The sequence below is a fragment of the Pseudomonas sp. P8_241 genome, from assembly GCF_034008315.1.
In the GTDB taxonomy this organism is placed as follows: Bacteria; Pseudomonadota; Gammaproteobacteria; order Pseudomonadales; family Pseudomonadaceae; genus Aquipseudomonas.
Genome location: NZ_CP125377.1, coordinates 3,867,196 through 3,981,678, shown reverse-complemented (window position 1 = coordinate 3,981,678; position 114,483 = coordinate 3,867,196). Strand labels below are relative to the sequence as shown.

Sequence of the window (114,483 nt, the reverse complement as noted above, 5' to 3'; positions counted from 1 at the left end):
ATCTACAGCTGGCTCAACGGCAGCTACCAGAGCTCGGACAACACGGACTCCACGGTCGACACCGTGACCTCCAAGGGTGTCGGTTATGGCGTACAGGCGAAAATGGGTGGGTTGTCACTCACCGGTTCCGGCTTCCAGGCCAAGGGTATCAACCCGTTTTTCACCAACAATGCCGGCGAACCGACCCTGCGCAACGTCGACAGTGACGGTTACCTGTTACAGGGCTCCTACAAACTGGGCAAGAACCGCCTGGCCTTGTCCTACGGCAAGACCAATGACGACGGCAATGGCGTGGTCGGCAGCGGCGCGGACTACGAGACTCGCGGGGTCGCGCTGTTCCATGACGTGAACGACAACCTCAAGTTGGTGGCCGAGTACAACCAGTTCGAAATCAACGGTCATGACACCAGTGACCAGAACGAAGACACCGATACCTTTGCAGTAGGCGCGGTGCTGACCTGGTAACACCGGGAGGAGGCCCTGGCTGTGCGCATCACGGCGAGGGTCGCCCCCCGTCTCATCCCATCGAAGCGGCTACCCGCTACCCAAGTAGCATTCGTCGCACCCCACAGACTTCGTACACTCGTGCCTCATACACACGCACCTGCGGGAGGTAAGGATGCAGCAGAGCGAAGGCGTCGTCAGTGCAATGTCCCAGGCCAGCGATGCCCGGCAGGTCGCACAGGAGTTGGCGCGGCAGTTGTTGCATCCGCATTTGGGCCTGGTCCTGTTCTTCTGTTCCGCCGAGTACGACTTGCAGGCCTTGGGTCAGGCCTTGCAGCAGAGCTTCGGCGGCATTCGCCTGGTGGGCTGTACCAGCGCCGGGGAAATCACCCCGTTGGGCTACGGCCGTAATTGTGTGACAGCGGTGGGTTTTGATCATCGGCACTTTTCCATTGCCGTGGAGCTGATCGATGAGATGGGGCACTTCAGCCTTATCGACGCCCAGCAAATGGTCGAACGTCTGGTCAGCGGCTGCCGCAGCAATTCCCTGGCGCCGATCAAGGGCAACAGCTTCGCCTTGACCTTGCTCGATGGCCTGTCCAGCCGTGAAGAAATGGTGCTGGCCGCCCTGAGTGCGGCATTGGGCGATATTCCGCATTTCGGCGGATCGGCCGGCGACGACAATTACCTGACCCATACCCACGTGTACTTCGATGGCGAGTTCCACAGCGGCGCGGCCGTGGTGGTGCTGGTCAACACCTGGCTGGATTTCGAAGTGTTCACCACCCACCACATGCAGCCCAATGCCGAAAAACTGGTGGTCACAGGCGCCGACAGCGCGCTGCGACGGGTATTCGAGCTCAATGCCGAACCGGCGGCCGCCGAATACGCCCGGCACATCGGTGTGCCGGTGGCTGAACTCGATCACCGGGTCTTCGCGGCGCACCCGTTGGCCGTGCGCGTCAATCAGCAGTATTACGTGCGCGCCATTCAGCAAGTGCACCCGGATCTGAGCCTGAGCTTCTACTGCGCCGTGGAGAACGGCATCGTCCTCACCGCGATGACCCCGGGCCCGATGTTGCCGAACCTGCAAAGCCTGTTCGAAGGATTGCAGGAGCGCCTTGGGGATTTGCTGCTGACCATCGGCTGCGACTGTTTCCTGCGGCGCCTGGAGCTCGAAGACGACGGTCGACTCGAACAGATCGGGACGTTTTTGCGTGAGCAGCGGGTCATGGGTTTCAACACCTACGGAGAACAGTTCAATGGCATGCACATCAACCAGACCTTCACCGGCGTTGCCATTGCCCGTGGCCGCACCCCCAAACACCGCTGAGCTACAGGCTGAACTCCAGCGCCTGCGCCATGAAAATCACAAACTGCAGCGCATCAACGGCGCATTGATCGAGCGTGTCGAGTCCGGGGTGACCCGTGGCAATGACCCCTATGCGGCGTTCCAGCATTCGGTGGTGCTGGCCGAGCAGGTGCGCGAGCGTACCGATGCCTTGAATCAGGCCATGGCCGAGCTCAAGGCCGGCAATCATCTACTCAGCGAAGCGCGCCTGCGCGCAGAAACCGCCCATCAACACTTGATTGATGCCATCGAAAGCATTTCCGACGCCTTTGTGCTGTTCGATGCCGAGCAGCGCATCGTCCTGTTCAACAGCCGTTTCAAGGCGTTCTGGAGCAACAGCCGCGTGCGGATCAACGCGGGGATGCGCCTGGCCGAGGTCAAGCGCCTGATGACGAGCAACGGTCTATTCACCGAAGAGCCCCGCGGGCATGCCGACGAGAACCTGCTCTACCGTTTGCAGAACGGGCGCTGGCTGCAAGTCAGCGAACGACCGACCCAGGAAGGTGGACGGGTGATTCTGTTCACCGACATTACCGACGTCAAACTCAGCGAAACCATGCGCCGCGAGCAGGCGGTGGCACAGAAGTCGCACCTGTTGCAACGGGCGGTCGACAACCTGTCCCAAGGGGTGGCGATGGTCAACGCCGAGGGTGTTCTGGAATTGTGGAACCGACGTTTCCTGGAATTGAGCGGCCTGGCACCCGTGGCAGCGCATCGTCCGTTTGCCGAAGTGATTGCCGACAGCGAGTTGACCTTGCTGACGCCAGCCACGCGCGATGGCAACGGCCGTCCGGTCCAGGAATGCGAACAGCGCCTCTTTGACGGCCGGGTCCTGGAAATCCGCACCCATCCGCTGCCCACCGGTGGCTTCGTCAACACCTTTACCGACATCACCGAACGTTACCAGCACGCCGAGGCACTGAGCGAAAGCGAGCGCTGGATCCGCCTGATCACTGACCATGTGCCGGCGTTGATCGCTTACCTCAATGCTGATCTGGTCTACGAATTCACCAACAAGGTTTATGAAGAGTGGTACTGCTGGCCCCGTGGCGTGATGCTGGGCCAGAGCCTGCGCGAAGTGCACAGCGAACAGCATTACCAGCGGCTGGAGTCTTACGTGGACAGAGCCCTGGCCGGCGAAAGCGTGACGTTCGAGTTCGCCGAAACCAACGTCAACAATCAGGAGCGCTACATGCTGCGTTCCTATGTGCCCAATCGCTTGGCGAATGGCGAGGTGGTGGGGATCTTCGTGCTGATCCGCGACATCACCGAACGTCGGCGTACGGCGGAAGCGCTGCACCAGGCCTACCAGAATCTTGAGCTGCGGGTCCGCGAACGCACGGCGGAACTGACCAACCTCAACGGCCAGTTGTTGCGTGAAATCGAAGAGCGTCGACAGGTCGAGTCGCGCCTGCGTGAAGCCAAGCAGGAAGCCGAACAGGCCAACCTGTCGAAAACCAAATTCCTCGCCGCCGTCAGCCACGACCTGCTGCAACCGCTGAATGCCGCCCGGTTGTTTACCAGTGCGTTGCTGGAAAGACGCGAGTCTGGTTCCAACGAGACGCTGGTGCGCAATGTCAGCCATTCTCTGGAAGACGTGGAAAACCTGTTGGGCACCCTGGTGGATATTTCCAAACTCGATGCCGGGGTGATCAAGGCCGACATCGCGCCGTTCGCCCTCAGTGAGTTACTCGACAACCTCGCCGCCGAGTACACCGAAGTGGCGCGCAGTGAAGGCCTTGAATTGCATTTCATCGCCTGTTCGGCGCTGGTGCGCAGTGACGTCCAGTTGCTGGCGCGGATTCTGCGCAACTTGCTCAGCAACGCGATTCGCTACACCTGCAGCGGCCGCGTGGTGCTGGGTTGCCGACGTCATCGGCAGCGTTTGTCGATCCAGGTCTGGGACAGCGGTATGGGCATCGCAGAGCATCGCCTTGAGGAGATTTTTCAGGAGTTCAAGCGCGGCGACGTGCAGCGCCCCGATCAGGATCGCGGTCTGGGCCTGGGCCTGGCGATTGTCGAGAAAATCGCCGGTATTCTCGGGCACAGCATTCATGTTCGCTCGTGGCCGGGCAAGGGTTCGGTATTTTCAGTGGAGGTGCCGTTGAGTGCGACGGCGCCAAAGCCTTCACCGGGCCTGATGATGAGTGAACCCATGCTCGAACGGTTGCGCGGGGCGCGAGTCTGGGTGCTGGACAACGACGCGACCATTTGCGCCGGCATGCGCACGCTGCTGGAGGGCTGGGGCTGCCGGGTGGTCACGGCGCTGTCTGAAGAAGACCTGGCGCGGCAAGTGGACAACTACCATGGCGAAGCAGATCTGCTGATCGCCGATTACCACCTGGACAACGATCAGAACGGTGTCGATGCGGTGGCAAGGATCAATGCCCGTCGTGCCTCACCGATCCCGGCGATGATGATCACCGCCAACTACAGCAATGAGCTCAAGCTTCAGATCCGCGAGCTGGGCCATACCCTGATGCACAAGCCGGTGCGGCCGATGAAGCTGAAGACGGCGATGAGTCATTTACTTGGCAGGCCTTGATCTCTGCGGTGCATGGGACGGCCCCATCGCTGGCAAGCAAGCTCCTACAGAATCACCGCAATCCTGTAGGAGCTGGCTTGCCAGCGAAAAGGGGCGACTCGGTCTTCAACGTCGCAGATAAGACCCGAAATCAATATCCCCGGCACTCAGGATCGCCTGCACCCGGTTGTGCACGTTGAGCTTGCGCAGGATCGCCGAGACGTGGGCCTTGACCGTGGTTTCGGCAATTTCCAGGGTGTAGGCGATCTGTTTGTTCGACTCACCCTTGGTCATGCGTTCCAGCACTTGCAGTTGCTTGCGGGTCAGGGCCTGCAGCAATTCGGGAGGGAAGCTCGGCGCGTCGTTCATCCGCCGGTGGGTACTGCTTTTGGCGGTGCGGATGATGTCGGGTGGCAGGTAGACGTTGCCATTGAGGATCTGCGCGATCGCCTCGGTCATCTGGGTGCGGGGTGAGGACTTGGTGATGAAACCCACCGCGCCGTAGGTGATGGCTTGCAGGACGATCTGTTTGTCCTGTTCGGCGGAAACAATCACCACCGGAATGGTCGGCGCTTCATTGCGCAGGTTGATCAGGCCATTGAGCCCGTGCATGCCGGGCATGTTCAGGTCGAGCAGGATCAGGTCGAGGTCGTCGTGTTCCTGTGTCAGCGCCAGGGCGCTGTCCAGGTCGGCGGTTTCCATGACTTCGCTGCCGGCAAAGCCATCGCTGATGACGTTGTGAATGGCTTCGCGAAACAGCGGGTGATCGTCGGCAATCAGAATTTTGTACATAGCCTTTCACCTCATTATTTTGATTATGGTGTGGCAACAGCGTGCACGCGTAAAGCTCAGGGAAAGGGTTCGGGCTGGGCGAGCGAAACCGGCAGATTGGCGGCTTGCCAGGCGTCCAGGCCATCGCGGTACCAATACAACGTCTTATAGCCCATGGTGGCCGCGCGTTTGATGGCGTTCCAGCTCAACCAGCAGTCGGAGCGGCAATAGAAGACCAGCGGTTGCGCCAGATTGCCGGCGGTGAGGGTTTTCAGGTGACGCGCAAAGTATGCCTGCCAGTCCGGCGTCAGGTCGCCGTCACCGGTGTTGGCCAGCCAATGGCTGCCGGGCAGATTTTCATGGGGCTGGTCTTCGATGAATTGTCCGTTCAGCCATTGGCGGCGGTAGACGTCGATGAGCACCGGACGCGGGCTTTGGCTGAGCAGGGTTTGCAGGGCAGGGGTGTCGACGATGGTTGCGCCTTGCAGATGTTGTGGCGTCGGGCTGCGGTACAGGTCGATTCGATAACCTTCGGCGGAGAACAGCGGGGTGTCTGCCTGCGCAGTACTCAGCAGCAGGCTCAGCGACAGGGCCCCGAGGGCAAGGGGCAGCAGGCGAGGTCGGGCACGCGGCATGGATACAGTCCTTATAGTTATGGACCTATTACATGCCAGTCGGGGGACATTGGGAATGCGACGATAGACAGGTAGAACCAGTACTAAAGTAGGAGCCAGCAAGCCGGCTCCTACAGGGGGGTGTCAGGTGGATTTGCGCAGCGCGGCATGCTGTGGGTTGAAGGTCAGTACGGCGAGTAACGCAAACAGCAACGTCAGTCCCGTGCACACCGCCAGCGCCAGCGGATTGAAGCGTTCATACAGGGCAAAACGCACCAGCTCCACCGCGTGGCTGAAGGGATTCACTGCGCACAGCCAATACAACCATTCACTGGCTTCACGCATTTTCCACAACGGATACAGCGCCGATGACAGGAAAAACAGCGGGAAGATCACGAAATTCATCACCCCGGCAAAGTTCTCCAGCTGGCGGATCGCGTTCGACAGCAACAGGCCCAGTGCGCTGAGCATCAACGCCACCAGCAGCAGCGCAGGCAACGCAATCAACAGCCCCGTGGCCGGTGGCTGCACGCCGTAGACCCAGGCAATCGCCAGAAACGCATACACCTGCAACAGCGAAATCAGCGACGTGGCCAACAGTTTGCTGCACAACAGAAAGGTTCGGGGCAGGGGGCTGGTCAGCAGCACGCGCATGCTGCCCATCTCCCGGTCGTAGACCATCGACAGTGAGCCTTGCATGCCATTGAACAGCAGGATCATGCAGGCCAGTCCGGGGATGATGTAGACCTCATAGGGAATGTAGGTGTCGTAGGGCTCGATGATCGCGATACCCAGCGCTGCGCGAAAGCCGGCCGCGAACACCAGCAGCCAGAGCAACGGCCGCACCAGAGCGCTGAGAAATCGCGTGCGTTGCAGCACAAAACGCAGCCATTCGCGCAGCACGATACCGCGCAAGCATTGCCAGTAAGCGGTCATTGCATCGCTCCTGAAGTCGTAAGACGGGTGAACGCCGAACCGAGATCGCCACCGTGTTCCAGGCTCAGGACATCGGCTTGACCACTGGCCACCAGCCGGCCTTGATGCAGAATCAGCAAGTCATCGCTGGGGTGCACTTCGTCGAGCAGGTGGGTGGTCCAGAGCACGCTGATGCGCTCCTCGCGACACAGGCTGCGGATGTGCTGATTGAGCGCCAGGCGACTCGCCGGGTCGAGGCCGGCACTGGCTTCATCAAGCAGCAACAGACGCGGCTCATGCAGCAGCGCGCGAGCAATCTCGACCCGGCGACGATGGCCGCCATTGAGTTCACGCACCCGTTCGCGGCGGCGCTCGGTCAGGGCCTGGCGGGCCAGTTCGGCGTTGACCCGAAGGTCGGTCTGGCGCCGGGACAAACCGTGCAGCGCGGCGTGATAGCGCAAGTTCTGTTCGACGCTCAGGTCCAGGTCCAGCGTGCTTTGCTGGAACACCACGCCCAACTGCTTGAGCGCCGGGCGTAGCGAATGACGCAATGAACAGCCACCGACGAAGATATCGCCAAGTTGTACGTCGTACAGCCGTGTCAGCAGGGCGATCAGGGTTGATTTTCCGGCGCCGTTGGGTCCCAGCAGGGCGGCGAAACGCCCGGGTTCCAGGCTGAAACTCACCTTGCGCAAGGCCTCGCGAGCACCGTAGGCAAAGCTCAGTTCGCTGACTTCAAGGGCGTTCATGGTGTCACCACCACGCCCCAAGGGTAGCGCCCAACCTTCACAGACTTGCTGACCTTGAGGCTGTCGACATCGATCACCGAGACATCGCCGCTGACCCCATTGGTGGCGAGCAGTTGCTTTTGATCCGGGGTGAACGCCATCTGCCAGACCCGTCGACCCACCAGCAGGTAATCGATAATCTCGAAGGTCTTGGCATCGATCACCGCCACATGGTTGGCCGGGCCGAGGGCGACGAAGCCGTATTTGCCATCGGCGCTGAGCTTGATGCCCACCGGCTGGACCTTGTCCGGATGCACGCCCTTGATCTGGAAGGTCAGCGTCTTGAGTACATTGCGACTGGCGACATCGAGAATGGTCACAGTGCCGCCGATTTCCGCCGAGGCCCAGAGCTGAGCACCGTTGGGGGAGAATTCGACAAAGCGTGGGCGTTGGTCCACCAGGGTGCTGTCGGCCAGGGTCTGGGTGCTGGTGTCGATCCAGTGCAGCATGTTGGTGGTTTCGCTGGTATTGACCGCCCACTTGCCGTCAGGGCTGACGGCCATGCCCTCGGGTTCGACGCCGACGTTGATCTGGCCGAGCACCTTGGAGGTCTCTGTGTCGATCACCGTGACCAGCGCATCGTCTTCGTTGGAAACGTACAACCAGCGGTTATTGGGGTGCAGGGCAAATTGCTCGGGGTCTTTGCCCGAAGGCAGCTCCTTGATGATCTTGCGCGTGGCCACGTCCATCACCTGGACCCGGTCCGAGTCACTGGCGCAGATGTACAGCAGCTTATTGTCATGGGACAGCAACAAGCCGCGGGGACGCTGGCCGACGGGCAGGGTGTCGGTGACTTGCAGGGTCTGCAGGTCGATCAGGCTCAGGTTGTTGTCCTTTTCGTTGGAGACCCAGGCCGTGCTGGCAACGGCATGGCCGGCGGCGAGGAGCAGGGCGCATGAAAGCAGGGTGCGGCGCATGGCAGTTTCCTTATCGTTTTGGTTATCGGATCAGGGAAAGCGGCAGCTGACCTCGGGCTTGTCGTAACCCAGGCTGTCCATCTCGTTGAAGGGGTGCAGAAAGCCGTCCTGCGGTGACGTACTGACCAACGCCCGGGGCTGGACGATGGGAATTGGCTGGCGCAACTGGCCGTTCCACGGCCGATAGCTGAGCTTGCGGCCTTTGAAACCGTCGAGCGGCAGTTGATCGCTGATTTCAAGCGTACGGATCGCCATAGGCTCCGCCTGGCGCAGTTTGCTCACGGCACTGGCGATGCTGCGCACGGCGATCCACGCGGCGAAATCGCGGTCATTCATCCAGCGTCCCGCGAGGGCTTCGAAGCGTTTTTGCAGTTGCGCGGCGCCGTAGGTTTCCACGGTCTTGTGCCAACCCACCGGGGTCAGGCCCTGCGTGCCGGCGACCGGACGCGGGTACCAGGTCTGGTAGGGCACGTATTCGCCGAAGTCGCCGCGTTCGTCGGCCACCAGCACTACGTCGTACTCGGCGGTCTGGGTGAACAGCGGCATGTCGGCCTGGGCGCTGCGGCGTTGGTCGTTATCAAAACTCCAGGGTTTTTCCGCTACCAGTTGCAAGCCGAAGCGCTTGGCGGCGCGGCGCAGGGCGGCGGCATAGGCTTGGTCGTCCGGGGTCGGGCCGACGATCAGCAGTGCACGCTGCCATTTGCGCACCACCAGAAACTGCGCCAGCGCATCGGCGATCATCGCCCGGCTCGGCAAGGTGTGCAGCACGTTTGGCAGGCAATCGGTGGTGCGCAGGCTGTCGTCGGGGCTGCCGGCATTGAACAGCAGACTATCGGGCAGCGCCGCACTCAATTGGCGCAGGCTGGTCGCGGGCGCATTCACCACAAACAGGCGCAGGCCTTGTTCATGTTGCGCCTTTGCTGCATCGAGCAAGGCCTCGGGGCTGTCGACGCTGGCGCTGACCAGGCTGTAGCCGTGGTTGAGAAAACGCCCGGTGCTGTTGCTGTCGGTGATCGCCAGGTCGGCACCGCGCAGCCCGGCATCGCTGGGCTCGGGGATGACATTCGACAGCAGCGGGCCGGGGTCGGGGCGATAACCCAGGTAGCCGATCCGCACCTGCAAGGGCGCATCGGCGGCCTGGCTCTGGGTAGCCAGGCCGGCGGCGCAGGCAATCGCCAGCAGGTAAATCAAGGCGTAAGGGGCAAGCTGGCGCATAAGGCTCTCCATGACCGATAGCGCCAGCTTATGAAGCCTTTGGTGCAGTGCAAATATGCAGAAAGTACCGAACGGCCAATACCAAGGTAGTAGCTCGTCAAGTACGGCTCGGTTCTAGCATGGGCAACCACGGCCATTGATCTGGAGGGGATTGACCATGCGTATCGTCAAAGCACTGCTCCTGCCGTTCTTGCTGATCCTGACCCTGATCGGCGTCGACCGGCTCCACGGCCCGCGTCCCGTGTCCAACGATCGCCCTACGACCAAGGGAGTAGATAGCGGCCACCAAAGCAGCATGGGGCCTGTGCGCAAGGCTTTCTAAGATGGCTGCCATAGCCTCTGCCAAGAGGTTTTGCGTGCAATCCAGAGGGCATAACAATGACAACAATACGCAACGCCTTGCTCGTGACCGGGCTATTGGCCAGTTTGATCACCACAGGTTCTGTCTGGGCTCATGGCAATGTGGTCCCACAAGCCGTGGCCACCCAGGGCCTTACCCCGATCAAGGACGCAGGGGTGCAGCTCGATGCCGATGGCTGGGCGGCGGTGAACCCGTATCGCACCACCCCGGAACACGACAAAGCCGTGGAAATCGGTGCTTCGGCCTACACCCAGAACTGCGCGGCCTGTCATGGCCTGGAAGCCAAATCCGGTGGCATCGCCCCCGATTTGCGCATGCTCGATGTCGGTGAGTCAGGCGATGAGTGGTTCGTTGAGCGAGTGCGCCATGGCGCGGTGCGCGACGGTCGGGTGTACATGCCGAAAATGGCTGACTACCTGAGCCAGGAAGCCCTGTGGGCGGTGCGCACCTATCTGGACACTGTCCGCGTCGAGGAGTGACCCATGCACCTGCTCGCGGTGTTGATCAGCGCTGTGTGGCTGTGCTGCCAGGCGGCGCAGGCGCAGGTTCGCAACTACGACGAAATGATCGCCGCCGGGGAACTGAAGGTGGCGGTCTACAAGGACTTTGCCCCCTACAGTTTTGAAAGTGCCGGGCAGCCCCGGGGCGTCGATGTCGAACTCGCCGAGGCCTTGGCCAGGGCGCTCGGCGTGCGGTTGACGCTGATCTGGGCGCCGGCCGGGGAAAAGCTCGACGACGATCTGCGCGATTACATCTGGCGGGCGAGTGCCTTGCACAACCAGCAACTGGCCGACCTGATGATGCGCGTGCCCTACGACCATGATTACGCGCAGAAGCGCAACGAGTTGGGCGAGTTGGTAAACGGCCATGTGGTGATGTTCGGTCCGTACCAGACCGAGCAATGGCAGGTGGCCTATGACCGCCGGCGGCTGGACAAGGTCGCCAGCGTCGCGGTGTTCGAACATCACCCGATTGGCGTTGAAGTCGACAGTGTGCCGTCGTTCTACCTGACTTCGGTGTTCAACGGAATGCTCGCCGGCAAGACCCATCACTATCCCGGCGTGCCACAGGCGTTTGCCGCGATGAAGGCCGGTGAGGTCGACGCGGTGATGGCCATGCGCGGTGAAATCGACTGGCAAGTCCATGAAGCGGCCGACCCGCAGGTGGCACTGGCGGAGAATGCCTATCCGAACATGGGCAAGCAGCTCTGGGAAATCGGCATGGCGGTGCACGAAAGCAACCGGCAACTGGCCTATGCCGTGGAAGAAGCGCTCGAAGCACTGATCCGCGAGGGTTCGGTGAAAACCATCTACGGCCATTACGGCCTGCGTTACGACGTGCCCGAGATGTATCAATAAGGAGCAGGCGATGAAATGGCGAGGGAGTTGTCTGTTGGCCTGCTGGCTCAGCCTGGCGGCACAGGCTAACGCTATGGATTCCGGTAAAGACCCGGTGCCGTCGGTGATGTGGACGTTCTATCAACAGCAATTTTTGGGCAATGCGCCGTTCGTTTTCGACGAGCGGGTCAAGCTGCTGGCGCCGCCATTTGCCGAAGATGCCCGGCAGGTGCCGTTGGAAATCGATGCCCGTGCGTTCAAGGGCGAGGTGGTGAGGATCCTCGCCTGGGCAGAGCTCAACCCATTGCCGAAAATCGTCGACTTCCAGCCGCTGCATTCGGTTTTGCCCTGGCTGTCATTGCGCATTCGCATCGAACAGACCACGCCCTTGCGCGCGGCGGTGTTGACCCGTGACGGCGTGTGGCATGTCGGTTCGACCCTGATTGACGCGGCGGGTGGCGGCTGCACCGCGCCGAGTGTGGTGCGCACTCAACCGGGCTGGGAAGAACACATCGGCGAAGTGCTGGGCGGTCGTTATCCCCGTGGCGAATTGAGCCGATTGCGGTTGCAGGTGGCGCATCCCATGGACAACGGCATGGTCAGCGGCATTCCGGAATTCTTCATCAACCACGCCGAACTGCGCGACCACAACGAGCAAGTGCTGGCCCGGCTGGAGCTCTTTCCCGCCGTCAGCGAAAACCCCAACCTGGCCTTCGATATCGAAGGGGCAGGGCAAACACGCCTGTTATTACGGGACAACAGCGGCAATGAGTTCGATGCGTCGATCCCCTGACCCCAAGGAGCGTGGCATGCGCTGGATCCTGTTGATGGTGCTGAGCGTCAGTCTGACGGCCCTGGCCGATCTCGAGTATTCGCTCAAGCCCCGGCAGATCGCCCGGGACACCTGGCTGCTGGAAGGCAGCACGGATAATTTCGCCAAGGCCAATGGCGGCAACATCGTCAACACCGCGTTCATCGTCACTGAACGCGGCGTGGTGGTGATCGACACCGGGTCGTCGAAGCGCTATGGCGAAGCGATGCGCAAAGCGATTGCCGCCACCACCGACAAGCCGGTGATCGAGGTCTTGCTGACCCATCACCACCCGGACCATGTACTGGGCAATCAAGCCTTCAGCGACGTGCCGATCGGCGCGTTGGCCGGCACCACCGAGCTGTTGCATCAGCAAGGCGATGCGATGGCCGAGAATATGTACCGGATGGTCGGGGACTGGATGCGTGGCACCGAAGTGGTGTTGCCGACCCAGACACTGACGCCCGGTGTGAAAAGTTTTGGGGATCATGATTTGCGCTTGCTGAGCCTGGGTGGGCATACGGGCGCGGATCTGGCTATTCTCGACCAGCAAACCGGCGTGCTGTTTGCCGGGGACCTGGTGTTTTATCAGCGGGCGCTGACCACGCCCAACAGCCCTGGGCTGTCAGTGTGGCTGGCGGACATCGCCACCTTGCAGGGCTTGCCCTGGACGCTGGTCGTGCCGGGTCATGGGCCGGTGGCCAGCGACCGGCAACCCTTCGAGCAAATGCGCGATTACCTGACCTGGCTCGATCAGCTCATGCGCGACGGAGCCGCCAATGGCAGCGACATGGCCGAGATGATCCGCAGCCCCATCCCTGAGCGTTTTGCCGGGATCAACCTTACCCGTTATGAACTGATCCGCAGCGTCAGCCATCTGTACCCGCGCTACGAGCGCGAGCGGATGACGCGGGTGGATTCCAGTGCCGGCAAATGATGCTTTTCTGTAGGCGCGAGCCTGCTCCGGGCGGCGTTCCGACGATGGACGTCAACGATAACGCAAGCTGCCTGGATGAACGCGGTGCTCTGACGTTTTTCGCGAGCAGGCTCGCTCCTACAGGGGGGCGGCGCCGTTCACAAAATCTCGCGTCCATCTCACCCGAACCTGTACCAAGGAACTAGCAATCTCCTCATTGCGGGCAATTGTTGCCAGCGCGGCGGCGCCCAAGAATCTGCATCAGACCGGGACAATTATCCGGACATAACAAAAATCCGCAGAGGAAGCCGTCATGACCCAACCCGCACGTCGCCAGCCCTTCGTCTTGAGCCTGCTGCTCAGTGCCATGCTGTTGTCCGGCCAGGCATTGGCCGGGGTTTCCGACCAGGACATTCTCCAGGACCCGAAAAACCCCGAACAGGTCGTGACCAATGGCCTGGGTGTCCAGGGGCAGCGCTACAGCCCGCTGGACATTCTCAACGTCGACAACGTCAAGGAGCTGCGCCCGGCGTGGGCGTTTTCCTTCGGCGGCGAAAAGCAGCGCGGCCAGCAGGCGCAGCCGATGGTCAAGGACGGCGTGATGTACATGACCGGGTCCTACTCGCGGGTGTTTGCCGTGGACGCACGCACCGGCAAGAAACTCTGGCAATACGATGCGCGCCTGCCGGATGACATCCGTCCGTGCTGTGACGTGATCAACCGTGGCGTCGCGCTGTATGGCGACCTGGTGATTTTCGGCACCCTCGACGCCAAGCTCGTGGCGTTGAACAAGGACACCGGCAAGGTGGTGTGGAGCAAGAAAGTCGCCGACCACAAGGAAGGTTACTCGATCAGTGCCGCGCCGCTGGTGATCAACGGCAAGCTGATTACCGGCGTGGCCGGTGGCGAGTTCGGTGTGGTGGGCAAGATCGAAGCCTATGACCCGAAAAACGGCGATCTGCTGTGGACCCGTCCAACGGTCGAAGGCCACATGGGCTTCGTCTACAAGGACGGCAAAGCGGTGGAGAACGGTATCTCCGGCGGCGAGGTGGGCAAGACCTGGCCGGGCGATCTCTGGAAAACCGGCGGCGCAGCCCCTTGGCTTGGCGGTTACTACGACCCGGAAACCAACCTGCTGCTGTTCGGTACCGGTAACCCGGCGCCGTGGAACTCGCACCTGCGCCCTGGCGATAACCTCTACTCTTCGTCGCGCCTGGCGCTCAACCCGGACGATGGCACCATCAAATGGCACTTCCAGAGCACGCCGCACGACGGTTGGGACTACGACGGCGTGAACGAACTGGTGTCGTTCAACTACAGCGAAGGTGGCAAGGAAATCAAGGCGGCAGCCACTGCCGACCGCAACGGTTTCTTCTACGTGCTGGATCGCACCAACGGCAAATTCATCCGTGGCTTCCCGTTCGTGGACAAGATCACCTGGGCCACCGGCCTGGATAAAACCGGCCGGCCGATCTACAACGAAGCCAGCCGTCCCGGTGCCCCGGGCTCTGAGGTCAAGGGCAGTTCGGTCTTCGTAGCACCGGCGTTCCTTGGTGCGAAAAACTGGATGCCAATGGCCTACAACAAAGACACCGGGCTGTTTTATGTGCCATCCAACGAATGGGGCATGGACATCTGGAACGAAGGCATCGCCTACAAGAAAGGCGCGGCGTTCCTCGGCGCCGGTTTCACCATCAAGCCGCTGAACGAAGACTATATCGGCGTGCTGCGTGCGATCGATCCGAAAACCGGCAAGGAAGTCTGGCGCCACAAGAACTACGCGCCGCTGTGGGGCGGGGTGCTGACCACCAAGGGCAACCTGGTGTTCACCGGCACGCCTGAAGGTTTCCTGCAGGCGTTCAATGCCAAGACCGGCGAGAAGGTCTGGGAATTCCAGACCGGGTCCGGCGTGCTCGGCTCGCCCGTGACCTGGGAAATGGACGGCGAACAGTACGTCTCGGTGCTCTCCGGCTGGGGCGGCGCGGTACCGCTGTGGGGCGGCGAAGTGGCCAAGCGGGTGAAGGACTTCAACCAGGGCGGCATGCTCTGGACCTTCAAACTGCCGAAGGACCTCGTGGCCAAGCACTGATGGTACGCAACATACCTTGTAGGAGCTGGCTTGCCAGCGAAGAGGCCCTTCAGTCATGCATCGCCCATGAAGACGCCTTCGCCAGCAAGCCGGCTCCTACTAAATAACGAGAGCCCCTCCTGCCAACGATGCATTCGTCTGGCGCGCGGGGCTCTCTAGTATCGGCTCATCGCCTGTCAGCACGACGGGCATCGACCCAGACAGAGGCCCACCATGATCTACGCACAACCCGGAACCCCAGGCGCCGTTGTTACCTTCAAACCGCGCTATGGCAACTTTATCGGCGGCGAGTTCGTCGCCCCGGTCAATGGCGAATACTTCACCAACACCTCGCCGGTCAACGGTGAAGTCATCGCCGAGTTCCCGCGCTCCAGCGCCGCCGACATCGACAAAGCCCTCGACGCCGCGCATGCCGCTGCAGATGCCTGGGGCAAGACCTCGGCCCAGGACCGCTCCCTGGTGCTGCTGAAAATCGCCGACCGAATCGAGCAGAACCTCGAAGTGCTCGCCGTTACCGAAACCTGGGACAACGGCAAAGCCGTTCGCGAAACGCTGAACGCCGACGTGCCGCTGGCGGCTGACCATTTCCGTTACTTCGCCGGGTGCATCCGCGCTCAGGAAGGTGGCGCTGCCGAGATCAACGAGCTAACCACGGCCTATCACTTCCACGAACCGCTGGGCGTGGTCGGGCAGATCATTCCGTGGAACTTCCCGCTGCTGATGGCCGCCTGGAAACTCGCCCCGGCCCTGGCCGCCGGTAACTGCATCGTGCTCAAGCCTGCCGAGCAAACGCCGCTGTCGATCATGGTTTTCGCCGAGCTGATCGCCGACTTGCTGCCAGCGGGCGTGCTGAACATCGTTCAGGGCTTCGGTCGCGAAGCCGGCGAAGCCCTGGCTACCAGCAAGCGCATCGCCAAGATCGCCTTCACCGGTTCGACCCCGGTGGGCGCGCACATCATGCATTGCGCCGCCGAGAACATCATCCCGAGCACCGTCGAGCTGGGCGGCAAGTCGCCGAACATCTTCTTCGAAGACATCATGAACGCCGAACCTGCGTTCATCGAAAAAGCCGCCGAAGGTCTGGTGCTGGCGTTCTTCAACCAGGGCGAAGTCTGCACCTGCCCATCCCGGGCGCTGGTCCAGGAATCCATCTACGAGCCGTTCATGGCCCAGGTGATGAAGAAGATCGTCAAGATCAAGCGCGGCAACCCGCTGGACACCGAGACCATGGTCGGCGCCCAGGCGTCCGAGCAGCAATACGACAAGATCCTCTCGTACCTGACCATTGCCCAGGAGGAGGGCGCCGAGTTGCTCACCGGCGGCGCGGCCGAACGTCTGGAAGGCGACCTGTCCAGCGGCTATTACATCCAGCCGACCCTGCTCAAGGGTCATAACAAGATGCGCGTGTTCCAGGAAGAAATCTTCGGCCCGGTGGTGGGTATCACCACCTTCAAGGACGAAGCCGAAGCCCTGGCGATTGCCAACGACAGCGAGTTCGGCCTCGGCGCTGGCCTGTGGACCCGCGACATCAACCGCGCCTACCGCATGGGCCGGGCGATCAAGGCCGGGCGCGTGTGGACCAACTGCTACCACCTGTACCCGGCGCATGCCGCGTTTGGGGGTTACAAGAAGTCCGGCGTCGGTCGGGAGAATCACAAGATGATGCTCGATCACTATCAGCAGACCAAAAACCTGCTGGTGAGCTACGACATCAATCCGCTGGGCTTCTTCTAACCCGACTCGAAATCGGGTAACGGCGTTCGCTGGCAAGCCAGCTCCTACAGGAATGCGCAATACCTGTAGGAGCTGGCTTGCCAGCGAATGGCTGTATCTGACACCGCGCATACCCCCTACCAAATCACCCCGCCAACTCCTTCGAAAGTAGCATTCGGGCACTCAACGCCCCGTGCATTAATGGCTCTACCGGAATCACCCGGGCACAAGAAGAGGAATGACCCATGTGGACTAAACCCGCGTTTACCGATCTGCGCATTGGCTTCGAAGTGACGATGTATTTCGCCAACCGTTGATTGATCACCCGGCCAGCCGCTGCGTTGGCCGGGCCTGCCTTCTGGAGCATCCGCCATGCACATCCGTATCCTCGGTTCCGCCGCTGGCGGTGGTTTTCCGCAGTGGAACTGCAACTGCCGCCAGTGCGCCGGTGTGCGCAATGGCAGCCTGCGGGCACAGCGCCGTACGCAGTCGTCGATTGCCCTGAGTGACGACGGTGTGGAGTGGGTGCTGTGCAACGCTTCCCCGGACATTCGCGCGCAACTCGAGAGTTTTGCGCCACTGCAACCGGCACGGCGCCTGCGTGACAGCGCCATCGCCGGTATCGTGCTGCTGGACAGCCAGATCGACCATTGCACCGGTTTGCTCAGCCTGCGTGAAGGTTGCCCGCATGACGTGTGGTGCACCGAGCGCGTGCATCAGGATCTGAGCAGTGGTTTCCCGCTGTTCAACATGCTCGGACACTGGAACGCTGGGTTGCAATGGCAGCCGATCGGTCTTGAGCGTCAGCCGTTCAGCATCCCGGCCTGTGAACACCTACAGTTGCGCGCCATTCCTCTGGTGAGCAACGCGCCGCCGTATTCGCCCAATCGCGGCAACCCGCAACCGGGCGACACCATTGGCTTGTTCATCGAAGACCTGCGCAACGGCGCCTCGCTGTTCTATGCGCCTGGCCTGGGTCGAATTGACGATGAAGTGCTGGGCTGGATGCAGCGTGCCGATTGCCTGCTGCTGGACGGCACCCTGTGGCGTGATGACGAAATGCGCATCTGTGAAGTCGGCCAGAGCCTGGGCAGCGACATGGGACACCTCGCACAAAGCGGCCCCGGCGGGATGCTTGAAGTGCTGGAGGATTTCAACCGCCAGCGCAAGGTGCTGATCCACATCAACAACACCAATCCCATTCTCGACGAAGACTCCGCCGAACGGGCCTTGCTGGAGCGGCGGGGGATTGAAGTGGCTTATGACGGCATGAGTATTGAGCTGTAGCGAAGGACGCCTTCGCTGGCAAGCCAACTCCCACAGGGTTCTGCGGTGTACACAAAAACCTGTGGGAGCTGGCTTGCCAGCGCTGAGACCAGACCAGACACAGCAGATTCCCCGGAGACCCGCAATGACCGACACCCCCATGACCCCAAGCGAATTCGAGCAGACCCTGCGCGCCAAGGGCGCCTATTACCACATCCACCACCCATTCCACCAAGCCATGTACGCCGGCCGCGCCAGCCGCGAGCAGATTCAGGGCTGGGTCGCTAACCGCTTTTACTATCAGGTCAACATCCCCCTGAAAGACGCCGCGATTCTCGCCAACTGCCCGGACCGCGACGTGCGCCGGGAATGGCTGCAACGGATTCTCGACCACGATGGCGTCCCCGGCAGCGAGGGCGGCATCGAAGCCTGGCTGCGCCTGGGTGAAGCGGTGGGGCTGGATCGCGAGCAGATTGTGTCTCAGGAACTGGTGCTGCCCGGCGTTCGGTTCGCCGTGGACGCCTACGTCAATTTCGCCCGTCGCGCCTGTTGGCAGGAAGCGGCCAGCAGCTCGCTGACCGAATTGTTCGCGCCGCAGATCCATCAATCGCGACTCGACGCCTGGCCGACTCACTATCCGTGGATCGACGTCGCCGGCTACGACTACTTTCGCACACGCCTGAGCCAGGCGCGGCGCGATGTCGAGCACGGTTTGCGCATCACGCTGGCGCACTACGTGACCGCCGAGGGGCAGCAACGCATGCTCGACATTCTGCAATTCAAGCTCGACGTGCTGTGGAGCATGCTCGATGCCATGAGCATGGCCTACGAGCTGGAACGCCCGCCGTATCACACGGTCACCGGCGACAACGTCTGGCATCGGGGGATCGCCCTGTGAGCCTGATCAATCGCCAGCAGTCACCGGCCTTGCGTCGCGGTTTTCGCCTGCAATGGGAGCCGCGCCAGGACTGTCACGTGCTGCTCTACCCCGAAGGCATGATCAAACTCAACGCCAGTGCCGGACAGATCCTTGGCCTGATCAACGGCCAGCGCAGCGTCGCGACCATCATTGAACAATTGACCACGGTGTTCCCCGGCGTTCCGGGAATCGATGAGGATGTGCTGGCATTCCTGGAGGTGGCGCATGCGCAGTTCTGGATCGAGTGAGACGCTGCCCGGCCCGCCGTTATGGCTGCTTGCCGAACTGACTTATCGCTGTCCGCTGCAATGCCCGTATTGCTCCAACCCGTTGGACTTTGCCCGGCACGGCGAGGAGCTGAGTACGCAAGAATGGATTCGCGTTTTCGGTGAAGCGCGAGAGATGGGTGCCGCGCAATTGGGTTTTTCCGGGGGCGAGCCGTTGGTGCGTCAGGACCTGGCCGAGTTGATCAAAGCTGCGCGGGACATGGGCTACTACACCAACCTGATCACCTCCGGCATCGGCCTGACCGAGCAAAAGGTGCGCGATTTCAAGGTGGCCGGGCTGGACCATATCCAGATCAGCTTCCAGGCCGCCGACGAGGCGGTGAACAACATGCTCGCCGGCTCGCGCAAGGCCTTTGCACAGAAACTCGCCATGGCCCGTGCGGTGAAAGCCCAGGGCTATCCGATGGTGCTGAACTTTGTCACCCATCGGCACAACATCGACCGGATCGCGCAAATCATCGACTTGTGCCTGGCGCTGGAAGCGGATTTTGTTGAGTTGGCCACCTGCCAATTCTATGGCTGGGCGGAGCTCAATCGCGTCGGCCTGTTGCCCACCCGCGAGCAGTTGCAGCGTGCCGAGCGCATCACCTATGAATACCGCGAACGCCTTGATGCCCAGGGTCATCCGTGCAAGCTGATCTTCGTCACCCCGGACTACTACGAAGAGCGTCCCAAGACCTGCATGAATGGTTGGGCCAACCTGTTTCTCGACATCACTCCCGACGGCACAGCCTTGCCTTGCCACAGTGCGCGGCAATTGCCGGTACCGTTTCCCAACGTGCGCGAGCACAGCCTCTCGCACATCTGGAACGAGTCCTTCGGCTTCAATCGTTTTCGTGGCGATGACTGGATGAAAGAACCGTGCCGCTCCTGCGATGAAAAACACAAGGACCTGGGTGGGTGCCGCTGCCAGGCCTTCATGCTGACCGGCGATGCCAGCAATGCCGACCCGGTGTGCAGCAAGTCGCCGCATCACGGTGTGATCCTCAAGGCCCGTGAAGAAGCCGAGGAACCGGGGCAGGGGATCGAACACCTGACGCTGCGCAATGCGAAGGCTTCGCAGCTGATCTATCGCGGATAGCCCAGCGACAAAAATCCCCTGTAGGAGCGAGCCTGCTCGCGATGGTGTGCCAGTTGACTTTGGTTTGCTGACACACCATCGCGAGCAAGCTCGCTCCTACAGTGATCTGTGTCTGGGCCAGTGACCTTGGTCTGATTGCATTCACAGCTGGATGGTTTAGTGTGGTTTCTACCTTCCAAAACAATAAAAACAGGCTTTCCAATGAGCCAGAGTCTCAACCAGCTGCGTAAATTCGTGTCCCCTGAAATCATCTTCGGCGCCGGTAGCCGGCACAGTGTCGGCAATTACGCCAAGACCTTTGGCGCACGCAAGGTCCTGGTGGTCAGTGACCCCGGTGTGGTTGCCGCCGGTTGGGTCGCCGATGTCGAGGCCAGCCTGCAAGCGCTGGGCATCGAGTACTGCCTGTACACCGACGTTTCACCGAACCCACGGGTGGAGGAAGTGATGCGCGGTGCCGAGTTGTACCGGGAAAACCACTGCGACGTGATCGTCGCCGTCGGTGGCGGCAGCCCGATGGATTGCGGCAAAGGCATCGGTATCGTTGTTGCCCATGGCCGCAGCATCCTTGAGTTTGAAGGCGTGGACACCATCCGCGTGCCCAGCCCGCCGCTGATCCTGATTCCGACCACCGCCGGCACCTCGGCCGATGTCTCGCAATTCGTGATCATTTCCAACCAGCAGGAACGCATGAAGTTCTCCATCGTCAGCAAGGCCGTGGTGCCCGACGTTTCGCTGATCGACCCGGAAACCACCTTGAGCATGGACCCGTTCCTGTCGGCCTGTACCGGCATCGACGCCCTGGTGCATGCCATCGAGGCCTTTGTTTCCACCGGTAACGGACCGCTGACCGATCCCCATGCGCTTGAAGCCATGCGCCTGATCAACGGTAACCTGGTGCAGATGATCGCTAACCCGACGGACATCGCGCTGCGCGAAAAAATCATGCTCGGCAGCATGCAGGCCGGGTTGGCGTTCTCCAACGCGATCCTCGGTGCGGTGCATGCCATGTCCCATAGTCTGGGCGGTTTTCTCGACTTGCCCCACGGCTTGTGCAACGCAGTGTTGGTGGAGCATGTGGTGGCGTTCAACTACAACTCGGCGCCGGATCGCTTCAAGGTGATTGCCGAAACGTTGGGCATCGATTGCCGAGGCCTGAACCACCGGCAGATTTGCGGGCGACTGGTCGAACACCTGATCGCGCTGAAGCGTGCCATCGGTTTCCACGAGACCCTGGGTCTGCACGGGGTCAGGACCTCGGACATTCCGTTTCTGTCGCAGCATGCGATGCACGATCCGTGCATCCTGACCAACCCGCGCGAATCCAGTCAGCGTGACGTCGAGGTCGTGTATGGCGAAGCCCTCTGACGAGCAGCAAAGGGCGCTGACCGGCCTGTTGGGACTGGGTAATCACTCGGCCCGCAAGAGCCATTACCCGGAGCTGGCTGCGCGCCTGGATGAACTGGAGGCCGAGCGCAATCGTTACAAGTGGCTCTTTGAAAACGCGGTGAATGGCATCTTCCAGGCCAGCCTGCGCGATGGCATGCGCGCCGCCAATCCGGCACTGGCACACATGCTTGGCTACAAGGATCCGCAGGAAGTGCTGTTTTCCCTGACGGACCTGGCCGCCAACCTGTTTATCGACGGCACGCCGGAGCTGGAACACATCGGCGAAATCCTCACCCGCGAACGCAGCCTGAACGCCTATGAAACCCGTCTGCGCCGCAAGGATGGCAGCCACATCGATGTGCTGATGAACCTGTTGCTCAAGCCGGGGCATGAGGAGCTGGTCGAAGGATTTGTCGCCGACATCACCGAGCGCAAACAGGCGCAGCGACACTTGCAGCAGCTCAACGATGAACTGGAGCACCGCGTCGCCGCTCGCACCGATGAATTACTCGAGGCCAATCGAAATCTTCAGCAGCAGATCGTCCAGCGCAAACTGATCGCCAGGGCCTTGCGCCATGCCCGGGATGCGGCGCAGGCCGCCAATCACAGCAAGGACAAATACCTCGCCGCCGCCAGCCACGACCTGCTGCAACCGCTGAACGCCGCACGGTTGCTGATTTCTACCTTGCGCGAGCGCCAGTTGCCGGCATCCGAACAGGTGCTGGTAGAGCGCACCCATCAAGCCCTTGAAGGCGCCGAGGACCTGCTCACGGATCTGCTCGATATTTCCCGGCTCGATCAGGCCGCCGTCAAACCTGACGTTGCGCCTTATCACCTCGACGAGTTGTTCGGGCCGCTGGTGTCGGAGTTCCAGTCGGTTGCGCAGGCGGAAGGCTTGAACCTGCGCGTGCACGCGGTCGATTGCGCCATCAATACCGATTTACGTCTGCTGACGCGGATCCTGCGTAATTTCCTCAGCAATGCCTGTCGTTATACCGACGAGGGCAGCATTCTGCTGGGGGCCAGGCGTCGCGGCGCGATGTTGCGCCTTGAGGTGTGGGACACCGGGCGCGGGATCGCCGCGGATCGCCTGGACTCGATCTTCCTGGAGTTCAATCAACTGGACGTCGGACGCGCCGCCGACCGCAAAGGTGTTGGTCTGGGGCTGGCGATTGTCGAGCGCATCGCCAAGATTCTCGGTTATACCATCGGCGTGAAATCGGCGCCGGGGCGCGGTTCGATGTTCAGCATCGACGTGCCGATTTCCGCCGAGGTTCCATTGCCCGTCAGCCAAACGGTGCCGCAGGCAGGGGCGGGCGACCCGTTGCCAGGGCGCCGCCTGTTGGTGCTGGACAATGAAGTGAGTATTCTCGATAGCATGAGCGCGTTGCTCGGGCAGTGGGGTTGTGACGTTGTGACAGCCACTGATGAAACTTCTGCGCTGGTTGCGTTGGGCGGTCACGCACCGGATTTGATACTGGCGGACTATCACCTCGATCACGGCGTGGTTGGCTGTGAGGTGGTCCGGCATTTGCGCGAGCACTTTGTGCAGAACATTCCCGCCGTGATCATCACCGCCGACCGCACCGACCAGTGCCGGCGCTCCCTGCAACGACTCGCTGCACCGCTGCTGAACAAACCGGTGAAGCCAGGCAAGTTGCGCGCGGTGTTGAGCCAGTTACTGGGTTAACGCGTTTATATCGCTCGATATTGCAGGCTGAACCCCAGTTGCGCGGATTGCCCTTGTTCCAGCAAGCGCAATCCCGGCCGACCGGGCAAGTGATGTGCATTGACCGGGTGGCTGACCGGCTCAATGCAGAAAAACGCCAGGCCCAGGGGGCAGTAGAGCAGGTAGTAATCGCTGCCGCTGGCCTGGCATTGCAGTTCATAACCAAGGTCCGGTTGCTGGATCAGGCAGTGGCCATCCCACGCGCAAAATCCGTTATCGACAAGCGTTTCGGGTAATGCATTGGGTTGCTGAAAGCTCCACTCTTGCGGCAATTCGCTGAGTCGGGTCGGTAGTTTTTTCGAATCGCACAACCAGACCTGTTGCGCCGGCGCTTGCAGTAGTGTGTTCGCCGTACGTGGCAGAAACGGGTGCAAGCCCAACCCGTGCCACGCAGCGCGTTCGGCAAGATGGGTGACATGCAGCTCGATGCTCAGCTTGCCCGCGTTCAGATGAAAACGCTGCCGGGCGCGGTAGGCGAAGGGGGTTGTGCTGTCGAGTTGCAGAACCACTTCGTTCGCTGAATGAGACACCACCTGCCAGGGTTGTTGCCAGGCGCTGCCGTGGATGGGCAGGGGATCGGTGAGGCTGTTCGGCGCAAGGGCCAGCCAACCATCGGGGCAGTCGAAACCGCCTTCGGCAATGCGGTTGGACCAGGGGATCAAGGGAAAACAGCCGAGTTTGCCCGGCAGGCCGGTGTTCAGGGCGTGCTCATCGGCGTGTCGCAGCAAGGGCAGGCCGGTGCTGCGCACAGTCCAGTTGACGATGCTCGCCCCGAGTTCCGGGGCGAGGGTGAGGCGGGTGAATTCGTCTTCGAGTTCGAGCAGTGTTGGCTTCATATTGACCAGCGATGTAGGCGAATGCAGGGAATGCTTTGTGTAGGAGCCCGGCTTGCCGGCGATGACGTCCTTGAGATGGCCATCGCCGGCAAGCCGGCTCCTACAGAAAAGCGTTACAACACCAGATGCGGCAACCACAGCGACAACGCAGGAATGTAGGTCACGGCCATCAGCACCAGGAACAGCACGCCGTAGAACGGCAGCAGGGCTTTGACGGTCGATTCGATGCTGACTTTACCCACGGCCGATCCCACAAAGAGCACCGCGCCCACCGGCGGCGTTATCAAGCCGATCCCCAGGTTCACCAGCATGATCATGCCGAATTGCACCGGGTCCACGCCGATGCCGAGGATCACCGGCATCAAAATCGGCGTGAGGATCAGGATCAGCGGCGCCATGTCCATCACCGTGCCCAACAACAGCAGCATGACGTTGATGCACATCAGGATCACGTAACGGTTGTCCGACAGGGTCAGGAACATCGTGGTGATCTTCGCCGGGATCTGCATCAGCGTCATGATGTAGCCGAAGCTCGCGGCGAAGCCGATCAGGATCATCACGATCGAAATCGTGCGCACCGTGCGATGCATCAATTTCGGCAGCTCGCGCCACTTGTAGTCGCGGTAGATGAACATGGTGACGAAGAACGACCACAGCACGGCAATCGCCGCCGATTCGGTCGCGGTGAAAATGCCCGACAAAATGCCGCCGAGGATGATCACCATCGCCATCAGGCCCCACATGGCTTCGCCGCAGATCTTCAGCGCTTCGCGCATCGGAATGACTTCGCCCTTGGGGTAGTCACGCTTTTTGGCGAAGATCAGGCACAGCACCATCAGGCACGCGCTCATCAACAGGCCCGGCACCACACCGGCCATGAACAGCGAGGCAATCGACACCGTACCGCCCGCGGCCAGCGAGTACAGCACCGAGTTGTGGCTCGGTGGTGTCAGCAGGGCCTGCACCGAGCCGCTGACGGTCACGGCCGTGGCGAATTCACGGGGATAGCCACGACGCTCCATCTCCGGAATCAACACCGAACCGACCGAGGCGGTGTCCGCCACCGAGGAACCGGAGATCGCACCGAAGAAGGTCGAAGCCATGATGTTGACCAGCGACAAGCCGCCGCGCACAAAGCCCACCAGCACCCCGGCGAACGCCACGAGCCGGCGCGACATGCCACCCTCGGCCATGATCGCGCCGGCCAGGACGAAGAACGGAATCGCCAACAGCGAGAATTTGTTCACGCCCCCGGCGACCTGAATCATCAAGGCCTGGAAGGGGATATCGATCCACCACGCACCGATCAGCGCCGAAAGGCCCAGCGCGTAGGCGACCGGCATGCCGATCAGGATCAAAGCGATGAAGCTGCCGAGCAGAATCAGAGCGTCCATTAAGCGGCACCTTCATTTTCTTCAACGAGGTCGAAACGCACGACCCGACGGTTGCTCTGATCACCGAGCAAGAGTTTTTCCAGAACAAAAATCAATGTCAGCACGCCGCCCACCGGGATCGGCATGTAGGTGATGCCCACGCGCAGCGTCGGCAGGGCGCTCATGAACTGGTTCCAGGTGGACAGGCATAACTTGGTGCCCCAGATCGCCATGAACAGGCAGATGGTCGCCATCAGCAGTTGCGACAGCACGCTGACGGCTTTGCGCATTTCGGCGGGCATGCGGTCGGTGAGCATCGCCACCGCCATGTGTGCACCGGCGCGATAACTGGCAGCGGCGCCGATGAAGGTGAAGACCATCATCAGCAGGATCGCCGTAGGCTCCGGCCAGCTGGAGCCGGTGCCGAGGACGTAACGGGCGAACACGCCCCAGGGGATCATCAGGGAAATGGCCAATACCGACAGGCCCGCGACCCAGATGCAGGTCATGTAGATCCTGTCGTTGATACGCAGCAATAGATTCTTCATCGGGTTCCACCGTAACCGGGCACCCACGGACGTACACCCACGTGCGCGGTGCCGGGCCTTTCCAGAATTCAGGGAGGGTTACTGAACGGCTTCGATGCGCTTGATCAGATCGGCGTAAGGCGCGCCGTATTTTTCGCGGACCGAGGCGGTGGCTTCGTAGAAAGGTTTCTTGTCGACGGTGATGAATTCGACGCCGGCAGCCTTGAGCTTCTCTTCGCTGCTGGCCGATTTCGCGTCCCACAGGGTGCGTTCCTGAGCCTGGGCGGCTTTCGCGGTTTTCTTCACCAGTGCTTGCTGCTCGGGCGTGAGTTTTTCCCAAGTGATTTTCGACATCACGATCGGCTCCGGCAGAATCAGGTGACCGGTCAGGCTGTAGTACTTGGCGTTCTGGTAGTGGTTGTGTTCGAGCAGGGTCGGCGGGTTGTTTTCCGCGCCGTCGATCACGCCGGTCTGCAAGGCACTGAAGATTTCGCCGGTGTCCATCGCAATGCCGTTGCCGCCCATGGCATTGATGGTTTCGATGAACATCGGGTTGCCTTGCACGCGGATCTTCATGCCCTTGAGGTCGGCGAGGCTGCGCACCGGTTTCTTGGTGTAGATGTTGCGCGTGCCGCCATCCATCCAGGCCAGGGCGACCAGGTTGAATTCGGAGTTGGTGATCTTGTCGAGGATTGCATCGCCGACTTCACCGTCGATGACTTTGCGCATGTGCGCCTGGTCGCGGAACACGAACGGCATGTTGAACACGTTCACATCCGGCACCACCGGGCCGACGATGCCGAGGCTGACCCGGGCCATCTGGATCGCGCCGACCTGGGCCTGTTCGATCACTTCCTTTTCCGAGCCGAGCACACCGCCGGCGAACATCTTGAAGGTCAGCGCGCCATTGCTGTCGGCCACCAGGGTTTTGCCCAGTTGCTCTTCAGCCAGCACGGTGGGGTAACCGGCCGGATGAATGTCGGCGAATTTGATTTCCAGCGCGTGGGCGGCGCTGCTGAGGGAGAAGGCGAAGGGGAGTGCAGCGGCCAGCAAGGTGCGTTTGAAGTCCATGGGGGTGTCTCCAGTTTGTTGTTGTTTTTTTAGGCACAGCGATGCAGCACAAGCTTTTTTTATGGGCTCAATCGTTGAAACGGGGTTCGGGTAAACCTTTGACGCCGGGGTCGATGGCGAACACGCCTCCGGCCAGTGACTGCGGATCATGGTCGTCACCGGGGCGAATCGAGGTCACGAATAGCGTGTCCAGTCGAGGGCCGCCGAAGGCGCACATGGTGGGTTTTTTCACCGGAACGGCGAGGGAGCGATCCAGTTGGCCGTCGGGTGTGAAGCGATGAATCAGTCCTGCGTCGTTGGCGCAAATCCAGTAGCAGCCATCGGCATCGACAGCCGCGCCGTCGGGGCGTCCACAGAATTGATTCATGTCCACGAACACGCGGCGATTGGAGGGCGTGGCGCTGTCGATGTCGTAATCGAAGGCCCAGATCTGCTGGACTTGCGGATGGGAGTCGGAGAGGTACATCGTGCGACCGTCCGGGCTGAAACCCAAACCGTTGGGCACGATGAACCCGCTCAACTGTGCGTCGACCGGGCCGCGTTGCCCGGCGCTGTAGCGGTAGAGGGTACCGTCGGCCGCGTTGTCGCCCATGTTCAACACCATGCTGCCGGCCCAGAAACGCCCCTGACGATCGCATCGGCCGTCGTTCAGACGCATGTCGGGTCGGGCGTGGTCGACGTGAGCCAACAGCTGAATGTCGAGGTTGCCGTCGTCACGCGGGTGCAGATGAAAAAAACCGGTCTCCATGCCGGCGACCCAGCCGCCGTCGCGATGCCGAGTGATACAGGCGAGCATTTGCGGGGCTTTCCAGGCATCGACCTGCCCGCTGTCGGCGCTCCAGCGTTGCAAGGTGCCCGCCGGGATATCGACCCAGTACAGAGCGTTTTCTTCAGGCACCCAGACCGGGCTTTCACCTACTGCGTTGCGGGCATCGACGATCAGTTCGGCTTGCATGGCAACTCATTCCCTTGGTTTGTGGTGGGGATCAAGCGAGACGCGCAGGCTTAGTCGCCGAACGGCCCGGCTGTGCAAAAGGCGCCGCCCTGATAGATCCGCGCCGGATCATCCGCCGCCGGAAACGGCTGGGCTTCGATTTTTTCGCGGAACACTTCAGAGCTGTCCTGTGCGACATAACCCAAGGCCGAGGCGTAGCGGTTGTCCCACCAGATGTCCTTGTTGTCGGACATGCCGTACACCACCGTGTGGCCGACATTCGGCGTGTACAGCGCGCGTTCGAGCAGTTGGGTCAGGTCGCTGAAACTCAGCCATGTGCTCATCATCCGGCGGTTGTGCGGTTCCGGGAACGAGGAGCCTATGCGCACGCTGACGGTCTCGATGCCATACCGGTCGAAGTAGAACGTGGCCATGTCTTCACCGTAGGACTTGGACAAGCCGTAGTAGCTGTCCGGGCGGCGAGGAGAGTGGGCGTCGATGACTTCGTCCTGCTTGTAGAAGCCGATGACATGGTTGGAACTGGCGAAGATCACGCGTTTCACGCCATGGCGGCGCGCGGCTTCGTAGATGTGGAACACGCCGCAGATGTTGGCGCCGAGGATCTCTTCGAACGAGCGCTCGGTCGACGCGCCGCCAAAGTGCAGGATCGCGTCCACGCCTTCGACCAGTTGATGCACCGCTTGCTTGTCGGACAGATCGCAGGGGACCACTTCTTCACGGTCATCGATGGCCGGGGCGATGTCGGCGATGTCCGACAGGCGAATCACATTGGCGTAAGGGCGCAGGCTTTCTCGCAAGACTTTACCAAGGCCACCGGCGGCGCCGGTCAGCAGCAGGCGATTGAAGGGCGTTTGGGCGGTTGCAGTGGTCGTCATGGGAATCCCTGGAAGCGGTTATTGTTCTTGATTTGTTGTAGGTTGTCGTATGACTTGAGCGAAGTATTGTTAAGCATTCCGGTTCTTGTCAACGCGACATTGGTGGAAATTGACGGAGGGTCGTTTTCTGCCCCGCAGACACAAATCTCCAGACTGACCCGCACCCTGTAGAGCGAGCCTGCATTTACAGCAGGCTGATCGGGTAGCTGATAAACACCCGGTTTTCATCGAACTCGTTCGTGCTGAAGCTCTTGCGGATGCTCGCGTTGCGCCATTTGACGTTGAGGCTTTTGAGCGGACCGCTCTGCACCGTGTAGGCCAGTTCCGATTCACGGCCCCATTCCGTGCCGTCGGTGATGGTCCCGGTGTGCACGTTGTCACCGCTGATGTAGCGGTTCATCAGGGTCAGGCCAGGCACACCGAGGGCGGCGAAGTTGTAGTCGTGGCGCACTTGCCAGGATTTTTCCCGGGCGTTGTCGTAGCTGGAGTTGTAGCTGTCGTTGGCCAGGGTGCCGCCGCTGGTGCCATTGACGCGCATCCACACATCGTCGCCGCTGAGTTTCTGCAGGCCGACATAGAAAGTGTTGCCGCCGTACTTGGCCGAGAGCAGCGCGAACGCGGTCTTGTTGTCGAGGTCGCCGGCCAGGGCACTGCCGTCTTCCTTGCCGATGAAGTAACCGAGGTTGGCGCCCAGGGTCCAGTCGCCGATGGGCTGGCTGTGGCTCAGGTTGAAATACTGCTGCTGGTAGATGTCGCTGAGTTCCGCGTACCAGACGCCAACCTGAGTGCGCTTTTCGTTGAAGGCGTATTCACCGCCACCGAAGTTGAAACGGTCCGAGCTGAAGGCCGCCGATTTGCCGTTCATGAACATGTCTTCCATGCTCGCATCGTTGCGCGGGCTGTTCTGGCGGAACTGGCCGCCGTAGAGGGTCAGGCCGCTGATCTCGGTGGAGGTCAACTGGCCGCCCTGGAAGGTTTGCGGCAGCGAACGGCCGTCGTCGGAACGCAGGATCGGCAGCACCGGCATCCACTCGCCGACCTTCAATTCGGTCTTGGAGATTTTGCCTTTCAGCGCCACACCGAGGCGGCCGAAGCTGTCGGCAGGGCGGCCATCATCATGAATCGGCAACAGCTGCGTGCCGCCGGTGCCTTTGCCGCCATCGAGCTTGACCGAGACCAGCCCCAGCACATCGGCACCAAAGCCGACTGGGCCTTGGGTGAAACCGGACTTGGCGTCGAGGATGAAGCTCTGGGTCCACTCTTCGGCCTTGCCCTGGGGGTAGGCCGGGTTGGTGTAGTTGCGGTTGAAGTAGGCGTTGCGCAGGTTCAGCGCGGCTTTGGCGTCATCGGTGAAACCTTCGGCGTGGCAGGTCAAGGGCAGGGCGAGGGCCAGACTGCCGCAACCGATCAGGCTTAGCGTCTGCAAACGGGCGAAGGTTGGGCGTGGGGTACGGGCGGACGAATTGCGGACGAGTTGGCTCACTGTGACGCTCCCTTGCTGCATTTTGTTTTTATTTTTGTCATACGTCGTCGTACAACGTTGGCGCGAATATTTGCGGGATTTTCGAGGGATGTCAATCGGAAGTTATACGATGACTAACCCATGAGTGGAATTCGAGGAAACCCCTGAGCTTGCTCCCACAGGGGGCCGGGCGTGTCAGCTTGTTTCGTTTTCCCTTGTCGCCGCGATCCAGAGCGGATGCTAGTCTTGTTTAACGCTGTCGTCAGGGAGCCCTCATGGGCAATCACAAGATCGAGATTCGTCGCAGTAACGTCGAGAAAATCCTGCTGGGGGCAGAAAAAGTCTTCGCTGAAAAAGGCTTCGGCAGTACCGCCATGGCCGACATCGCGGCCGAAGTGCAACTGCCGCGCTCCAACCTGCATTACTACTTCAGCACCAAGACCGAACTGTACAGCGCCGTGCTGTTCGATTTGCTGGAGGTGTGGAAACAGGACGCGATGTGCTTCGAGATGTTCGACGATCCGCGGGTGGTGCTCAGCAGCTATATCCGCGCCAAGATGAACCACTCGCGCAGCCGGCCCTATGGGTCGAAAGTCTGGGCCAACGAAATCATTCACGGCGCGCCGACCCTGGGCGAAGCACTGGACGCCAGCCTGTACGACTGGGCCAAGATGAAAGAAGCGAAGATACGCCAGTGGGTGGACGACAAGCGCATCCTGCCGGTTGAGCCATCAAGCCTGCTGTACATGATCTGGGCTTCGACACAGCACTACGCCGATTTTGATCATCAGGTGAATATTCTCAATGATCATCAGCCGCTGTCGGACAGGCAGTTCGAGAAAGCGGTGCAGACGGTGACGAGTGTGATTTTGCGGGGGATCGGGCTGGAACCTTGAGTTTTGTGGTGGCTGTTCGGGGCCCATCGCTGGCAAGCCAGCTCCTACAGGAGTATCGCTATCCTTGTAGGAGCTGGCTTGCCAGCGATGGCGTCAGTTCAGACACCGCCGAAGTCAGACGACAACGTGATACGGATTCCTCGGATCATGATTCCAGTCCAGAAAAGGCTTGCCATTCTCCATCGGCACCATCTCGATACAGTCCTGCACCGGGCAGGTGATCTGGCACAGGTTGCAGCCCACGCATTCCTCTTCGATCACTTCATAGCGGTGGGTTCCATCCGGTTTTTTCAGGCTGGCCACGGCCTGGTGCGAGGTGTCCTCACAGGCGATATGGCAACGGCCACAACCAATGCACGCCTCCTGATCGATTTTCGCGATCACCTGATAGTTGATGTCCAGGTACTTCCAGTCCGTGGTATTGCCCACCGCTCGCCCGGAAAATTCCGAGATGCTGGCGTAGCCCTGGCTGTCCATCCAGCGCGAAAGCCCGTCCTTCATCTCCTCGACAATCCGGAAACCATGCAGCATTGCTGCCGTGCACACCTGTACCGAACCGCAGCCCAGCGCGATGAATTCCGCGGCATCGCGCCAGTTGCCGATGCCGCCAATCCCGCTGATCGGCAGGCCTTGTGTCTGCGGGTCGCGGGCGATTTCGGCGACCATGTTCAAGGCAATCGGTTTGACCGCTGAGCCGCAATAACCGCCGTGGGTGCTTTGGCTGCCGACCATGGGGTTGGCGACCATGCGTTCCAGGTTGACGCTGGTGATCGAGTTGATGGTGTTGATCAGCGACACCGCATCGGCGCCACCGCGATGGGCCGCCCGGGCGGCGACGCGGATGTCGGTGATGTTCGGTGTGAGTTTGACGATCACCGGCAGCGAGCAATACGTCTTGCACCAGCGGGTGACCTGCTCAACATACTCCGGCACCTGACCGACTGCCGCGCCCATGCCACGTTCCGGCATGCCGTGGGGGCAACCGAAGTTCAGCTCGATCCCGTCGGCACCGGTGGCTTCCACCAGCGGCAGGATGTTTTTCCAGGACTCTTCGACACACGGCACCATCAACGAAACAATCAGCGCACGGTCCGGCCAGTCTTTTTTCACCTGGGTGATTTCCCGCAGGTTGATTTCCAGCGAGCGGTCGGTGATCAGTTCGATATTGTTGAAACCGAGCACTTCCCGGTTAGGTCCGAAATGAGCCGAGTAGCGCGACGACACGTTCACCGCCGCCGGGTCTTCACCCAGGGTTTTCCAGACCACGCCGCCCCATCCGGCCTCGAAGGCGCGGACCACGTTGTAGGCTTTGTCGGTCGGCGGCGCGGAGGCCAGCCAGAACGGATTCGGGGATTTGATGCCAGCGAAGACAATCGACAGATCGGCCATTTACGCAGCCTCCACGTTGAGCATCAGTTGAGCATTGATCGCCTCGGCGGCGCGTTTGCCGTGCTGTACCGCCTGCACGGTCAGGTCTTGATCGAGGCTGGTGCAGTCGCCGCCGGCATACACGCCGGCAATGCTGGTGCGCAGGTTCTCGTCGACCTCGATTCGTTCGCCCTGGCGCTTGAGTTCCCGGGCCAGCGGGTCGGCGAGGGCGCTGCTGTCGAAGGCCTGGCCGATGGCTTTGAAGATCGCGTCCGCCGCCAGCTCGAAGGACTCGCCAGTGGTTTGCAGACGACCGTCAACCAAATGTGTGCGCGCAAAGCGCATGCCGCGAACCCGCCCGTTGGTGTCGAGCAGGACTTCTTCGGGTTGGGCCCAGGTCAACAGGCGCACCTGATTGGCCTTGGCGATGTCCTGTTCATGATGAGTCGCGCCCATGTCCTCGACGCCCCGGCGGTACACCAGGTTGACGTCGCGCGCACCGAGGCGGGCCATTTGCACGGCCATGTCGATGGCGGTGTTGCCCGCGCCGAGGACGATGCAGTGATCGGCCAGTGGCAGTTGCGTCAGGTCATCGGCCTGGCGCAGTTCGCGGATGTAATCGGTGGCAGCGAGCAACCCGGGGGCGTCTTCGTGGTCCAGTCCCAGTTGTTTGCTGGCGTTGAGCCCGAGCCCGAGGAACACCGCGTCGAATTGTTGATGCAAATCGCTGAGGGTCAGGTTTTTCCCGAGCTTTTGCCCATGACGGATTTCGATACCGCCAATTTCCAACAGGAAGTCGAGTTCCTTCTGGGCGTAATCGTCCACCAGTTTGTATTTGGCAATCCCGTACTCGTTGAGGCCGCCAGCTTTTTCCCGCGCCTCGAAAATCACCACGTCATGCCCATGCATGGCGCTGCGGTGGGCGCAGGACAATCCGGCCGGGCCGGCACCGACGACGGCGATGCGTTTTCCTGTCGCAGCCGCACGTGCAAACGGGTGCTCGCTGAAATGCGCATTGTCCACGGCATAGCGCTGTAACAGGCCGATCAACACCGGCGCGCATTCGTGGGCGTTATTGCGCACGCAGGCCTGCTGACAAAGGATCTCCGTCGGACAGACCCGGGCGCAACTGCCACCGAGGATGTTGGCCGAGAGGATTGTCTGCGCCGCCCCCTGTACGTTGTCCTGATGGATGTTACGGATGAACGAGGGAATATCGATCTCGCTCGGGCACGCATTCACGCAGGGTGCGTCGTAGCAGTACAGGCAGCGCGAGGCCTCAAGGTGCGCCTGGCGGTCGTTGAGCGGTGGCGCCAGATCGGTGAAATGGCCGGCGAGGGCGGCCGCATTCTCGTAAGGATGCGGGAGGTGAGTCAGGGTCTTGATCACGGTATTGGCCTCACGGTTATTTGAGGTGCTGCCTCTGATGGGCATTGGTTTTTCGTTGCCTGCGAGGACGCCTTCGCTGGCAAGCCAGCTCCTACAGTTTGAAATGCGATCCCTTGTAGGCGCTGGCTTGCCAGCGATAGGCCGAAGGCCGATCTCAGCGTTTCACGGCAACCGGCTGATTCAACTCGGCCCGCTTGCTCAGCAAATCGAACACCGCCGGATACGCCGGCCGTTCTATGTACCGCCCGGCACCGCGCTCGGCCCGCAGATCGCCATCGGCCCAGACAACCTTGCCCTGACTGATGGTATGGCTCGGAACACCGCGCACGGTCTTGCCTTCGAAGATGTTGAAGTCGACCTGCTGGTGATGAGTCTTGGCGGAAATGGTTCGCGTGCCCTGCGGGTCCCACAGGACGAGATCGGCGTCGGCACCGACACGGATCGCACCTTTGCGCGGGTAAAGGTTGAAGATCTTCGCGGTATTGGTCGACGTCAGCGCCACGAATTGCTGCATCGAAAAGCGCCCGGTGTTGACGCCTTCGTCCCAAAGCACGGCCATGCGGTCTTCGATACCGGCGGTGCCGTTGGGGATTTTGCTGAAATCGTCCTTACCGGCCGCTTTCTGCTCAGCACAGAAACAGCAGTGATCGGTGGCGGTGGTGTGCAGATTGCCCGCTTGCAGACCATGCCAGAGTGCCTCCTGATGACCACGGGGACGGAACGGCGGGCTCATCACGTAACCGGCGGCGGTCTGCCAGTCCGGATGCTGGTAGACGCTATCGTCCAACAGCAAGTGTCCGGCCAGCACTTCGCCGTAGACCGGTTGCCCCTTGGCCCGGGCATAAGTGATTTCGTCGAGGGCTTCCTTGGTCGAAACGTGCACCAGGTACAGCGGCGTGCCGAGGGTTTCGGCAATACGGATCGCCCGACTCGCCGCTTCACCTTCAACCTGGGATGGGCGCGACAGTGGATGCGCTTCCGGCCCGGTCATGCCCTGGGCCATCAGTTTGCGTTGCAGGTGGTAGACCAACTCGCCGTTTTCAGCGTGGACGGTGGGGACGGCCCCCAGTTCAAGGCAGCGCTCGAAGCTCGCCACCAGCGTGTCATCGGCGGCCATGATCGCGTTTTTGTAGGCCATGAAATGCTTGAAGCTGTTGACCCCGTGTTGGCTGACGAGCTCGGCCATCTCTTCGCGGACCTGCTCGCTCCACCAGGTGATCGCCACATGAAAACCGTAGTCGGACGCCGACTTCTCGGCCCAGCCACGCCACTGATGGAACGCCTCCATCAAAGACTGCTGCGGGTTGGGAATCACAAAATCGATGATCGACGTGGTGCCACCGGCCAGTCCTGCCGCTGTGCCACTGAAGAAGTCTTCACTGGCCACGGTGCCCATGAAGGGCAGTTGCATATGCGTGTGCGGGTCGATGCCGCCGGGCATCAGATACTGGCCGCTGCCGTCGAGTACTTCGGCACCTGCGGGTATGTCCAGGGTTTCGCCGATAGCCTTGATCACGCCCTCTGCGCAATACACATCGGCGCGATAACTTTCATCATGGGTAATAACGGTAGCGCCACGGATCAACAGAGACATTCCGGATTCCTCGCAGGCAATGACCGGCTGATGCCGGTTCTAGATGTTTTATATGAAGCGAGTGTCAACAAGCTTATTCCTGTCAACATTGTCAGGATTAAACGCTAGCTGCAGTTCATGGAATCAGCAAGAATATTTTTTATAAGCTTATTACTATTGTAACTTATTGAAAAATAACAATTAAAAACCATATTCACCAAAATGGTGAGGCTGCTCACCATTTTGACGCACTTGACAGGATCGAAATATGGTCAAGATTTCTTAAGTGGAATCAGGCGTTTGAGCAGGGTCCATGTTTAATGCAGGCGTTTGAAAAAAAGATCGACGCACCAGATTGAGTCCTGACGGTCCGGACAACTTGCCTGGCATTCGGCCTGAGTGGCTGCGCAAGAACAAGTGGATGGTTTGGTTGAATATATAAAGCTGATAGACATCAGCAAGTTACAAGGTTGTATTGGCACTGCCCGATGCGTAAGCGGGGCACCCGGCACGTTTATTGATGCCGCCGCTGACACCTTGGCCGGTCCATGAAAGTTGTCAGTTCCTCCGGCCATCGTCGGGTCAGCGCTAAAAGCGTCGACCCCCTGATGAGCAACAATAATCAAAAGAACAGTGGAGCGGCCATGCAACAGATCAGATCGCAAGTGACCGAGCGCGACGGCTTGTTTGAGCTGGAAGCCGGTAGCGATGTCCTCGACAGTCCCCGATACAACCACGACATCGCACCGACCAAGGTGCGTGAACGAACCTGGAACAAATGGCACATCACCGCGCTGTGGGTCGGTATGGCGATTTGCGTGCCGACCTACACCCTCGGTGGCGTACTGACGGCCTACTTCGGTTTGAGCGTCGGCGAAGCACTGCTGGCGATTCTGTTTGCCAACATTATCGTGTTGATTCCGCTGACGCTGAACGCGTTCCCCGGCACCAAGTACGGGATTCCGTTTCCGGTGCTGCTGCGTTCGTCCTTCGGCGTCCTTGGTTCCAATATTCCGTGTCTGATCCGCGCCCTGGTGGCGTGCGGCTGGTTCGGCATACAAACCATGTTCGGCGGCCTGGCGATCCACCTGTTTCTGGGCTCGGTGTTCGATGGCTGGAAATCCCTGGGCGGCACCGGCGAGGTGATCGGCTTCATGGTGTTCTGGGCGTTGAACCTGTGGGTGGTGATACGCGGCGCCGAGTCGATCAAATGGCTGGAAACCCTGTCGGCGCCGCTGTTGGTCGCAGTCGGCGTGGGCCTGCTGGTGTGGGCGATGCCGAATGTGTCGATGACCGAACTGCTGGCGATTCCGGCCAAGCGTCCCGAAGGTGCTGGAGTGGCCAGTTACTTCGCCGCCGGATTGACGGCGATGGTGGGGTTCTGGGCCACGTTGTCGCTGAACATCCCCGACTTCAGTCGCTACGCGAAAAGCCAGAAGGATCAGATTGTCGGGCAGATCATCGGCCTGCCGCTGACCATGTTCCTGTTTGCTTCCCTCGGTGTGGTGATGACCGCCGCCTCGGTCAAACTGGTTGGGGTAACGGTGTCCGATCCGGTGACCCTGATCGGTCATATCCAGAGTCCGTTCTGGGTGGCGATTGCCATGGCGCTGATCATCATCGCCACGCTGTCGACCAACACGGCGGCCAATATCGTATCGCCAACCAACGACTTCCAGAACATCGCACCCAAGGCGATCAACCGTACCAAAGCGGTCATTCTTACCGGGCTGGTGGGGCTGGGATTGATGGCCCACGAACTGCTGAAAAAGCTTGGTTTGATCGTTTCCGACGTCAGCCTCGAAACGGTCTATTCCAATTGGTTGCTCGGTTACTCCAGCCTGCTCGGGCCGATCGCCGGGATCATGGTGGTGGATTACTTCCTGATCAAAAAGCAGCAGCTTGACCTCGCGGGCCTGTACCGCGACGACGTGTACCCGGCGTGGAACTGGAGTGGTTTCCTCGCGTTTGGTGTGCCGGTGGTGCTGACGTTGCTGTCGTTGGGCAGCGACGCGTTCAGCTGGTTTTACAGCTATGGCTGGTTCACCGGTTCGGCGTTGGGTGGGGTGATTTATTACGGGTTGAATGTGATGCGGCCCAGCCCGTCTGTTGCTAAATCGGCGGTGTAAGGGAGGGCCTCATCGCTGGCAAGCCAGCTCCTACAATTGAAATGCGATCCCCTGTAGGAGCTGGCTTGCCAGCGATGGCGGCCTCCATCACGCCGACAAACTGCCTGAAGAAATCCATAAAACAGCCTGAGGAGATCATTCATGAACGCGGCCATAGACGTTCTGCAATCCACCCATCAGCACATCAACCGCGACCGGCTGTGGCAGTCGCTCATGGAACTGGCCAAACTCGGCGCGACGGTCAAGGGCGGCGTCTGTCGCCTGGCCCTGACTGACCTGGATCGGCAGGCCCGTGACATCTTCGTCAATTGGTGTACCGATGCAGGCTGCACCGTCAGCATTGACGCGGTAGGCAATATTTTCGCCCGGCGCCCGGGACGCAATCCGGATCTGCCGCCAGTGATGACCGGCAGCCACATCGACACCCAACCCACTGGCGGCAAGTTCGACGGCTGCTTCGGTGTGCTGGCGGGCGTCGAAGTGCTGCGTACCCTCAACGACCTGAACATCGAAACCGAAGCGCCGCTGGAGGTGGTGGTCTGGACCAACGAAGAGGGCTCTCGCTTCGCCCCGTGCATGATGGGCTCCGGCGTCTTCGCCGAGAAATTCACCCTGGAGGAAACCCTGGCCAAGGTCGACGCCGAGGGCGTGACAGTTGGCGAAGCGCTCAACGCCATCGGTTACGCGGGACCGCGCAAGGTCAGCGGGCACAAGGTTGGCGCTTACTTTGAAGCGCACATCGAGCAAGGCCCGATCCTTGAAGACGAACGCAAAACCATCGGCGTGGTGATGGGCGCACTCGGGCAAAAATGGTTTGACCTGAAACTGCGCGGCGTCGAAGCGCATGCCGGTCCGACCCCCATGCACTTGCGCAAGGACGCCCTGGTCGGCGCTGCGGTGATCGTCGGTGCGGTCAATCGCGCAGCACTCGCTCATCAGCCTCACGCCTGTGGCACGGTCGGCTGCCTGCAAGCCTATCCCGGTTCACGTAACGTCATCCCGGGTGAAGTGCGCATGACCCTCGATTTCCGGCACCTGGAACCGGCCCGGCTGGATTCGATGATTGCCCAGGTGCGCGAAGTCATCGAGACCACCTGCGATGAACACGGCCTGACCTTTGAGCTCACGCCAACCGCCGATTTCCCGCCGCTGTACTTCGACAAAGGTTGCGTCGAAGCCGTACGCGGTGCCGCCCAGGGGTTGGGACTGTCGCACATGGACATCGTCAGCGGTGCCGGGCACGACGCGATCTTCCTCGCCGAACTCGGCCCGGCCGGGATGATTTTTGTGCCATGCGAGGGCGGCATCAGCCACAACGAAATCGAAAACGCCGCGCCGGATGATCTGGCCGCCGGGTGCGCGGTGTTGCTGCGAGCGATGCTGGCGGCGTCGGCAGCGTTGGCCTGCGCTCAAACACCCCTGTAGGAGCTGGCTTGCCAGCGAAAGCGGTGCATCAGACGATACAAGTGTCGATTGTGCAACCGTCTTCGCTGGCAAGCCAGCTCCTACAAATCTGCCATGGCCGCAAGTTTTTCACTGACCAGTAAATCCGCCTGATGAATCGGCTTGCGCCGGTGCCTGAGCATCCCGCCCTGGCGTTGGTTCAACACCGCCGTCATCTCCGCGAGTATCGACAGCGCCACACTTTCCGGGGCATCGCCGCCGAGGTCGAGACCCATTGGGTAATGCAGGGCTGACGAATTGCGGCCGATGTCCGCCAGCAGACGTTCGGTACGTTCCTTGGGGCCGAGTTGGCCGATGTAGGCGGGCGCGGCTTGCAGCACTTGACCGAGCCAATGGCGGTCCTGGCGGTAACTGTGGGTCATCACGGCCACCGCCGCGCCGTCGATCAGTGGGTGCAGGTCGAACGGGTTGTCGAGGTTGGCGAAGATCACGGCGTCTGCCTGCGGGAAGCGTTCGGGTCGGGCAAAGTGGCTGCGACTGTCGATGACGCTGACGTGCCAGTTCAGCAGTTTCGCCATGCGCACCAGCGGCTGCGCGTCATGACCGGCACCGAAGATCACCAGGCGTGGTGGCGGGGCGATGTATTCGAAGAACACTTCGACTTCGCCACGGGCGTCGGTGTAGAGCCGAATCGATGATTTTTTCTGTAGAAGTGTCTTGTGCAGGTCATTGCGGATGGCGCTGCGTAATGGCCGGTTGTGCAGGGCGTCATCGCAGTCCGAGTGCAACCGGTCACCGACCCGCGCCGTGGCATTGCGTGAGGTCGCAATGACCGTGGCCATGGCGGCCGGTTGTTGGCGTTCGCGGACGCGGCGCAACAGGTCGATGACAGGTGACGGGTTTTTCGCCCGAAGGCGTTCAAGCAGCACGAACACCGTGCCGTTGCAGCCGAGGCCAAAGGTCAGGGCGCTTTGCTCGTCGTCTTCGTCTTCGGTCGCGCCGGTACTGTAGCGACGCACCACGGGCTCGCCGGAGTCGGTCAGCCACCAGGCTTTTTTCGCCAGGTCCTGTTCCAGGCAACCGCCGCTGACGGTGCCGACGGTACGGCCGTGCAGCGGAATGAGCATGCGCGCGCCAGGGCGGCGATAGGCCGAGCCTTCGACCTTGACCACGGTGGCGAGGACGGTTTCTTCACCGGTTTGGGTGGCAGTGTCGATGGCTTGTAGCAGATCGTTGATACCGGACATGGCATTCACCTGAATATGACGCAATCCCCTGTAGGAGCTGGCAAGCCAGCTCCTACAGGGGGATTTGTGTAGGCAGTGGGTCAGTCGTCTACATTCATCAACTGCCTCACCCCATCCCACGCCTCGGCGCGCATTTGCTGCACGTCCAGCCCCGGAATCACGCCGTCATCCACCACCACGCGACCGCCCACCAGGCTGTAGCGCACGGCAATCGGTTCACCGGCCACCACGGGTGCCACGGCAATGTCGTGGAAACCGAAGAAGCGCGGATGGTCGAGGCCATAGATCACCAGATCCGCCGTTTGCCCGACTTCGAGGGTGCCGACTGCGCCCAGTCCCAACACCTGCGCACCACCGGCCGTGCCCCAGTGAATGACGTCTTCGGCGGTGGTTGCCGAGGCACCTTGTTCCGCGCGGTGAATCAACCACGCGGTATTCGCCTCGCCGACCATGCTCCCGGACTCGTTCGACGCCACGCCATCCACTCCAAGGGAAATCGGCACACCCGCCTCGAACATTTGCGGGATCGGCGCGACACCACTGCCCAGGCGCGCATTGCTCACCGGGCAATGGGAAACCCCGGTGCCGGTTTGCGCGAGCATGCGGATTTCACCGGGCTGCATGTGCACCGCATGGGCGAACCACACATCCGGGCCAAGCCATTCGTGTTCGGCGACGAACTCCACCGGCAGGCAGTTGTATTTCTCACGGCAGAAATTCACGTAGTTCTGCGTTTCGGACAAGTGTGTGTGCAAGCGCAAGCCGAGGCCACGGGCGGTGTGCGCCAGTTCGCGCAACAGCGTCGGCGGCAGCGAGAAGGTTGGCGTGGTCGGCGCCACCACGACGCGGCGCATCGCATCGGGCGTGTCCTGGTGATAAAGCGATTTCAGGCGTTCGATATCGCCGACCATCTGGTCGAGGGTTTCCGGTTGCAGCGCGGTTTTCGAGAAGCCCGGGTGGGCGCTGGCCGATTCCAGCGCGCCGCCCCGGCACAACACGAAGCGCAGGCCGAACTCATCGGCCATGTCGAACAGCAGGTCACCGGTCTCGGTGGTGCCGTTGGCGTGGTAGAGGTAATGGTGATCGGCGCAGGTGGTCACCCCCGACAGCAGCAGCTCGGCCATGCCCAGCCGTGCGGCGATCCGCGCCAGTTGCGGGGTGAAACGGTTGAGACGCGGGTAGGGCACGCTGGCCAACCAGCCTTGCAAGTCCTGATTCAACCCTTCAGGCACGGCTTTGAGCAAGTTCTGGAACAGGTGATGGTGAGTGTTGATCCAGCCCGGATAGACGATCGAATGGCGCGCATCGATCACCCGTTCGCCGGGTTGCGCTTCAAGGCCTGCGGCCATTTCGGCGATGCGACCGTTGACGATGCGGATGTCCACGGCACCGGCCCGCGCACGCGGGCCACGCAGGCCGGTCATCACTGCCACCGGGTTTTTGATCAGGATGTTTTGAAGTTGAGTCATGGGCGGCTCCAGTCAGAGGCTATGGGAAGCGGATTTGCTGGCGGCGGCATCAGGCACGCTGACACCGTTGAGGGCGGCGTTGAGCAACACCGACACCAGGCAGGCGATCACCACGCTGCTGTGCAGGAACGGTTGCGACCACTCGGGTAATTGCTTGAACAAGGCCGGTGCCAATACCGGCACCAACGCGGCGGCAATGGTGAAACCGACGATCAGCACGTTGTAGCGATTGCGCTCGTAGTCGACCTTGGCCAGGGTCTGAATCCCTGCCGCGGCCACCACGCCAAACATTGCGATCCCGGCACCGCCAAGGGCCGCGGTCGGCATCGCCGCAATGATTGCGCCGGCCTTCGGGACCAGGGCCACCGAGCACATCAGCAAGCCGCTGACAGCCACCACCCAGCGACTGCGCACGCCGGTGAGGATCACCAGCCCGACGTTCTCCATGAAGGCAATGAACGGAAACGCGGCGAACATCCCGGCAATGGTGCTGGCCAGACCGTTGGCGCGCAGGCCGTTGATCACTTGTTTTTCTTCCACCGGTTTGTCGACGATGTCGCCGATGGCCACGAACAACCCCATGGACTCGACCATCTGCACGATCATCACCACCACCATGGTGGCGATGGGGATCAGGCTGAAGGTCGGCAAGCCAAAGTAGAACGGGTAGGGTACGGTCAGCCACGGCGACTCCTGCACGCTGTGAAAACTGCCCATGCCCATCCCGTAAGCGAGCCCGGCCCCGACGAGCATGCCCACCAGCACCGCCATGTTGCGCAACATCGGGCTGCCAAAACGGTTGACCAGCAGGATGGTCAGTAACACCACCGCTGCGACCGCGAGGTACGCCGGCGCACCGAAATCGGCGGCATGACGCCCGCCACCCACCCACTCATAGGCAATTGGAAACAGCTGCAAACCAATCACCGTGACGATGCATCCGGTGACCACGGGTGGAAAGAACCGACGCAAGCGCCCCACGAACGGCGCGGCGAGCATGGTGAAAATCCCCGCGCCTATCACCGCCCCGCAAACCCCGGCAAAGCCGACCTCGGGGTTGCTGCCGATGGCAATCACCGGGCCCACGCTGCTGAAGGCCACGCCCTGGAGAATCGGCAGACGCACACCGAATTTCCAGAAGCCGACGGTTTGCAGGAGTGTGGCGATACCGGAGCAGAACAACGTGGTGCTGATCAGGACGACGGTATCGGCCTGGGACATTTTCAATGCACTGGCGACAATCAACGGCACGGCGATGGCACCGATGTACGACACGGCCATGTGTTGCAGGCCGAGGGTGAGCATTTGTCGCACCGATAACACCTGGTCGACGGGATGGAGGGTGACGATGGGTTTTGAAGGGGTAGTGGCTGACGACATGGGGAAACACCTCTTGCTGTTGTTATTCGGTAGAGAGGGGTATTCGTTCTGATGCCGGGCGCTGTCGCCCATGTAGGAGCCGGTTTGCTGGCGATGGCGGCCGACCAGTCGCCATCTTTGTTGGCTGACAGTCCGCTTTCGCTGGCAAGCCAGCTCCTACAGGTGTTGTGTGTTGCCCGATGCATCAGTCATTCATGTGCCCGGAACCGCCATCCACCGGCTCCGATGCCTTTTTCAGCCTGCCAGGCAGGCGGCAAAACCCTGGTTCAGCGCCGCGCGGTCCAGGTCGCGGCCGATAAACACGATCTTGCTCGAGCGCGGTTCGTTGCCCCACAAGGTGGAGGCACGAAACTCAACGAGGCTGTGCACACCTTGCAGTACATAGCGCTGGTCCTGATCGGCCACCGCCAGCACACCTTTCATGCGGTACAGGTTGTCGGCCTGCTCGGTGCGCAGTTGGGTGATCCAGCGATGGAAATCGCCCAGGTTGACCGCGCCATCCACGGCGATGCCCACCGACGACACACTTGGGTCGTGGTCATGGTCCAGGTCGTCATGGTCGTGGTGATGCTCATCGGCGTGGTGATCGTGTTCGGCACCGATCTCCATGAGTTTTTGCGTGGACTCGAAGGCGCCGATGCCAAGGATCTTCGACAGATCGATCTCGGCGTAGCTGGAGGTCACCAGATCCGCCGTGGCGTTCAACCCGCGGATCTTGTCGCTCAGGGACGCCACGTCGGCAGGGCTGACCAGGTCGACCTTGTTGATCACGATGCGGTCGGCGCAGACGATCTGATCCACCGCCTGGTTGTCCACGCCATCCAGTTGCAGGTCTTCCAGGTGTTGGGCGATGTGCTTGGCGTCGACCATGGTGACGATGGCGTCCAGTTCCACTTCATCGGCAATCGGGTCGTTGATGAAGAAGCTCTGGGCCACCGGGTACGGGTCGGCCAGACCGCTGGTTTCGATCAGGATGTGATCCAGCCGCACCGGCCGTGCCACCAGTTCGCGGACAATGCGCACCAGGTCTTCACGGACTTCGGCGGTGCAGCACACGCAGCCGTTGACCATTTCGTAGATTTCTTCGGTCTCGGAACTGAGCACCAGGTCGCCGTCAATGCCGACTTCGCCGAATTCGTTCTCGATCACGGCGATCTTGCGCCCGTGGTTTTCCTTGAGGATGTAGTTGAGCAGGGTGGTTTTACCGGCACCGAGGAAGCCTGTGAGGATGGTCACCGGGATTTTGGTGTTGGGGGTTGGGGCGTTGAATGGCGTGTTCATGTGATGCTCCTTAAAAAACTCAATGGTCGGAGTGCTCTCAACTGTAGGAGCAAGCTTGCTCGCGATGAGGGCGGATCAGCAGGCTTTGATGCTGCTTGACCCACCGCTATCGCGGGCAAGCCCGCTCCTACAGGGGGTTGTGGGTTCTCTCCAGCGTCGTGCGGTCCCGGCATCGAGGCCGAACAGGTCGAGGACACGGCCGAGGCTGTGGTCGACCATTTGCGCAAGGTCTTGTGGGCGGGCGTAAAAGGCCGGGACGGGCGGGGCGATGATCCCGCCCATCTCGGTGACAGCGGTCATGTTGCGCAGGTGGGCGAGGGTCAGCGGGGTTTCCCGGGCCATCAATACCAGCGTGCGGCGTTCTTTGAGCGTGACGTCGGCGGCGCGACCGATCAGGCCCGATGAAGTGCCGGTGGCGATTTCCGCCAGGGTGCGCATGGAACACGGCGCGACCACCATGCCCAGGCAGCGGAACGAACCGCTGGCGATCCCGGCGGCCACGTCGTCGGCGCGGTGGTAATGGCTGGCCAGTGCGGTGACATCGGCCAGCTTGTAATCGGTTTCGTGGGCCATGGTCAGCAGCGCGGCACGGCTGATGATCAGATGGCTTTCGATATCAAGTTCGGCGAGCAACTCCAGCAGGCGCACGCCATAGATAAAACCGGACGCACCGCTGATGCCGACCACCATGCGCTGGCGGTTCATGGCAGATAGCTCTTGAGCAGATCGCGGGCACGCTCGATTACGTCCTGGTCCAGTTGCGCCTTGATCCCGTCGAATCCCGAGCCGCGTGTGGCGTCCAGGCCCATGCGCGAGGTGGTGCCGTTGACCGAGGACGACGGGTCCAGTGGGCTGCCAGGCAAACCGTCGATGACGAAGATGTCCTGATGCGGCTGGAAGTGCGTGGCCAGCGCCCACAGCACTTGGCTGTCGTCGCTGATGTCGATATCACTGTCCACCGCGATCACGGTTTTCAGGTACGGGTCCCAGCCGAGCAGGGCCAACATGATCTGCCGCGCCTCCCCGTCACGGCTTTGGTCCAGCGCCACGTAACAGTGAAAATGCGTGCCGGAGTTCGGGTAATGCACGGCGGTGACGGCGGGGAAGCGTGCCTTGAGCTTTTCGCTCATTTCCGCTTCCCGCGGCAGCCGCGCCAGGGTCAGGTGCTCGGCGTAGCGCCCGCCGACCACGTCCACCAGCCAGGCGTCCTTGCGCCGCATCAGGGTGTCGACCCGCAGCACATTATTGGTCGAGCGATCCGAGGAATAACCGCTGAATTCCCCGAACGGGCCTTCTTCGGCATAGGCCGCTGGGTCAATCGCACCCTCCAGGACAAATTCCGCAGACGCCGGCACACCGATGCCATAACGCGGAGTTTTCACCAGCTCCAGCGGTGCGCCGAACAAGCCCCCGGCCACCGCACGCTCATCACTGCCGAACGGCAAACGCGCCGCCGCTGCGAGCATGAACAGCGGGTGTGCGCCGACCACCATGGCCACGCGTAGTTCTTCGCCGCGTTCGCGAGCGGTTTGCAGCATGCGCCACAGGTGACCGCGTGAATGCAGGCTGGTGGCGAGGGTCTGGCGGGCATGGCGCATCGAGCGGTGGTAGCTCATGTTGGCGATGCCAGTGACCGGGTCTTCGGCAATGATGATCGCGTTGGTGATGTACGGGCCGCGGTCACTGTCGAAATGCTTGAGCATCGGCAGCAGCGCCAGGTCCACGGCTTCGCCTTCGTAGATTTCATCAAGCACCGGGCCGGTTTCCACGTAGCGCGGGGCGATGGGGTTGTTGGCGCGCTGTTGAAATGTCTCGTGCAGTTGCGCCGGGGCAACGCCAAACATCCGGGCGATACGGGTGCGGGAGGCGAACAGGTTGGTGACCACCGGCGCGCCGAAGTGGCCGACCTTTTCGCAGATCAGCAGTGGATCGCGGCCCTGGGTGGCGAGGGCATCGACCAGGGCGGTGACGTCCTGATCGGCTGAAAGGGAGTGCTGGACGGTGAGCACATCGTCCGGGTACTGCCGGCGATAGGCATCGAGAAAATCGTGAAAATCCTGGGTGTCGCCGAGCGTGGAGAGGGTCATGGTTTCACCTCGTGAAAAGCAGTGCTGTGCACCTGTAGGAGCCGGCTTGCTGGCGATGGAGTGTCAGCTGCATCGATTTCGACTGACACACCATCGCCAGCAAGCCGGCTCCTACAGAGAGGTCGAGGGTCAGAGGTACGTCGTGGTCAGCCGAATGTCCGCCTCGATCAGGTCTTTGGGCGGCGGTGTCGGTTCGATGCCGCACAACCGGGCGATGTTGTTGCCCAGGTAGTCCTCAAGGTGATCCTCATCGATGCCCAGCCCTTGCGGTGCCGGTGAGCACAACACCTCCAGTTCGCGCAGCCACATGCCTGGTTCGTTCGGCGGCGAGTCGGTGCCGAACACGATCTTGTTGCGCGGCAAATCCTTGGCGAACTCGACGATCCGCGACTGGAAGCACCAGCCGGATTCGCAGTACACGTTCGGCGTGTCCATGGCCATCCAGAACGCTTCGAACGAGTAGTTGCCCCCGGTCTGGATGCCGAAGTGACCGATGATGAAATTGACCATCGGGAACTCGCGGATGATCGGGTAGAACATCGTCGGAATGGTGTATGGCCCGTCGCCGGTGTGGATCAGCACCACGATGTTGTACTTGGCGCAGACCTTCATCGCCGGGCGCAGCCAGTCCAGCGCCCGGTCCGGGCGATAGCCGTGCATGTTGGCGTGCAGCTTGAGCATCTTGAAACCGTATTCCTTGATGTGGAATTCCAGCTCCGCCGCACCGTTTTCCGGTCCCCAGCGCGGGTTGAAGTTGAAGTTGCCGATGAAGCGGTCCGGGTATTTCACGCAGAGTTCGGCAACGTAGGACATGTAGTCACGCACGCCCTCACGGCCCCGGCGGTTGCCGTCGCGATAGCCGGTGTTGCCCGGTGGCGGCTGGATGAAGCCCATGTCAATGCGGCGTGGCTTGCCGTTGATCATGTACGGGCCGTCCATCAGCTTGAGCATGCGCTCGCCGGTGAACGGTTCGCCGGTGTGGCGCCAGGCCTCGTCGACCAGGTTGGTAGGGTGCAGATGGGTGTCGATAATCATCGGTTCAGCTCCTGGCCAGTTGCGTGGTGACGGGGCGCTTGAGCTGCGCCTCTGCTTCGCAAACCGTGCGTGGCGGCGGGGTCGGTTCGAGGCCGATCATTCGTGCGGTGTTGTTGCCCAGGTACTCTTCGAGGGTGTCCTCGTCGAGGTTCAAACCCTGCGGCGGTTCGTGGCACAGCACTTCCAGCAGGCGCAGCCACATGCCCGGTTCGTTCGGCGGAGTGTCGGTGCCGAACAGGATTTTGTGCGTCGGCAGGACCTTGGCGAACTCGACGATCCGCGATTGCAGGCACCAGCCCGATTCGCAGTAGACGTTGGGCAGTTCCATCGCCCATTGCATCGGTTCGAACACATAGACGCCACCGGTCTGTACCCCGAAGTGGGCCATGATGAAATCGACATTGGGGAATTCCTTGATCATCGGCACCCATTCCGACGGGATGCTGTACGGCCCGTCACCGGTGTGCAGCTTGACCGGGATGCCCAGCTCGGCGCATTTTTCGAAGCACGGGCGCACCCAGTCCAGGGCGCGGTCGGGACGGTAGGCGTGCATGTTGGCTTGCATCTGCACCATCTTGAAACCGTGTTCCTTGACGTAGCGCTCGATAGCCTCGACGCCGTTTTCCACGCCGCAGCGCGGGTTGTAGACGAAGCAGCCGATGAAGCGGTCCGGGTAGGTCTGAACCATTTTCAGGGTGTAGGCCATGTAGGCATCGATGGACTCGCGACCGGTCAGGTCGCCGTCGGTCCAGGTGTAGATGGTGTTGCCCTGCGGGGGCTGGATGAAGGCTTTGTCGATGCGGCGAGGCTTGCCGTTGACCATGTACGGGCCATCCATCATCTCCAGCAGACGCTCGCCGGTGAACGGGTCTCCGTCATGCCTCCAGGCGAGGTCCACGAGATCCGTGGGATAGCAGCTGATATCGATGATCATTGAAGTCGATCTCCTGATAGCGGGGTAGGGAACCTTGCGGTTCGCAGCAGCCACGTCCCGGGCAATCGGCCATTTCTATGCGCAAAGAATCACGCATTCCCTCGCCTGGTCGCATCCGGCTCGGGACGCTGGCTGCTTGGGGGGAAGTATTGGAAGGGGGTGTGAGGTTCGTACAATATTAATTGGGCGAGGGGTTGATATGTGTTCGATATGGCTTTGTGTTGGCTGGGCGGGCCTCATCGCTGGCAAGCCAGCTCCCACAGTGATCGATGGTGTTAACCCAATCTGTTACACACCACAAAACCCTGTAGGCGCTGGCTTGCCAGCGATGGCGTCAGGATTGTGTATGCAAAGCCAACTGCTTGACCGCTGCAACCACCGGCGCCACCCGCTCGGCCTGACCCGGTGGCCACACCGCATACAGGTTGTAATGCGCCGCAATCTTCGCATTGTTCAACGCCAGCAACCGCCCACTGCGCAGCGCATCTGCCGCCAACAAGCCACGCACCAGTCCTGCACCGACCCCGGCTTCGGCAGCCGCGATCAGATTGGCCGCGTTGTCAAACACCACCCGCGCCGGCGGTTCGGTGGGCTCCATGCCTGCCGCATCCAGCCACGGAATCCACGATCGTCGCGTATAACCCAGCAACGGTAATTCAAGGATCTGAACCGGACTCAGCGGCAACTGTAAACCATAACGTTCCAGCAGCGCAGGTGAGGCCACCGCCATCACCCGATCCCCGCAGATCTGCGTCATCTCGCAGTCTTCCCAGTCGCCATATCCGTAGCGCAAAGCCAGGTCCACGCGTTCGAACGCGCTGCGGTCGGAGCGTGGCATCGATAACAGCACCACCTCGTGGTCAGGCAGCAGATCCAGCAATTGCGGCAAGCGCGGGTTGAGCCAGCTCTGGGCCAGCTCACTGTCGACATCCAGGGTCAGGCGTTGCGCCACGCTGCGATTCCTCACCGAAGACAGCGCCCGGTCGATCTGCGCCAGGCCGTCGGACAGCACACTGGCGAACAACTGCCCGGCGTCGGTCAGGTTGCTGCCGCCGCCTTCACGCACAAACAACGGCTGGCCGATGAATTCTTCCAGCGAGCGAATCTGCTGGCTGATGGCGCTGTGGGTCAGGTCCAGCTTGCGCGCCGCGCTGGAGAAACTGCCGCTGCGCGCCGCCTGGATAAACGCATTCATGGACTGCACCGACGGGTATCGCTTGTACATGCTGTTAGTCCTACTTACACAGGATGGCAGAAATCGTCGCTGGCCCCGTTTTCACAAGGCTTCCAATAATCCGATCACCAGGCCTGCACAAAGACGGGCCGCTCTCTTGGAGCCTGACAATGATCGAATTCACGGTAAACGGCGAACGACACGAGCTGGTAGAGACATCGCCCTCCATGCCCTTGTTATGGGTGTTGCGTGACCACTTGAAACTCACCGGCACCAAGTTCGGTTGCGGCATGGGCCTGTGCGGCGCCTGCACCGTGCACCTGGATGGTGTCGCGGTGCGTTCCTGCCAGCTGCCGCTCGCCGCCGTGGCGGGGCACAGCATCACCACCATCGAAGGTTTGTCGCCGACCGAACAGCACCCGCTGCAACTGGCCTGGGTTGCCGAAGATGTCCCGCAATGCGGTTACTGTCAATCCGGTCAGATCATGTCCGCCGCTGCGCTGCTCAATACCGGCGCGGCGGTCACCGACGATTCGATCCGCAATGCCATGTCCGGCAACGTATGCCGTTGCGGCACTTACGGGCGCATCAACAAAGCGATCAAGCGCGCGGCTTCCGCGCCGAAGGAGGCGTGATGACGATCTCCTCGATGGATCTTTCGCGACGCGGTTTTCTCAAGCAAAGCGCGACCCTTGCTTGCGGGTTGGCCATTGCGTTTTACCTGCCTTCGAGCCTTGCTGCGACCGACCCGAAAGCCCCGGCGCCGGCTGGCGAGTTCGAACCCAACGCCTGGGTGCGGATCCTGCCGGACGGCACCGTGAAACTGGTGGTGCACAAGCACGATTCCGGCACCGGAACGCATACGGCCTTGGCCGCCTGCGTGGCCGAGGAGCTGGACGTGAACCCGATGACAGTGCAGGTGATCTCGCCCGAAGATCCGTTTTTCGAAACTTACATTCACCCGATCTGGAAAGTTTTTTCCACCGGCGGCAGCACCAGCGTTTCGCTGGAGTACGACCGCCTGCGCATGGCCGGCGCCACGGCGCGAGCGTTGTTGATCACGGCGGCTGCCAAACAGTGGAAAGTCAGTCCTGAGAGCTGCATGACCGAGGAGGGCCGCGTCGTTCATGCCGCGAGCAAGCGCAGCCTGGGTTATGGCGAACTGGTCGACGTTGCTGCGCATCTGCCTGCGCCCGCCAAGGTCACGCTCAAGGATCCGTCGCAGTTCAAATACATCGGCAAACTGCGGCACAAACGCGATGCCCAGGCCAAGGTCTGCGGACGCTTTCAGTACAGCATCGACGTAGTGTTGCCGGACATGCTGGTGGCGGTCATCCAGCGCACACCGGTGGTGGGCGCTAAAGTGCTGTCGGTGGACTCGGCCGCGACGCTGCAAGTACCGGGTGTACGCAAGGTGATTGTGGTGCCGGGGCGGCCGGATGTGCTCGGCGGCAACCTGGAAGGCGTCTCGGTGCTGGCCGACAACTATTGGGCCGCGCATCAGGGCCGGGCACTGCTGAAGGTGCAATGGAGCGATTCCCCCTTGGCCGGTTTCGACAGCGATGAACTGGTCAAGGCCCAAACGGCAGCGCTGAGCGACAAAGGCGCGCAACGGGTCTCTGCCATGGCTGCGGGAGATGTGAGTGCGCAATGGCCGGTCGCCGCGAAGCTGCTCGAAGCCGATTACCGCATGCCGTACAAAGTGCAGAACCCGCTGGAACCGATCTGCATCACTGCGCAGGTCAAGGACAACGCCATCACCTACTGGGGCGGGGTGCAGGTGCCGTCATCGGCGCTGGAAGCGGCGCACGTCGTGTGCAAGCTCGCCAAGGACAAGGTCACCATCAACGAGCTGGTGTCCGGTGGCAGCTTCGGTGCGCGGGAAGCCAAGTATTGGCTGTTTGAAGTGGCCTACCTGGCGCAACAGGCCAAGGTGCCGGTGAAGTTGATGAACAGCCGCGAAGATGAAATGCGCTCATTGTTTATGCACCCGGCCACATTGCACCGGGCGAAAGGGGCGCTGGATGCGCAGGGACGTTTGACCGCACTCCAGCTCAACGCGGTGTCGCCAGCCTCACCGGAACAATGGGAACCGGGCTACTTCGAGCGCCCGGACAAGATGGATTACAGCACCACCGAAGCCATCACCGCCTGGGATTTTGCCTATCGCCCGGCGAACCTGGACCTGGTCTGGGTCAAACACGAAAGCGACGTGCCCAGCGGCTGGTATCGCTCGGTGAGTTTCATTCCCAACGTGTTCGCCGTGGAAAGCTTCATGGATGAACTGGCCCATGGCGCAGGGCAGGATCCGTTGGCCTTTCGCCTGGCCCACATGCAAGACCGGCCAAGGCATGTCGCGGTGCTGAAAAGCGCCGCCGAACGCGCCGGTTGGGGTAAGCCATTACCGGAGGGGACATCGCTGGGGATCGCCACCAATCAGGGTTACACCAGTTTCATCGCAGTGGTCGCGCGCCTGTCGAAGAAGGACGGCGCGATCAAGGTCGACAAGCTCACCTGCGTTGTCGATTGCGGCCTCGCGGTGTCGCCCGGTGGCGTCGAAGAGCAAATCTACGGAGGCTTGATGTGGGGGCTCGGCCACGCGTTGTTCGATCAAATGGACATCAAACAGGGCAGGGTGGTGCAGAGTAATTTCCACGATTATCGGGTGCCGCGCATGTCGGACATGCCATTAGTGGACATTCTGGTCGTCGACGGCGAACCGACTAAACCGGGTGGTGTTGGCGAACTGGGCAGCCCTTCGGTGGCCCCGGCCATTGCCAACGCGTTGTTCAGCCTGACCGGGGTGCGCCAGCGCTCGACACCATTGATTTTGGGATAACCGGGTATGGACTTGCGCTTGCTGCGTTACTTCATGGCGCTGGCCGAAGAGCTGCATTTTGGCCGCGCCGCCACCCGGTTGCACATTTGCCAACCACCACTGAGTCAGCAGATTCGTCTGCTGGAGGAGGAACTGGGAACACCGCTGTTCGAACGCAGTCATCACCGGGTTGAGTTGACCGCTGCCGGGCAGATGCTCAAGGAACAGGCGCCGCTGGTGTTCGAACAGCTCAACCGCGCCTTGGACCTCACCCGCCAGACCGGCCGTGGCCAGTTGGGCGAGCTGGAAATCGGCATGATCAGCTCGGTGATGGTCGGTGTGCTGCCCCGGGCTTTGCACCTGTTCCGCGAGCGTTATCCCCACGTCAACTGGCGTCTGCATGAAATGACCCCGGCGGCGCAGGTCAAGGCGTTGAAGGAGAAGCGCATCGATGCCTGTGTGTTTCGGGTTGGTTACGACGATCCGCAGTTGCGTAACGAACTGTTGATCTACGAGCCGATCCGAGTGGTCATGCCGGCCGATCATCCGCTGGCAACACGGGAAACCCTGGCGCCATCGGACCTGGCCCGGGAACCCTTTGTGGCGCTGGAGCTGAAGCAGTCGCGGTTCGCCGATTTTCTGTTTCAGTGCTGTATCCAGGCCGGGTTTACGCCGCAGATCCGCCAGCAAGTGATCGAGGTGCAAACGCTGCTGAGTCTGGTCCGGGCCGGTTTCGGCGTGGCGTTGTTGCCGGCGTCCATCGAGCAATTGGCACCGGCCGGACTGGTGTTTCGACGCCTGACCCCGGCATTGCCGGAAGTGCCGTTGTACGCCACGTACCGCGCAGACGATGACTCACCGGTGCTTAAGTTGTTCCTCGATACCTTACGCGAACTCGTCCTGCAGGACGCCGGGTAAACGCTGTACCTGTAGGCGCTGGCTTGCCAGCGAAGAGGCCGGCGAAATTGATGTAAAACTCAAGGCCGCCTTCGCCGGCAAGCCGGCTCCTACAGGGTATCTGGCGATCAGGAGAATCCTGCTCTTCGTAGGAGCTGGCTTGCCAGCGAAGAGGCCCCTGAGATTGATGCAAAACTCAAGGCCGCCTTCGCCGGCAAGGCGCCTGCAAAGGTTCTTCGCACGATCATAAACACCTGCGGTCGTAGTCTTCACAAGGGAGCACAACACTGTGGAGCCGCAATGAGCCAGGACGTTTTGACCACCGAAACCAACCGTCGCCAGTTGCAGCAGATTATCGCCGGACTGTCCGACGGTGTGATCCTGCTCGACCCCGACCAGACTATCCGCTGGGCCAATGAAGCCGCTTTGGTCATGCACGGCGTCTCGCACGTAAGCGATCTTGGTCCCAATGCCAAGGCCTACGCCAAGCGCTTCGGCCTTCGTTATCGCAACAATCACCGGGTGCCGGTCGATAGCTATCCGATCAATCGTGTTGCCCGTGGTGAGACGTTCAGCGACGTGCTGGTGGAAGTGGCGTTGACGGGCGATGAAGAACAACGCGTCTGGGTTCACCGCGTCCGCAGCCTGGTGTTGGCGGACAGTCAAGGCGAGCCGGACTCATTGGTGTTGATCATGGATGACGTTACCGAATGGGCCAGCGCCGAACAGCGCTTCGAAAAGACATTCGCCGCGAACCCTGCGCCAGCAGTGATCTGTCGCCTCAGTGATTTGCGCTATATCAAAGTCAATCCCGGCTTTCTGGAAATGACCGGGTACGCCCGCGATCAGGTGATCGGTGCCTCAACCTATGAACTGGACGTACTGGAACAGGCCGACAACAAGGAGCTGGCCAAGCAGCGACTGCGCGAAGGGGTGACCATCCCGCAGATGCAGGCCGAGCTGCGGTTACCGGACGGGGGTAGCAAACAGGTGATCGTCGCCGGCCAGCCGCTGGAGCTCAACGATGAGCCTTGCATGCTGTTTTCCTTCGTCGACATGGAGCCGCGACACAAGGCCGAAGTGGCCTTGCGTCAAAGTGAGGAGCGTTTTGCAAAGGCGTTTCGTTTGTCTCCGGTACCGATTTTGCTGTGCGGCGCGGCTGACCAGCTGGTGCTGGACGTCAATGAAGCGTTTCTCGACACGCTGGGTTATTCGAGTGAAGAGGTGATCGGGGTCAGCATTGCGCAGATTGATTTCATCGACGACAAGTCGGCCCGCTCACGGTTGTTCGCAGCGCTGGAGAAAACCGGTCGCCTGGATCGCATCGACGTGCGCCTGCGCAAGAAAGACGCTGGGTCGATCGAATGCGCTGTCTCGGCTGACACCGTGAACATTGAGGACAATCCTTGCTTCCTGCTGGTGTTGATGGACATCACCGAGCGTAAGCGCACCGAGATTGAGCTGGTGTCGGCCATCGAAGAAGTGATGAAAGACGCCTCGTGGTTCAGTCGCACGCTGATTGAAAAACTGGCCAATGTGAAGCGCGTCAACTCGCCGAAATTGCCCAGCGTGTCGTTCGCTGATCTTACAGCCCGCGAGCGCGATGTCCTGGGCCTGATCTGCGAAGGCCTGGCCGACAAGGAAATCGCTGCGCGCCTGAAACTGGCGCCCAACACCGTGCGCAATCACGTGGCGACGGTGTATTCCAAACTCGATGTACACAGCCGCAGCGAGGCGATTGTCTGGTCCCGGGAACGCGGTTTGTTCTCCGGTGAATGGCGCTCCAGGGGGCAACGGTAAAGGTGCAAATGCACCAGGGTGCGGGGTGCAAATTCATGTGTTGAGCCGGTGCGGTCGTTTCTAGGCTGGAAGAGTGCGACAGGTCTCTTCGGATACCCGACGTGTCCCTTTCGAAACCGCCAAAGGAACAGCCCTATGAATCAGCAGCATGAAGTCTCTTGTGACCAGGACCCCTCCCGATGATCACGTTGGCGCAGCTAAGGATGCTGATTGAACAGAGTTTTTCGCCGTTGGCCTGTGAGTGCAGCGTCACTGGTGACCATTCCTTGACCGTGAAGCTCTATCACCCGGTCTCGGGCCAAGTGGATCTGGTGGTCAGTGGCTTGAACGTGGCGACCCTGCAGTCAGCCGAGTCCGTCGCTGCCTTGATTGAGGAACTGCGCTACGAACTCGAGAGCACCAGCCTGCACCGTTCCGATGAAGTGATGTAAGAACTGTCAGTATTTGCCCGCGTTGGTCATTGAACCGGCCATAAATAATGAAAAAATAATTTTTTTGTGACAGCCCTGTGGATTTTACGCGCAGGTTCTGTTGTCACAAAAAAGTGTCTTTTCACTTATCGCGGGTCGACCTATGAAAACGCTTGGGAAACGCGTCTGTACACCGCTGTCGCTGGTTTTCTGTGCGGCAATTCTCGCTGGCTGCTCCAGCCCACCGCCACCTCCACCCCCTCTTCCACCGCCTGAGCGCACCTGTGAAACCCAGGATAAGACCGATGTCCTGGGTGATGTGCGGGGCGAAAACGGCGAGGTGACAAGAATGACCACGACTACACGGTGTGTCACGCAGTAAGCCTGACGCACGGCTTCTGTAGGAGCGAGCTTGCGCGCGATGGTGGGGTATCAGTCGACATCAACGTTGAATCTGATACTGCCATCGCGAGCAAGCTCGCTCCTGCGGGGATTTGTGGTGGGTCAGTCCATCAGGACAGGAAACCGCCATCGACATTCAGCGAAACACCAGTGGTGTAGCTGGACGCGTCGCTGGCCAGATACAACACCGCTCCCGCCATTTCACTCGGGTCCGCCACGCGTTTGAGCGGAATCTGCTGCAATGCGGTGTTGAGGATCGCCTCATTCTTCACCAGCGCCGATGCAAACTTGGTATCGGTCAGCCCCGGCAGCAAGGCATTGCAGCGAATCCCGAACTGCGCGCACTCCTTGGCGAAGACTTTGGTCATGTTGATGACGGCGGCCTTGGTCACCGAGTAGATGCCCTGGAAGATTCCTGGCGACACGCCGTTGATCGATGCGACGTTGATGATGCTGCCGCCGCCGTTTTCACGCATGAGCTTGCCGGCTTCGACCGACATGAAGAAGTAGCCGCGAATGTTCACGTCGACGGTTTTCTGGAAGGCGCTGAGGTCGGTGTCCAGCACGTTGCAGAATTGTGGGTTGGTGGCTGCGTTGTTGACCAGGATGTCCAAACGCCCGAACTGTTCCTTGATGCCGGCAAAGACCTGGCTGATCTGCTCCATCTCACCGATGTGGCAAGCGATGGCAGTGGCTTTGCCGCCGGCGGCGATGATCGCGTCGGCTACGTGCTGGCAACCCTCGAGCTTGCGGCTCGAAACGATGACGTGGGCGCCTTGCTGGGCCAGTAGTTTGGCGATGGCTTCACCGATGCCGCGGCTGGCGCCGGAGACGAAAGCGATCTTGCCGTCGAGGTCGAACAACTGAGTCTTGGACATGGGGTTCCCTTATAAAAGTCTTGTTATCGATTCAAATGCCGGGTTGCGGTTAACGCAGTACAGTTGGGGGCGGGCTTGCTGTGTTGGTCAATGAGCGAGCGTTATCGTTATCGACCTTCGCGAGCAGGCTCGCTCCTACAGGGGGATGGTGAGTAATCCGATAGAGTTACGGTCAGAGGCTGGATTTCTGGATGACCTGCAAGCTCATCTGCTCCAGCAGTTTGTTCATGTGAATGAACTGCGCGAAGCGTTTGTCCTGGGTCTGGCCGTGGTAGAAGCGGTAGTAGATCTGCTGCACGATGCCGGCCAGGCGGAACAGACCGTAGGTGTAGTAGAAGTCGAAATTGTCGATCTGGATGCCGGACCGCTGGGCGTAGTAATCGACAAATTCGCGGCGGGTCAGCATGCCCGGGGCATGGCTTGGCTGGCGGCGCATCAGTTGTACCGGCGCCGGGTCGTCGGCTTCGATCCAGTAGGCGAGGGTGTTGCCCAGGTCCATCAGCGGGTCGCCCAGGGTCGTCAGTTCCCAGTCGAGCACGCCGATGATCTGCATCGGGTTGTTCGGGTCGAGGATGACGTTGTCGAAGCGGTAGTCGTTGTGCACGATACTGGAGGTCGGGTGATCAGCCGGCATCTTGTCGTTCAACCAGGCCTTGACCGCTTCCCAGTGCGGAGCGTCCGGGGTGATGGCTTTTTCGTACCGATCACTCCAGCCCTTGATCTGCCGGGCGACATAGCCTTCGGGCTTGCCGAGGTCGCCCAGACCATAGGCGTTGTAGTCGACCTGATGCAGTTCGACGAACTTGTCGATGAAACTCTTGCACAGGGCTTCGGTTTTCTCCGAGTCCAGCCCCAGTTCCGGTGGCAGTTCGGAGCGCAGGATGATGCCATTGACCCGTTCCATCACGTAGAACTCGGCACCGATCACCGATTCGTCGGTGCAGTGCACGTAGGCTTTCGGGCAATACGGAAAACCGTCGCGCAATTGATTGAGGATGCGAAATTCACGGCCCATGTCATGGGCGGATTTTGCCTTGTGGCCGAAAGGCGGGCGACGCAGGACGAATTCCTGCTCGGGGTATTCCAGCAAATAGGTGAGGTTCGACGCACCGCCCGGGAACTGGCTGATCGTCGGCAAACCGCTCAAGCCCGGAATATGGGCCTTGAGGTATGGATCGATCAGGCTGGCATCGAGCTCTTCGCCGGTGCGGATACGGGTGGACTGGTCAGTAAGCGTCATGCTTATCCCTTCTGCTTATTCTGGAGGCCTGAAACTATTGGCTAATCTAATGCGCATACCCCCCAGCCACAACCGGCAACAGCTCTTATTGGTGAGCGTGTTGCCGGCCAATCATTGCTTTTGATACACACGTTTGAATTGTCCTACATAACGGCGCTACCGACGCTGATTGGCATTTCGATCGGGGTCAAAACCGGTTGACCGGCGAAAAATGCCGTGAGGTTCTTGCCCACCAGTTCGACAGTCGCTTGCGTGGCCTCCGGGGACAATCCGGCGACGTGTGGCGTGAGAATCACGTTGGTCAGGGTTTTCAGGGCATCCGGCACTTGGGGCTCTTCATCGAATACGTCCAGCGCGGCGCCGGCGATCCTGCGCTGCTCCAGGGCGGTGATCAGGTCGGCGGTCACAATCACGCTGGCCCGGGCGATGTTGACGATAAATCCGTTCGGACCCAGGGCATCGAGCACCTGGCGGTTGATCAGGTGTTTGGTACCAAGGCCTCCGGGCGTGGCGACGATCAGGAAATCCGAGGCGCGTGCCAGTTCGGTCGGGGTCGAGCAGAAGGTATAGGGCACGTCGCTGCGATGCTGGCGGTTGTGATAGCACACACTCATGTCGAATCCAGCGGCCGCGCGTTTGGCGATGGCCATGCCGACCGCGCCCAGGCCGAGGATGCCCAGACGCTTGCCGGCGAGGGAAGGGCGCATGATTTTCGGCCATTCACCGCGACGCACAGCGATATCGCAGCGCGGCACATCGCGCACCAGCGACAGCAGCAGCGCCATGGCGTGGTCGGCGACGGAAGACGCGTTGACCCCGGCGCCGTTGGTGACGCTGATTCCCCGGCTGGCAGCCGCTTGCAGGTCGACGTGCTCATACCCGGCGCCAATCACGCAGATAATCTTGAGATTGGGCAGTGCCGCAATTTCATCGGCATACAAGCCTAATGGCCCGCGGGTCAGTACGGCGTCGATCTGACCGGCATGCCGGCTGATGGCTTCGGCGCGCTCGGCGGGTGTGGGGGCCAGGATCAGGTGAAAGCCCTGATGTTCGAGGATGGGCAAGTAGTCATTGATGGTTTCAACCAGTACCAGAACGGTTGCGGGCATGCTTGGCTCCTTAGGGCATCGAAAAGTTGGGCCTAAACGCTCAATTTGAAGGTTGGCTGCGCGGTGCTTCGGTATTGACCAAAACCCGTCACTTCAGCAAGTCTCTTTACTTTTGAGTGTAGGAGCTGGCGTTGCTTGCGAGTAAATTTCTATTTGAGCCTTATCATCACTGAGCTAGCTCTCGTTCCTCTTTGAGAAAACGCTCTGCGCCCGCCTCGAGCTCCTCCGACAGCGCATCGCCGCGGGTTGCCCGGGCCAGGATCAGTGCGCCAACCATCAGCGAATATTGCACCAGCGCCTGTTGTCGCTTGAGCGGGGCATCGGGGGAATCCATCAGGCTGCCAAATTTGTCGAGCAGCCGGTTCAGTCCGACCATGAAGGTTTGACGCAAGGGACTGTCTGCAGCTTCGTGGCACATGTCACCGGCGAAGGCCACCACTGGGCAACTGTCACCCGGGTTATCACGGCTGGCAGTGGAGAGGTACGGTTCGATCAAGGCGCGGCGTGCGGCGGCGTTACTGTCGGCCGCTGCAATTCGTTCTTTCCAGTGAGCTCTCGACTCTTCAAATGCGCGACCGCAGGCTTCCGTCGCCAACGCCTCCCTGGATTCGAAGTGCCCATAAAAGCCGCCATGGGTCAGACCGGCAGCGGCCATCACATCGACGACGCTGATCCCGTGCAAGCCACGTTCGCGAAACAATTTCGTTGCGGCCTCAACGATGGTTTCGCGGTTGAGGTCGGCTTGCTTGCGGGAAACTCGAGGCATTGAGAACTCACAGCTATCAAAGGTTTAATTCAGAGGGCGTACTGGGCGATGCCGTGGCCAAACGACCAATTCTCTTTTTTTCACTTCCACCAAAGCTGATGAACACATCCTCCAAACGCAACGCCAGCTCGGACTCAAGGCGCTCTTTAAGGCGATGGTCATATAAAGCAGTTTTTCCTGCTCGACCGTGCGGCCTTCGCTCAGGGTGATCTAGATCACACTCAGACCATCGGAGCGCGGGATGCCTTTGTAGCCGGGATCTAAAATGAAATGTTGTTCATCGTGCTCTTTGAGGATCTGGAAGCTGTCGCCCTTCGGCACCTAATGGTGCTGCGCATCGCGGCGTAGATCAGTTGGCCGACGCGTTTGGCGTGTGTGGGGTCCTGGTGTTTCTTGATGTCGATGCGAACCAGTGGCATGGGCAACTCCGAAAGGCATGCAGGTTCATTCAAAATACATGTCGATGGACCTTTATCAAGTTGCGGATGCTGTTTGGCGATGAAATGCTCGCGAAACACCCTGTAAGAGCGAGTTTGCTCGCGGTGGTCGTAACCGATGACGCGCACTTGCAGCAGGTCGGTGTAGCCTTCGGATCAATCGCGAGCAAGCTCGCTCCTACAGAGGAGATTTTTACCAATCTGGCACCACCGTTCCTCACCTAACTCTTTGCTTCTGTTCACTAATCCTCCAGAATCGCGCCCCTGTTTCGACCAAGGCGCTGCCTGTCGGGTATTCCGACGCGTCGTGGTCGAGTGGCAAGTGACCGGAATGTGGAGATCCCACCGGATGAATGATCAGGCCAATAGCGTCAACAAACGCTATGTAGCAGCGACACCAACAACGCTTTCGAGCTGGAATCGTCAAGACACCACCTGGATGCTGGGCCTGTTTGGCACTGCAATTGGTGCGGGCACGCTGTTTTTGCCGATCAACGCAGGGCTGGGCGGATTCTGGCCGCTGCTGGTCCTGGCGTTGCTGGCGTTTCCGATGACGTTCTACGCCCACCGCGGCCTGACCCGCTTCGTCCTGTCCGGACGTGAAGGTGCGGACATATGGAAGTGGTGGAAGAAAGCATTTCGGGATCAAGGCTGGCGCCCTGATCACCTTGCTGTATTTCTTTGCTATTTTCCCGATCCTGCTGATCTACAGTGTGGCCCTGACCAATACCGTGGGCAGTTTCCTGCAGCATCAACTGCACATCACGCCACCTCCGCGCGCCGTGCTGTCGCTGGTGCTGATCCTCGGCCTGCTGGCGGTGGTGCGTTGCGGTGAGCAGATGACCGCCGCGGCGTATGAGCCCGATGGTGTATCCTTCATCGTCGCGTTGCTGTTTTTGGCGGTGTACCCGGTTCCGCACTGGAACCGCGGCATCCTCGCCACTGCAAGCCTCGTGCCCACAGCTCTCGGCGTTGCTGCATACCATGTGGCTGGCCATTCCGGTGATGGTGTTCTCGTTCAACCACTCGCCGATCATTTCGGCGTTCGCGGTGGACCAGAAGCGTCGTTATGGCGAACACGCCGAGGAGCGCAGCTCGCAAATCCTGTCCCGCGCCCACCTGTTGATGGTGGTGATGGTGTTTTTCTTCGTCTTCAGCTGCGTGCTGACCCTGTCGCCGGCACAACTGGCTGAAGCGAAGGACCAGAATCTGTCGATCCTGTCGTACCTGGCCAACCACTTCAGCAATCCGACCATCGCCTTTGCGGCGCCGCTACTGCACCCGTAGCCACTTCCAAGTCGTTCCCAGGGGAACGAAGCATCGGCGCCAGTGAAGGCCCCAAGGGCTTGATCGTCAAGAGCGGCAAGCGTCCGTCGGCCAAGGCCCTGGACCGCATGACTGCGGCATTCATGCTGGTGGTGTGCTGGATCATTGCCACGCTGAATCCGAGCATCCTCGGCATGATCGAGACACTGGGTGGCCCGATTATCGCGGCGATCCTGTTCCTGATGCCGATGTACGCGATCCGCAAGGTGCCGGCGATGGCGCGTTATCGCGGTCAGGCGTCCAACGTCTTCGTGACGGCGGTGGGCCTGGTGGCAATCACGGCGTTGATCTACTCGCTGACCGCCTGATTTAAAGGTCAAGAGATCGCAGCCTGCGGCAGCTCCTACAGGATCGAATCATCCGTAGGAGCTGCCGCAGGCTGCGATCTTTTGATTTTCAGCTACAGTGGCCGCTGCACGTGATACGTGCAGCGGTTTTTTTTCGCCTGGAGACACCGGATTGGCCAGCGCTTCAACTTCCCATTCCACCGAGCGACCCAATCGTTGGCAGGACCTGCTGGCCGGGTTGTCGATTGCCGGCCTGTTGTTGCCCGAAGCGGTGGCTTATTCAAGCATCGCCGCACTGGCGCCTCAGGCCGGGGTGATCGCCTTGTTTGCCGGGTTGCTGTGTTATGGCCTGCTCGGCACCAGCCGTTTTGCGATTGTCTCGGCGACTTCGTCGTCCGCTGCGGTGCTCGCGGCGGCCACTGCGACGTTGGCCAATGGCGACCCTGCGCTTCGCTCGACGCTGGCTATCGGACTGGTGCTGATGACCGGCCTTTTCTTTTTGCTGGCCGGGCTGTTCAAGCTCGGCAGCGTGACGTCGTTTATTGCCAAGCCGGTGTTGCGCGGGTTTGCCTTTGGTCTGGCTCTGACCATCATTCTCAAACAGGTCGCCAGCGTGGTCGGGGTGCATCTGAGCTATGCCAATCTGGTGCGGTTTCTGCCGCAGTTGCTTGAACAATTGCCGCAATGGAATTGGGTGGCTGCGTCTGTCGGCGCAGTGGCATTGGCTTTGTTGTGGCTGTTTGGGCGGCTTCGGCGTTTGCCGGGCGGATTGTTGGTGGTGGTGATTGGCATTGCGGCGGGCCAGTGGCTGGAGCTGCCGGCCTACGGCGTAAAGCTGATCGGCGTGATCGACCTGGGCCTTGAGGTGCCAAGACTGCCGGTGCTGCCGTTTTCCGACTGGTTGCGATTGGGAGAATTGGCGTTCGCCATGGTGATGATCCTGTACGCGGAGTCTTATGGTTCGATCAGCTCCTATGCGTTAAAGCATGGTGATCGCGTCAAGTCGAACCGTGATTTGCTGGTCCTCGGCGCGTCCAATCTGCTGTCTGGCCTGTTCCACGGGATGCCGGCGGGGGCAGGCTATTCGGCAACATCGGCAAATGAAGCCGCCGGTGCAACTTCGCGCCTGGCAGGCCTCGTGGCGGCGTTCGTTGTATTGGTGATCGTGTTGACGGTGCTGCCTTACATCGCGCTGACGCCCGAACCGATTTTGGCGGCTATCGTCATTCATGCGCTGGGCCGTGGCTTGAGCCTGCAACCATTGGGACGTTATTTCATTTGGCGCCGTGACCGTTTGTTGGTGATCTGCGCTGTGGGTGCGGTCCTGATGCTCGGAGTGCTGGACGGCTTGCTGGTGGCGGTGGCGATCAGTGTGTTGCTGATGCTCAAGCAGCTGTCGGCGGCGGATATCCAGATACTCGGGCGCATTGATGGCGGTCACGATTTTGTCGACGTGCAACGCCATCCGACGGCGCGAACAGTGCCTGGCGTATTGATTGTGCGGCCGGGAGAAGCGTTGTTCTTTGCCAATGTCGAGCGGATTCTTGGTGGGGCCTTGCGCTTGATCCGGCATTCGCCAACGCCGATTCATACGGTCATTCTCAGCCTTGAGGAGTCCCCCGACCTGGATGGCACCAGCATCGAGGCATTGCAGGAGTTTTTTGAGCGGGTACATCAGGAAGGCAAGCGGTTGATGCTGGCGCGGCTTAAGGATCAAGCGCAGTCAGTGTTGGCAGCGTTGCCGGAGGTGGAGGCAAACGGGGCGGTGCTGAGTGGGTTGAGTGTGGATGGAGCGGTGCAGCAAGCGCTCAAAAGGAACACATAATCGGTGGGAGGGTTTGTGTGGCGAGGGGGCTTGCCCCCGTTGGGTCGCGCAGCGGCCCCAGTATTTTCATGACTAAACAGTGTTTACCGAATTTACGACTGCTACGCAGCCGAACGGGGGCAAGCCCCCTCGCCACAAAAAGCGCTCACTTCACTGGCGAATTTTCAGGCATAAAAAAACGCCGCTCATCTCACGATGGGCGGCGTTTTTCATTGCGTTGCTACGTTAGGCTTGAACGACCGGGATGTTGGCGTTCGCAGCAGCTTCACGGAACTCGGCGATCTGGTCGAAGGACAGGTAGCGGTAGATATCGGCCGCCATGCTGTCGATCTTGCCAGCGTATTCCATGTACTCCTCGACGGTCGGCAGGCGACCCAGGATGGAAGCCACGGACGCCAGCTCGGCCGAAGCCAGGTAGACGTTCGCGCCGTCACCCAGACGGTTCGGGAAGTTACGGGTCGAAGTCGACACCACGGTGGAGTTGGCTTCTACACGTGCCTGGTTACCCATGCACAGCGAGCAACCTGGCATTTCCATGCGAGCGCCGGCCTTGCCGTAGATGCCGTAGTAGCCTTCTTCGGTCAGCTGGTGAGCGTCCATCTTGGTCGGCGGCGACAGCCACAGACGGGTTGGCAGCTGACCCTTGACCTGTTCCAGCAACTTACCGGCAGCGCGGAAGTGACCGATGTTGGTCATGCACGAACCGATGAACACTTCGTCGATCTTCTCGCCAGCAACGCTGGAGAGCAGGCGAGCATCGTCCGGGTCGTTCGGCGCGCAGAGCACAGGCTCTTTGATGTCGGCCAGGTCGATCTCGATGATTTCAGCGTATTCAGCGTCTTTGTCCGCTACCATCAGCTCAGGGTTGGCCAGCCAGGCTTCCATTGCTTGAGCGCGACGTTCCAGAGTACGAGCATCGCCGTAGCCTTCGCCGATCATCCAGCGCAGCAGGGTGATGTTGGACTGCAGGTATTCGGCAATCGACTCTTTGGACAACTGGATGGTGCAACCGGCAGCCGAACGTTCAGCCGAGGCGTCGGACAGTTCGAACGCTTGCTCTACGGTCAGCTTAGGCAGACCTTCGATCTCCAGGATGCGACCGGAGAAGGCGTTTTTCTTGCCTTTCTTCTCTACGGTCAGCAGGCCAGCCTGGATCGCGTAGTAAGGAATGGCGTGAACCAGGTCACGCAGGGTGACGCCTGGTTGCAGCTCGCCTTTGAAGCGAACCAGAACCGACTCAGGCATGTCCAGCGGCATGACGCCAGTAGCTGCGGCGAACGCAACCAGACCGGAGCCGGCCGGGAACGAGATGCCGATCGGGAAACGGGTGTGGGAGTCACCACCGGTGCCGACGGTGTCCGGCAGCAGCATGCGGTTCAGCCACGAGTGGATGATGCCGTCGCCCGGACGCAGGGAAACGCCGCCGCGGGTCATGATGAAGTCAGGCAGGGTGTGGTGGGTGTTCACGTCGATCGGCTTAGGGTAAGCCGCGGTGTGGCAGAAGGACTGCATCACCAGATCGGTCGAGAAGCCCAGGCACGCCAGGTCTTTCAGTTCGTCACGGGTCATAGGACCGGTGGTGTCCTGGGAACCCACGGTGGTCATCTTCGGTTCGCAGTAGGTGCCCGGACGAACGCCGGTCACGCCGCAAGCCTTGCCGACCATTTTCTGCGCCAGGGTGAAACCCTTGGTGCTTTCAACAGGAGCTTCTGGCTTCTTGAACAGGTCCGAAGGTGGCAGGCCCAGCTCGGCACGCGCCTTCTCGGTCAGGCCACGGCCGATGATCAGCGGGATACGGCCGCCAGCACGTACTTCGTCCAACAGGACCGGGGTCTTCATTTCGAAGGTGGTCAGGACTTCGTCGGAGCCGTGCTTGCAGACTTTGCCAGCATGCGGGTACAGGTCGATCACGTCGCCCATGTTCATGCCGGACACATCGAATTCGATCGGCAGTGCGCCGGCGTCTTCCATGGTGTTGTAGAAAATCGGTGCGATCTTGTTGCCGAAGCAGAAACCGCCGGCACGCTTGTTCGGCACGTAAGGAACGTCGTCGCCGAAGAACCACAGTACGGAGTTGGTGGCCGATTTACGCGAAGAACCGGTACCGACCACGTCGCCCACGTAGGCGATCGGGAAGCCGGCGTTGCGCATTTCTTCGATCTGCTTCATCGGACCGGTGACGCCTTGCTCGTCCGGCACGATGCCGTCACGGGCCATTTTCAGCATGGCCAGGGCGTGCAGCGGGATGTCTGGACGGGACCAGGCATCAGGAGCAGGGGACAGGTCGTCGGTGTTGGTTTCGCCGGTAACCTTGAACACACGCAGGCTGATCTTGTCGGCCAGGGTCGGGCGCTTCACGAACCATTCGCCGTCAGCCCAGGATTGCAGGACGCCTTTAGCGTGAACGTTGCCGTTCTTGGCTTTTTCAGCCACGTCGTGGAAGGCATCGAACATCAGCAGGGTGTGCTTGAGCTCTTCGGCAGCTACTGGGGCCAGTTCGGCGTCGTCCAGCAGGTTAACCAGAGTCACGATGTTGTAGCCGCCCTGCATGGTGCCGAGCAGTTCAACAGCGCGCTTCTTGTCGATCAGGGGGGAGTTGGCTTCGCCTTTGGCAATGGCGGACAGGAAGCCGGCCTTTACATAGGCTGCTTCGTCCACGCCTGGCGGAACGCGATTGGTGATCAGGTCAACGAGGAATGCTTCTTCGCCAGCCGGGGGATTTTTCAGCAGCTCGACCAGGCCTGCAGTTTGTTCGGCGTTAAGCGGCTGGGGAACGATACCCAGTGCTGCACGCTCTTCGATATGTTTGCGGTAGGCTTCAAGCACAGTTATTACCCTCATCAGTGGTCCCAAATGGGTGTCCGGGACGCTCATCCCGAAATTGCCGTACTCATGCGCTGCATGGCGTTGTGAGCCACTTAGCCAGAATTACCGACAATTCCTTACAGAAGCTGCTTTCAAAGTTTTACGCCTGCAGAACGGGAGCTGATGAGGGTTGGCGTTGGGCTTTTCCCCGCTGGAAAAACCCCTCGCCAACACCGCTCTGAAGGAACGACTGTGCTCGTGACGCTTTGAAAACAGCTTCTAACGGACATTGGCGCCTAAAAAGGCAGGCTGATTCTACGGCAAAAAAAAATTAAAGGTAAGTCAGTGTTTATTGGACTTTGGTGGTGGCCGTCGGCAAAGAGCCACCGAGCGCTTTGGCCCCGAACTTTGAGGGGTGATGAATATTCGACAAAGGGCTACCATGCCGACCTGTTTTGCTTTTTCGCGTTTTGCCTACCTATGCCCAATCAGACCATCAAGACGCCCTGCGTCGGCCTTTGCTCCACTGTCTACGGTGACCTGGTGTGCCGTGGCTGCAAGCGGTTCCACCATGAAGTGATTCACTGGAACGGCTACAACGAAGAAGAAAAACGCGCGGTGTGGCTGCGTCTGGAGCAGCTACTGTCCCAGGTGATGGCCGCCAAGGTGGAAATTTTCGACCCGGCGCTGCTCAGAATGCAGCTGGAACAACGCAAGATTCGCTTCGTGCCCCATCAGTCGGAATATTGCTGGGCTTATCAATTGATCGCCCGGGGCGCGCGGGTCATCAACAATCTGGAAGCCTACGGTATGGTGTTGTTGCCGGAATTCCGCGACTGGAACCTGCCGGAACTGCGCGATGCCATTGATCGGGAATTTTTCCTGCTGTCCGAGGCCCATTACCAGCGCTATATCGCGCCGGGGTTTCTGAAAGACGCCTTTGGCGGTTGAAAAGATCGCAGCCTGCGGCAGCTCCTACGGATATTCGGTGTAGGAGCTGCCGCAGGCTGCGATCTTTTTATTGGCTTCAATGCCTGTCGATCAATTCATCAAGATGATCCGCCACTTCCGCTGGCTTGAGCACCAGCACATCGCTCTCCACCTTATCCAGCACGACTTCCGCCGTATTGCCGATCAATGCCCCTGACAACCCGGACCGCGCCACGGTGCCGATCACGGTAACGGCGGCCTGCAGCTTGTGCACCATGAAGGGAATCAGCACATCCGCCGGGCCTTCCTCGATATGCAGGTGTTGATCGTCGATGTCGAATTCCGCCTGGAACGCCTTGCACTGTTCGCGATAACGCGCGGCGATGGTTTCGCTCAGTTGAAGCGTCGGGTCGGCGGCCGACAGCATCGGTGACGGATGGGCGCTGATGACGTGCAGGTGGGCCTTGGCGAGGCTGGCGATGTCGTAGCCATGATCGATGATGGTGTTGTGCAGGTGACGGTGTTCAAGGTCGGAGTTGCCGACATCCACGGCTGCCAGGATCACCTTGTCTTTCCACGAACCCGCGGTTTTCACCAGCAGTACCGGCGTCGGGCATTCGCGCAGCAGTTTCCAGTCTTCCGGCGTGAGCAGGGCCTTTTTCAAGGGGTTATCGGGGAAGTGCTGCTTGACCACCAGCCCGCAGCCTTCGGCCTGCTGCACATCGACGATGGTTTTATGCTGGCTGTCATTCCAGGCCTGCTCGGTGGTGACGCTGTAACCATCTTCAAGCAAGCCAGCCTTGAGCACAGTGAGCATGGCGCTGTGATCATGCTTGGGGTCGCAGACCAGCAGGTGCAAATGTGCCTGGGTCACGCCGGCAATCAATTTGGCTCGCTTGAGCGCCAGGCTTTCCGAGTGCTGGGGTTCGATGACCACCAGGATGCTGCGAATGGCTTGCATGATCGGGATCTCCTGAAATTAAAAACGCACGGCGTTGCACAACTATAGTTGTTGCCCGGCATTCGGGGACTTGATGCATATCAACAGTTGGTGTCTGGTGGTCTGCGGGCAGGCCGGTATAATCGGCGCCCTTCGTTTTGAACCTTTTATCCGTGAGCCCCATGATCCTTCCCGAAATTCACGAGTTCCTTGGCTGCCGCACCCCCGACGGCTGGGTTCAAGCCGCGCTGGCCGATCAGGAAACCCTGTTGATCGATCACAAGAACTGCGAATTCAAAGCCGCCAGCACGGCATTGAGCCTGATCGCCAAGTACCACTCCCACGTCGACCTGATCAACATGATGTCGCGCCTGGCCCGGGAAGAGTTGGTGCACCACGAACAGGTCATGCGTTTGATGAAACGGCGCAAGATCGAACTGCGTCAGTTGTCCGCCGGACGCTACGCCTCGGGGCTGCGCAAGGTGGTGCGCAGCCACGAGCCGGTCAAGCTGGTGGACACGCTGGTGGTCGGCGCTTTCATCGAGGCTCGCAGTTGCGAGCGTTTCGAGGCGCTGGTGCCGCATCTGGATGAAGAGCTGGGCAAGTTCTATTTCGGTCTGCTCAAGAGCGAGGCCAGACATTTCCAGGGTTACCTGAAGCTGGCCTACCAGTACGGGGACGCGAAGGACATCGCCCAGGTGATCGACAAGGTTCGCGCCGCCGAGCAGGAACTGATCGAATCGCCGGATGTGGAGTTCCGCTTCCACAGCGGCATACCCGCCGCCGCATAACCCCTGTAGGAACGAGCCTGCTCGCGAAGAACTCAAGCGCGGCGCGTGCATTCAGACAGAGCGCGTTATCGTTGACGTCCATCGCGAGCAAGCTCGCTCCTACAGGTTTTTTTGGTTTAGGCGTTCAGCTTAGAAATCCCACTTGGTGGTCAGCATCACGTTGCGTGGCTCGCCGTAGTAGGTGGTGTCGAAGTTGCCCAGACCCGTCAGGTAACGCTTGTCGAAGACGTTGTTGGCATTGAGGGTGAAGCTCAAGTGCTCGTCGTATTCGTAGCGGCTCATCAGGTCGACGAGGGTGTAGCCACCTTGTTTGATCCGCGTGTAGTCGCCCACGGTCGGGCTGTAGATCTTGCCATAGAACTCGCTCTGCCAACTGATGCCGCCACCGACAGTCACCTGATCCAGTGCGCCTGGCAGCCGGTAGGTGGTGAACGTGCGGACGACGTGTTCCGGTTTGGTGGTCGACAACGGGAAGCCATAGATCCGTTGTTCTTCAGCGTCACGGGTGCGGGCGTAGGTGTAGCCGGCCGACACGTTCCAGCCATCCGCCACTTCACCGGCCAGTTCCAGCTCGACGCCCTTGGTGGTCGCGCCGTCGATGGCTTTGTAGATGCCCTCGTTGGTGACCGCATTGGTGCCGATCGATTCGGCGACGTTGTCTTGTTCGATGCGGAAGAAGGCCAGGCTGGCGTTCAGTCGACCGTCGAAGTAGGCGGCTTTGAGCCCTGCCTCGTAGCTGTCGCCTTCGACCGGTGCCAGGGTCGAACCCGCAGCATCCTTGTAGGTTTGCGGCTGGTAGATGCTGGTGTAGCTGGCGTATACCGAATAGGTGTCGTCGAGGTCATAGACCACACCGGCGTAAGGCGTGACCACACCATGTTCCTTGTAGCTGGCGTGGGTGTCATCGAGCCCGGCACCCGGATAATACGAATAGTCTTCGTTGTACTTGAACGTGCTCAAGCGGCTGCCGAGGATGATCGACAGGTCGTCGGTCGCGTGCAGGCGCGTGGCCAGGTACAGGCCGTTCTGGCTTTGGGTGCGCTCGTATTTGCCGTTTTTCGGGAAGTCCTGTTCCGGCAGATCGCCGTTCCAGTCATAGATGCTGCCCGGGACCATTTCGAAGGCGCTGGTGTCGTAGGTCGCGCCGGTCTGGCGTGAGTGCGACGCCATGAACCCGGCCACCAGTTCGTGCTCTCGACCACCGAGGCTGAATGGACCGGTGACGTTCACGTCGGCGGTGTTCTGCACGCGATGGCCTTCCCAGCGCCCCCAGTACAGGAACATGCCTTCACCGGTGGCGCGGTCCGGGTTGCCGCCGCTGGCCGAGGCCAGGCGCGTGTCGTGATCGGTGGTTTTCTGGTCGAGGCTGGCCTTGAATTTCCAGTCGTTGGCCAAGGCTTGTTCCAGGGACGCGAAATAGGTGATGTCGTCGAAATCGCGTCGGCTCCAGTCGGCACCGGGGTTGAAGTGACGGGAGAAATCGGTACGGCCACCGTCCGAGAAATACACCGGGTTGCCGGTCCAGGACGAACCTCGCGGCGTCGTGCTCGACTTGTCGATACCGAACGTCAGCAGGGTGTCGGGCGTCAGGTCGGCTTCGAGCACACCGTAGAACAGGTCCTTCTTTTGGCTGTAATGATCCTGGTAGGAATTCTTGTCCGAATAGGCACCGACGAAGCGGCCCCGCACGCTGCCAGTCTCGTTCAGCGAACCGGAAATATCGCCGACGCCGCGATAGGCATCCCACGAGCCGACGGTGCCGCTGATGGACGCCTTGAACTCCTTGGTCGGCTTCTTGCGGATCAGGTTGACGGTGGCGGACGGGTCGCCCGAGCCGGTCATGAGGCCGGTCGCACCCTTGACGATTTCGATGCGATCCAGGCTGGATGCGTCGTCGCCATTGTTCGGGTTTTCACCGTACACGCCGTCGTAGGGAATGTTGACGCCGTCGTACTGGAAGTTGGTGATGGCAAATCCACGGGCGGAAAACTCGGTGCGGTCACTGTCGTACTTCTGTGTCGAAATGCCAGGTGTGTTGCGCAGCGCGTCGCTAATGCTCTGCACGCCGCGGTCGTCCATCTGCTGACGAGTAATGACGGTCACCGATTGCGGCGTCTCGCGAATCGACAGGGGCAGGCCGGTGGCCGAAGACGTCGAGCCGGTGGTGTAGGAGCGGGTGCCTTCGGTGGTAGCGCCCAGTGCCTGGCCGGAAATGGTGGTCGCGCCCAGTTGCAGGACGCCGTCGTCCTTGGCCGGTTTTTTCTCGGCCTCGGTGTCAGCGGCGTAGGCAGCGGGGGCGAGGCTCAGCAGGGCGGCGGGCAAGGCCAGCGCCAGAGGGCACAAGGCAAATCGAAAACGGGCGGCAAGCTGGTGCGACATGGGGATCCCTATGCGTCGAATCGGTCGGTAGTTGAAGTGCTTCTGAGGGGTTAACCGAACGAAAAACGCAAAGGGGAACTGCCGCGTGAAAAAAATTGATAATTATTCTCAGCAGGCCAGTCCGAGCCGCTCGTGCCACTGGGCGATGGACTCTTGCGGGTAGGCATCGAACTGCTTGTCGCCGGGCTTCACCTCGGCCTCGACCCACGATGCCTTGGAGTCCAGCAACAGGTGCGTGTGTTCCGGCGGCACCGGCAGCGGGGTATCAATGGCTGAAGCGAACGGGTGAATCAGCTCCGGCCATTGCGGGCTGAAGAGCCATAGACCCGAGCCGCAGACTGAACAGAAATGCCGCTCGGCGCTGCTGCGGTGGGCGCGCTTGTCGCCGTCGCTTTTGATCAGCGCGTGGTAGATCGCGATCTGTTTGCGCCCGCGCACTTTCAGGCTGTTGGCGTCACCGGCAATGTTGATCGCAAAGCCGCCGCCGCCCTGGGTCTTGCGACAGATCGAGCAGTAGCAACGCTGGTAAGGGTAGGGATGGGCGCTGGTGAGGCTGAACGACACCGCGCCGCAATGGCAGGAACCTTCGAGTTGCATGAGAGCCTCCGGCGGTCTTGAACGTACTCAAGACAGCCTAGACCGTCAGGGTTATTCGACGGGCACCAGAATCGCGTCGCCGGTCGCCACCAGTTTCAACTGATCGCCGGTTTGCGCGAACAACTCGGCCCGGGCGAACACTCGCTTCTAAGCCAGCCCTTTCACCAGGCGTCCTTTGGCGAGGAACACTTCACCGACCGCAGGCGAAAGTTCACTGACTGAGAGGCGCGACGCCAGCACGCAGCCGGCGACCGTCCCGGCGGCGAATCCGCAGGCGGTATCGAGCATCGCGCCAATCAGCCCGTCATGCAGGAAACCCATGCATTGTGCCATGTCTTCTCGCCGAAATGCCGTGGTGAGCTCGGCTTCACCGCTTTTATTTTGGGTGACTTTCCCCCCCGCCACGCGTTGTGCCAAGTTGTAGGTCGAGTTGATCTGTTTGAGTGTGTTGTTGAGGCTTGACGAATCTCTCCTGGTTTGCGCAGCACTCAACATGCGCCGGGATGTGGGTGCCATAATACCACCATAAGAGCCGGTGAGCAGGCAGGCCATTTTGGTGAATGGGTTGGCCCCTTCGCTGGCTTGCCAGCGATGAACCATCACGCGGTTTTCCGGCCTTGCCAGTACTCGCCACAGATACCACGCCGCCACTGTCCGATTACGGACTCCACGCCTCGCCGATTTCGATCATCTGCTTGCGCTTTGGCTTCTTCGCACCCTCCAGCCCTTGAGCCGCCGATAACCCTCGCGTACGCCGAAGTCAACTGCGGGCAGAATGTCCGGCCGTTCGAGGCTGTAGATCAGCAGCATTTTGACCGTCCAGTTCCTCACGTGCCGCGCAGGGGTCGCATTTGTGCGCCTGACGGCGCTTCATTGTCCATCGCCAGCGCCGAGGCGTAGTCGGGAACGATGCCGTCCAGCGCCGCTTGGGCGATGCCCTGAATGGTTGCAATCTTGCTGGCGGAAAAACCGCAACCGCGCAATGGATCGAAGCCTGTGGCGACAAGCTGTTGCGGTCGTGGAAAAGCGCCGGTGCCAAACAACGCCACCAATCGCCCGGACACCCGCGTCCCTGGCCTTGCGTTTGCCCTTGCTGGTAGGCAACGCCCGTACCAGCGATTCGGTCGCGACCGCGCGCCGGATGCGGTTGATGCAGGCACGGTGCCGCCCCGCCGATATGGCGTCTCCAGTCGTCATCGAGTTCCGCCGTGAATTTACCGGCGGGGGAGTAGAGGTCGTGCCTGGTCATCGAATCCTTCTTGAGCAAAACGATCAGAACGCCAATTGACGGGTCATCTGCGTCTTCGCGTTTTCCAGCCTGAGCAAGAACGCCTTGCGCGGTTGGCCGCCGCCGTAACCGGTCAACGAACCGTCGGCGCCAATCACCCGGTGGCAGGGCACCACAATCGACAGCCGGTTGTGCCCGTTGGCCAGGCCCACCGCGCGACTGGCGCCGGGTTTGCCGCCGGAGAATCGCCGCGCGATGGCAATTTTCGTGGTGGTCTGTCCGTTCGGCGATTTTCGCCAGTCCGGTCTAGACTCTTGCCGGGAAAGCTCGGTGCTGGCATGTGCAAGGGCACGCTGAATTCGGTGAGTTTGCCGGCGATGCACGCCGCCAGTTGTTCCTCTCCATCTGCTGCAAATGCGCTGTTGTGCCCTCAGCGCCATGGGGTGTAGCCATGGTGGGAGCTGCAGGGCTTCGATTTCCACGGGTGCTCGCGGGGCTACCTTGAGGGGGTCTAGCAGCACCAGTCCACGACGTTCGGCCATGGCGATCATTGGCCCCAGCGGCGTGGTCAGTCGCGTGAACAGCAAGGGCTCGCTGTGGGCGGCACGCCCCGGCGTGGTGTGAAAGGATTTCTGGAACGCGTCGCGAAAACCGCTCAGGGATTCGTAGCCTGAATCGAACGCGGCGCTGTCGATGGAATCGCCTTGTTTGATCCCGCCCAGTGCCATGCCCAGTTGTCGGCCCCCCCCCAGTGTGAAAGGTCATGCCGAAATGCTGCTTGAACCAGCGGCGCAGTTTCAGCGGTTCGATGCCTTGGGCTTGCAACTGGGCATCGGTCCAGCGCAGCTCGGGATCGGCGTCCACCGATGTGAGCAACCTCTGCACCCAGTCGGGGGCGATGGCAGCAGCATCCAACGGTTTGCAACGCAGGCAAGCGCGATAGCCGGCCGAGAGGCAGTCGTCGGCGTTGGCAAAGAACTCGACATTCTCTGGTTTCGGGCTGCGTGCGGTGCAACCGGGGCGGCAGAAAATGCCGGTGGTCCTGACCGCCGTAAAGAACACCCCCTCGTAGGCGGTGTCTCGTTCGAGCATGGCGCGGACCATCTCGGCATGGGGTGGAAGCTGCGTGGTTTGTAGGTTCATGGGCGCAGCATAGAACGCGTCACGTGCTGCCTCCACCGGAAAATCGACAGGGAATTTCGCGAGGCAGCGCAATTCCCCCTGCAGGAGCGAGCCTGCTCGCGATGGCGTCATATCATTCGCTATTGCAGTGACTGACCTGGCGCCATCGCGAGCAGGCTCGCTCCTACAGTTACAGGGTTACTTCAGGTACGTCGCGCCATCAGCAACACCGAAGCCGCCGCCGACAACAACCCCGCACAGCAGCGATTGAACATCCGCTTGCCCGACGGCTTGGCGAACCAGCGACGCATGTGCAGGCCCATGTAGGCGTAGGCGCCGATGGCAATCCATTCCAGCATCAGAAACAACGCGCCCAACACGAAAAATTGCGGCGCGATGGCCTGGGTCGAATCGACGAACTGCGGCAGAAACGCCGTGAAAATCAGGATCGCCTTGGGATTGCCGGCCGCCACCAGGAATTCCTGCCGGGCCAATGCCAGCGTACCCACGGGGGCGCTGGTCACCACGCTTTCAACGCCGGGATCGGCGCGCCACAATTGCCAGGCAAGGTAGAACAGGTACGCCGCGCCGAGAATCTTGATCGCGTAGAACAACAGCTCGGAGGTTTGCAGCACGACCGCCAGGCCGGCCGAGGCGAGAGCGATCATCCCGGCAAATGCCAGCAACCGCCCGATGCCGGCCACACACGCCGTGCGGTAGCCGTAGCGGGTCGAATTGCTGACCGACAGCAAGTTGTTCGGGCCTGGCGCCATGTTGAGGGCGAAGCAGGCGGGCAGAAACAGGGTGAGGGTGGCGATGTCCATCGGTGGCTCCTGAAGCAATCGCCGTATTTTTATCACAGCCCGGCGCTGGCTTGACCGATACAGTCATGGGCGCAAACCACCGTACAACGCCTATTTGGCGAATTTCTTCGCGCCGACGACACACAGGATCACCGCCACGGTGACGCCCAGCATGCCGATGCTGACCTGTTCGTGCAGTAAAGTGGCGGCCAGTGTCAGGCCAAAGAACGGCTGCAACAGTTGCAGTTGCCCGACGGCCGCGATTCCGCCTTGAGCGAGCCCGCGATACCAGAACACGAATCCGATCAACATACTGAACAGCGACACGTAACCCAGGCTGAACCAGGCCGGCGTGCTGATGCCGCTGAACGACGCGGGCATGCGCATCCAGGTCAGCACCGCCACCAACGGCAACGACAACACCAGTGCCCAGCAAATCACCTGCCAGCCACCGAAGGTGCGGGACAGCTTTGCACCTTCGGCATAACCCAGACCGCACGCCAGGATCGCCAACAACATCAAGAGGTCGCCCTCGGGTGAGGCGGTCAGCCCTTGGGACAGGGCAAATCCCACCACCAGCAAACTGCCCAGTACCGAGAAAATCCAGAACGCCGGCCGTGGCCGCTCGCCACCGCGTAACACGCCGAACACCGCCGTCGCCAGCGGCAGCAGGCCGACAAAGACGATGGAGTGTGCGGATGTCACGTATTGCAGCGCCAGTGCGGTCAGCAGGGGAAAGCCGATCACCACGCCCAAGGCGACAATGGTCAGGGGCACGAGCTGATCGCGAGCTGGACGTTTCTCCTTGAACAGCCACAACAAACACAGCGCCAGGATGGCGGCGATAGTGGCGCGGGCAACGGTCAGGAACACCGGGTCGAATTCGAGCACCGCCACCCGGGTCGCCGGCAACGAACCGCTGAAGATCACCACACCGATCAGGCCATTGATCCAGCCGCGGGTGGCGTTGTCCGATCGGTGTTTTTGCAGTTCCGAAGTCCGTTCCATTTCGTGCTCGCTCAGTGTTTTGATTGCATGTAATCCATCGTATGATCGACTCCCGATACAATCAAAAAATTGTCATGGATACATCTCCCCATGCCGCGATCACGCTATAAAACCCTGGTGGATGCCTTTGCCGCCGACATCCGTTCGGGGCGTCTGGCACCCGGCACACGCCTGCCAACTCACCGTCAACTGGCCACAGAGCACGGCCTGGCGCTGGTGACTGCCAGCCGGGTGTATGCAGAACTTGAAGGCATGGGGCTGGTCAGCGGCGAAACCGGGCGCGGAACCTTCGTCCGGGAGACATCGCTGCCGCCTGGTCAGGGCATTTCGCAGTCAGTGGTGGCGGCGGGGATGATTGACCTCAACTTCAATTACCCATCATTACCGGGCCAGGCTGATTTGTTGCGAAATGCCCTGCGTCAGTTGGCGTTGTCCGGTGACCTTGAATCCCTTTTGCGCTACCAGCCCCATGCGGGTCGCCTGCACGAGCGAGCCTCGGTTGCGCGACATCTGGTGGAGCGAGGGGTGAACGTGCCGGCCGAGCAGGTGCTGATCGTCAGCGGCGCGCAGCACGGCCTGGCGGTGACGATGATGGCGTTGCTTAAGCCCGGCGACGTGATTGCCGCCGATGCGTTGACCTATCCCGGTTTCAAGACTCTGGCCGAAACCCTGCACCTCGAAGTCTTGCCCATTCCAGTCACCGACAATGGGCCGGATTTATCGGCGCTGGCAAAACTCTGTCAGAGCCGATCGGTTCGGGCGGTCTACTCGATTCCCACCCTGCATAATCCGTTGGGCTGGGTGATGGGCGCCGATCAACGCGAGCATTTAGTGGCGATTGCGCGCCAGCATGACCTGTTGATTATCGAGGACGCCGCTTACGCGTTCCTCGCCGAAAACGCCCCACCTCCCTTGGCCGAGATGGCGCCCGAACGGACGGTGTACGTGTCCGGTCTATCGAAAAATGTCGCCACCGGATTGCGCGTCGGATTCGTGGCGGCGCCCGCCAAATGGATGCCGGCGTTCGAGCGCACGATCATGGCGACCACCTGGAACACCCCAGGTGTGATGACCGCCATCGTCACTGCCTGGCTCGACGACGGCACCGTCAGACAACTGGAGGCGCAAAAACGCGCCGATGCGCAGGCCCGGCAAGCCTTGGCCCGCGAAGTCCTGCAAGGGCTCAACTGCATCAGCCATCCCTCTTCGTATTTCATCTGGTTGCCGTTGTCCGAAGACGCTCGGGCCGATCAGGTGGCCATGGCATTGATGCGTGAGCAGGTGTCGGTTTCGCCAGCCGAACCCTTTGCGATCACGACCCACGTGCCCCACGCGATACGTCTGGCGCTGGGTTCGGTGGACATGAACTCGCTGCGCGAGGCGTTGGTGAAGGTGAAGCGGATCGTCAGCCTGTACGCGTAGATTTTTCGGATTAATCCGCCGCAGGGCATTTTTCTTCAATACGGGGTTGCGGCAGGTCTTTACCTTCACGCCTGGTTCAACTCAATGGAAGAAGGTGTGTGATGAGTCTGATGATATCGATGGCGGCGTTTGCGTTGGTCGCTTCAATCACGCCGGGGCCGGTGAACATTGTGGCGTTGAGCTCCGGGGCACGGTTTGGCTTCAGGGCGAGCCAGCGGCATGTGGCCGGAGCGACGCTGGGGTTTGTCTTGTTGTTGGTGTTGATGGGCCTGGGGCTGCACGAGCTGTTGCAGTTATGGCCGGCGCTGACACAAGTGGTGCAGTGGGCGGGCGTGGCATTTTTGCTGTACATGGCCTGCAAACTCGCCGCCGACAATGGGCAGGTGGAGGCCAGGGAGTCGGCGCGAGCCCCGTCGATGTTGTACGGCGCCGTCATGCAATGGCTCAACCCGAAAGCCTGGCTGGCCTGTGTGGCCGGCATGGGCGCGTTTGTTGCCGACGGTGAAGCGCGGCTGGTGTGGCAGTTCGCGGCGGTGTACCTGGTGATCTGTTATTTGTCGGTCGGTTGCTGGGTGTATGCCGGGACGTTTCTGCGCGGGTATTTGAACAATCCGGCGGGGATGCGCTTGTTCAACCGGGTGATGGCGGGGTTGTTGGTGGGGAGTGCGGTGTATCTGGTGTTGCCCTGAACAGGGGGCTCACCCCCGATACTGCCCCGGCGTAGCCGCCAAATGCTGTTTAAACGCCCGCTGAAAATGCGCCTGATCGGCAAACCCCGCTTCCAGGGCCACGTCGGCGATCAGTTTGCCGCTGCGCAGTTGGTCCTGGGCGAACTGGATGCGGCGGTTGACCAGGAAAGCGTGAGGCGTCATGCCGAAGTGTTGTTTGAACGCCCGGATCAGGTAGGACGGTGACAGTTGTGCCGCTGTGCAAATGTCTTCGAGCTTGAGCATGTGCGTGCAATTGTCGCGGATGTACTCGGCGGCGCGTTCCAGCTTGAAATTGGGTTCGCGCAGCGGTTGGGCCACCGGATTTAGCTGCAATTGCACCTCGCTGAAGAACTCCACCGCCAGGCTCTGTTTGCGCAAGACGTCCTGCTGCGGATCGACCAGCACCTCATACAAATCGTTGAGGCCGGCAAACAGACGGGCATCGCGCGTATGAGTGACCGAAAACCGACGAAACGCCAAGTCGTCACTGAACCCGAGTTGATGCTGCAAGTCGGTCAGCCACGGCGTATCGACGTACAGCATCACGTAGGACCACGGCTGGTCATCGATGGGATTGCAGGCGTGGACATCATCCGGGTTCATCAGCACGACGGTGCCGATGCTGACCGCAAATTCCGACTGCTCATGGATGTAGGTGCTGCTGCCTGCGGTGATCGCACCGATGGAAAAGTGCTCGTGGGAGTGCCGTGTGTAGCAGACCTCGCGCCCGTCGGCGATCGATCGGGCTTCGATGAAAGGCAAGGCATCATCGCGCCAGAAGCGTGGGGCCTTGTCAGCGTCTTTGGCGACGGTGTGTTTCATGCTCGGTTCTCGGCAGGTCAGGGGCCTGAGTGTATTAGCTCTCGCCGTCAAAGGCTCGTTGCAACGCCGCGATGTCGAGTTTTTTCATTTCCATCATCGCGGCCATGGCGCGCTGGGATTTTTTTGTGTCGGGGTCTTTGATCATGTCCATCATCGCGATGGGCACGATCTGCCACGACAGCCCGAATTTGTCTTTGAGCCAGCCGCATTGCTGCGCCTCAGGTACGCCCCCGGCCGACAGATTGCCCCAGTAATGGTCGACTTCTTCCTGCGTCTGGCAATTGACCTGGAATGAAATGGCTTCGCTGAACTTGAACAGCGGTCCACCATTGAGCCCGGTAAAGCTTTGACCGTCGAGTTCGAAGCTGACCGTCATGACCGAGCCTTCGGGGCGGCCGTGGAACTCGAACCCGGCGTGGCCGTAGTAGGTAAGGCCAGTGATTTTCGAGTGATCGAAGATCGAACAATAGAATTTCGCGGCGTCTTCGGCCTGATCGTCGAACCACAGGCAGGGTGTGAGTTTTTGTAGGCGTTGCATGGCAGGCACTCCTCGGCAGGTTATGCAGGCTGGATTTAAAGCGTAGCCAGCCTGAGCCCGTTCGGCAGTACCGTAGATCGACCCGTGGTCAGAATTGCCATTGGGTGGCCAGTTGCAGCGAGCGAGGTTCTCCGTAGAAGCCGGTGCCAAAGTTGCCCAGCCCGGTGTAGTAGGTTTTGTCGAACAGATTCTTCACGTTCAATGTGGTGCTCAGGTGCTCGTTGAACCGATAGCGCGCCATCACGTCCACCAGCGCGTAGCTGTGCTGGGTGATGGTCGAGTCCTGGCCGACGTTGACGCTGTCGGCGGGGTTGGGCTGGAACACGTTGCCGAAGAACTCGCTCTGCCAGTTCACGCCGCCACCGAGCGTCAGCGCGCTCCACCGGCCCGGCAGGCGATAGGTGCTGAACAGCCGCACCATTTGCTCCGGCGTAGTGGTTTGCAGGATCGAACCGTAAATGAAATCGCCCTGGGCATCGCGGGTATGGTTGTAGGTGTAGCCGGCCGAGAGGTTCCAGCCTTCGCTCACTTCCCCCGCCAGTTCGACTTCAAAGCCCTTGGTCGTCGCGCCCTGCACGGCACGGTAAACCGACTCGGCGTCGACGCCGCTGACGTACTCGGCGATGTTGTCCTGTTCGATGCGATAGACCGCAAACCTGGCATTCAGGCGACCGCCGAAGTACTCGGCCTTGATTCCGCCCTCGTAACTCTTGCCCTGCACCGGGTCGAGCAGTTGCCGATGGGCGTCCTTGCTCATTTGCGGCTGATAGATGCTGGTGTAGCTGGTGTACAGCGAGTAAGTCTCGTCGAGGTCGTAGACCAGCCCGGCGTAGGGCGTGACCACGCCAGTCTGACGATAGCTGTCACGGATGTCGGCGGTGTCCGGGTCGCTATAGTCCAGATCATCGTGGCCTTTGAAATCACTGACCCGCGTGCCGAGGATCAGCGCCAGGTCATCGCTGGGCTTGAGCCGGGCGGCCAGGTAGACGCCCGTCTGGCGCTGCTCGATGTCATTGTCGCCCACCCGTGGAATGTCCGGTTTCGGGAACTCGCCGTGCCAGTCGAAAATACTGCCGCCCACGGGTGGATAAACCGAGCCGTAGACCGGGATGTCCTGGCGAGTGTTCATCGACATGAAGCCTGCGATCAGTTGATGTTCGCGGCCCAACAGAGTGAAAGGGCCGTTCAGGTTGATGTCGATATTGTCCTGGACCTGATCGCCTTCGAACTTGCCCATGTACATGTACATGAACATGCCGTCGCCGGTGACCGGGTCCGGATTGCCGCCGCTGGCGGAGGCGAGGAAGGTGTCGTGCTGGCGATGCTTGCGGTCGTAACTGACTTTGAGGGCCCAGTCGTGGGACAGTTGCTGATCGACCGAAGTGAAGAGTGTCTGGTTGTTGAAGTCACGACGGCTCCAGTCCGTTGCCGGGTTGAACGAGCGCGAGAAATCAGTACGCGAACCATCGCTGTTGTACATCGGGAAACCGGTCCAGCTGGCGCCCCGGGAGCGGGTGTGCTGTTGGTCGATGCCCAATGTCAGCAACGTATCCGGTGTCAGGTCGGCTTCGACAATGCCGTAGGCGATGTCCTTGGTGTTCTGGTAGTGGTCGGCGTAGGCGCTGCGGTCCTGGTACACCCCGACAAATCGTCCGCGCAGGTTCCCGCTTTCGCTCAGCGGACCGGTGATATCTGCCTCGCTGCGGTAACTGTCCCAGGATCCGGCGGCAGCGCTGAGCGAGGCTTTGAACGCCTGGGTCGGCCGCTTCCTGATCAGGTTGACCGTCGCCGATGGATCCCCCGAGCCGGTCATCAGGCCGGTCGCGCCCTTGATGATTTCGACACGGTCGAAGATCGCCATGTCGGTGCTGGTGGTGCCGTAATCGTAGACACCGTCGTAGTCGGTGTTGACGCCGTCGTACTGGAAATTGGTGATTGGCAGGCCGCGGCTGGAGAACTCCCAGCGCTCGCTGTCGTAGTTTTGTACGCTGATGCCGGGCACGCGGCGCAGTGCGTCGGCGATGCTGGTGGAGCCCTGGTCGTCCAGAAGTTGACGGGTGATGACCGTGACCGATTGCGGCGTTTCGCGCAGGGACAGGGGCAATCCGGTAGCCGAAGTGGTCGAACCGATGGTGTAGGAATGAGTGTCTTCGCTGGCCGGGCCGCAGGCTTGTCCGGATATGTTCGTGGCGCCAAGTTCCAGCGTGCCTGTTGCGGCAGGCGCGACACGCAACACGTAGCCGCCCGGGCCTTGGGCCTGCGCTTGCAAGCCACTGCCTTGCAGCACTTGATACAGCGCTTGCTGCTCGCTGTAGTCACCGTTCAGACCGGGGCTGCGTTTGCCGGCGGCAAGATCGTTATGGCCGGCAAGAAACACGCCCGCCTGCTCGGCAAAACGGTTGAGTGCGCTGACCAGCGAGCCGGCAGGGATCGCGAAATGGCGTTGATGCCCGCCCGCCAGTTCACTGTTCGAAAGGGTGTCGGCCCGCAGTGTCGTTGCTTCAAGCCCTGACAAGCCGAACGCCAGGGCCAGCACCGACAGGTGCAAAGGGCAGGGGCGGCGAGTAAGGGTGAAGCGCGACATGGAGTTCCCGGCAATCTGACGGCTTTAAGGGTTAACCGAGTGAAAATCCCAAAAGGGCACCGGCACGACGAAAAAAATCTGCTTCAAACCTTTGGGGCAACGTTGACCCACCAGTCCAACGGCTTTTCCACCCGTATCGGCAACGCCGCTTCCAGCAGTCGCAAGGCCTGGTCGGTGTCCTTGAGCGGGAACGAACCCATGACCGGCAACCCGGCAACGGCCGGGTCGCAGCCAAGATGTCCGGCGCGGTAGCGGCTCAGTTCTTCGAGCAACTGGCCCAGTGGCAGGTTGTCCGCCAGCAATAGTCCCCGACGCCAGGCTTCACGGTTTGGCGTGGCAGCGGTCGGGGCAGGGAGGTGGTGTTCGCTGAAGGACAGTTGTCGTCCGGCCTCGACGTTCTGCACCCACCCTTGGTGGGTACGGACTTCGACGGCGCCTTCGTAGACGTTCAGCAGCGTTTGCCGGTCGTCCTGACGGACGCTGAAACGCGTGCCCAGCGCACGCATTCGACCCTCGTTGGTTTGCACCAGCAGCGGGCGCAAGTTGTCCTTGGCGGTGTCGATCAACACTTCCCCGGCCTGTAACAGCAGCAAGCGTTGCGTGGCATCGAAACGTACATTCAGCGCGCTCAAAGCGTTCAGCCAGACCTGGCTGCCGTCACTGAGCTGTGTTTCGCGGGTTTCGCCAGTGCCGGTGGAGAGGTCGGCGTTCCAGCGCGCGAGCGTGAGCGGCAAGGCGTTTTCCCTCCAGGCGCTCCACCCCAAAAAACCGCCCGAGGCCAGGATCAGCAGGCTCTTCACGGTCTGGCGACGGCTGATTGGCGTGCGTGCGGCGTTGCGCAACACTTGACCGGCCGCTTGCTGATGATCGTCCTGCAACGCGGCAAAGCGCTGGCCAACCCGCTCGACATACTGCCAGGCCGCCTGATGCTCACCGCTTTGCGCCAGCCAGGCCTGCCAGAGCTGACGGTCCTGCTCGTCGACCTGTTCATCATTGAGCTGCACGTACCAGTGCGCCGCGCGCTCAAGGCTGGCATGGCTGATGGCGCTGGTGGCGGTCCGGCTCATTGAATCAGCAGACCGTCGAGTTCGGCCTCAAGGATCGCGCAGTGCGTCAAGGCCTGGGCCAGGTACTTTTTCACCATGCGCTCGCACACGCCGATTTCCTCGGCGATGACGCGGTAAGGCAGCCCGTGCAGTTGCGCCAGAATGAACGCCTCGCGCACACGCTGGGGCAGGCGTTGCAGCATGGCGTCCACTTCATACAGGGTTTCGACGATGATCGCCCGCTGCTCCGGCGATGCCTGCACCGCCTGGGGTTGCGCGGCCAACGTATCGAGCCAAACCTGCTCCAGTTGTCGACGTCGCCAGTGATCGATGCACAAGCCACGGGCGATGGTCGCCAGGTAAGAGCGCTCGTGGGTTTCGCCGTCGAATACCTGCGGGCGCTTGAGCACGCGGATGAAGGTGTCGTGGGCCAGGTCGGCGGCATCGAACGCGTTGTTCAGGCGTCGGCGCAGCAGCTCGTGCAACCAGCGATGATGGCTGGTGTAGAGGTCCTGGACGCTGGAAATGTCGGCAGCCGTCATCGTGAGTGCATGTCCGTGGGCGATCCGCGCCCTTGTGCAAATAAGAATGGATCGCGATTAAAGCAAAAGGCCATGCACTGTGCAAATGATATTGGTTTGCTTTTAGGTGGATTTAGGTCTGATGCAGTCTAAATGACTACGTATGAAGTCATAAAGACTAATTTTGATGGTGGTCATAATGACCTCTTGTGTCTGCAAGGCCCAATCTGCAAGGGCTGCTCACATGGCACGGATCGTGAAGCAGCAAGCGTACAACTGAACGACTTCAGGAGTACCGGAAAATGTCCCATTTCTTCAGCAACCCTCAGAATGTATTGCAGCTGTCCAGCCGAGTGCTCGGTGTAGGCATGGCCATGTTACTGGTTGGCATCTACGGGGCTTATCTGTACGCCGGCGCGCTATCGATCCCGGCCCTGGTGTCGATGCATGCAATGACCATCCTCGGTCCGACCTTGCTGAAAATCGGTTATGTGATGCGGTTGCTGTCGCAGTATCGACTTGACGCACGGGCAATCGGAGCGGCCGCTTGATGCGCCGGTTGGCCACCGCCCCTGTGTTCAGTCTGGGCTTTCGTCCATTCTTTCTGGCGGGTGCGGGGTTCGCGGCAATTGCCGTGGCGCTCTGGGCCGCCTGGCTGTACGGCCATTTAACCGGTCTGCAGCCGGTGGGCGGCATGCTTGCCTGGCATCGGCATGAAATGCCTTTCGGTTTTGCTGGCGCGATCATTGCCGGATTTCTGTTGACCGCAGTCCCGAACTGGACCGGACGGCCAGGGCTCAATGGCTGGCCAATGATCGGGCTGGTGCTGATATGGCTGCTGGCGCGGGTGGCGTGGTTTGTGCCGCTGCCTTGGGCGCTATTGTTCGTGCTGGAAATTCCATTTCTGCCCCTGCTCGCCTGGGTGCTTGGGCGAGATCTGGTGGCTGCCCGCAAGCGCGAGAATTATCCGATCCTGCTGATGATCACGTTGCTGGCTGGCTGTCAGGCATTGACGCTGACGGGGATCGCCCTGGAGGACGCCAATCTGCAACGACACGGAGTGTTGGCGGCATTGTGGTTGATCGGCGCGCTGATGAGTGTGATTGGCGGTCGTGTGATTCCATTTTTCATCCAGCGTGGCTTGAATCGTCCTGCCGCGCCTGCGGTGAATCCGTTACCCGGCAAATTGCTTATGGTCGGCGTCATGCTCGCGGCGGTTTCGTTTGCCGGTGGTTTGAATGACGTCCCCCGGCTTTGGCTGGCCGGGTTGTTTGGGCTGATCAGCGTGCTGCACTTGCTGCGGCTGTGGCGCTGGCATGATCGGGGATTGTGGCGGGTGCCGTTGTTGTGGTCGTTGTATCTGGCCTATGCCTGGATTGTGGCCGCAACGCTGGCCATGGCGCTGTGGCATGCCGGTGTACTTGATCAGCAAACCCTGGCCACTCATGCGCTGGCGGTGGGCGGTATTGGCGGATTGATCCTGGCGATGATTGCGCGGGTCAGTCTTGGTCATACGGGGCGAGAGTTGAAACCGTCCAGGCTGATCGTGGCGGGTTTTGTCTTGTTGCTGGCGGCCGGGGTGTGCCGGGTTGTGCTGGTGGCATACTCCAGCGATGGACTGGCACTGTCGGCACTGCTCTGGTGTACGGCGTTTGGCCTGTTCGTGTGGCGTTATGCCGCAATCCTGTGGCGCCCGAGGCTCTAAATCAGGCGTCCATAGCCGCCCATTGAGGCGGCTTTTTTGTGACCGGTGGTCGATGCATCAGGTCACCGGGAAAAATTGCGCTTAGCTAAAGGGATAACCCGAGGCGCGCGTAGGTGTTGCAAGGCCACAGCGACGCCCCTTCAGATCACCTTGAGTCTGAGGAAGTGCGCCATGCTGACCTTGAACATCAATGGCCAGGATCAGGAGCTGGATGTCCCCGCCGACATGCCGCTGCTGTGGGTCCTGCGCGACGTCGCTCATCTCACCGGCACCAAATTCGGTTGTGGCATGGCCCAGTGCGGAGCCTGCACTGTGCATGTCGATGGTGCGCCGCTGCGTTCCTGTATCACCCCTGCCACGGCCGTGGCCCATGGCCAGAAAATCCTCACCATCGAAGGACTCTCTGCTGATGGTTCGCACCCGGTGCAACGAGCCTGGGCAGAGCTGGACGTGGTTCAGTGTGGCTACTGCCAGTCCGGGCAGATCATGTCGGCGGCAGCCTTGCTGGCGAAAATCCCCAAGCCGAACGACAACGATATCGATCAGGCGCTCTCCGGCAACATCTGCCGCTGCGGCACTTATCCAAGGATACGTGCGGCGGTCAAGCGTGCGTCCGAGCTGGGTTGAGGGGCTGAATCATGAACGACATCAACGCTGTCTCGCGTCGTGGTTTTCTCAAAGGCAGTGCCGTGCTCGGCGGGGGGCTGGTGGTCGCGTTTGTCATGCCCGGCGCCCATCGTTTTGCCCTTGGCGCCGAGAACCAGGGCAATGTGTTCGCGCCGAATGCCTTCCTGCGCATCGGCAATGACAACAGCGTCACGGTACTGCTCGGGCATTCGGAAATGGGCCAGGGCATCTGGACTGGCCTGACCATGCTGATCGCTGAAGAACTGGATGCCGACTGGTCGAAAATCCGCGTGGAGCATTCACCGGCATCGGCCGCCGATTACGGTATGGCCGGGTTTGGCGGGATGCAAATCACTGGTGGTTCGACCTCGACCTGGATGGAGTTCGACCGCTACCGTCAGGCAGGGGCGGCCGCACGAATGATGTTGATCGAGGCGGCGGCCAAGCGGTTCAACGTCGCGCCGTCCGAAATTCACACCGAATCGGGCGTGGTCATTGCCGGTGAACACCGCGCTACGTACGGCGAACTCGCCGATGACGCGGGTAAGCTTCCAGTGCCGGATCCCGCGTCGATCAAGCTCAAGGAATCGAAGGATTGGCGCCTCATTGGTAAACCCACCCCGCGCCTGGACACACCGGAGAAAATCACCGGCCGCGCGAAATTCGGCATGGACGTGCAGTTCGACGGGTTGATGACCGCCATGGTCGCCCGTCCGCCGGTGTTCGGCGCCAGCGTCAAATCCTTTGAAGGCGCCGATGCGCTGGCGATTCCTGGCGTGCACAAAGTGGTGCAAGTGCCGACCGGCGTGGCGGTGATTGCCGATCACTATTGGGCGGCGAAACTGGGGCGCGATGCGCTGAAAATCGAGTGGGAGCCGGGGCCGAACGCCGGACTCAACAGTGAGACATTGCTGGAAACCTTCCGCAAACTCGCCACGACCCCCGGTTTGAATGCCGGGCAGTCGGGCGATACCAAGGCTGCGTTGGCCAAAGCGACGAAAACCATCGATGCCGAATACAGCGTGCCGTACCTGGCCCATGCGCCAATGGAACCACTCAATTGCACAGTGCGCATCACAAAGGACAAATGTGAAATCTGGACCGGTACGCAGTTCCAGACGCTGGACCAAATGATCGCGGGGAAAATCACCGGGCTCAAACCCGAGCAGGTCGAGATCCACACCGAGTTTTTAGGCGGCGGTTTCGGACGGCGGGCCAATCCGACCTCGGATTTCGTCAGCGAAGCGGTGTACGTCGCGAAGGCCGCGGGTGGGCCGGTGAAAACCGTGTGGGCGCGGGAGGATGATATCCGTGGCGGTTATTACCGCTCGGCATTCCTGCACCATGCGCGCATTGGCCTGGGGGCAGACGGCCTGCCATTGGCCTGGAGGCATGTGATGGTCGGGCAATCGATCATGGCCGGTACTTCACTCGAAGCAACCATGGTCAAGGACGGCATCGACAAGACCTCCGTCGAAGGCGTGGCCGACAGCCCTTACATCGAGGGCTTGGCCAATCACCAAATTGAACTGCACTCGCCGAACACCGGCATCAACGTGCTTTGGTTGCGTTCGGTGGGGCATAGCCATACCGCGTTTGTCATGGAGTCGTTGATCGACGAACTGGCCACAGCGGCGGGCAAGGACCCGGTCGAGTACCGACGAACGTTGCTCAAGGACCATCCTCGTCATCTCGGCGTGCTGAACCTGGCCGTGGAGAAAGCCAACTGGAAGGCGCCGTTGCCAGACGGTCATGCGCTGGGTGTGGCGGTGCATGAGTCCTTCGGCAGCTACGTAGCGCAGGTGGCCGAGGTGTCCCAGGACAACCTGGCCATCCGCGTGCACCGCGTGGTGTGCGCGGTGGATTGCGGCATTGCGGTGAACCCGCAGAGCATCGCCGCGCAAATGGAATCGTGCATCACATTCGGCCTCGGTTTCACGTTGCACAGCAAGTTGACCCTGAAGAACGGGCAGGTGGAGCAGTCCAACTATCACGACTATCAAGTGCTGCGACTCAACGAAATGCCGGTGGTCGAAGTGCATATCGTGCCCAGCAGCGACAAGCCCGGTGGCATCGGTGAGGCTGGCGTGCCACCGACGGCGCCGGCAGTGGCGAATGCGGTGTTCGCCCTGACCGGGCAACGCTTGCGGGAACTGCCGCTGCAATTGTCGGGGGTGTGAGATGAGGCGACATCATTGGGTGCTCGGGTCGGTCGTTCTGATCTGTCTCGCAGCCTACGCATCACATGTATTCGCCCAGGACCGGGAAGCCTTGAAGGCGTTCGAGACCGTACAGAAAGTCTTTCAGAGCCCGCGTTGCCAGAATTGCCACATTCCCGGGGATTCGCCACTGCAATTCGATGCGGGCGTGCCCCATGCCATGAACGTCGTGCGCGGCCTGGACGGTAAGGGCTCGGCGGGATTGCCCTGCGCGACGTGCCATGCCCAAAGCAATCCACCGGCCAGCTACGGCCCCAATGCGCCACCCGGCGCACCGCACTGGAGCCTGCCACCGGCAACCCACCGCATGGCCTGGATCGGCCTGCCGCCGGACCGCTTGTGCGCGATGATCAAGGACCGCTCCAGCAATGGCGACAGGGACTTCGCCGCCCTGATCAAGCATGTCAGCGACGACAAACTGGTGCTGTGGGGCTGGAACCCGGGTGGCAATCGGGCGCCAGTGCCGGTGCCCCACGACATTTTTGTCACGCAATTCAAGCAATGGGCAGACGCGGGTGGGCCGTGTCCGGTTGCGGAAAGCTGACCAGCGGCGCGTAAACAGGGAGTCAATGCGGTTATGGGCGACTCTAAGTTACATAGCCGCCACGGGAGTCAACGATGTTAATTCCAGGCAAACCGGTAAAAACCGGCCGATATGCGAACCCGTTGCTTACGCCGCAACAGGAACGGGAACGGCTGCGCTACCTGGCGCGACAGGCTGAGCAAGCGTTGATGGGCGTGCAAATGGCGAGCATGGACGAGCTGACCTTGCTGTCCAATCGCCATGGCTTTATCGCGCTGGCCCAGCTCGGGCTCGACGCCTGCGAGCAGTTGGATACTCCGGCAACGCTGCTGTACTTCACCCTTGATGAGTTCAAGCACATCATCTACCTGTATGGTCGACACGAAGGCGATGATGTACTCAAGACCTTCGCCGATGTGCTGCGCATCGGTTTTCGCGAAAACGACGTTGTCGGACGTATTCAGGGGGGGCGGTTCGCCGTATTGTTGACCGGTTCCAGCGCGGTGGAAATTGCAGCCATCAAGACGCGGATTGACGAAATACTGGCTGAACGCAATGCCACAGCGCGCCGCAGTTATGACATTCGCTTCAGTGTCGGGCAGGTTGAGTACGACCCGACGCTTTATGGTTCGGTGGAGGATTTGTTGTCTGAGGCGGAGCGGGTGATGGGCCTGTAGTGCGATGTTGTCTGGGCTTGCCTCTTCGCCGGCAAGCCGGCTCCTACAGGGGGGCGCATTTCAAATGTGGGAGCGAGCCTGCTCGCGATGGCGTCGCTACAGACACCGACTATTTGGCAAACAACTGCCCAATATCCTTGAACGCCTTGAACTCCAGCGCATTGCCGCACGGATCAAACAGGAACATCGTCGCCTGTTCGCCCACCAACCCTTGAAATCGAATCCCCGGCTCGATCACGAAGAGAGTTTCCAGCGATTTCAACCGCTCGGCCAGGGCCTCCCATTCCTTCATCCCCAGGACCACGCCGAAGTGCGGCACCGGCACGTCATGGCCATCGACGGCGTTGGTATGAGCGGCTTCCTGAGACGCATTCTTCGGTGCCAGGTGAATCACAAGTTGATGGCCGAAAAAATTGAAGTCGACCCAATGGTCGCTGGACCGGCCTTCCTCCAGGCCGAATACCGAGCCGTAGAAGTGTCGCGCAGCGGCCAGGTCGTAGACAGGGATGGCCAGGTGGAAAGGGGATAGTTGCATTGGGTAGGGCTCGGCGATGGGTTGAGTTGATAAAAAAACAATAGCCGATCAAACACAATCCCTGTAGGAGCAAGCTTGCTCGCGATAGCGGTGTCTGCGCCACGACCGATGGTGAATGTGCTGACATCATCGCGAGCAAGCTTGCTCCTGCAGGGATTTCACCGCGTTCAAGAAATCACAGGGATAAAAAAACCCGCCAGGATTGGCGGGTTCTTTTATATGGCTAGCCGAAGATTACTCTTCGATGTTGCCCATGGCCGTGGTGTTGAAGCCACCGTCCACGTACATGATTTCACCGCTGATGCCGGACGCCAGGTCCGAGCACAGGAAGGCGCCGGCGTTGCCGACTTCGTCGATAGTGACGTTGCGACGCAGCGGGGTTTGAGCTTCGTTCGCGGCCAGCATCTTGCGGAAGTTCTTGATGCCGGAAGCGGCGAGGGTGCGGATGGGACCTGCCGATACGCAGTTGACGCGGGTACCGTCCGGGCCCAGGGATCCGGCCAGGTAACGGACGCCGGCTTCCAGCGAAGCCTTGGCCATGCCCATTACGTTGTAGTTCGGCATGGTGCGCTCGGCGCCCAGGTACGACAGGGTCAGCAGGCTGCCGTTGCGGCCTTTCATCATTTCGCGGCCAGCCTTGGCCAGGGCCACGAAGCTGTAGGCGCTGATGTCGTGAGCGATGCGGAAACCTTCACGGGTGGTGGCTTCGGTGAAGTCGCCGTCCAGTTGGTCGCCCGGAGCGAAGCCCACGGAGTGCACGATGCAGTCCAGGCCGTCCCACTTCTTGCTCAGCTCTTCGAAGACCTTGGCGATTTCTGCATCGCTGGCCACGTCGCACGGGAAGCACAGCTCAGGGCTCGAGCCCCAGCCTTGTGCGAACTCTTCGACACGACCCTTGAGTTTGTCGTTCTGATAAGTGAAGGCAAGCTCAGCGCCCTCGCGATGCATGGCGGCAGCGATGCCGGATGCGATGGACAGCTTGCTGGCGACACCGACGATCAGTACGCGCTTACCGGCGAGAAAACCCATGTGTTGCTCCTCTTTTCAGGTTATTGCGCAGTGGCTGGTGCCAGGAAAGCGGCTTCCAGCAACTGCTGTGTATACGGATGTTGGGGGGCGGCAAAAATACTTTGCGCGTCTCCCTGTTCGACCACTTGGCCATGCTTGACCACCATCAGCTGGTGGCTCAGCGCTTTCACCACAGCCAGGTCATGGCTGATAAACAGATACGTCAGGTTGTACTTGGTTTGCAGTGAACGCAGAAGCTCCACCACCTGGCGTTGTACGGTGCGGTCGAGGGCCGAGGTGGGCTCGTCCAGCAAAATCAACGCCGGTTTTAACACCAATGCCCGGGCAATGGCGATTCTCTGCCGTTGCCCGCCGGAAAATTCGTGGGGGTAGCGGTGCCGGGTTTCCGGATCCAGACCTACCTCCTTCAGTGCCGCAATAATCGCCGCTTCCTGTTCTTCTGTGGTGCCCATCTTGTGAATCCGCAGGCCTTCGCCAACGATGTCGCTGACGCACATCCGCGGGCTCAGGCTGCCGAACGGGTCCTGGAACACCACCTGCATCTCCCGACGCAACGGGCGAACCTCGTTCTGCGTCAGGCAGTCTAGCTGCTTGCCTTCAAAGCGAATGACGCCTTTGCTGCCGATCAGCCGCAAAATCGCCAGACCCAGGGTCGATTTTCCGGAACCGCTTTCTCCCACAATCCCCAAGGTCTGACCTTGAGGCAGGCTGAAATTGATGCCATCGACCGCCTTGACGTAATCCACCGTGCGTTTGAACAGGCCTTTCTTGATCGGAAACCAGACTTTCAGGTCTTCGACCGCCAGCAACGGCGGGCCAATTATATTGGTCGCAGGCTTGCCGCTGGGTTCCGCTGCCAGCAGTTCCCGAGTGTACGGATGCTGCGGCGCGCGGAACAACTCTTCACACGATGCCTGTTCGACGATGCAACCTCGCTGCATGACACATACGCGATGCGCAATTCTTCGCACAAGGTTCAAATCGTGGCTGATCAGCAGCAATGCCATGCCCAGGCGAGCCTGCAATTGCTTGAGCAGTTCGAGGATTTTCAGCTGAACGGTCACATCCAGCGCGGTGGTCGGCTCGTCGGCGATCAGCAGTTCCGGCTCGTTGGCCAGGGCCATGGCGATCATCACGCGCTGACGCTGGCCACCGGACAACTCGTGGGGCAGGGCCCTGAGGCGCTTGTGGGGTTCGGGAATGCCGACCATCTCCAGCAGCTCCAGAGTGCGTTTGGTCGCCACTTTTCCCGTCAGACCCTTGTGGATGCCGAGCACCTCGTTGATCTGCTTCTCGATCGAATGCAACGGATTGAGCGAGGTCATCGGCTCTTGAAAGATCATCGCAATCCGGTTGCCGCGAATTTGGCGGATGGTTTTCTCGTTCAGGCCCAGCAGGTTCTGCCCGGCGTATTCGATGGTGCCGGACGGATGTCGGGCGAGCGGGTAGGGCAGCAGGCGCAGGATCGAGTGCGCGGTCACCGATTTGCCCGAGCCGCTTTCACCCACCAGCGCCAGGGTTTCGCCACGCTTGATGTCGAAACTCACGCCTTCGACCGCGCGTTGACAGCGTTTGCCGACGACGAATTCGACGGAAAGGTCGCGCACTTCGATCAGATTGTCCTGATTCATTTCACTTCCTCGGGTCGAAGGCATCGCGAGCGGACTCGCCGATGAACACCAGCAAACTCAGCATCACAGCCAGCACCGCAAAGGCACTGATGCCAAGCCACGGCGCTTGCAGGTTGGATTTGCCCTGGGCCACCAGTTCGCCCAGGGACGGGCTACCTGCCGGCAAACCGAAACCGAGGAAATCCAGGGCGGTCAGCGTACCGATGGCACCGGTGAGGATGAACGGCATGAAGGTCATGGTCGAAACCATTGCATTGGGCAGGATGTGGCGGAACATGATCGCACCGTTCTGCATGCCCAGGGCGCGAGCGGCGCGCACGTATTCCAGGTTGCGTCCACGCAGGAATTCGGCACGTACCACGTCCACCAGGCTCATCCAGGAAAACAGCAGCATGATCCCCAGCAGCCACCAGAAGTTCGGTTGCACGAAGCTGGCGAGGATGATCAGCAGATAGAGCACGGGCAAGCCGGACCAGATCTCCAGAAAGCGCTGCCCGGCCAGATCGACCCAGCCGCCGTAAAAGCCCTGCAAGGCCCCGGCGATGACGCCGATGATCGAGCTGAACACAGTCAATGTCAGAGCGAACAATACCGAAATCCGGAAGCCATAAATCACCCGGGCCAACACATCGCGGCCTTGGTCGTCGGTGCCCAGCAGGTTATCTGCCGAGGGCGGTGCGGGCGCCGGGACTTTCAGGTCGTAGTTGATGCTCTGGTAGTTGTAGGGAATCGGCGCCCACAACACCCAGGCGTCCTTGGCCTTGAGCAATTCGCGGATGTACGGGCTCTTGTAGTTGGCTTCCAGTGGGAATTCGCCACCGAAGGTGGTTTCCGGATAGCGCTTGAGCGCCGGGAAATACCAATTGTTGTCGTAGTGCACCACCAGCGGCTTGTCGTTGGCGATCAGCTCGGCGCCGAGGCTGGCACCGAACAGGATCAAGAACAGCCACAGCGACCACCAGCCGCGCTTGTTGGCCTTGAACAGTTCATAGCGTCGGCGATTGAGAGGGGACAGGTTCATCTCAATGCTCCCGGCTTTCGAAGTCGATGCGCGGATCGACAAAGGTGTAGGTGAGGTCGCCGATCAGTTTCACCACCAGCCCCAGCAGAGTGAAGATGAACAGCGTGCCGAAGACCACCGGATAATCGCGGTTGATCGCCGCTTCGAAACTCATCAGGCCGAGGCCGTCGAGGGAGAAAATCACCTCCACCAGCAACGAGCCGGTGAAGAAGATGCCGATGAACGCCGACGGGAACCCGGCGATCACCAGCAGCATGGCGTTGCGGAACACATGGCCGTACAGCACGCGATGGTTGGTCAGACCCTTGGCTTTGGCGGTGACGACGTACTGCTTGTTGATCTCGTCGAGGAAGCTGTTTTTGGTCAGCAGTGTCATGGTCGCGAAATTGCCGATGACCAATGCGGTGACCGGCAGTGCCAGGTGCCAGAAGTAATCGAGGATCTTGCCGCCCATGCTCAGTTCATCGAAGTTGTTCGAGGTCAGCCCGCGCAAGGGAAACCAGTCCAGGTAACTGCCACCGGCGAACACCACGATCAACAAAATGGCGAACAGGAACGCTGGAATCGCATAACCGACGATGATCGCCGAACTGGTCCAGACGTCGAAGTGGCTGCCGTGTCGCGTGGCCTTGGCGATCCCCAGCGGGATCGACACCAGGTACATGATCAGCGTGCTCCACAGCCCGAGGGAAATCGACACGGGCATCTTTTCCTTGATCAGGTCGATGACCTTGGCGTCGCGGAAGAAACTGTCGCCGAAATCCAGGCTCGCGTAGTTCTTGACCATGATCCACAGGCGTTCCGGCGCCGATTTGTCGAAGCCGTACATGTGCTCGATTTCCTTGATCAGCGCCGGGTCCAGGCCTTGGGCGCCGCGATAGGCGGAGCCGGCCACCGAGACTTCGGCACCACCACCGGCAATGCGGCTGGTGGCGCCTTCGAAGCCTTCGAGCTTGGCGATCATCTGCTCCACCGGACCGCCCGGGGCGGCCTGAATGATCACAAAGTTGATCAGCAGAATCCCGAACAGGGTGGGGATGATCAGCAACAGTCGCCGAAAAATATACGCCAGCATCTGATTACTCCGTGCCCGCAGGGTCGGCTTGCAGTTTGGTTTCGACTTCTACAGCAGGTTTCGCATCGGGCTTGACCCACCAGGTGTTGATGCCGATGTCGTAGTCGGGGGAGTTTTTCGGGTGGCCGATGTGGTTCCAGTAAGCCACGCGCCAGGTCTTGATGTGCCAGTTGGGGATTACGTAATAGCCCCATTGCAACACGCGATCCAGCGCGCGGGCGTGGGCCACGAGGCCCTTGCGCGAGTCGGCATTGATCAGGTTCTCAACCAGTTGATCGACGACAGGATCCTTCAAGCCCATGGTGTTGCGGCTGCTGGGCTTGTCGGCGGCGGCGCTCATCCAGAATTCACGCTGCTCGTTACCCGGTGAGTTGGACTGCGGAAAGCTGCCGACGATCATGTCGAAATCACGGGAGCGCACGCGGTTGATGTACTGCGAGACATCGACACGGCGGATCACCAGATTGATGCCCAGGTCGCTGAGGTTGCGCTTGAACGGCAGGAGCACGCGTTCAAATTCGGTCTGGGCCAGCAGGAACTCGATGACCACCGGCTTGCCCGTGGCATCGACCATTTTGTCGTCGACGATCTTCCAGCCGGCCTCTTGCAGCAATTGATAGGCCTCGCGCTGCTGGTTGCGGATCATACCGCTGGCGTCAGTCTTCGGATTTTCGAAGACTTCGCTGAACACCTGAGCGGGCAGCTTGCTGCGAAACGGCTCGAGGATCTCCCGTTGATCGGCGTCCGGCAGGCCGGTGGCGGCCATTTCCGAATTCTCGAAGTAACTGCGGGTGCGCGCGTAGGCACCGTTGAACAGTTGTTTGTTGGTCCATTCGAAGTCGAGCAACAGGCTCAGCGCCTGGCGCACCCGCACATCCTGGAACACCGGGCGGCGCAGGTTGTAGACGAAACCCTGCATGCCGGTCGGGTTGCGGTTGGGGATCTGTTCCTTGATCAACCGACCTTCGGTGACCGCCGGGATGTTGTAGGCATTGGCCCAGTTCTTCGCGGTCATTTCCAGCCAGTAATCGAACTGCCCGGCTTTCAGCGCTTCGAGGGCGACGGTGTTGTCGCGGTAGTAATCGGTGTTCATGGTATCGAAGTTGTAGAAACCGCGATTGACCGGCAGGTCCTTGCCCCAGTAATCCTTGACCCGCTCGTAACGCACCGAGCGGCCAGCCTTCACGTCGGCCACTTTGTACGGGCCGCTGCCCAGCGGGATTTCCAGATTGCCCTTGTTGAAATCGCGGTCGGCCCACCAATGCTTGGGCAGCACCGGCAACTGGCCGAGAATCAGCGGCAGTTCGCGGTTGTTGCTGTGCTTGAACTTGAACAGCACCTTGAGCGGGTCTTCGGCGATGACTTCGGCCACATCGCTGTAGTAGCCGCGAAACAGCGGCGAGCCTTCCTTGGTCAGCGTGTCGAAGCTGAACACCACGTCTTCGGCACGCACGGGATGACCGTCGTGGAAGCGTGCTTCGGGGCGCAGGTAAAAGCGCACCCAACTGTTGTCCGGCGCTTTTTCAATCTTGCCGGCGATCAGGCCGTACTCGGTGAAGGGCTCGTCGAGACTGTGCCGGGTCAGCGTGTCGTAGATCTGGCCGATGTCATCGGCCGGTACGCCTTTGTTGATGAACGGGTTGAGGCTGTCGAAGCCGCCGAACCCGGCCTGGCGGAAGATCCCGCCTTTGGGGGCGTCAGGGTTGACGTAATCAAAGTGCTTGAAATCGGCCGGGTATTTCGGCGGCTCGTTGTACAGGGTCACGGCATGTTGCGGAGCGGCGCAGGCCAGCCCGGCGAACAGCAGACCACTGGCCTGCAGGAGCAGGGCACGTACGGGTTTCATCGATCTTTCTCCGAAGACTTCAGCCACCACGCGCTCAGGCCCAGGGTATAGGGCGGCGTGGTGACAAAGGCCAGCCGGTTGCGGTAGGCCAGACGGTGATAGTTGAGGTACCAATTGGGGATGATGTAGTGCTGCCACAGCAACACGCGGTCGAGCGCTTTGCCGGCGGCGACCTGCTCATCGCGGGTCTGGGCCGCGAGCAACTGATCGAGCAGGTGGTCGACCACGGGGTTGGCGATGCCAGCGTAATTCTTGCTGCCCTTGACCCCGACCTGACTGGAATGAAAGTACTGCCATTGCTCCAGCCCCGGGCTGAGGGTCTGGTTGAGGGTCATCAGAATCATGTCGAAATCGAACTGGTCGAGGCGTTGCTTGTATTGGGCGCGATCGACCGTGCGCAGGCTTGCGTCGATTCCGATGCTGGCGAGGTTCTCGACGTAAGGCTGAAGAATGCGCTCCAGGTTCGGATTGACCAGCAGCAGCTCCAGGCGCAACGGTTGCCCGGCCGCGTTTTGCAGGCGCTGGCCATTGAGCTTCCAGCCGGCTTCATCGAGCAGGCCAAGCGCCTTGCGTAGGGTTTCCCGGGGGATGCCGCGGCCGGCGGTCTGCGGCAGACTGAACGGCTCGGTGAACAGCCTGGCCGGTAGTTGCTCACGATAAGGTTTGAGCAGCAGCCATTCATGGCCGACTGGCACACCTGTGGCGGAGAATTCGCTGTTGGGGTAGTAACTCGTGGCGCGTTTGTAGGCGCCGCTGAACAGCGTGCGGTTAGTCCATTCGAAGTCGAACATCAGGCCCAGGGCTTCGCGGACCTTGGCATCGGCGAATGTCGATCGGCGGCTGTTCATGAACAGGCCCTGACTCTGGGTCGGGATCTGGTGCGCAATCTGCGCCTTGATCACCTCGCCGCGACGTATCGCCGGGAAGTTGTAGCCGGTGGCCCAATTTTTCGCCTGATGCTCGATGTAAATGTCGAACTCATCCGCCTTGAAGGCTTCGAACGCGACGTCACTGTCACGGTAGTATTCGACTTCCATGCGGTCGACATTGTATTTGCCGCGATTGACCGGCAGGTCCTTGCCCCAGTAATCCTTGACCCGTTCGAAGACAATCTGCCGCCCTGGCGTGACCGACGTGATGCGGTACGGTCCACTGCCCAGTGGCGGCTCGAAGGTGGTGGCTTTGAAGTCGCGACCCTTCCAGTAATGCTGCGGCAGCACCGGCAATTCGCCCAGGCGCAGGATCAGCAGCGGATTGCCGGCGCGCTTGAACACGAAGCGAATGCGCTGCGAATTGAGAATGTCGACCCGCAACACTTCCTGAAGGCTGGTGCGATACAGCGGGTGACCTTCCTTGAGCAGCAAGCGGTAGGAAAACGCGACGTCGTAGGCGGTGATCGGTGTACCGTCATGGAAGCGCGCTTCGGGGCGTAGATTGAACACCACCCAGCTGCGGTCTTCGCTGTATTCGACCGACTGGGCGATCAGTCCATAACTGGACGCCGGCTCATCCCCGGACGGCGCATATTGGCCGGTACCGACCATTAACGGCTCGTTGAGCTCGTTGATGCCGTATTGCAGGAAACTCGGCGTGGTGACCGGGCTCGTGCCCTTGAAGGTGTACGGGTTGAGCGTATCGAACGTGCCAAACGCCATCACTCGCAACGTACCGCCCTTGGGCGCTTGCGGGTTGACCCAGTCGAAATGGGTAAATCGGGCCGGATACTTGAGCGTGCCGAACTGCGCATAACCATGGCTTTCGCTGATCGTCGCGCTTGCGCTGGAGCTTAAGGCCAGGCTGATCAGTAGCAGGAGGAGGGGACGCTTCAAATAGGGGATCCGATCCAGGCGGCTTGGGCTTTGTGGATCGTACAGTAACAGCTTGTCTTGGCAGGAAAAAGACGGGGGAGTAATCAGTCATTTCGGCCAGGCCACCATCCTTGTAGGAGCAAGCTTGCTCGCGATGAAGGTATGTCAGTCGCCATCGATGCAAACTGATAAGCCCTCATCGCGAGCAAGCTTGCTCCTACAGGTCTTGTGCTCTCCATGAAACTGCGCAGGCATAAAAAAGCCCCTGAATTCAGGGGCTGTTTTTTAGCGTGGATTGGCGACTGTCAACATCTGCCCCGGCTTCAACGCCTGGCCGACACGCGGGTTCCAGCGTTTGAGGTGCTGCATCTCAACGTTGAAGCGTTTGGCCACGATGTACAGCGAATCGCCTTGCTGAACCTTGTATTTGGTCTGCTGCTGCTTCTTGCTGTTGGCAGCGACCACGGTATTGACGCGACCGGAGTTGCTTTTGCGGGTGTCGCGCATGACCAGGGTCTGGCCGGCCTTGAGGTTCTTGCCGCTGAGGTTGTTCCAGCGTTGCAGATCCTTCACGTCGACGTCGTTGGCCTTGGCGATGGAGCCGAGGTTGTCGCCGCGCTTGACGCGATAACTGCGTTTGGCACTGGCGACTGCAGTCGTGTCCGCGCGGTCGAATACCGGCTTGAGCGGCTTTTTGCTGATCAACTCTTCAGGACGCATGGTCTGCAGGCTGGTGGTCAGCAGCTGTGCCTTGGAGGTCGGCACCAGCAGATGTTGCGGGCCATCAAGTGTGGTGGTGCGCTGTTTGAAGGCCGGGTTGAGCTGGAACAGTTCGTCTTCGTCGATATTGGCGACTTCGGCGACTTTGGACAGGTCCATGCGCTGATTGATTTCGACGGCCTGGAAGTACGGCTCGTTGGCAATCGGGTTCAGGTTGACGCCGTAGGCTTCGGGGGCCATGACCACTTGCGACAGCGCCAGCAACTTTGGCACGTAGGCCTGGGTTTCGGACGGCAGCGGCAGGTTCCAGTAGTCAGTCGGCAGGCCGAGCTTTTCGTTGCGCTCGATGGCTCGGCTGACGGTGCCTTCGCCGGCGTTGTAGGCTGCCAGGGCCAGCATCCAGTCGCCGTTGAACATGTCATGCAGGCGAGTCAGGTAATCCAGCGCGGCGGTGGTCGACGCAGTGATGTCTCGACGGCCATCATACAAGTTGGTCTGACGCAGATTGAAGTAACGCCCGGTGGAAGGGATGAACTGCCAAAGACCTACCGCGTTGGCCCGAGAATAGGCCATCGGGTTGTAGGCACTTTCAATCACCGGCAGCAGCGCCAGTTCCAGCGGCATGTTGCGCTCTTCAAGGCGCTCGACGATGTAGTGCATGTAGAGGCTGCCACGTTCGCCGGCATTTTCGAGAAATGAGGGGTTGCTGGCGAACCACAGGCGCTGTTGCTCGATGCGCGGGTTCACGCCCAACCCGTCCTGCAACTGGAAGCCCTGGCGCATGCGCTCCCAGACGTCCTGGGGGATTTGCGGACTGGGTTTTTCGCTGAGCCAGATCGGCTTCTGTTTGGCGCGTGCGGCGATGTTCGGAGTGTGCGTCGCATCAGTCTGCGGCGCATGGCTGGAACAGCCCGCCAATGTGGCGGACACAGCCACCGCTATGGCTTGAGCCAAGCGGGTCAATGCGTCTGAATTGATGGCTTTACGAATAGGTGACGACATTGGCTGGAAGTTAGTTCCGAACAAAAATGTCGGGCGATTCTAGAAAGCGCACCCCCTGCGGTCAACCTTTCAGAACTGCGAGACTCACAAGCAAGCTGTTTAGAACCGGTCTTTCCAAGCCCTTAGCGCAGCAAAAACCATATCCGGCGCCAAGTTATCGGTGCCGGTCCGTTCGTCCGCTTTTTCTTTAACGGATGTTTCACCGGTACGCAAAAACGGATTTGTGAGCTTCTCCAGTGCCACCGTCGAAGGCAGCGTCATGATCCCGGATTCCCGTTGCCGGGTGACTTTGGCCAGGCGTTCGGCAGTGTCCGGATTGTTCGGTTCGACCGCTGCGGCAAACTTCAGATTGCTCAGCGTGTACTCGTGGGTGCAATAGACCAGCGTGTCCTCCGGCAGCTCGGCCAGGCGGGTCAGAGAAACGTACATTTGCCCAGGCGTGCCTTCGAACAGGCGTCCGCAGCCGGCGGCAAACAGCGTGTCACCACAGAACAACAAACCAGGGTGGTAATAGGCAATATGCCCCAGTGTATGGCCGGGAACGGCGAAGACATCGAACTCTCGTCCGAGCACGGTGACACGGTCGTTGTCCTTGAGCGCAACGTCCCGTGCCGGGATGTTTTCACTGGCAGGGCCATAGACCTTTGCGTTTGTCGCTTTCTTGAGCTGTTCGACACCGCCGACATGGTCATGATGGTGATGAGTGATCAGAATATCGCTTAATGTCCAGTCGGAATTGGCCGCCAGCCAGGCTTGCACGGGCGCGGCATCACCCGGATCGACGACCGCGCAGCGCTTGCTGACAGGGTCTTGTAACAACCAGATGTAGTTATCGGTGAAGGCGGGCAGGGCAGTGATCTGTATCATCGTCGGATTCGCCAAGCAGAAAACAAAGGCGCATCTTAGAACTTCCTGGCGCGTTGGAGAATGCAATGACTGATAAAGCGTTCGCACAGGCTGATCCCGACTGGCTGGCGTTGATCAGCGCCGCCCGCGACTGGCTGTCCGGTCCCATCGGGCAGTTTTTGCTGGACGAAGAACGGCGCATGCTCGAAGACGAGCTAGGGCGCTTTTTCGGCGGCTATCTCGTGCATTATGGCCCTTCTGCCCAGACACCGCCGTCGGCGCCGCAGGTGCAGCGCAATGTGCGGCTTGGTGCGCCGTTGCCGGGGGTCGAGATCGTCTGCGAAGAACAAGCCTGGCCGCTCAGCGAACATGCCGCCGACGTGGTGGTGTTGCAGCACGGGCTGGATTTCTGCCTGTCTCCCCATGGTTTGTTACGTGAAGCGGCCAGCAGCGTGCGACCTGGCGGGCACCTGCTGATCGTCGGAATCAATCCCTGGAGCAGTTGGGGCCTGCGGCATGTGTTCGCCCATGACGGGATGCGCAAGGCGCGCTGCATCTCCCCGTCGCGTGTCGCCGATTGGCTGAACCTGCTGGGCTTCGCGCTGGAGAAACGTCGCTTCGGGTGCTATCGTCCGCCGCTGGCTTCGCCGACCTGGCAGGCCCGTCTTGCCGGATGGGAGCGCAAGGCCGGTGACTGGCAACTGTCGGGTGGCGGCTTCTATTTATTGGTGGCACGCAAAATCGTGGTCGGTCTGCGCCCGCTCCGACAGGAGCGTCGTGAAACGATGGGTAAACTGATTCCGTTGCCAATGGCCAAGGTCAATCGGCGCAACATCGAGCCATAACCCCTTCTTCAATTTCTGCCGGGCGAGTCCCGGCTTCGGGCGTCGTCGATCCTCGATCGACGAGCCACCGCATTTTCTGGATAGATTGGCATGAGTGATAGCGTAGAACTCTTTACCGACGGCGCCTGCAAAGGCAATCCCGGCCCTGGTGGCTGGGGTGCATTGCTGGTGTGCAAAGGCGTTGAAAAAGAACTCTGGGGCGGCGAAGCCAACACCACCAACAATCGCATGGAACTGATGGGCGCCATTCGCGGCCTGGAAGAGCTCAAGCGCCCCTGCGAGGTGCTGCTGGTGACCGACTCCCAGTACGTCATGAAAGGCATCAATGAGTGGATGGACAACTGGAAGAAGCGCGGCTGGAAAACCGCTGCGAAAGAACCGGTTAAAAACGCCGACCTGTGGAAACTGCTCGACGAGCAGGTCAACCGCCATAAAGTCACATGGAAATGGGTGCGCGGACATATCGGGCATCACGGTAACGAACGGGCCGACCAGTTGGCTAACCGTGGCGTGGACGAAGTGCGCGGCTACAAACAAAGCTAAACAGCGATGTCTGCCCGTAGGAGCTGCCGCAGGCTGCGATCTTTTGACTTTGATTTTCAAGATAAAGAGCAAAAGATCGCAGCCTGCGGCAGCTCCTACTGGCACCGTGTTAACATCGCCGCTTTTGCACGATTGACCGATTGAGAGCTGAGCACTGATGGCCACCAGATCCGTTGTACTCGATACCGAAACCACCGGCATGCCGGTGACCGACGGCCACCGGATTATCGAAATCGGTTGTGTCGAGTTGATCGGCCGGCGCCTGACGGGGCGACACTTCCATGTGTACCTGCAACCGGACCGCGAAAGTGATGAAGGCGCCATTGGCGTGCACGGCATCACCAACGAATTCCTGGTGGGCAAGCCACGTTTTGCCGAAGTGGCCGAAGAGTTCTTTGAGTTCATCAAGGGCGCGCAGCTGATCATCCACAACGCGGCGTTCGACGTTGGCTTCATCAACAACGAATTCGCCTTGATGGGGCAGCGCGAACGTGCGGACATCACGCAACACTGCTCGATCCTCGATACCTTGATGATGGCCCGGGAACGGCACCCGGGCCAACGCAACAGCCTCGATGCCTTGTGCAAACGCTATGGCGTCGACAACTCCGGCCGTGAACTTCACGGCGCCTTGCTCGACTCCGAGATTCTTGCCGACGTCTACCTGACCATGACCGGTGGCCAGACCAGCCTGTCCCTGGCCGGCAATGCTTCCGATGGCAATGGTTCCGGAGAGGGTGCGGACAACTCCGCCACGGAAATCCGTCGTTTACCAGCAGACCGCCAGCCGACGCGCATCATCCGTGCCAGCGAAGATGACCTGGCACGGCACGCGGCTCGAATGGAAGTCATCGCAAAATCCGCTGGCGCTCCGGCGTTGTGGGTGCAGTTGGCTGAGGCGCAGGCGTAGATCCTTCGTGAAGATCGAGCTCCTACGAGGGAATGCGTAATCCTGTAGGAGCTGTCGAGTGAAACGAGGCTGCGATCTTTTGGAAGCCGACCCGCACCCCGGAAAGCATTCGCTGACCCATTTTAGGGCGTCGTGCTCGCCACATCCGTTTCAACCCTCTACCCTGAGGAGATTGGCAGGCTCTGGCCTGCCGCCTCAGGACACTGAGCCCCATGTATAAAGACTTGAAATTCCCGGTCCTGATCGTGCATCGCGATATCAAGGCCGACACCGTCGCCGGCGATCGCGTGCGCGGCATCGCCCGGGAGCTGGAACAGGAAGGTTTCAGCATCGTGTCGGCGGTGGACTACACAGAAGGGCGCCTGGTTGCGTCGACTTTTCACGGTCTGTCCTGCATGTTGATTGCATCCGAAGACGCCAGTACCCATTCCCATCTGTTACAGAATATGGCCGAACTGATCGGTCTGGCACGGGTGCGTGCGCCGGATTTGCCAATCTTCGCGCTGGGCGAAAAGGTCACCCTGGAAAATGCCCCGGCCGACGCCATGGCCGAGCTCAATCAGTTGCGCGGTATTCTTTATCTGTTCGAAGACACGGTGCCGTTTCTCGCCCGGCAGGTGGCGCGAGCTGCGCGCAAGTACCTTGATGGCCTGTTGCCGCCATTCTTCAAGGCTTTAGTTCAGCATACCGCCGACTCCAATTACTCCTGGCACACACCGGGGCACGGCGGTGGCGTGGCCTATCACAAAAGTCCCGTAGGGCAGGCGTTTCACCAATTTTTTGGCGAGAACACCCTGCGCTCGGATTTGTCGGTTTCAGTGCCGGAACTCGGTTCGTTGCTGGATCACACCGGTCCCCTGGCTGATGCGGAGGCCCGTGCTGCGCGTAATTTCGGCGCCGATCACACCTTCTTCGTCATCAACGGCACGTCCACCGCCAACAAGATTGTCTGGCACTCGATGGTGGCTCGCGACGATCTGGTGCTGGTGGATCGCAATTGCCACAAATCGGTGTTGCACTCGATCATCATGACCGGCGCCATCCCGCTCTACATGTGTCCGGAACGAAATGAGCTGGGGATCATCGGCCCGATTCCATTGAGCGAATTCAGTGCGGAATCGATTCAGGCAAAAATCGATGCGAGCCCGTTGACCAAGGGGCGGGTACCGAAGGTCAAACTCACGGTTGTCACCAACTCGACCTACGACGGCCTCTGTTACAACGCCGAACTGATCAAGCAGCAACTGGGCAGCAGCGTCGAGGTATTGCACTTTGACGAGGCCTGGTATGCCTACGCAGCGTTCCATGAGTTTTTCGCCGGGCGATACGGTATGGGCACGTCCCGCAGTAAGGACAGCCCGCTGGTGTTTACCACCCATTCCACTCACAAGTTGCTGGCGGCATTCAGTCAGGCGTCGATGATCCATGTGCAGGATGGCGGGGCGCGGCAACTGGACCGCGATCGCTTCAACGAAGCGTTCATGATGCACATCTCTACGTCGCCGCAGTACGGCATCATCGCCTCGCTGGATGTTGCATCGGCGATGATGGAAGGTCCGGCCGGTCGTTCACTCTTGCAGGAAATGTTCGATGAGGCCCTGAGCTTTCGTCGTGCACTGGCCAATTTGCGCCAGCACATCGCCGCTGACGACTGGTGGTTCTCGATCTGGCAACCGCCGTCGGTGGAAGGCATTGAACGGGTCGTGAGTGAAGACTGGCTGTTGCAGCCCGATGCCGACTGGCACGGGTTTGGCGGCGTGACAAACGATTATGTGTTGCTCGACCCGATCAAAGTCACGTTGGTGATGCCGGGTTTGACAGCGGGCGGCACGCTTGGCGAACGCGGGATTCCCGCAGCAGTGGTCAGCAAATTCCTTTGGGAGCGCGGTTTGGTGGTCGAGAAGACCGGGCTGTATTCGTTCCTGGTGTTGTTCTCTATGGGCATCACCAAGGGTAAATGGAGCACGTTGCTCACTGAGTTACTGGAATTCAAGCGCAGTTACGACGCCAATATCAGTCTGGCGAGCTGCTTACCGTGTGTGGCTCAACCAAACATTGCACGCTATCAAGGCATGGGGCTGCGGGATTTGTGCGATCAGTTGCACGCCTGCTATCGCGCCAATGCGACGGCCAAGCACCTTAAACGTATGTACACGGTGCTGCCGGAAGTCGCGATGAAGCCGGCCGACGCCTATGATCAATTGGTGCGGGGAGACGTCGAGGCCGTGTCGATCGATGCACTGGACGGGCGCATCGCGGCGGTCATGCTGGTTCCTTATCCTCCAGGCATCCCGTTGATCATGCCAGGCGAGCGTTTCACCGAGGCGACGCGCTCGATCATTGACTACCTGGCGTTTGCCCGGACGTTCGATAGCAGTTTCCCGGGGTTCGTCGCCGATGTGCACGGATTGCAACATGAAGACGAGGGCAATGGACGGCACTACACCGTCGATTGCATCAAGGAATGAGGACTTTTCCCAGTATGCAGCCGGTCATGAATCCAACCCATCCAGGGCTGTCGGTACGCGTTGCCGACGAAGGTTTCGCCCCCTATATCTGGGGCAGCGATTTCAGTTTTGAAGTCGCCGCCTACGGTGCGCCTGAAATTGGTCAGCCTGTGGAGCATTGGCGAGTCACGCCTATCACCCCCTATCGCAAATGCTATGGCATTGATCCCGAGGAGTTCAGCAGCTTTCGCGATGCACCGGACAGCGCGATTTTCATGGCGTATCTGGATGACGAGCCGGTCGGACACCTGGTGGTGAGCACCAATTGGAACGGCTTTGCCCATATCGACGAATTGGCCGTGCACGCGCCAGCGCGAAGGCATGGAGTGGCCAAGGCGTTGCTGGACGTAGCGCAGTTCTGGAGCCGCAAGAAAAAGTTGCCGGGCATCATGCTCGAAACCCAGAACAACAACCTGGGCGCCTGTCGCCTCTATGAGCGGTGTGGTTACGTGATCGGCGGGATTGACCATCTGCGCTATCGCGGCATTGATCCGAACACCGCTGAAGTGGCGCTTTTCTGGTATCGAATGTTTGAAAATCCTTTGGAAAACCCGATCAGTTCGCCAGCATCGCCGCGGCTTGTTCCGTAAGGATGGCCAGCAAGGCCTGAACGGCTGCAGAGGGTTCGCCGTTTTTCAGGGTCAAGGCGTACAGGCAGACCGGCACGGCCGGTGCCAGCGGGCAGACATCCAGCCCCGTCGTTTTGGCCCCGAGCGCGGTGAAAGGGTCGACAATGGCCAGGCCTTCGCCGGCCTCGACCATGCTGCGCATCATCTGGTGCGTCTGCACGCGGGTCTGAATGACCGGGGCCGGGCGCAGGGCATGCAGTTTTTTTTCCAGTGCCGGGCTCAACGGGTCGTGACCTTCAAGGCCGATCATCGATTGGCCGGCCAGATCCTGTAGCGAGATGTACTTCTGTTTCGGTTGCAGCCAGCCATGGGGTGCGAGCAGTTGCAGCTTGCCTTGGGCAATCACCTGGCAGGCGATTTCGGCGCGATCGGGATCATGCAGGCTCAACCCCAGATCGCTTTCGCGCAATAACAGACTTTTGACGATGTCTCGGGTGGGTTGACTCAACAGCGTGCAGGGCGCGTCCGGCAGGTGTCGACGCAAGGCGGCGATGCTGTGGGGCAATAACTGTTGGGCCAGGGGCGGGGTGCAAATGATGCGCAGCGGTGGTGCCAGGTATTGTTTGAGGCTATTGGCCAGGCGCTGAACCGGTTCGAGCGCATCGTAGACCCGTTCGATTTCCACCTGCAGTTCCCGCGCTTCCCGGGTGGCCTGCAAGCGCCCGCGCACGCTGGCAAACAACATGAACCCCAGCTGATCCTCGGCGTCGCGCAGCAAATGCTCGACATCGGTCACCGGCATCTGCAGCCATTCGGCGGCGGTGCCCAGGTGACCGGTCTGCAGGAGCGCCTGGATCACTTCGATATGGCGTAAGCGCATACATGAAGTCCATGTTCATCAGGTGAAGGAGTCAGTGGCTGAATCCTACCCCAAGTTCGCGCATATGACTTCTGCTCATAACGACGAGTTATGAAACGCTGGCGGTTTGCGGTTCGCGGGTAATGGACACGCCGGTTTGCACTAGCATGAATTCATTGTCGTCGACCTTGTTGACACGGTCGCCAATGGCCAGCTTGTAGGTGGTGACAGGGCCTGAACCGTCTGCCGCCGGGGTGGAGTCCTGGAACTCGTGCACCGAATAAACACGGCCTTCTGCGTCTCTTGCATGGAACTGACCGACGAGTACTGCTGCCATCTGCTTAGAACCTCTGGAGATAAATCACTCAATTTGCGGCTCTGTAGACCGTGCCTGGGCGAAGTAAGTTTTCATACAGGAAAAAAATAGTCGGGAGCAGTGTTTTCGGCTGCCCGCCGGGTAAACGTCATCTATAACTACACACTCTTTCCAACGGACAGTCGAGAATCTCCCATGAGCAACGTCTATACGATCGCCGTCGTGGTCGGCAGCTTGAGAAAGGAATCGATCAACCGCAAGATCGCACTGGCTCTGGCTGATCTGGCACCGGCCAGTCTCAAGCTCAATATCGTCGAAATTGGCGATTTGCCACTCTACAACGAAGACATCGATGGTGTTTCACCGCCGGCAGCCTACAGCACTTTCCGACAACAGGTGAACTCATCCGACGCGGTGCTGTTCGTCACCCCTGAGTACAACCGCTCGGTACCGGCGCCGATGAAGAATGCAATCGATGTGGGGTCGCGCCCGTATGGCAAAAGTGCCTGGAGTGGAAAACCTGGCGCTGTCATTAGCGCATCGCCGGGTGCAATCGGCGGATTCGGGGCGAACCATCATCTGCGCCAGTCCATGGTGTTTCTCAATGTGCCATTGATGCAGCAACCAGAGGCCTATCTGGGCGGTGCAGGCTCAGCGTTTGACGAGGCGGGCAAGTTGTCGGAGTCGGTCAAGCCGTTCCTGCAAAGTTTCATCAATGCTTACGCTCAATGGGTCGAGCAACACAAGAAAGCCTGAGTTCGCGCTCCTTTTGTCTGTGGCGGGCGCAAGTCGGCTCGTCATGGACAAGCAGCCGATTGCTTCCTTCCTTGAAAGCCCCTATGTTCGCGCTTCCTTTTTTATCCCTCGTGTAAGGTTGCAGCGAATGCTGGCTGCGTCACTGATATTCTTGCTGACCATCACCTTGGTGATCTGGCAACCCAAAGGGCTTGGCGTAGGCTGGAGTGCATCATTGGGCGCCGTGCTGGCGCTGATATTTGGCGTGGTGCACCTGGGCGATATTCCACTGGTGTGGCAAATCATCTGGAATGCCACGGGCACCTTTGTTGCGCTCATCATTATCAGCCTGCTACTGGACGAGGCAGGGTTGTTTGCCTGGGCCGCGCTGCACGTGGCTCGATGGGGGCGGGGCAGTGGACGCAAGTTATTTGCTTATATGGTGCTTTTGGGTGCAGTGGTGTCGGCGTTGTTCGCCAATGACGGTGCGGCGCTGATTCTCACCCCCATCGTGATTTCCATGTTGCTGGCGTTGCGTTTTTCCCCGGCAGCGACGCTGGCGTTTGTCATGGGCGCGGGTTTCATTGCCGATACGGCGAGCTTGCCGCTGGTGGTGTCGAACCTGGTGAACATCGTTTCGGCGGACTACTTCAACATTGGTTTCAATCGCTATGCCGCCGTGATGATTCCGGTCAACCTGGTCAGCGTTGCGGCGACCCTGGCAATGCTGATGTGGTTTTTCCGTCGCGATATCCCCGGCAATTACGACCCTCAGAAGCTGGATCACCCGGCCTTCGCGATCCACGACAAGGCGACGTTCTATGCCGGGTGGGTGGTGCTGGTGATTTTGTTGCTCGGCTGTTTCGCCCTGGAGCCGCTGGGTATTCCGATCAGCGCGATCTCGGCGGTATGTGCGGCATTGCTGCTGGCCATTGCCGCCCGCGGGCACAAGATCTCCACGCGCAAGGTGATGAAGGAAGCACCGTGGCAGATCGTGATTTTCTCGCTGGGCATGTACCTGGTCGTCTACGGCCTGCGCAATGCCGGACTCACCGGGTATCTGGCAGGTTGGCTCAATGGCTTTGCCGAGTACGGCGTCTGGGGCGCGGCGATGGGCACGGGTGTCCTGACCGCGCTGCTGTCGTCAATCATGAACAACCTGCCAACGGTACTGATCGGTCTGCTGTCCATCGATGCCAGCCAGGCGAGCGGTGTGGTCAAGGAAGCGATGATCTACGCCAACGTCATCGGCAGTGATTTGGGGCCGAAGATTACGCCAATCGGTAGCCTGGCGACGCTGTTGTGGCTGCACGTGCTGGAGCGCAAGAATATCCGGATCGGCTGGGGGTATTACTTCAAGGTAGGGATTGTACTGACGGTGCCGGTGTTGCTGGCGACGTTGGCGGCGCTGGCTGTGCGGTTATCCATCTAGACGGAGTGGCCCCTTTCGCGAGCAGGGGTATACATCTCGATGTGGGAGCCATCCTGCTCGCGAAAGGGCCAGTTCAAGCAGCACAACACTCAACCTAGCCCCGGAACATTCGGCCAAAGATCCGCCACCAGAAACAACCGCTCGGCTTCTTCCCAGTCGCCCTGGGCGTTTTCCGTCAGTCGCACCAACAATTGCGCCGGGGCGAGCGGGTCCAGGACGCTCAGCCATGTTTCCAGTTGTTCGGCGGTCCAGGTGTGCTCCTCGGTGTAGTGCGCAGGTGCCAGCCAGGCATGACGGGGCAAGGGTTGCCAACGACCGGCGGGGCTCTGAGCAACGAACTCCGTCCAATCCTTTTGATGCAACCAGCGTCCGCGCAAATGTCGCGGGTGCGCGCCGCGAGGTGAGTCAGAATGTCCTGGCCATGGATAAAGCAGATAGCCGCCCAGCCATAAATGTGCACTGAATTGGCGGATATCCAGCGCCGCGAGCACTTCGCGGCTCTCGGGGCGTGCGGAGATCGGCAACTGATGTTCGCTGAGGTGATTCAACTTGCGGTCCAGCCGGTCATGGCAACCTGGGCCGAGCCATTGCGCGGTGTCATGGCCATCGCCGGATTGCGGGCCGAGGTAAAGCTTGATTGCCAGTTCCAGGTGATGCACGCCGTCGCGATCGCGCAGCAACATGTCGAGCTCGCCCAGCGTGTGACCTTCGCGGCGGATCGGCATGTTGGCGGCGATCAATTCGATGCCAGGCGCATGCTGCACGGCAAATTGCCAAAGTCGTTCGTAATACAGTCCCAGGCGCCGAGTTCGGGCCTGGGCCAGCCAGTGCAGCAGCCCGTAACTGTCCCGGTCGAGCTGTCGCAGCCAGTGTTCCAGGCGCTCCGGCGTCTGTACCCAATCGCTGCCGGCCAGCGGATGCCGCTGTGGCCACGGCGTATCGCCAAGCATCGGCGGCGCGAGGATGACCCACGCCAGGTCGCGCACTTCAGGGTGGCGCAACTGATGGGGTAACTGGAGCAAATCTGGAAATAGGATCATCTTGCGAGCATAGCCCGAAACAAGAGCACACCCTTGAAGCTGAAAGGATTTTGTCTACGGCCGGCTTTCGCCCATAATCGTGCTTTTCGCCGCCACACAGATCCCGCAGGAGCCCCATGGAGCAATTTCGCAATATCGGCATCATCGGTCGCCTGGGCAGTTCACAGGTGCTGGATACCGTCCGCCGACTGAAACGGTTTCTGCTCGATCGTCACCTGCACGTGATCCTCGAAGACACCATCGCCGAAGTCCTGCCGGGCCATGGCTTGCAAACCTCGTCGCGCAAGATGCTCGGTGAAGTCTGCGACATGGTCATTGTCGTCGGAGGTGACGGTAGCCTGCTCGGCGCCGCCCGAGCGTTGGCCAAACACAATATACCGGTGCTCGGCATCAACCGGGGCAGCCTGGGTTTCCTCACCGATATCCGTCCTGATGAACTGGAAGTCAAAGTCGCCGAAGTGCTCGACGGCCACTATCTGGTGGAGAACCGCTTCCTGCTGCAGGCCGAAGTCCGCCGCCACGCCGAGGCTATCGGTCAGGGCGACGCGCTTAACGACGTGGTGCTGCACCCCGGCAAATCAACGCGGATGATCGAGTTCGAACTGTACATCGATGGCCAGTTCGTCTGTAGCCAAAAGGCCGACGGCCTGATCGTTGCCACGCCGACCGGTTCCACCGCGTACGCGTTGTCCGCCGGTGGGCCGATCATGCACCCCAAGCTCGACGCCATTGTAATTGTGCCGATGTACCCCCATACCTTGTCGGGTAGACCCATTGTGGTCGATGGCAACAGTGAGCTGAAAATCGTCGTGTCCAAGGATATGCAGATTTACCCGCAAGTCTCGTGTGACGGTCAGAACCACTTTACCTGTGCACCCGGCGACACAATTACCGTCAGCAAAAAAGCCCAGAAGTTGCGGCTGATTCATCCACTCGACCACAACTACTACGAAGTCTGCCGGACCAAGCTCGGCTGGGGTAGCCGGTTGGGTGGTGGAGGCGACTGATGCTCGATCCCGCGCGAAGCTACGACCTGATCGGTGACGTGCACGGTTGCGCAATGACCCTTGAGCATTTGCTCGACCGGCTCGGTTATCACAAGCAGGGTGGTGTCTGGCGACACACGTCGCGCATGGCTGTGTTCGTTGGCGATATCATTGACCGCGGCCCGCGGATTCGCGAAGCGCTGCATATCGTCCACGACATGGTCGAGGCCGGTCAGGCGCTGTGCATCATGGGTAACCATGAGTTCAACGCGCTGGGCTGGGTCACGCCGGCACTGCCCGGCAGCGGCAAGCAGTTCGTGCGCGAGCACACGCCACGCCATGCCCGCCTGCTGCACGAAACCCTGACTCAATTTGAACACCATCCGGGGGACTGGCATGACTTCCAGCAATGGTTCTACGAGCTACCGCTGTTTGTCGATGCCGGGCGTTTCCGTGTGGTGCATGCGTGCTGGGATGCGGGGTTGATCGAACCATTGCGAACACTGTTCCCCAACGGTTGCGTCGATGAGCATTTCCTCCAGGCTTCGGCGGAGCCGGGTTCGTTTGCCTGTACCGTGTTCGATCGTCTGCTGCGCGGCACCGACATGCGCTTGCCCCATGGTTTGACCATGACCAGCGGCGACGGATTGGTGCGATCGTTCTTCCGTACCAAATTCTGGGAAGACGACCCGAAGACTTATGGAGACGTTGTGTTCCAGCCCGACGCCTTGCCCGAACCCGTGGCCCGGACACCGCTGACGTCTACCGAAAAGAACAGCCTGCTGCGCTACGGTATCGATGAACCGTTGTTGTTTGTCGGCCACTATTGGCGCAGCGGCAAACCGGCACCGATCCGCCCGAACCTGGCCTGCCTGGACTACAGCGCGGTGCTCTACGGCAAATTGGTCGCCTATCGCCTGGATCAGGAAACCCGCCTCGATCCGCATAAATTCGTCTGGGTCGATGTCGAGCGGCCGGAGGTGCTGCAATGAGTGCTGTCGCGGTATTACGTCTGCCACTGGCGGTCGACCTGAGCGGGTTCGTCCAATTGCTCAAGCGCATGCAAGTGCCTCATCGGGTCAGCGAAGAGTCCGGTGAGCAAGTGTTGTGGGTGCCGCAGAACATCAGCGAAGACGTCCGCGCACTCTACGAACGCTTCCCGGCAGGCGATCCCGATCAGCAACTGGACATTCCGGTGGCGCAAACCGTCAAGCGCCCGGGCTTCGTCGAGCAGTTGAAATACGCGAAAGCTACCGCGCTGATATTGCTGTTGAGTGTGATCGTTGGCGCGGTCACGCTGCTGGGCGACAACCTGGAAACGATGCGCTGGCTGACCTTCCTCGAATTCCGCGTGGTCGGCGAGTACATCCATTTCACACCATTGGCCGACAGCCTCGCGGCAGGGCAGTGGTGGCGTCTGGTGACGCCTATGCTGATCCACTTCGGCATCCTGCACCTGGCGATGAACGGCATGTGGTACTGGGAGCTGGGGCGACGCATTGAATCGCGTCAGGGCAGTATCAACCTGATCGGCCTGACCTTGCTGTTCAGCCTCGTGTCCAACTTCACCCAGTATTTGTTCAGCGGGCCGAGTTTGTTCGGTGGCTTGTCCGGCGTGTTGTACGGCCTGCTCGGGCATTGCTGGATCTTCCAGATGCTGGCGCCCAACCCGGCGTATCGCTTGCCCCGTGGCGTATTGGTGATGATGCTGGTGTGGTTGTTGCTGTGTCTGTCGGGGCTGGTCTCGATGATCGGCTTCGGGGAAATCGCCAACGCGGCCCACGTCAGCGGGTTACTCATCGGATGCTTCACCGGTTTGTTGGGCGGTTTGTACAACCGCCGTAAACTGGCCGCCTAATTCAGATATGCAATAAAGAGCACGGAGACCCAATGTCCTCTTTTAACGAAATGATCAAGAACATCACCCCCGATATCTACGAAAGCCTGAAACTGGCCGTGGAAATCGGCAAATGGTCCGATGGCGGCAAACTCACCGCCGAGCAGCGTGAACTGTCGCTGCAGGCGATGATCGCCTGGGAAATCCAGAACCTGCCCGAAGATCAGCGCACCGGCTACATGGGGCCGCAGGAATGCAGCTCCAAGTCGATTCAAGTGCCCAATATCCTGTTCAAGTCGG

100 protein-coding genes and 4 pseudogenes (2 of these 104 cut by a window edge) are annotated in these 114,483 nt (G+C 60.4%); 48 read left to right on the top strand and 56 right to left on the bottom strand.

Annotated features, from left to right (window positions below):
• The 3 genes from QMK58_RS17800 to nahK all read left to right on the top strand — a co-directional run.
• Positions 1–465, top strand: the 3' end of a protein-coding gene (locus tag QMK58_RS17800; RefSeq protein WP_320395151.1) for a porin. Its footprint begins 720 nt before the window's first position; only the last 465 of its 1,185 coding nucleotides appear in the window; the start codon falls outside the window, past its left edge; it ends in the stop codon at positions 463–465.
• Between the two features lie 154 nt (positions 466–619).
• Positions 620–1,777 carry a nitric oxide-sensing protein NosP gene (nosP, locus tag QMK58_RS17795; protein ID WP_053158526.1) on the top strand — a complete coding sequence of 386 codons (1,158 nt, stop codon included), beginning with the start codon at positions 620–622 and terminating at the stop codon, positions 1,775–1,777.
• On the top strand, positions 1,707–4,340 hold the full coding sequence (nahK, locus tag QMK58_RS17790; RefSeq protein ID WP_413817385.1) for a hybrid sensor histidine kinase/response regulator NahK/ErcS': 2,634 nt from the start codon (positions 1,707–1,709) through the stop codon (positions 4,338–4,340). Before nosP ends, nahK begins: the two co-directional genes overlap by 71 nt.
• A gap of 105 nt (positions 4,341–4,445) precedes the next feature.
• Here the strand turns inward: nahK and QMK58_RS17785 are convergent, their stop codons facing one another.
• From QMK58_RS17785 to QMK58_RS17760, 6 genes are all read right to left on the bottom strand, one after another.
• The gene (locus tag QMK58_RS17785; protein ID WP_320395150.1) at positions 4,446–5,111 is read right to left on the bottom strand and encodes a response regulator transcription factor; all 666 of its coding nucleotides are present in this window, start codon (positions 5,109–5,111) and stop codon (positions 4,446–4,448) included.
• 56 nt (positions 5,112–5,167) lie between these two features.
• Positions 5,168–5,725 (bottom strand): PQQ-dependent catabolism-associated CXXCW motif protein, encoded by a 558-nt coding sequence (locus QMK58_RS17780; protein ID WP_053158536.1) that lies wholly within the window; start codon positions 5,723–5,725, stop codon positions 5,168–5,170.
• A 123-nt stretch (positions 5,726–5,848) separates the two neighbouring features.
• On the bottom strand, positions 5,849–6,640 hold the full coding sequence (locus tag QMK58_RS17775; RefSeq protein ID WP_053158539.1) for an ABC transporter permease: 792 nt from the start codon (positions 6,638–6,640) through the stop codon (positions 5,849–5,851).
• Complete coding sequence (locus QMK58_RS17770; protein ID WP_320395149.1) at positions 6,637–7,368, bottom strand: ATP-binding cassette domain-containing protein; 732 nt, start codon at positions 7,366–7,368, stop codon at positions 6,637–6,639. The genes QMK58_RS17775 and QMK58_RS17770 overlap by 4 nt, the downstream gene beginning before the upstream one ends.
• Positions 7,365–8,324 (bottom strand): YVTN family beta-propeller repeat protein, encoded by a 960-nt coding sequence (locus QMK58_RS17765; protein ID WP_053158545.1) that lies wholly within the window; start codon positions 8,322–8,324, stop codon positions 7,365–7,367. The genes QMK58_RS17770 and QMK58_RS17765 overlap by 4 nt, the downstream gene beginning before the upstream one ends.
• A 30-nt stretch (positions 8,325–8,354) precedes the next feature.
• Positions 8,355–9,539 (bottom strand): ABC transporter substrate-binding protein, encoded by a 1,185-nt coding sequence (locus QMK58_RS17760; RefSeq protein WP_053158548.1) that lies wholly within the window; start codon positions 9,537–9,539, stop codon positions 8,355–8,357.
• A 157-nt stretch (positions 9,540–9,696) separates the two neighbouring features.
• On the opposite strand from QMK58_RS17760, the gene QMK58_RS17755 reads away from it, so the two are divergent.
• The 14 genes from QMK58_RS17755 (at position 9,697) to QMK58_RS17690 (ending at position 23,395) form a co-directional block, all read left to right on the top strand.
• Positions 9,697–9,861, top strand: a complete 165-nt coding sequence (locus tag QMK58_RS17755) for a hypothetical protein (RefSeq protein WP_172681821.1) — start codon at positions 9,697–9,699, stop codon at positions 9,859–9,861.
• 56 nt (positions 9,862–9,917) lie between these two features.
• On the top strand, positions 9,918–10,379 hold the full coding sequence (gene pedF / locus QMK58_RS17750) for a cytochrome c-550 PedF (RefSeq protein WP_320395148.1): 462 nt from the start codon (positions 9,918–9,920) through the stop codon (positions 10,377–10,379).
• A gap of 3 nt (positions 10,380–10,382) precedes the next feature.
• A complete protein-coding gene (locus QMK58_RS17745) occupies positions 10,383–11,258 on the top strand; it encodes a substrate-binding periplasmic protein (RefSeq protein WP_053158554.1) in 876 nt (291 codons plus the stop codon).
• A gap of 10 nt (positions 11,259–11,268) precedes the next feature.
• Complete coding sequence (locus tag QMK58_RS17740; RefSeq protein WP_320395147.1) at positions 11,269–12,030, top strand: quinoprotein dehydrogenase-associated SoxYZ-like carrier; 762 nt, start codon at positions 11,269–11,271, stop codon at positions 12,028–12,030.
• A 16-nt stretch (positions 12,031–12,046) separates the two neighbouring features.
• Complete coding sequence (locus QMK58_RS17735; protein ID WP_320395146.1) at positions 12,047–12,985, top strand: quinoprotein relay system zinc metallohydrolase 1; 939 nt, start codon at positions 12,047–12,049, stop codon at positions 12,983–12,985.
• Positions 12,986–13,277: 292 nt separating this feature from the next.
• On the top strand, positions 13,278–15,053 hold the full coding sequence (locus tag QMK58_RS17730; protein WP_053158564.1) for a PQQ-dependent methanol/ethanol family dehydrogenase: 1,776 nt from the start codon (positions 13,278–13,280) through the stop codon (positions 15,051–15,053).
• Positions 15,054–15,266: 213 nt separating this feature from the next.
• Entirely contained in the window at positions 15,267–16,787 is a 1,521-nt protein-coding gene (locus QMK58_RS17725) for an aldehyde dehydrogenase family protein (protein ID WP_320395145.1), read from the top strand.
• Positions 16,788–17,011: 224 nt separating this feature from the next.
• Positions 17,012–17,083: a pyrroloquinoline quinone precursor peptide PqqA gene (gene pqqA, locus QMK58_RS17720; RefSeq protein ID WP_003253598.1), complete on the top strand. Its 72-nt coding sequence runs from the start codon at positions 17,012–17,014 to the stop codon at positions 17,081–17,083.
• Between the two features lie 55 nt (positions 17,084–17,138).
• Positions 17,139–18,053, top strand: a complete 915-nt coding sequence (pqqB, locus tag QMK58_RS17715; protein WP_320395144.1) for a pyrroloquinoline quinone biosynthesis protein PqqB — start codon at positions 17,139–17,141, stop codon at positions 18,051–18,053.
• A gap of 124 nt (positions 18,054–18,177) precedes the next feature.
• Positions 18,178–18,930, top strand: a complete 753-nt coding sequence (pqqC, locus tag QMK58_RS17710) for a pyrroloquinoline-quinone synthase PqqC (protein WP_320395143.1) — start codon at positions 18,178–18,180, stop codon at positions 18,928–18,930.
• Positions 18,927–19,199 carry a pyrroloquinoline quinone biosynthesis peptide chaperone PqqD gene (pqqD, locus tag QMK58_RS17705; protein WP_053158575.1) on the top strand — a complete coding sequence of 91 codons (273 nt, stop codon included), beginning with the start codon at positions 18,927–18,929 and terminating at the stop codon, positions 19,197–19,199. The genes pqqC and pqqD overlap by 4 nt, the downstream gene beginning before the upstream one ends.
• Positions 19,177–20,319 (top strand): pyrroloquinoline quinone biosynthesis protein PqqE, encoded by a 1,143-nt coding sequence (gene pqqE, locus QMK58_RS17700; protein WP_320395142.1) that lies wholly within the window; start codon positions 19,177–19,179, stop codon positions 20,317–20,319. The genes pqqD and pqqE overlap by 23 nt, the downstream gene beginning before the upstream one ends.
• Before the next feature lie 201 nt (positions 20,320–20,520).
• Positions 20,521–21,684: an alcohol dehydrogenase-like regulatory protein ErcA gene (gene ercA / locus QMK58_RS17695; RefSeq protein WP_053158581.1), complete on the top strand. Its 1,164-nt coding sequence runs from the start codon at positions 20,521–20,523 to the stop codon at positions 21,682–21,684.
• A complete protein-coding gene (locus tag QMK58_RS17690) occupies positions 21,668–23,395 on the top strand; it encodes a NahK/ErcS family hybrid sensor histidine kinase/response regulator (RefSeq protein ID WP_053158584.1) in 1,728 nt (575 codons plus the stop codon). Before ercA ends, QMK58_RS17690 begins: the two co-directional genes overlap by 17 nt.
• A gap of 5 nt (positions 23,396–23,400) precedes the next feature.
• Here the strand turns inward: QMK58_RS17690 and QMK58_RS17685 are convergent, their stop codons facing one another.
• From QMK58_RS17685 to QMK58_RS17655, 7 genes are all read right to left on the bottom strand, one after another.
• Positions 23,401–24,270, bottom strand: a complete 870-nt coding sequence (locus QMK58_RS17685; RefSeq protein ID WP_320395141.1) for an aldose 1-epimerase — start codon at positions 24,268–24,270, stop codon at positions 23,401–23,403.
• A 113-nt stretch (positions 24,271–24,383) separates the two neighbouring features.
• Positions 24,384–25,664 (bottom strand): TRAP transporter large permease, encoded by a 1,281-nt coding sequence (locus QMK58_RS17680; protein WP_053158590.1) that lies wholly within the window; start codon positions 25,662–25,664, stop codon positions 24,384–24,386.
• Positions 25,664–26,191 carry a TRAP transporter small permease gene (locus QMK58_RS17675; RefSeq protein WP_053158593.1) on the bottom strand — a complete coding sequence of 176 codons (528 nt, stop codon included), beginning with the start codon at positions 26,189–26,191 and terminating at the stop codon, positions 25,664–25,666. The genes QMK58_RS17680 and QMK58_RS17675 overlap by 1 nt, the downstream gene beginning before the upstream one ends.
• 78 nt (positions 26,192–26,269) lie before the next feature.
• Positions 26,270–27,241 (bottom strand): TRAP transporter substrate-binding protein, encoded by a 972-nt coding sequence (locus tag QMK58_RS17670; protein WP_053158595.1) that lies wholly within the window; start codon positions 27,239–27,241, stop codon positions 26,270–26,272.
• A 67-nt stretch (positions 27,242–27,308) separates the two neighbouring features.
• Positions 27,309–28,196 carry an SMP-30/gluconolactonase/LRE family protein gene (locus QMK58_RS17665; protein ID WP_053158598.1) on the bottom strand — a complete coding sequence of 296 codons (888 nt, stop codon included), beginning with the start codon at positions 28,194–28,196 and terminating at the stop codon, positions 27,309–27,311.
• Between the two features lie 50 nt (positions 28,197–28,246).
• Positions 28,247–29,071 (bottom strand): NAD-dependent epimerase/dehydratase family protein, encoded by an 825-nt coding sequence (locus QMK58_RS17660; RefSeq protein ID WP_053158600.1) that lies wholly within the window; start codon positions 29,069–29,071, stop codon positions 28,247–28,249.
• Between the two features lie 184 nt (positions 29,072–29,255).
• A complete protein-coding gene (locus QMK58_RS17655) occupies positions 29,256–30,554 on the bottom strand; it encodes an OprD family porin (protein WP_053158603.1) in 1,299 nt (432 codons plus the stop codon).
• 254 nt (positions 30,555–30,808) lie between these two features.
• Here QMK58_RS17655 and QMK58_RS17650 point away from each other — a divergent pair, with 254 nt between their 5' ends.
• Positions 30,809–31,429 (top strand): TetR/AcrR family transcriptional regulator, encoded by a 621-nt coding sequence (locus tag QMK58_RS17650; protein ID WP_053158606.1) that lies wholly within the window; start codon positions 30,809–30,811, stop codon positions 31,427–31,429.
• A gap of 114 nt (positions 31,430–31,543) precedes the next feature.
• Here QMK58_RS17650 and preA read toward each other — a convergent pair whose 3' ends face one another.
• The 3 genes from preA to hydA form a co-directional block, all read right to left on the bottom strand.
• Complete coding sequence (gene preA, locus QMK58_RS17645) at positions 31,544–32,818, bottom strand: NAD-dependent dihydropyrimidine dehydrogenase subunit PreA (protein WP_053158610.1); 1,275 nt, start codon at positions 32,816–32,818, stop codon at positions 31,544–31,546.
• Positions 32,819–34,186 (bottom strand): NAD(P)-dependent oxidoreductase, encoded by a 1,368-nt coding sequence (locus tag QMK58_RS17640; protein ID WP_053159839.1) that lies wholly within the window; start codon positions 34,184–34,186, stop codon positions 32,819–32,821.
• Positions 34,187–34,340: 154 nt separating this feature from the next.
• Positions 34,341–35,780, bottom strand: coding sequence for a dihydropyrimidinase (gene hydA, locus QMK58_RS17635; RefSeq protein ID WP_320395140.1), 1,440 nt, complete (start codon positions 35,778–35,780; stop codon positions 34,341–34,343).
• 623 nt (positions 35,781–36,403) lie between these two features.
• Here hydA and QMK58_RS17630 point away from each other — a divergent pair.
• Positions 36,404–37,888: an NCS1 family nucleobase:cation symporter-1 gene (locus QMK58_RS17630; RefSeq protein WP_320395139.1), complete on the top strand. Its 1,485-nt coding sequence runs from the start codon at positions 36,404–36,406 to the stop codon at positions 37,886–37,888.
• 141 nt (positions 37,889–38,029) lie between these two features.
• Entirely contained in the window at positions 38,030–39,313 is a 1,284-nt protein-coding gene (locus tag QMK58_RS17625; protein ID WP_320395138.1) for a Zn-dependent hydrolase, read from the top strand.
• Between the two features lie 80 nt (positions 39,314–39,393).
• On the opposite strand, the gene QMK58_RS17620 is transcribed toward QMK58_RS17625, so the two are convergent.
• From QMK58_RS17620 to QMK58_RS17580, 9 genes are all read right to left on the bottom strand, one after another.
• Positions 39,394–40,539, bottom strand: a complete 1,146-nt coding sequence (locus QMK58_RS17620; RefSeq protein WP_320395137.1) for an XdhC family protein — start codon at positions 40,537–40,539, stop codon at positions 39,394–39,396.
• Between the two features lie 80 nt (positions 40,540–40,619).
• Positions 40,620–42,008, bottom strand: coding sequence for an amidohydrolase family protein (locus QMK58_RS17615; protein ID WP_320395136.1), 1,389 nt, complete (start codon positions 42,006–42,008; stop codon positions 40,620–40,622).
• 12 nt (positions 42,009–42,020) lie between these two features.
• Complete coding sequence (locus QMK58_RS17610; protein WP_053158632.1) at positions 42,021–43,388, bottom strand: nucleobase:cation symporter-2 family protein; 1,368 nt, start codon at positions 43,386–43,388, stop codon at positions 42,021–42,023.
• Positions 43,389–43,622: 234 nt separating this feature from the next.
• A complete protein-coding gene (locus QMK58_RS17605; RefSeq protein ID WP_053158635.1) occupies positions 43,623–44,669 on the bottom strand; it encodes a CobW family GTP-binding protein in 1,047 nt (348 codons plus the stop codon).
• Positions 44,670–44,744: 75 nt separating this feature from the next.
• Positions 44,745–45,374 (bottom strand): UbiX family flavin prenyltransferase, encoded by a 630-nt coding sequence (locus QMK58_RS17600; protein ID WP_320395135.1) that lies wholly within the window; start codon positions 45,372–45,374, stop codon positions 44,745–44,747.
• On the bottom strand, positions 45,371–46,756 hold the full coding sequence (locus QMK58_RS17595; protein WP_053158641.1) for a UbiD family decarboxylase: 1,386 nt from the start codon (positions 46,754–46,756) through the stop codon (positions 45,371–45,373). The genes QMK58_RS17600 and QMK58_RS17595 overlap by 4 nt, the downstream gene beginning before the upstream one ends.
• 129 nt (positions 46,757–46,885) lie before the next feature.
• Positions 46,886–47,791 carry an amidohydrolase family protein gene (locus QMK58_RS17590; RefSeq protein ID WP_053158646.1) on the bottom strand — a complete coding sequence of 302 codons (906 nt, stop codon included), beginning with the start codon at positions 47,789–47,791 and terminating at the stop codon, positions 46,886–46,888.
• A 4-nt stretch (positions 47,792–47,795) separates the two neighbouring features.
• Complete coding sequence (locus tag QMK58_RS17585; RefSeq protein ID WP_053158649.1) at positions 47,796–48,725, bottom strand: amidohydrolase family protein; 930 nt, start codon at positions 48,723–48,725, stop codon at positions 47,796–47,798.
• A 334-nt stretch (positions 48,726–49,059) separates the two neighbouring features.
• Positions 49,060–49,950 carry a LysR substrate-binding domain-containing protein gene (locus QMK58_RS17580; RefSeq protein WP_053158652.1) on the bottom strand — a complete coding sequence of 297 codons (891 nt, stop codon included), beginning with the start codon at positions 49,948–49,950 and terminating at the stop codon, positions 49,060–49,062.
• A 119-nt stretch (positions 49,951–50,069) separates the two neighbouring features.
• Between QMK58_RS17580 and QMK58_RS17575 the strand changes: the two genes are divergently transcribed.
• From QMK58_RS17575 to QMK58_RS17555, 5 genes are all read left to right on the top strand, one after another.
• Positions 50,070–50,534: a (2Fe-2S)-binding protein gene (locus QMK58_RS17575; RefSeq protein ID WP_053158654.1), complete on the top strand. Its 465-nt coding sequence runs from the start codon at positions 50,070–50,072 to the stop codon at positions 50,532–50,534.
• Positions 50,534–52,738 carry a xanthine dehydrogenase family protein molybdopterin-binding subunit gene (locus QMK58_RS17570; RefSeq protein ID WP_053158657.1) on the top strand — a complete coding sequence of 735 codons (2,205 nt, stop codon included), beginning with the start codon at positions 50,534–50,536 and terminating at the stop codon, positions 52,736–52,738. Before QMK58_RS17575 ends, QMK58_RS17570 begins: the two co-directional genes overlap by 1 nt.
• Positions 52,739–52,744: 6 nt before the next feature.
• On the top strand, positions 52,745–53,635 hold the full coding sequence (locus tag QMK58_RS17565; RefSeq protein WP_320395134.1) for a LysR family transcriptional regulator: 891 nt from the start codon (positions 52,745–52,747) through the stop codon (positions 53,633–53,635).
• 279 nt (positions 53,636–53,914) lie between these two features.
• Positions 53,915–55,414, top strand: a complete 1,500-nt coding sequence (locus QMK58_RS17560; protein WP_320395133.1) for a helix-turn-helix transcriptional regulator — start codon at positions 53,915–53,917, stop codon at positions 55,412–55,414.
• Positions 55,415–55,593: 179 nt separating this feature from the next.
• On the top strand, positions 55,594–55,845 hold the full coding sequence (locus QMK58_RS17555) for a DUF1652 domain-containing protein (RefSeq protein WP_053158667.1): 252 nt from the start codon (positions 55,594–55,596) through the stop codon (positions 55,843–55,845).
• 491 nt (positions 55,846–56,336) lie between these two features.
• Here the strand turns inward: QMK58_RS17555 and QMK58_RS17550 are convergent, their stop codons facing one another.
• The 5 genes and pseudogenes from QMK58_RS17550 to QMK58_RS17530 form a co-directional block, all read right to left on the bottom strand.
• Positions 56,337–57,104, bottom strand: a complete 768-nt coding sequence (locus QMK58_RS17550) for an SDR family oxidoreductase (RefSeq protein WP_007976320.1) — start codon at positions 57,102–57,104, stop codon at positions 56,337–56,339.
• A 172-nt stretch (positions 57,105–57,276) separates the two neighbouring features.
• Positions 57,277–58,344, bottom strand: a complete 1,068-nt coding sequence (locus QMK58_RS17545; RefSeq protein WP_053158670.1) for a phosphotransferase family protein — start codon at positions 58,342–58,344, stop codon at positions 57,277–57,279.
• Between the two features lie 143 nt (positions 58,345–58,487).
• Positions 58,488–59,453 (bottom strand): 2-hydroxyacid dehydrogenase, encoded by a 966-nt coding sequence (locus QMK58_RS17540; RefSeq protein ID WP_053158673.1) that lies wholly within the window; start codon positions 59,451–59,453, stop codon positions 58,488–58,490.
• Positions 59,454–59,619: 166 nt separating this feature from the next.
• Complete coding sequence (locus QMK58_RS17535) at positions 59,620–60,219, bottom strand: TetR/AcrR family transcriptional regulator (protein WP_320395132.1); 600 nt, start codon at positions 60,217–60,219, stop codon at positions 59,620–59,622.
• A 29-nt stretch (positions 60,220–60,248) separates the two neighbouring features.
• Positions 60,249–60,638, bottom strand: a pseudogene (locus QMK58_RS17530) (tautomerase family protein).
• A 367-nt stretch (positions 60,639–61,005) separates the two neighbouring features.
• Here QMK58_RS17530 and QMK58_RS17525 point away from each other — a divergent pair.
• A pseudogene (locus tag QMK58_RS17525) lies at positions 61,006–62,290 on the top strand (HAAAP family serine/threonine permease).
• 151 nt (positions 62,291–62,441) lie between these two features.
• Entirely contained in the window at positions 62,442–64,094 is a 1,653-nt protein-coding gene (locus QMK58_RS17520; protein ID WP_320395131.1) for a SulP family inorganic anion transporter, read from the top strand.
• A 225-nt stretch (positions 64,095–64,319) separates the two neighbouring features.
• On the opposite strand, the gene acnB is transcribed toward QMK58_RS17520, so the two are convergent.
• The gene (gene acnB / locus QMK58_RS17515) at positions 64,320–66,920 is read right to left on the bottom strand and encodes a bifunctional aconitate hydratase 2/2-methylisocitrate dehydratase (RefSeq protein WP_053158688.1); all 2,601 of its coding nucleotides are present in this window, start codon (positions 66,918–66,920) and stop codon (positions 64,320–64,322) included.
• Positions 66,921–67,379: 459 nt separating this feature from the next.
• Here acnB and QMK58_RS17510 point away from each other — a divergent pair, with 459 nt between their 5' ends.
• Positions 67,380–67,850 carry a DUF1289 domain-containing protein gene (locus QMK58_RS17510; RefSeq protein ID WP_007937731.1) on the top strand — a complete coding sequence of 157 codons (471 nt, stop codon included), beginning with the start codon at positions 67,380–67,382 and terminating at the stop codon, positions 67,848–67,850.
• Between the two features lie 76 nt (positions 67,851–67,926).
• Here QMK58_RS17510 and QMK58_RS17505 read toward each other — a convergent pair whose 3' ends face one another.
• Positions 67,927–68,790: a universal stress protein gene (locus QMK58_RS17505; RefSeq protein ID WP_053158691.1), complete on the bottom strand. Its 864-nt coding sequence runs from the start codon at positions 68,788–68,790 to the stop codon at positions 67,927–67,929.
• Positions 68,791–68,951: 161 nt separating this feature from the next.
• Between QMK58_RS17505 and QMK58_RS17500 the strand changes: the two genes are divergently transcribed.
• A complete protein-coding gene (locus tag QMK58_RS17500) occupies positions 68,952–69,560 on the top strand; it encodes a tRNA-(ms[2]io[6]A)-hydroxylase (protein WP_053158693.1) in 609 nt (202 codons plus the stop codon).
• Positions 69,561–69,689: 129 nt separating this feature from the next.
• On the opposite strand, the gene QMK58_RS17495 is transcribed toward QMK58_RS17500, so the two are convergent.
• The 7 genes and pseudogenes from QMK58_RS17495 to QMK58_RS17465 all read right to left on the bottom strand — a co-directional run bounded on the left by QMK58_RS17495 (position 69,690) and on the right by QMK58_RS17465 (position 76,697).
• Positions 69,690–71,939, bottom strand: a complete 2,250-nt coding sequence (locus QMK58_RS17495; RefSeq protein ID WP_320395130.1) for a TonB-dependent siderophore receptor — start codon at positions 71,937–71,939, stop codon at positions 69,690–69,692.
• A gap of 108 nt (positions 71,940–72,047) precedes the next feature.
• Positions 72,048–72,536, bottom strand: coding sequence for a GFA family protein (locus QMK58_RS17490; RefSeq protein WP_053158698.1), 489 nt, complete (start codon positions 72,534–72,536; stop codon positions 72,048–72,050).
• A 147-nt stretch (positions 72,537–72,683) separates the two neighbouring features.
• Entirely contained in the window at positions 72,684–73,139 is a 456-nt protein-coding gene (locus QMK58_RS17485) for a PaaI family thioesterase (RefSeq protein ID WP_320396573.1), read from the bottom strand.
• Between the two features lie 21 nt (positions 73,140–73,160).
• A pseudogene (locus QMK58_RS17480) lies at positions 73,161–73,785 on the bottom strand (DNA-3-methyladenine glycosylase family protein); the annotation flags it as partial.
• Between the two features lie 23 nt (positions 73,786–73,808).
• Positions 73,809–74,907, bottom strand: a pseudogene (locus QMK58_RS17475) (bifunctional transcriptional activator/DNA repair enzyme AdaA).
• Positions 74,908–75,089: 182 nt separating this feature from the next.
• Positions 75,090–75,710, bottom strand: coding sequence for a LysE family translocator (locus QMK58_RS17470; protein ID WP_053158710.1), 621 nt, complete (start codon positions 75,708–75,710; stop codon positions 75,090–75,092).
• Positions 75,711–75,800: 90 nt separating this feature from the next.
• The gene (locus tag QMK58_RS17465) at positions 75,801–76,697 is read right to left on the bottom strand and encodes a DMT family transporter (protein WP_320395129.1); all 897 of its coding nucleotides are present in this window, start codon (positions 76,695–76,697) and stop codon (positions 75,801–75,803) included.
• 90 nt (positions 76,698–76,787) lie between these two features.
• Here QMK58_RS17465 and QMK58_RS17460 point away from each other — a divergent pair, with 90 nt between their 5' ends.
• Positions 76,788–78,119: a PLP-dependent aminotransferase family protein gene (locus tag QMK58_RS17460; protein ID WP_320395128.1), complete on the top strand. Its 1,332-nt coding sequence runs from the start codon at positions 76,788–76,790 to the stop codon at positions 78,117–78,119.
• A 101-nt stretch (positions 78,120–78,220) separates the two neighbouring features.
• Entirely contained in the window at positions 78,221–78,808 is a 588-nt protein-coding gene (locus tag QMK58_RS17455) for a LysE family translocator (protein ID WP_053158719.1), read from the top strand.
• 9 nt (positions 78,809–78,817) lie between these two features.
• On the opposite strand, the gene QMK58_RS17450 is transcribed toward QMK58_RS17455, so the two are convergent.
• The 5 genes from QMK58_RS17450 to QMK58_RS17430 all read right to left on the bottom strand — a co-directional run bounded on the left by QMK58_RS17450 (position 78,818) and on the right by QMK58_RS17430 (position 84,361).
• On the bottom strand, positions 78,818–79,651 hold the full coding sequence (locus QMK58_RS17450) for an AraC family transcriptional regulator (RefSeq protein WP_053158722.1): 834 nt from the start codon (positions 79,649–79,651) through the stop codon (positions 78,818–78,820).
• 34 nt (positions 79,652–79,685) lie between these two features.
• On the bottom strand, positions 79,686–80,189 hold the full coding sequence (locus QMK58_RS17445; RefSeq protein ID WP_053158724.1) for a VOC family protein: 504 nt from the start codon (positions 80,187–80,189) through the stop codon (positions 79,686–79,688).
• Between the two features lie 88 nt (positions 80,190–80,277).
• Entirely contained in the window at positions 80,278–82,773 is a 2,496-nt protein-coding gene (locus tag QMK58_RS17440) for a TonB-dependent siderophore receptor (protein WP_320395127.1), read from the bottom strand.
• An 83-nt stretch (positions 82,774–82,856) separates the two neighbouring features.
• Complete coding sequence (locus tag QMK58_RS17435; RefSeq protein ID WP_320395126.1) at positions 82,857–83,840, bottom strand: FecR domain-containing protein; 984 nt, start codon at positions 83,838–83,840, stop codon at positions 82,857–82,859.
• Positions 83,837–84,361 carry a sigma-70 family RNA polymerase sigma factor gene (locus tag QMK58_RS17430; protein WP_320395125.1) on the bottom strand — a complete coding sequence of 175 codons (525 nt, stop codon included), beginning with the start codon at positions 84,359–84,361 and terminating at the stop codon, positions 83,837–83,839. Before QMK58_RS17430 ends, QMK58_RS17435 begins: the two co-directional genes overlap by 4 nt.
• Before the next feature lie 281 nt (positions 84,362–84,642).
• On the opposite strand from QMK58_RS17430, the gene QMK58_RS17425 reads away from it, so the two are divergent.
• The 6 genes from QMK58_RS17425 (at position 84,643) to QMK58_RS17400 (ending at position 90,091) form a co-directional block, all read left to right on the top strand.
• A complete protein-coding gene (locus tag QMK58_RS17425; RefSeq protein WP_053158735.1) occupies positions 84,643–84,891 on the top strand; it encodes a hypothetical protein in 249 nt (82 codons plus the stop codon).
• Complete coding sequence (locus QMK58_RS17420) at positions 84,891–86,045, top strand: NnrS family protein (RefSeq protein ID WP_320395124.1); 1,155 nt, start codon at positions 84,891–84,893, stop codon at positions 86,043–86,045. The genes QMK58_RS17425 and QMK58_RS17420 overlap by 1 nt, the downstream gene beginning before the upstream one ends.
• A gap of 171 nt (positions 86,046–86,216) precedes the next feature.
• Positions 86,217–86,672: a (2Fe-2S)-binding protein gene (locus tag QMK58_RS17415; RefSeq protein ID WP_053158741.1), complete on the top strand. Its 456-nt coding sequence runs from the start codon at positions 86,217–86,219 to the stop codon at positions 86,670–86,672.
• Positions 86,673–86,683: 11 nt separating this feature from the next.
• The gene (locus QMK58_RS17410) at positions 86,684–88,852 is read left to right on the top strand and encodes a xanthine dehydrogenase family protein molybdopterin-binding subunit (RefSeq protein ID WP_320395123.1); all 2,169 of its coding nucleotides are present in this window, start codon (positions 86,684–86,686) and stop codon (positions 88,850–88,852) included.
• Position 88,853: 1 nt separating this feature from the next.
• On the top strand, positions 88,854–89,435 hold the full coding sequence (locus QMK58_RS17405) for a hypothetical protein (protein ID WP_320395122.1): 582 nt from the start codon (positions 88,854–88,856) through the stop codon (positions 89,433–89,435).
• A 74-nt stretch (positions 89,436–89,509) separates the two neighbouring features.
• On the top strand, positions 89,510–90,091 hold the full coding sequence (locus tag QMK58_RS17400) for a GGDEF domain-containing protein (RefSeq protein ID WP_320395121.1): 582 nt from the start codon (positions 89,510–89,512) through the stop codon (positions 90,089–90,091).
• Between the two features lie 109 nt (positions 90,092–90,200).
• On the opposite strand, the gene QMK58_RS17395 is transcribed toward QMK58_RS17400, so the two are convergent.
• The 9 genes from QMK58_RS17395 to gloB form a co-directional block, all read right to left on the bottom strand.
• A complete protein-coding gene (locus tag QMK58_RS17395) occupies positions 90,201–90,626 on the bottom strand; it encodes a VOC family protein (RefSeq protein WP_320395120.1) in 426 nt (141 codons plus the stop codon).
• 234 nt (positions 90,627–90,860) lie between these two features.
• On the bottom strand, positions 90,861–91,655 hold the full coding sequence (gene fabI / locus QMK58_RS17390) for an enoyl-ACP reductase FabI (protein ID WP_034146538.1): 795 nt from the start codon (positions 91,653–91,655) through the stop codon (positions 90,861–90,863).
• Positions 91,656–91,675: 20 nt separating this feature from the next.
• Entirely contained in the window at positions 91,676–93,286 is a 1,611-nt protein-coding gene (locus tag QMK58_RS17385; RefSeq protein WP_320395119.1) for an ABC transporter ATP-binding protein, read from the bottom strand.
• Position 93,287: 1 nt separating this feature from the next.
• Positions 93,288–94,307, bottom strand: a complete 1,020-nt coding sequence (locus QMK58_RS17380) for an ABC transporter permease (protein WP_320395118.1) — start codon at positions 94,305–94,307, stop codon at positions 93,288–93,290.
• Between the two features lies 1 nt (position 94,308).
• Positions 94,309–95,382: a microcin C ABC transporter permease YejB gene (locus tag QMK58_RS17375; RefSeq protein WP_034146535.1), complete on the bottom strand. Its 1,074-nt coding sequence runs from the start codon at positions 95,380–95,382 to the stop codon at positions 94,309–94,311.
• A gap of 4 nt (positions 95,383–95,386) precedes the next feature.
• Positions 95,387–97,228, bottom strand: coding sequence for an extracellular solute-binding protein (locus tag QMK58_RS17370; protein WP_320395117.1), 1,842 nt, complete (start codon positions 97,226–97,228; stop codon positions 95,387–95,389).
• The gene (locus tag QMK58_RS17365) at positions 97,225–99,039 is read right to left on the bottom strand and encodes an extracellular solute-binding protein (RefSeq protein ID WP_413817432.1); all 1,815 of its coding nucleotides are present in this window, start codon (positions 99,037–99,039) and stop codon (positions 97,225–97,227) included. The genes QMK58_RS17370 and QMK58_RS17365 overlap by 4 nt, the downstream gene beginning before the upstream one ends.
• 282 nt (positions 99,040–99,321) lie before the next feature.
• Positions 99,322–100,758: a transglycosylase SLT domain-containing protein gene (locus QMK58_RS17360; protein ID WP_053158767.1), complete on the bottom strand. Its 1,437-nt coding sequence runs from the start codon at positions 100,756–100,758 to the stop codon at positions 99,322–99,324.
• 99 nt (positions 100,759–100,857) lie between these two features.
• Positions 100,858–101,625 carry a hydroxyacylglutathione hydrolase gene (gene gloB / locus QMK58_RS17355; protein ID WP_320396545.1) on the bottom strand — a complete coding sequence of 256 codons (768 nt, stop codon included), beginning with the start codon at positions 101,623–101,625 and terminating at the stop codon, positions 100,858–100,860.
• A gap of 65 nt (positions 101,626–101,690) precedes the next feature.
• On the opposite strand from gloB, the gene QMK58_RS17350 reads away from it, so the two are divergent.
• From QMK58_RS17350 to QMK58_RS17330, 5 genes are all read left to right on the top strand, one after another.
• Positions 101,691–102,449, top strand: coding sequence for a class I SAM-dependent methyltransferase (locus QMK58_RS17350; protein ID WP_053158771.1), 759 nt, complete (start codon positions 101,691–101,693; stop codon positions 102,447–102,449).
• 90 nt (positions 102,450–102,539) lie between these two features.
• Positions 102,540–102,992, top strand: coding sequence for a ribonuclease HI (gene rnhA / locus QMK58_RS17345; protein ID WP_053158774.1), 453 nt, complete (start codon positions 102,540–102,542; stop codon positions 102,990–102,992).
• Positions 102,993–103,149: 157 nt separating this feature from the next.
• Positions 103,150–103,902: a DNA polymerase III subunit epsilon gene (gene dnaQ, locus QMK58_RS17340; protein ID WP_053158776.1), complete on the top strand. Its 753-nt coding sequence runs from the start codon at positions 103,150–103,152 to the stop codon at positions 103,900–103,902.
• A 212-nt stretch (positions 103,903–104,114) separates the two neighbouring features.
• Complete coding sequence (locus tag QMK58_RS17335; RefSeq protein ID WP_320395115.1) at positions 104,115–106,370, top strand: arginine/lysine/ornithine decarboxylase; 2,256 nt, start codon at positions 104,115–104,117, stop codon at positions 106,368–106,370.
• 14 nt (positions 106,371–106,384) lie between these two features.
• Positions 106,385–106,999, top strand: coding sequence for a GNAT family N-acetyltransferase (locus QMK58_RS17330; RefSeq protein ID WP_053158782.1), 615 nt, complete (start codon positions 106,385–106,387; stop codon positions 106,997–106,999).
• Here QMK58_RS17330 and QMK58_RS17325 read toward each other — a convergent pair.
• Positions 106,965–107,858 (bottom strand): LysR family transcriptional regulator, encoded by an 894-nt coding sequence (locus QMK58_RS17325; protein WP_320395114.1) that lies wholly within the window; start codon positions 107,856–107,858, stop codon positions 106,965–106,967. The two genes, QMK58_RS17330 and QMK58_RS17325, sit on opposite strands and share 35 nt — an antisense overlap.
• An 88-nt stretch (positions 107,859–107,946) precedes the next feature.
• Positions 107,947–108,174 carry a hypothetical protein gene (locus QMK58_RS17320; RefSeq protein WP_053158788.1) on the bottom strand — a complete coding sequence of 76 codons (228 nt, stop codon included), beginning with the start codon at positions 108,172–108,174 and terminating at the stop codon, positions 107,947–107,949.
• A gap of 174 nt (positions 108,175–108,348) precedes the next feature.
• On the opposite strand from QMK58_RS17320, the gene QMK58_RS17315 reads away from it, so the two are divergent.
• Both QMK58_RS17315 and QMK58_RS17310 read left to right on the top strand, forming a co-directional pair.
• On the top strand, positions 108,349–108,909 hold the full coding sequence (locus QMK58_RS17315; RefSeq protein ID WP_053158792.1) for an NADPH-dependent FMN reductase: 561 nt from the start codon (positions 108,349–108,351) through the stop codon (positions 108,907–108,909).
• 127 nt (positions 108,910–109,036) lie between these two features.
• Entirely contained in the window at positions 109,037–110,320 is a 1,284-nt protein-coding gene (locus QMK58_RS17310) for an arsenic transporter (RefSeq protein WP_320395113.1), read from the top strand.
• Positions 110,321–110,409: 89 nt separating this feature from the next.
• On the opposite strand, the gene QMK58_RS17305 is transcribed toward QMK58_RS17310, so the two are convergent.
• The gene (locus QMK58_RS17305; protein WP_053158799.1) at positions 110,410–111,360 is read right to left on the bottom strand and encodes a DUF1853 family protein; all 951 of its coding nucleotides are present in this window, start codon (positions 111,358–111,360) and stop codon (positions 110,410–110,412) included.
• A 116-nt stretch (positions 111,361–111,476) separates the two neighbouring features.
• Here QMK58_RS17305 and QMK58_RS17300 point away from each other — a divergent pair, with 116 nt between their 5' ends.
• The 4 genes in view from QMK58_RS17300 to QMK58_RS17285 are tightly spaced (at most 32 nt apart) and all read left to right on the top strand, a layout consistent with a single transcriptional unit that may run on beyond the window.
• Positions 111,477–112,367: an NAD(+) kinase gene (locus QMK58_RS17300; RefSeq protein ID WP_053158802.1), complete on the top strand. Its 891-nt coding sequence runs from the start codon at positions 111,477–111,479 to the stop codon at positions 112,365–112,367.
• Entirely contained in the window at positions 112,367–113,338 is a 972-nt protein-coding gene (locus QMK58_RS17295; protein ID WP_053158804.1) for a metallophosphoesterase, read from the top strand. Before QMK58_RS17300 ends, QMK58_RS17295 begins: the two co-directional genes overlap by 1 nt.
• Positions 113,335–114,204 carry a rhomboid family intramembrane serine protease gene (locus QMK58_RS17290; protein ID WP_053158807.1) on the top strand — a complete coding sequence of 290 codons (870 nt, stop codon included), beginning with the start codon at positions 113,335–113,337 and terminating at the stop codon, positions 114,202–114,204. Before QMK58_RS17295 ends, QMK58_RS17290 begins: the two co-directional genes overlap by 4 nt.
• A gap of 32 nt (positions 114,205–114,236) precedes the next feature.
• Positions 114,237–114,483 carry the 5' portion of a YeaC family protein gene (locus QMK58_RS17285; RefSeq protein WP_053158810.1) on the top strand. It continues 14 nt past the right edge of the window, so 247 of the gene's 261 nt are visible here — the first part of the coding sequence; it begins with the start codon at positions 114,237–114,239; its stop codon lies beyond the right edge, outside the window.

What these genes read in the sequence shown, in the direction of transcription:
- QMK58_RS17595 (WP_053158641.1), bottom strand. Translation starts at nt 46,756, where the DNA reads ATGACCCTCTCCACGCTCGGCGACACCCAGGATTTTCACGATTTTCTC.
- pqqC (WP_320395143.1), top strand. Translation starts at nt 18,178, where the DNA reads ATGACCGACACCCCCATGACCCCAAGCGAATTCGAGCAGACCCTGCGC.
- QMK58_RS17430 (WP_320395125.1), bottom strand. Translation starts at nt 84,361, where the DNA reads ATGACGGCTGCCGACATTTCCAGCGTCCAGGACCTCTACACCAGCCAT.
- QMK58_RS17740 (WP_320395147.1), top strand. Translation starts at nt 11,269, where the DNA reads ATGAAATGGCGAGGGAGTTGTCTGTTGGCCTGCTGGCTCAGCCTGGCG.
- QMK58_RS17765 (WP_053158545.1), bottom strand. Translation starts at nt 8,324, where the DNA reads ATGCGCCGCACCCTGCTTTCATGCGCCCTGCTCCTCGCCGCCGGCCAT.
- QMK58_RS17585 (WP_053158649.1), bottom strand. Translation starts at nt 48,725, where the DNA reads ATGATCATCGATATCAGCTGCTATCCCACGGATCTCGTGGACCTCGCC.
- QMK58_RS17665 (WP_053158598.1), bottom strand. Translation starts at nt 28,196, where the DNA reads ATGCAAGCCGAACTGATCGTCGATGCCCGCAACGCAGTAGGTGAAAGC.
- gloB (WP_320396545.1), bottom strand. Translation starts at nt 101,625, where the DNA reads ATGATACAGATCACTGCCCTGCCCGCCTTCACCGATAACTACATCTGG.
- QMK58_RS17435 (WP_320395126.1), bottom strand. Translation starts at nt 83,840, where the DNA reads ATGAGCCGGACCGCCACCAGCGCCATCAGCCATGCCAGCCTTGAGCGC.
- QMK58_RS17590 (WP_053158646.1), bottom strand. Translation starts at nt 47,791, where the DNA reads ATGATTATCGACACCCATCTGCACCCTACCAACCTGGTCGACGAGGCC.
- nosP (WP_053158526.1), top strand. Translation starts at nt 620, where the DNA reads ATGCAGCAGAGCGAAGGCGTCGTCAGTGCAATGTCCCAGGCCAGCGAT.
- QMK58_RS17350 (WP_053158771.1), top strand. Translation starts at nt 101,691, where the DNA reads ATGACTGATAAAGCGTTCGCACAGGCTGATCCCGACTGGCTGGCGTTG.
- QMK58_RS17290 (WP_053158807.1), top strand. Translation starts at nt 113,335, where the DNA reads ATGAGTGCTGTCGCGGTATTACGTCTGCCACTGGCGGTCGACCTGAGC.
- QMK58_RS17405 (WP_320395122.1), top strand. Translation starts at nt 88,854, where the DNA reads ATGAGGCGACATCATTGGGTGCTCGGGTCGGTCGTTCTGATCTGTCTC.
- QMK58_RS17755 (WP_172681821.1), top strand. Translation starts at nt 9,697, where the DNA reads ATGCGTATCGTCAAAGCACTGCTCCTGCCGTTCTTGCTGATCCTGACC.
- QMK58_RS17545 (WP_053158670.1), bottom strand. Translation starts at nt 58,344, where the DNA reads ATGACGCTTACTGACCAGTCCACCCGTATCCGCACCGGCGAAGAGCTC.
- hydA (WP_320395140.1), bottom strand. Translation starts at nt 35,780, where the DNA reads ATGTCTCTGTTGATCCGTGGCGCTACCGTTATTACCCATGATGAAAGT.
- QMK58_RS17360 (WP_053158767.1), bottom strand. Translation starts at nt 100,758, where the DNA reads ATGTCGTCACCTATTCGTAAAGCCATCAATTCAGACGCATTGACCCGC.
- QMK58_RS17370 (WP_320395117.1), bottom strand. Translation starts at nt 97,228, where the DNA reads ATGAAACCCGTACGTGCCCTGCTCCTGCAGGCCAGTGGTCTGCTGTTC.
- QMK58_RS17760 (WP_053158548.1), bottom strand. Translation starts at nt 9,539, where the DNA reads ATGCGCCAGCTTGCCCCTTACGCCTTGATTTACCTGCTGGCGATTGCC.
- QMK58_RS17465 (WP_320395129.1), bottom strand. Translation starts at nt 76,697, where the DNA reads ATGGAACGGACTTCGGAACTGCAAAAACACCGATCGGACAACGCCACC.
- QMK58_RS17470 (WP_053158710.1), bottom strand. Translation starts at nt 75,710, where the DNA reads ATGGACATCGCCACCCTCACCCTGTTTCTGCCCGCCTGCTTCGCCCTC.
- QMK58_RS17460 (WP_320395128.1), top strand. Translation starts at nt 76,788, where the DNA reads ATGCCGCGATCACGCTATAAAACCCTGGTGGATGCCTTTGCCGCCGAC.
- QMK58_RS17330 (WP_053158782.1), top strand. Translation starts at nt 106,385, where the DNA reads ATGCAGCCGGTCATGAATCCAACCCATCCAGGGCTGTCGGTACGCGTT.
- QMK58_RS17560 (WP_320395133.1), top strand. Translation starts at nt 53,915, where the DNA reads ATGAGCCAGGACGTTTTGACCACCGAAACCAACCGTCGCCAGTTGCAG.
- QMK58_RS17570 (WP_053158657.1), top strand. Translation starts at nt 50,534, where the DNA reads ATGACGATCTCCTCGATGGATCTTTCGCGACGCGGTTTTCTCAAGCAA.
- QMK58_RS17505 (WP_053158691.1), bottom strand. Translation starts at nt 68,790, where the DNA reads ATGCAAGCCATTCGCAGCATCCTGGTGGTCATCGAACCCCAGCACTCG.
- QMK58_RS17450 (WP_053158722.1), bottom strand. Translation starts at nt 79,651, where the DNA reads ATGAAACACACCGTCGCCAAAGACGCTGACAAGGCCCCACGCTTCTGG.
- QMK58_RS17385 (WP_320395119.1), bottom strand. Translation starts at nt 93,286, where the DNA reads ATGAATCAGGACAATCTGATCGAAGTGCGCGACCTTTCCGTCGAATTC.
- QMK58_RS17325 (WP_320395114.1), bottom strand. Translation starts at nt 107,858, where the DNA reads ATGCGCTTACGCCATATCGAAGTGATCCAGGCGCTCCTGCAGACCGGT.
- QMK58_RS17605 (WP_053158635.1), bottom strand. Translation starts at nt 44,669, where the DNA reads ATGAACACGCCATTCAACGCCCCAACCCCCAACACCAAAATCCCGGTG.
- rnhA (WP_053158774.1), top strand. Translation starts at nt 102,540, where the DNA reads ATGAGTGATAGCGTAGAACTCTTTACCGACGGCGCCTGCAAAGGCAAT.
- QMK58_RS17580 (WP_053158652.1), bottom strand. Translation starts at nt 49,950, where the DNA reads ATGTACAAGCGATACCCGTCGGTGCAGTCCATGAATGCGTTTATCCAG.
- QMK58_RS17420 (WP_320395124.1), top strand. Translation starts at nt 84,891, where the DNA reads ATGCGCCGGTTGGCCACCGCCCCTGTGTTCAGTCTGGGCTTTCGTCCA.
- QMK58_RS17305 (WP_053158799.1), bottom strand. Translation starts at nt 111,360, where the DNA reads ATGATCCTATTTCCAGATTTGCTCCAGTTACCCCATCAGTTGCGCCAC.
- QMK58_RS17335 (WP_320395115.1), top strand. Translation starts at nt 104,115, where the DNA reads ATGTATAAAGACTTGAAATTCCCGGTCCTGATCGTGCATCGCGATATC.
- QMK58_RS17685 (WP_320395141.1), bottom strand. Translation starts at nt 24,270, where the DNA reads ATGAAGCCAACACTGCTCGAACTCGAAGACGAATTCACCCGCCTCACC.
- QMK58_RS17785 (WP_320395150.1), bottom strand. Translation starts at nt 5,111, where the DNA reads ATGTACAAAATTCTGATTGCCGACGATCACCCGCTGTTTCGCGAAGCC.
- QMK58_RS17410 (WP_320395123.1), top strand. Translation starts at nt 86,684, where the DNA reads ATGAACGACATCAACGCTGTCTCGCGTCGTGGTTTTCTCAAAGGCAGT.
- QMK58_RS17675 (WP_053158593.1), bottom strand. Translation starts at nt 26,191, where the DNA reads ATGAAGAATCTATTGCTGCGTATCAACGACAGGATCTACATGACCTGC.
- QMK58_RS17510 (WP_007937731.1), top strand. Translation starts at nt 67,380, where the DNA reads ATGCCCAATCAGACCATCAAGACGCCCTGCGTCGGCCTTTGCTCCACT.
- QMK58_RS17735 (WP_320395146.1), top strand. Translation starts at nt 12,047, where the DNA reads ATGCGCTGGATCCTGTTGATGGTGCTGAGCGTCAGTCTGACGGCCCTG.
- QMK58_RS17295 (WP_053158804.1), top strand. Translation starts at nt 112,367, where the DNA reads ATGCTCGATCCCGCGCGAAGCTACGACCTGATCGGTGACGTGCACGGT.
- QMK58_RS17375 (WP_034146535.1), bottom strand. Translation starts at nt 95,382, where the DNA reads ATGCTGGCGTATATTTTTCGGCGACTGTTGCTGATCATCCCCACCCTG.
- QMK58_RS17610 (WP_053158632.1), bottom strand. Translation starts at nt 43,388, where the DNA reads ATGTCGTCAGCCACTACCCCTTCAAAACCCATCGTCACCCTCCATCCC.
- dnaQ (WP_053158776.1), top strand. Translation starts at nt 103,150, where the DNA reads ATGGCCACCAGATCCGTTGTACTCGATACCGAAACCACCGGCATGCCG.
- QMK58_RS17320 (WP_053158788.1), bottom strand. Translation starts at nt 108,174, where the DNA reads ATGGCAGCAGTACTCGTCGGTCAGTTCCATGCAAGAGACGCAGAAGGC.
- QMK58_RS17395 (WP_320395120.1), bottom strand. Translation starts at nt 90,626, where the DNA reads ATGCAACTATCCCCTTTCCACCTGGCCATCCCTGTCTACGACCTGGCC.
- QMK58_RS17535 (WP_320395132.1), bottom strand. Translation starts at nt 60,219, where the DNA reads ATGCCTCGAGTTTCCCGCAAGCAAGCCGACCTCAACCGCGAAACCATC.
- fabI (WP_034146538.1), bottom strand. Translation starts at nt 91,655, where the DNA reads ATGGGTTTTCTCGCCGGTAAGCGCGTACTGATCGTCGGTGTCGCCAGC.
- QMK58_RS17315 (WP_053158792.1), top strand. Translation starts at nt 108,349, where the DNA reads ATGAGCAACGTCTATACGATCGCCGTCGTGGTCGGCAGCTTGAGAAAG.
- QMK58_RS17725 (WP_320395145.1), top strand. Translation starts at nt 15,267, where the DNA reads ATGATCTACGCACAACCCGGAACCCCAGGCGCCGTTGTTACCTTCAAA.
- QMK58_RS17660 (WP_053158600.1), bottom strand. Translation starts at nt 29,071, where the DNA reads ATGACGACCACTGCAACCGCCCAAACGCCCTTCAATCGCCTGCTGCTG.
- QMK58_RS17600 (WP_320395135.1), bottom strand. Translation starts at nt 45,374, where the DNA reads ATGAACCGCCAGCGCATGGTGGTCGGCATCAGCGGTGCGTCCGGTTTT.
- QMK58_RS17445 (WP_053158724.1), bottom strand. Translation starts at nt 80,189, where the DNA reads ATGCAACGCCTACAAAAACTCACACCCTGCCTGTGGTTCGACGATCAG.
- QMK58_RS17550 (WP_007976320.1), bottom strand. Translation starts at nt 57,104, where the DNA reads ATGTCCAAGACTCAGTTGTTCGACCTCGACGGCAAGATCGCTTTCGTC.
- QMK58_RS17455 (WP_053158719.1), top strand. Translation starts at nt 78,221, where the DNA reads ATGAGTCTGATGATATCGATGGCGGCGTTTGCGTTGGTCGCTTCAATC.
- QMK58_RS17770 (WP_320395149.1), bottom strand. Translation starts at nt 7,368, where the DNA reads ATGAACGCCCTTGAAGTCAGCGAACTGAGCTTTGCCTACGGTGCTCGC.
- QMK58_RS17730 (WP_053158564.1), top strand. Translation starts at nt 13,278, where the DNA reads ATGACCCAACCCGCACGTCGCCAGCCCTTCGTCTTGAGCCTGCTGCTC.
- QMK58_RS17540 (WP_053158673.1), bottom strand. Translation starts at nt 59,453, where the DNA reads ATGCCCGCAACCGTTCTGGTACTGGTTGAAACCATCAATGACTACTTG.
- QMK58_RS17300 (WP_053158802.1), top strand. Translation starts at nt 111,477, where the DNA reads ATGGAGCAATTTCGCAATATCGGCATCATCGGTCGCCTGGGCAGTTCA.
- QMK58_RS17630 (WP_320395139.1), top strand. Translation starts at nt 36,404, where the DNA reads ATGCAACAGATCAGATCGCAAGTGACCGAGCGCGACGGCTTGTTTGAG.
- QMK58_RS17440 (WP_320395127.1), bottom strand. Translation starts at nt 82,773, where the DNA reads ATGTCGCGCTTCACCCTTACTCGCCGCCCCTGCCCTTTGCACCTGTCG.
- QMK58_RS17650 (WP_053158606.1), top strand. Translation starts at nt 30,809, where the DNA reads ATGGGCAATCACAAGATCGAGATTCGTCGCAGTAACGTCGAGAAAATC.
- QMK58_RS17415 (WP_053158741.1), top strand. Translation starts at nt 86,217, where the DNA reads ATGCTGACCTTGAACATCAATGGCCAGGATCAGGAGCTGGATGTCCCC.
- QMK58_RS17310 (WP_320395113.1), top strand. Translation starts at nt 109,037, where the DNA reads ATGCTGGCTGCGTCACTGATATTCTTGCTGACCATCACCTTGGTGATC.
- QMK58_RS17620 (WP_320395137.1), bottom strand. Translation starts at nt 40,539, where the DNA reads ATGTCCGGTATCAACGATCTGCTACAAGCCATCGACACTGCCACCCAA.
- QMK58_RS17670 (WP_053158595.1), bottom strand. Translation starts at nt 27,241, where the DNA reads ATGGACTTCAAACGCACCTTGCTGGCCGCTGCACTCCCCTTCGCCTTC.
- QMK58_RS17680 (WP_053158590.1), bottom strand. Translation starts at nt 25,664, where the DNA reads ATGGACGCTCTGATTCTGCTCGGCAGCTTCATCGCTTTGATCCTGATC.
- QMK58_RS17425 (WP_053158735.1), top strand. Translation starts at nt 84,643, where the DNA reads ATGTCCCATTTCTTCAGCAACCCTCAGAATGTATTGCAGCTGTCCAGC.
- QMK58_RS17500 (WP_053158693.1), top strand. Translation starts at nt 68,952, where the DNA reads ATGATCCTTCCCGAAATTCACGAGTTCCTTGGCTGCCGCACCCCCGAC.
- pedF (WP_320395148.1), top strand. Translation starts at nt 9,918, where the DNA reads ATGACAACAATACGCAACGCCTTGCTCGTGACCGGGCTATTGGCCAGT.
- QMK58_RS17615 (WP_320395136.1), bottom strand. Translation starts at nt 42,008, where the DNA reads ATGACTCAACTTCAAAACATCCTGATCAAAAACCCGGTGGCAGTGATG.
- QMK58_RS17775 (WP_053158539.1), bottom strand. Translation starts at nt 6,640, where the DNA reads ATGACCGCTTACTGGCAATGCTTGCGCGGTATCGTGCTGCGCGAATGG.
- pqqB (WP_320395144.1), top strand. Translation starts at nt 17,139, where the DNA reads ATGCACATCCGTATCCTCGGTTCCGCCGCTGGCGGTGGTTTTCCGCAG.
- QMK58_RS17780 (WP_053158536.1), bottom strand. Translation starts at nt 5,725, where the DNA reads ATGCCGCGTGCCCGACCTCGCCTGCTGCCCCTTGCCCTCGGGGCCCTG.
- QMK58_RS17400 (WP_320395121.1), top strand. Translation starts at nt 89,510, where the DNA reads ATGTTAATTCCAGGCAAACCGGTAAAAACCGGCCGATATGCGAACCCG.
- QMK58_RS17625 (WP_320395138.1), top strand. Translation starts at nt 38,030, where the DNA reads ATGAACGCGGCCATAGACGTTCTGCAATCCACCCATCAGCACATCAAC.
- QMK58_RS17575 (WP_053158654.1), top strand. Translation starts at nt 50,070, where the DNA reads ATGATCGAATTCACGGTAAACGGCGAACGACACGAGCTGGTAGAGACA.
- preA (WP_053158610.1), bottom strand. Translation starts at nt 32,818, where the DNA reads ATGGCCGATCTGTCGATTGTCTTCGCTGGCATCAAATCCCCGAATCCG.
- nahK (WP_413817385.1), top strand. Translation starts at nt 1,707, where the DNA reads ATGGCATGCACATCAACCAGACCTTCACCGGCGTTGCCATTGCCCGTG.
- QMK58_RS17555 (WP_053158667.1), top strand. Translation starts at nt 55,594, where the DNA reads ATGATCACGTTGGCGCAGCTAAGGATGCTGATTGAACAGAGTTTTTCG.
- QMK58_RS17745 (WP_053158554.1), top strand. Translation starts at nt 10,383, where the DNA reads ATGCACCTGCTCGCGGTGTTGATCAGCGCTGTGTGGCTGTGCTGCCAG.
- QMK58_RS17495 (WP_320395130.1), bottom strand. Translation starts at nt 71,939, where the DNA reads ATGTCGCACCAGCTTGCCGCCCGTTTTCGATTTGCCTTGTGCCCTCTG.
- QMK58_RS17380 (WP_320395118.1), bottom strand. Translation starts at nt 94,307, where the DNA reads ATGAACCTGTCCCCTCTCAATCGCCGACGCTATGAACTGTTCAAGGCC.
- pqqE (WP_320395142.1), top strand. Translation starts at nt 19,177, where the DNA reads ATGCGCAGTTCTGGATCGAGTGAGACGCTGCCCGGCCCGCCGTTATGG.
- QMK58_RS17565 (WP_320395134.1), top strand. Translation starts at nt 52,745, where the DNA reads ATGGACTTGCGCTTGCTGCGTTACTTCATGGCGCTGGCCGAAGAGCTG.
- ercA (WP_053158581.1), top strand. Translation starts at nt 20,521, where the DNA reads ATGAGCCAGAGTCTCAACCAGCTGCGTAAATTCGTGTCCCCTGAAATC.
- QMK58_RS17690 (WP_053158584.1), top strand. Translation starts at nt 21,668, where the DNA reads ATGGCGAAGCCCTCTGACGAGCAGCAAAGGGCGCTGACCGGCCTGTTG.
- QMK58_RS17490 (WP_053158698.1), bottom strand. Translation starts at nt 72,536, where the DNA reads ATGCAACTCGAAGGTTCCTGCCATTGCGGCGCGGTGTCGTTCAGCCTC.